Annotated in this window: 104 protein-coding genes, 1 tRNA gene and 2 pseudogenes (1 of these 107 only partly in view); 62 read left to right on the top strand and 45 right to left on the bottom strand. The window is 63.1% G+C overall.

Annotated elements, in window-relative coordinates; translation table 11 throughout:
- Positions 1-162: 162 nt before the first annotated feature.
- The 4 genes and pseudogenes from NLX68_RS09105 to NLX68_RS09120 all read right to left on the bottom strand — a co-directional run bounded on the left by NLX68_RS09105 (position 163) and on the right by NLX68_RS09120 (position 4125).
- On the bottom strand, positions 163-2019 hold the full coding sequence (locus NLX68_RS09105; RefSeq protein ID WP_010222089.1) for a DUF3857 and transglutaminase domain-containing protein: 1857 nt from the start codon (positions 2017-2019) through the stop codon (positions 163-165).
- Positions 2020-2266: 247 nt separating this feature from the next.
- A pseudogene (locus NLX68_RS09110) lies at positions 2267-2568 on the bottom strand (DUF3077 domain-containing protein).
- Between the two features lie 332 nt (positions 2569-2900).
- Positions 2901-3903: pseudogene (locus tag NLX68_RS09115) on the bottom strand (virulence RhuM family protein).
- Between the two features lie 145 nt (positions 3904-4048).
- A tRNA-Arg gene (locus NLX68_RS09120) sits at positions 4049-4125 on the bottom strand.
- A 261-nt stretch (positions 4126-4386) separates the two neighbouring features.
- Between NLX68_RS09120 and gabD the strand changes: the two genes are divergently transcribed.
- From gabD to NLX68_RS09135, 3 genes are all read left to right on the top strand, one after another.
- Positions 4387-5829, top strand: coding sequence for an NADP-dependent succinate-semialdehyde dehydrogenase (gene gabD / locus NLX68_RS09125; RefSeq protein ID WP_010222091.1), 1443 nt, complete (start codon positions 4387-4389; stop codon positions 5827-5829).
- 183 nt (positions 5830-6012) lie between these two features.
- A complete protein-coding gene (gabT, locus tag NLX68_RS09130; protein ID WP_254283738.1) occupies positions 6013-7293 on the top strand; it encodes a 4-aminobutyrate--2-oxoglutarate transaminase in 1281 nt (426 codons plus the stop codon).
- 140 nt (positions 7294-7433) lie between these two features.
- Entirely contained in the window at positions 7434-8642 is a 1209-nt protein-coding gene (locus tag NLX68_RS09135; protein ID WP_254283739.1) for a response regulator, read from the top strand.
- A 100-nt stretch (positions 8643-8742) separates the two neighbouring features.
- Here NLX68_RS09135 and NLX68_RS09140 read toward each other — a convergent pair whose 3' ends face one another.
- Both NLX68_RS09140 and desA read right to left on the bottom strand, forming a co-directional pair.
- The gene (locus NLX68_RS09140; RefSeq protein WP_254283740.1) at positions 8743-9732 is read right to left on the bottom strand and encodes a sensor domain-containing diguanylate cyclase; all 990 of its coding nucleotides are present in this window, start codon (positions 9730-9732) and stop codon (positions 8743-8745) included.
- 135 nt (positions 9733-9867) lie between these two features.
- Positions 9868-11052, bottom strand: coding sequence for a delta-9 fatty acid desaturase DesA (gene desA / locus NLX68_RS09145; protein WP_010222095.1), 1185 nt, complete (start codon positions 11050-11052; stop codon positions 9868-9870).
- 150 nt (positions 11053-11202) lie between these two features.
- Between desA and dibA the strand changes: the two genes are divergently transcribed.
- The 6 genes from dibA to NLX68_RS09175 all read left to right on the top strand — a co-directional run bounded on the left by dibA (position 11203) and on the right by NLX68_RS09175 (position 17270).
- Positions 11203-13098 (top strand): phosphodiesterase DibA, encoded by a 1896-nt coding sequence (gene dibA, locus NLX68_RS09150; protein ID WP_254283741.1) that lies wholly within the window; start codon positions 11203-11205, stop codon positions 13096-13098.
- Positions 13099-13245: 147 nt separating this feature from the next.
- A complete protein-coding gene (gene oscA / locus NLX68_RS09155; RefSeq protein WP_007941032.1) occupies positions 13246-13428 on the top strand; it encodes a sulfur starvation response protein OscA in 183 nt (60 codons plus the stop codon).
- A gap of 47 nt (positions 13429-13475) precedes the next feature.
- Entirely contained in the window at positions 13476-14483 is a 1008-nt protein-coding gene (locus tag NLX68_RS09160) for a sulfate ABC transporter substrate-binding protein (RefSeq protein WP_254283742.1), read from the top strand.
- An 88-nt stretch (positions 14484-14571) separates the two neighbouring features.
- Positions 14572-15390: a sulfate ABC transporter permease subunit CysT gene (gene cysT, locus NLX68_RS09165; RefSeq protein WP_254283743.1), complete on the top strand. Its 819-nt coding sequence runs from the start codon at positions 14572-14574 to the stop codon at positions 15388-15390.
- Positions 15391-15404: 14 nt separating this feature from the next.
- The gene (gene cysW / locus NLX68_RS09170; RefSeq protein ID WP_010222099.1) at positions 15405-16277 is read left to right on the top strand and encodes a sulfate ABC transporter permease subunit CysW; all 873 of its coding nucleotides are present in this window, start codon (positions 15405-15407) and stop codon (positions 16275-16277) included.
- Between the two features lie 3 nt (positions 16278-16280).
- A complete protein-coding gene (locus tag NLX68_RS09175; RefSeq protein WP_010222100.1) occupies positions 16281-17270 on the top strand; it encodes a sulfate/molybdate ABC transporter ATP-binding protein in 990 nt (329 codons plus the stop codon).
- Positions 17271-17394: 124 nt separating this feature from the next.
- Here NLX68_RS09175 and NLX68_RS09180 read toward each other — a convergent pair whose 3' ends face one another.
- A complete protein-coding gene (locus NLX68_RS09180) occupies positions 17395-19002 on the bottom strand; it encodes an alkaline phosphatase family protein (protein ID WP_254283744.1) in 1608 nt (535 codons plus the stop codon).
- 100 nt (positions 19003-19102) lie between these two features.
- Positions 19103-20053: a LysR family transcriptional regulator gene (locus NLX68_RS09185; protein ID WP_254283745.1), complete on the bottom strand. Its 951-nt coding sequence runs from the start codon at positions 20051-20053 to the stop codon at positions 19103-19105.
- A gap of 144 nt (positions 20054-20197) precedes the next feature.
- Here NLX68_RS09185 and NLX68_RS09190 point away from each other — a divergent pair, with 144 nt between their 5' ends.
- The 11 genes from NLX68_RS09190 (at position 20198) to NLX68_RS09240 (ending at position 30914) form a co-directional block, all read left to right on the top strand.
- Complete coding sequence (locus tag NLX68_RS09190) at positions 20198-22540, top strand: TonB-dependent receptor (protein ID WP_254283746.1); 2343 nt, start codon at positions 20198-20200, stop codon at positions 22538-22540.
- A 247-nt stretch (positions 22541-22787) separates the two neighbouring features.
- Complete coding sequence (locus tag NLX68_RS09195; protein ID WP_254283747.1) at positions 22788-23588, top strand: energy transducer TonB; 801 nt, start codon at positions 22788-22790, stop codon at positions 23586-23588.
- Positions 23589-23616: 28 nt separating this feature from the next.
- A complete protein-coding gene (locus tag NLX68_RS09200) occupies positions 23617-24345 on the top strand; it encodes a MotA/TolQ/ExbB proton channel family protein (RefSeq protein ID WP_254283748.1) in 729 nt (242 codons plus the stop codon).
- Between the two features lies 1 nt (position 24346).
- On the top strand, positions 24347-24748 hold the full coding sequence (locus NLX68_RS09205) for a biopolymer transporter ExbD (protein ID WP_254283749.1): 402 nt from the start codon (positions 24347-24349) through the stop codon (positions 24746-24748).
- A 210-nt stretch (positions 24749-24958) separates the two neighbouring features.
- The gene (locus tag NLX68_RS09210) at positions 24959-25540 is read left to right on the top strand and encodes an alpha/beta hydrolase (protein ID WP_254283750.1); all 582 of its coding nucleotides are present in this window, start codon (positions 24959-24961) and stop codon (positions 25538-25540) included.
- A 69-nt stretch (positions 25541-25609) separates the two neighbouring features.
- A complete protein-coding gene (locus tag NLX68_RS09215; protein WP_254283751.1) occupies positions 25610-26551 on the top strand; it encodes a sigma 54-interacting transcriptional regulator in 942 nt (313 codons plus the stop codon).
- Positions 26552-26727: 176 nt separating this feature from the next.
- Positions 26728-27513, top strand: coding sequence for a MetQ/NlpA family ABC transporter substrate-binding protein (locus NLX68_RS09220; RefSeq protein WP_254283752.1), 786 nt, complete (start codon positions 26728-26730; stop codon positions 27511-27513).
- A 450-nt stretch (positions 27514-27963) separates the two neighbouring features.
- Positions 27964-28629 carry an amino acid ABC transporter permease gene (locus NLX68_RS09225; RefSeq protein WP_254283753.1) on the top strand — a complete coding sequence of 222 codons (666 nt, stop codon included), beginning with the start codon at positions 27964-27966 and terminating at the stop codon, positions 28627-28629.
- Positions 28610-29269, top strand: a complete 660-nt coding sequence (locus NLX68_RS09230; protein ID WP_254283754.1) for an amino acid ABC transporter permease — start codon at positions 28610-28612, stop codon at positions 29267-29269. The genes NLX68_RS09225 and NLX68_RS09230 overlap by 20 nt, the downstream gene beginning before the upstream one ends.
- Positions 29266-30039 carry an amino acid ABC transporter ATP-binding protein gene (locus NLX68_RS09235; protein ID WP_254283755.1) on the top strand — a complete coding sequence of 258 codons (774 nt, stop codon included), beginning with the start codon at positions 29266-29268 and terminating at the stop codon, positions 30037-30039. The genes NLX68_RS09230 and NLX68_RS09235 overlap by 4 nt, the downstream gene beginning before the upstream one ends.
- The gene (locus tag NLX68_RS09240; RefSeq protein ID WP_254283756.1) at positions 30036-30914 is read left to right on the top strand and encodes a transporter substrate-binding domain-containing protein; all 879 of its coding nucleotides are present in this window, start codon (positions 30036-30038) and stop codon (positions 30912-30914) included. Before NLX68_RS09235 ends, NLX68_RS09240 begins: the two co-directional genes overlap by 4 nt.
- A gap of 113 nt (positions 30915-31027) precedes the next feature.
- Here NLX68_RS09240 and NLX68_RS09245 read toward each other — a convergent pair whose 3' ends face one another.
- Positions 31028-33397 carry a penicillin acylase family protein gene (locus tag NLX68_RS09245; RefSeq protein WP_254283757.1) on the bottom strand — a complete coding sequence of 790 codons (2370 nt, stop codon included), beginning with the start codon at positions 33395-33397 and terminating at the stop codon, positions 31028-31030.
- A gap of 112 nt (positions 33398-33509) precedes the next feature.
- The gene (locus NLX68_RS09250; protein ID WP_254283758.1) at positions 33510-34079 is read right to left on the bottom strand and encodes a DUF6436 domain-containing protein; all 570 of its coding nucleotides are present in this window, start codon (positions 34077-34079) and stop codon (positions 33510-33512) included.
- 98 nt (positions 34080-34177) lie between these two features.
- Between NLX68_RS09250 and NLX68_RS09255 the strand changes: the two genes are divergently transcribed.
- Positions 34178-35119, top strand: coding sequence for an alpha/beta hydrolase (locus NLX68_RS09255; RefSeq protein WP_254283759.1), 942 nt, complete (start codon positions 34178-34180; stop codon positions 35117-35119).
- Here NLX68_RS09255 and NLX68_RS09260 read toward each other — a convergent pair whose 3' ends face one another.
- Positions 35120-35869, bottom strand: coding sequence for a DUF2059 domain-containing protein (locus NLX68_RS09260; RefSeq protein ID WP_254283760.1), 750 nt, complete (start codon positions 35867-35869; stop codon positions 35120-35122). It abuts the gene before it with no gap.
- 114 nt (positions 35870-35983) lie between these two features.
- Here NLX68_RS09260 and NLX68_RS09265 point away from each other — a divergent pair, with 114 nt between their 5' ends.
- Entirely contained in the window at positions 35984-36616 is a 633-nt protein-coding gene (locus tag NLX68_RS09265) for a 2OG-Fe(II) oxygenase (RefSeq protein ID WP_254283761.1), read from the top strand.
- A 1-nt stretch (position 36617) separates the two neighbouring features.
- Positions 36618-37100: a DUF523 domain-containing protein gene (locus NLX68_RS09270; protein WP_254283762.1), complete on the top strand. Its 483-nt coding sequence runs from the start codon at positions 36618-36620 to the stop codon at positions 37098-37100.
- 105 nt (positions 37101-37205) lie between these two features.
- Here NLX68_RS09270 and NLX68_RS09275 read toward each other — a convergent pair whose 3' ends face one another.
- Positions 37206-37976, bottom strand: a complete 771-nt coding sequence (locus NLX68_RS09275) for a transporter substrate-binding domain-containing protein (protein ID WP_254283763.1) — start codon at positions 37974-37976, stop codon at positions 37206-37208.
- A 225-nt stretch (positions 37977-38201) separates the two neighbouring features.
- On the opposite strand from NLX68_RS09275, the gene NLX68_RS09280 reads away from it, so the two are divergent.
- Positions 38202-38678 (top strand): DUF4399 domain-containing protein, encoded by a 477-nt coding sequence (locus NLX68_RS09280; protein ID WP_254283764.1) that lies wholly within the window; start codon positions 38202-38204, stop codon positions 38676-38678.
- A 115-nt stretch (positions 38679-38793) separates the two neighbouring features.
- Here NLX68_RS09280 and serA read toward each other — a convergent pair whose 3' ends face one another.
- On the bottom strand, positions 38794-40023 hold the full coding sequence (serA, locus tag NLX68_RS09285) for a phosphoglycerate dehydrogenase (protein WP_115089451.1): 1230 nt from the start codon (positions 40021-40023) through the stop codon (positions 38794-38796).
- A 172-nt stretch (positions 40024-40195) separates the two neighbouring features.
- Here serA and NLX68_RS09290 point away from each other — a divergent pair, with 172 nt between their 5' ends.
- From NLX68_RS09290 to NLX68_RS09305, 4 genes are all read left to right on the top strand, one after another.
- A complete protein-coding gene (locus NLX68_RS09290; RefSeq protein ID WP_254283765.1) occupies positions 40196-41593 on the top strand; it encodes an FAD-binding oxidoreductase in 1398 nt (465 codons plus the stop codon).
- Positions 41594-41634: 41 nt separating this feature from the next.
- Positions 41635-42300, top strand: coding sequence for a fumarylacetoacetate hydrolase family protein (locus NLX68_RS09295; RefSeq protein WP_254283766.1), 666 nt, complete (start codon positions 41635-41637; stop codon positions 42298-42300).
- A gap of 149 nt (positions 42301-42449) precedes the next feature.
- On the top strand, positions 42450-43382 hold the full coding sequence (locus NLX68_RS09300) for an SdiA-regulated domain-containing protein (protein ID WP_254283767.1): 933 nt from the start codon (positions 42450-42452) through the stop codon (positions 43380-43382).
- 85 nt (positions 43383-43467) lie between these two features.
- Positions 43468-44379 (top strand): SdiA-regulated domain-containing protein, encoded by a 912-nt coding sequence (locus NLX68_RS09305; RefSeq protein ID WP_254283768.1) that lies wholly within the window; start codon positions 43468-43470, stop codon positions 44377-44379.
- Positions 44380-44439: 60 nt separating this feature from the next.
- On the opposite strand, the gene rpiA is transcribed toward NLX68_RS09305, so the two are convergent.
- Complete coding sequence (gene rpiA, locus NLX68_RS09310) at positions 44440-45111, bottom strand: ribose-5-phosphate isomerase RpiA (RefSeq protein ID WP_010222132.1); 672 nt, start codon at positions 45109-45111, stop codon at positions 44440-44442.
- 136 nt (positions 45112-45247) lie between these two features.
- On the opposite strand from rpiA, the gene ilvA reads away from it, so the two are divergent.
- Both ilvA and NLX68_RS09320 read left to right on the top strand, forming a co-directional pair.
- Positions 45248-46762, top strand: coding sequence for a threonine ammonia-lyase, biosynthetic (gene ilvA, locus NLX68_RS09315; protein ID WP_254283769.1), 1515 nt, complete (start codon positions 45248-45250; stop codon positions 46760-46762).
- A 41-nt stretch (positions 46763-46803) separates the two neighbouring features.
- Positions 46804-47232: a DUF2269 family protein gene (locus NLX68_RS09320; protein ID WP_254283770.1), complete on the top strand. Its 429-nt coding sequence runs from the start codon at positions 46804-46806 to the stop codon at positions 47230-47232.
- Positions 47233-47243: 11 nt separating this feature from the next.
- Here NLX68_RS09320 and NLX68_RS09325 read toward each other — a convergent pair whose 3' ends face one another.
- Entirely contained in the window at positions 47244-47900 is a 657-nt protein-coding gene (locus tag NLX68_RS09325) for an HAD family phosphatase (RefSeq protein WP_254283771.1), read from the bottom strand.
- 140 nt (positions 47901-48040) lie between these two features.
- Here NLX68_RS09325 and NLX68_RS09330 point away from each other — a divergent pair, with 140 nt between their 5' ends.
- Positions 48041-48520, top strand: coding sequence for an RNA pyrophosphohydrolase (locus NLX68_RS09330; protein WP_010222140.1), 480 nt, complete (start codon positions 48041-48043; stop codon positions 48518-48520).
- Between the two features lie 22 nt (positions 48521-48542).
- Positions 48543-50822, top strand: coding sequence for a phosphoenolpyruvate--protein phosphotransferase (gene ptsP, locus NLX68_RS09335; protein ID WP_010222141.1), 2280 nt, complete (start codon positions 48543-48545; stop codon positions 50820-50822).
- Between the two features lie 90 nt (positions 50823-50912).
- Here ptsP and NLX68_RS09340 read toward each other — a convergent pair whose 3' ends face one another.
- On the bottom strand, positions 50913-51659 hold the full coding sequence (locus NLX68_RS09340) for an NRDE family protein (RefSeq protein ID WP_254283772.1): 747 nt from the start codon (positions 51657-51659) through the stop codon (positions 50913-50915).
- Positions 51660-51788: 129 nt separating this feature from the next.
- Between NLX68_RS09340 and NLX68_RS09345 the strand changes: the two genes are divergently transcribed.
- Genes NLX68_RS09345 through NLX68_RS09355 form a run of 3 tightly spaced genes read left to right on the top strand, consistent with a single transcriptional unit; the run spans position 51789 to position 54414 of the window.
- Positions 51789-52571, top strand: coding sequence for a sulfite exporter TauE/SafE family protein (locus NLX68_RS09345; protein ID WP_010222143.1), 783 nt, complete (start codon positions 51789-51791; stop codon positions 52569-52571).
- A 14-nt stretch (positions 52572-52585) separates the two neighbouring features.
- Complete coding sequence (lgt, locus tag NLX68_RS09350; RefSeq protein ID WP_036995377.1) at positions 52586-53395, top strand: prolipoprotein diacylglyceryl transferase; 810 nt, start codon at positions 52586-52588, stop codon at positions 53393-53395.
- A gap of 47 nt (positions 53396-53442) precedes the next feature.
- Positions 53443-54414, top strand: coding sequence for a thymidylate synthase (locus tag NLX68_RS09355; RefSeq protein WP_254283773.1), 972 nt, complete (start codon positions 53443-53445; stop codon positions 54412-54414).
- An 84-nt stretch (positions 54415-54498) separates the two neighbouring features.
- Here NLX68_RS09355 and cadR read toward each other — a convergent pair whose 3' ends face one another.
- Complete coding sequence (cadR, locus tag NLX68_RS09360) at positions 54499-54942, bottom strand: Cd(II)/Pb(II)-responsive transcriptional regulator (protein WP_010222147.1); 444 nt, start codon at positions 54940-54942, stop codon at positions 54499-54501.
- 82 nt (positions 54943-55024) lie between these two features.
- Here cadR and NLX68_RS09365 point away from each other — a divergent pair, with 82 nt between their 5' ends.
- From NLX68_RS09365 to NLX68_RS09390, 6 genes are all read left to right on the top strand, one after another.
- Positions 55025-57286 carry a heavy metal translocating P-type ATPase gene (locus NLX68_RS09365; RefSeq protein WP_254283774.1) on the top strand — a complete coding sequence of 754 codons (2262 nt, stop codon included), beginning with the start codon at positions 55025-55027 and terminating at the stop codon, positions 57284-57286.
- A gap of 7 nt (positions 57287-57293) precedes the next feature.
- Positions 57294-58157, top strand: coding sequence for a LysR family transcriptional regulator (locus tag NLX68_RS09370; protein WP_254283775.1), 864 nt, complete (start codon positions 57294-57296; stop codon positions 58155-58157).
- A gap of 168 nt (positions 58158-58325) precedes the next feature.
- Positions 58326-59390 carry a putative 2-aminoethylphosphonate ABC transporter ATP-binding protein gene (locus NLX68_RS09375; protein WP_254283776.1) on the top strand — a complete coding sequence of 355 codons (1065 nt, stop codon included), beginning with the start codon at positions 58326-58328 and terminating at the stop codon, positions 59388-59390.
- A gap of 1 nt (position 59391) precedes the next feature.
- On the top strand, positions 59392-61116 hold the full coding sequence (locus NLX68_RS09380; protein WP_254283777.1) for a putative 2-aminoethylphosphonate ABC transporter permease subunit: 1725 nt from the start codon (positions 59392-59394) through the stop codon (positions 61114-61116).
- Between the two features lie 39 nt (positions 61117-61155).
- Positions 61156-62181, top strand: coding sequence for a putative 2-aminoethylphosphonate ABC transporter substrate-binding protein (locus tag NLX68_RS09385; RefSeq protein WP_254283778.1), 1026 nt, complete (start codon positions 61156-61158; stop codon positions 62179-62181).
- Positions 62182-62301: 120 nt separating this feature from the next.
- Positions 62302-63429: a TIGR03364 family FAD-dependent oxidoreductase gene (locus NLX68_RS09390; RefSeq protein WP_254283779.1), complete on the top strand. Its 1128-nt coding sequence runs from the start codon at positions 62302-62304 to the stop codon at positions 63427-63429.
- 94 nt (positions 63430-63523) lie between these two features.
- Here NLX68_RS09390 and NLX68_RS09395 read toward each other — a convergent pair whose 3' ends face one another.
- Both NLX68_RS09395 and NLX68_RS09400 read right to left on the bottom strand, forming a co-directional pair.
- On the bottom strand, positions 63524-64888 hold the full coding sequence (locus NLX68_RS09395; RefSeq protein ID WP_254283780.1) for a DUF3482 domain-containing protein: 1365 nt from the start codon (positions 64886-64888) through the stop codon (positions 63524-63526).
- On the bottom strand, positions 64881-66272 hold the full coding sequence (locus NLX68_RS09400; RefSeq protein WP_254283781.1) for a DUF2868 domain-containing protein: 1392 nt from the start codon (positions 66270-66272) through the stop codon (positions 64881-64883). Before NLX68_RS09400 ends, NLX68_RS09395 begins: the two co-directional genes overlap by 8 nt.
- A gap of 63 nt (positions 66273-66335) precedes the next feature.
- Between NLX68_RS09400 and NLX68_RS09405 the strand changes: the two genes are divergently transcribed.
- Positions 66336-66854: a dihydrofolate reductase gene (locus tag NLX68_RS09405; protein ID WP_254283782.1), complete on the top strand. Its 519-nt coding sequence runs from the start codon at positions 66336-66338 to the stop codon at positions 66852-66854.
- A 101-nt stretch (positions 66855-66955) separates the two neighbouring features.
- Here NLX68_RS09405 and NLX68_RS09410 read toward each other — a convergent pair whose 3' ends face one another.
- Entirely contained in the window at positions 66956-68347 is a 1392-nt protein-coding gene (locus tag NLX68_RS09410) for an L-cystine transporter (RefSeq protein ID WP_254283783.1), read from the bottom strand.
- A 240-nt stretch (positions 68348-68587) separates the two neighbouring features.
- On the opposite strand from NLX68_RS09410, the gene NLX68_RS09415 reads away from it, so the two are divergent.
- The 4 genes from NLX68_RS09415 (at position 68588) to NLX68_RS09430 (ending at position 73767) form a co-directional block, all read left to right on the top strand.
- The gene (locus NLX68_RS09415) at positions 68588-69643 is read left to right on the top strand and encodes a haloacid dehalogenase-like hydrolase (protein WP_254283784.1); all 1056 of its coding nucleotides are present in this window, start codon (positions 68588-68590) and stop codon (positions 69641-69643) included.
- Between the two features lie 80 nt (positions 69644-69723).
- Positions 69724-70257: a sigma-70 family RNA polymerase sigma factor gene (locus NLX68_RS09420; RefSeq protein WP_254283785.1), complete on the top strand. Its 534-nt coding sequence runs from the start codon at positions 69724-69726 to the stop codon at positions 70255-70257.
- 29 nt (positions 70258-70286) lie between these two features.
- The gene (locus NLX68_RS09425; RefSeq protein ID WP_254283786.1) at positions 70287-71231 is read left to right on the top strand and encodes a FecR family protein; all 945 of its coding nucleotides are present in this window, start codon (positions 70287-70289) and stop codon (positions 71229-71231) included.
- Between the two features lie 130 nt (positions 71232-71361).
- A complete protein-coding gene (locus NLX68_RS09430; RefSeq protein WP_254283787.1) occupies positions 71362-73767 on the top strand; it encodes a TonB-dependent receptor in 2406 nt (801 codons plus the stop codon).
- Positions 73768-73838: 71 nt separating this feature from the next.
- Here NLX68_RS09430 and ilvD read toward each other — a convergent pair whose 3' ends face one another.
- Positions 73839-75680, bottom strand: a complete 1842-nt coding sequence (gene ilvD / locus NLX68_RS09435) for a dihydroxy-acid dehydratase (protein ID WP_254283788.1) — start codon at positions 75678-75680, stop codon at positions 73839-73841.
- A gap of 315 nt (positions 75681-75995) precedes the next feature.
- On the opposite strand from ilvD, the gene NLX68_RS09440 reads away from it, so the two are divergent.
- Positions 75996-77669 (top strand): DUF4153 domain-containing protein, encoded by a 1674-nt coding sequence (locus NLX68_RS09440; RefSeq protein WP_254283789.1) that lies wholly within the window; start codon positions 75996-75998, stop codon positions 77667-77669.
- 58 nt (positions 77670-77727) lie between these two features.
- On the opposite strand, the gene NLX68_RS09445 is transcribed toward NLX68_RS09440, so the two are convergent.
- Positions 77728-78924, bottom strand: coding sequence for a class I SAM-dependent rRNA methyltransferase (locus NLX68_RS09445; RefSeq protein WP_010222172.1), 1197 nt, complete (start codon positions 78922-78924; stop codon positions 77728-77730).
- Positions 78925-79078: 154 nt separating this feature from the next.
- Here NLX68_RS09445 and NLX68_RS09450 point away from each other — a divergent pair, with 154 nt between their 5' ends.
- Positions 79079-79945 (top strand): HDOD domain-containing protein, encoded by an 867-nt coding sequence (locus tag NLX68_RS09450; RefSeq protein WP_010222173.1) that lies wholly within the window; start codon positions 79079-79081, stop codon positions 79943-79945.
- A 3-nt stretch (positions 79946-79948) separates the two neighbouring features.
- Complete coding sequence (gene mutM, locus NLX68_RS09455; RefSeq protein ID WP_213570327.1) at positions 79949-80761, top strand: bifunctional DNA-formamidopyrimidine glycosylase/DNA-(apurinic or apyrimidinic site) lyase; 813 nt, start codon at positions 79949-79951, stop codon at positions 80759-80761.
- A 6-nt stretch (positions 80762-80767) separates the two neighbouring features.
- Here mutM and ggt read toward each other — a convergent pair whose 3' ends face one another.
- The 6 genes from ggt to NLX68_RS09485 all read right to left on the bottom strand — a co-directional run bounded on the left by ggt (position 80768) and on the right by NLX68_RS09485 (position 87025).
- A complete protein-coding gene (gene ggt / locus NLX68_RS09460) occupies positions 80768-82456 on the bottom strand; it encodes a gamma-glutamyltransferase (protein WP_254283790.1) in 1689 nt (562 codons plus the stop codon).
- Positions 82456-82707 carry a YfhL family 4Fe-4S dicluster ferredoxin gene (locus NLX68_RS09465; protein WP_010222176.1) on the bottom strand — a complete coding sequence of 84 codons (252 nt, stop codon included), beginning with the start codon at positions 82705-82707 and terminating at the stop codon, positions 82456-82458. Before NLX68_RS09465 ends, ggt begins: the two co-directional genes overlap by 1 nt.
- Before the next feature lie 108 nt (positions 82708-82815).
- Entirely contained in the window at positions 82816-83295 is a 480-nt protein-coding gene (gene coaD, locus NLX68_RS09470) for a pantetheine-phosphate adenylyltransferase (RefSeq protein ID WP_010222177.1), read from the bottom strand.
- A gap of 112 nt (positions 83296-83407) precedes the next feature.
- On the bottom strand, positions 83408-85006 hold the full coding sequence (locus NLX68_RS09475; protein ID WP_254283791.1) for a GMC family oxidoreductase: 1599 nt from the start codon (positions 85004-85006) through the stop codon (positions 83408-83410).
- Between the two features lie 27 nt (positions 85007-85033).
- Positions 85034-85567, bottom strand: a complete 534-nt coding sequence (locus NLX68_RS09480; RefSeq protein WP_254283792.1) for a twin-arginine translocation pathway signal protein — start codon at positions 85565-85567, stop codon at positions 85034-85036.
- A 24-nt stretch (positions 85568-85591) separates the two neighbouring features.
- Positions 85592-87025: a coniferyl aldehyde dehydrogenase gene (locus NLX68_RS09485; RefSeq protein ID WP_254283793.1), complete on the bottom strand. Its 1434-nt coding sequence runs from the start codon at positions 87023-87025 to the stop codon at positions 85592-85594.
- A 150-nt stretch (positions 87026-87175) separates the two neighbouring features.
- On the opposite strand from NLX68_RS09485, the gene NLX68_RS09490 reads away from it, so the two are divergent.
- Together NLX68_RS09490 and NLX68_RS09495 are read left to right on the top strand one after the other, a co-directional pair.
- Positions 87176-87841, top strand: coding sequence for a TetR/AcrR family transcriptional regulator (locus NLX68_RS09490; RefSeq protein WP_010222181.1), 666 nt, complete (start codon positions 87176-87178; stop codon positions 87839-87841).
- A gap of 39 nt (positions 87842-87880) precedes the next feature.
- Complete coding sequence (locus tag NLX68_RS09495) at positions 87881-88735, top strand: sulfurtransferase (protein WP_254283794.1); 855 nt, start codon at positions 87881-87883, stop codon at positions 88733-88735.
- A gap of 74 nt (positions 88736-88809) precedes the next feature.
- Here NLX68_RS09495 and NLX68_RS09500 read toward each other — a convergent pair whose 3' ends face one another.
- The 4 genes from NLX68_RS09500 to NLX68_RS09515 all read right to left on the bottom strand — a co-directional run bounded on the left by NLX68_RS09500 (position 88810) and on the right by NLX68_RS09515 (position 93316).
- On the bottom strand, positions 88810-89802 hold the full coding sequence (locus NLX68_RS09500) for a hydrolase (RefSeq protein ID WP_254283795.1): 993 nt from the start codon (positions 89800-89802) through the stop codon (positions 88810-88812).
- A gap of 73 nt (positions 89803-89875) precedes the next feature.
- Positions 89876-90469 (bottom strand): 16S rRNA (guanine(966)-N(2))-methyltransferase RsmD, encoded by a 594-nt coding sequence (rsmD, locus tag NLX68_RS09505; RefSeq protein ID WP_010222187.1) that lies wholly within the window; start codon positions 90467-90469, stop codon positions 89876-89878.
- Positions 90469-91968: a pitrilysin family protein gene (locus NLX68_RS09510; RefSeq protein WP_254283796.1), complete on the bottom strand. Its 1500-nt coding sequence runs from the start codon at positions 91966-91968 to the stop codon at positions 90469-90471. The genes rsmD and NLX68_RS09510 overlap by 1 nt, the downstream gene beginning before the upstream one ends.
- A complete protein-coding gene (locus NLX68_RS09515; RefSeq protein ID WP_010222189.1) occupies positions 91961-93316 on the bottom strand; it encodes a pitrilysin family protein in 1356 nt (451 codons plus the stop codon). The genes NLX68_RS09510 and NLX68_RS09515 overlap by 8 nt, the downstream gene beginning before the upstream one ends.
- Before the next feature lie 230 nt (positions 93317-93546).
- Between NLX68_RS09515 and ftsY the strand changes: the two genes are divergently transcribed.
- From ftsY to NLX68_RS09540, 5 genes are all read left to right on the top strand, one after another.
- A complete protein-coding gene (gene ftsY / locus NLX68_RS09520; RefSeq protein ID WP_254283797.1) occupies positions 93547-95073 on the top strand; it encodes a signal recognition particle-docking protein FtsY in 1527 nt (508 codons plus the stop codon).
- Positions 95070-95741 carry a cell division ATP-binding protein FtsE gene (gene ftsE, locus NLX68_RS09525; RefSeq protein WP_065757980.1) on the top strand — a complete coding sequence of 224 codons (672 nt, stop codon included), beginning with the start codon at positions 95070-95072 and terminating at the stop codon, positions 95739-95741. The genes ftsY and ftsE overlap by 4 nt, the downstream gene beginning before the upstream one ends.
- On the top strand, positions 95738-96766 hold the full coding sequence (gene ftsX / locus NLX68_RS09530; RefSeq protein ID WP_254283798.1) for a permease-like cell division protein FtsX: 1029 nt from the start codon (positions 95738-95740) through the stop codon (positions 96764-96766). Before ftsE ends, ftsX begins: the two co-directional genes overlap by 4 nt.
- 112 nt (positions 96767-96878) lie before the next feature.
- Positions 96879-97733 (top strand): RNA polymerase sigma factor RpoH, encoded by an 855-nt coding sequence (gene rpoH / locus NLX68_RS09535; protein ID WP_038997660.1) that lies wholly within the window; start codon positions 96879-96881, stop codon positions 97731-97733.
- 139 nt (positions 97734-97872) lie between these two features.
- A complete protein-coding gene (locus NLX68_RS09540) occupies positions 97873-98382 on the top strand; it encodes a DUF1993 family protein (protein ID WP_254283799.1) in 510 nt (169 codons plus the stop codon).
- A gap of 61 nt (positions 98383-98443) precedes the next feature.
- Here NLX68_RS09540 and mtgA read toward each other — a convergent pair whose 3' ends face one another.
- A complete protein-coding gene (gene mtgA / locus NLX68_RS09545; protein ID WP_254283800.1) occupies positions 98444-99166 on the bottom strand; it encodes a monofunctional biosynthetic peptidoglycan transglycosylase in 723 nt (240 codons plus the stop codon).
- Between the two features lie 70 nt (positions 99167-99236).
- Here mtgA and NLX68_RS09550 point away from each other — a divergent pair, with 70 nt between their 5' ends.
- From NLX68_RS09550 to trmB, 4 genes are all read left to right on the top strand, one after another.
- Positions 99237-99608: a DUF423 domain-containing protein gene (locus NLX68_RS09550; protein WP_010222197.1), complete on the top strand. Its 372-nt coding sequence runs from the start codon at positions 99237-99239 to the stop codon at positions 99606-99608.
- Positions 99609-99709: 101 nt separating this feature from the next.
- The gene (gene thiS, locus NLX68_RS09555; protein ID WP_254283801.1) at positions 99710-99910 is read left to right on the top strand and encodes a sulfur carrier protein ThiS; all 201 of its coding nucleotides are present in this window, start codon (positions 99710-99712) and stop codon (positions 99908-99910) included.
- 48 nt (positions 99911-99958) lie between these two features.
- The gene (locus NLX68_RS09560; protein WP_010222199.1) at positions 99959-100753 is read left to right on the top strand and encodes a thiazole synthase; all 795 of its coding nucleotides are present in this window, start codon (positions 99959-99961) and stop codon (positions 100751-100753) included.
- A 9-nt stretch (positions 100754-100762) separates the two neighbouring features.
- On the top strand, positions 100763-101485 hold the full coding sequence (gene trmB, locus NLX68_RS09565) for a tRNA (guanosine(46)-N7)-methyltransferase TrmB (protein WP_254283802.1): 723 nt from the start codon (positions 100763-100765) through the stop codon (positions 101483-101485).
- A gap of 149 nt (positions 101486-101634) precedes the next feature.
- Here trmB and NLX68_RS09570 read toward each other — a convergent pair whose 3' ends face one another.
- The 9 genes from NLX68_RS09570 to NLX68_RS09610 all read right to left on the bottom strand — a co-directional run bounded on the left by NLX68_RS09570 (position 101635) and on the right by NLX68_RS09610 (position 108272).
- The gene (locus tag NLX68_RS09570; RefSeq protein WP_010222202.1) at positions 101635-101958 is read right to left on the bottom strand and encodes a DUF3392 domain-containing protein; all 324 of its coding nucleotides are present in this window, start codon (positions 101956-101958) and stop codon (positions 101635-101637) included.
- 9 nt (positions 101959-101967) lie between these two features.
- Positions 101968-103182: a radical SAM family heme chaperone HemW gene (gene hemW, locus NLX68_RS09575; RefSeq protein ID WP_254283803.1), complete on the bottom strand. Its 1215-nt coding sequence runs from the start codon at positions 103180-103182 to the stop codon at positions 101968-101970.
- Positions 103179-103775 carry an RdgB/HAM1 family non-canonical purine NTP pyrophosphatase gene (gene rdgB / locus NLX68_RS09580; RefSeq protein ID WP_010222204.1) on the bottom strand — a complete coding sequence of 199 codons (597 nt, stop codon included), beginning with the start codon at positions 103773-103775 and terminating at the stop codon, positions 103179-103181. The genes hemW and rdgB overlap by 4 nt, the downstream gene beginning before the upstream one ends.
- Entirely contained in the window at positions 103772-104206 is a 435-nt protein-coding gene (locus NLX68_RS09585; protein ID WP_254283804.1) for a DUF4426 domain-containing protein, read from the bottom strand. Before NLX68_RS09585 ends, rdgB begins: the two co-directional genes overlap by 4 nt.
- A 24-nt stretch (positions 104207-104230) precedes the next feature.
- Positions 104231-104851: a methionine biosynthesis protein MetW gene (metW, locus tag NLX68_RS09590; protein WP_038997652.1), complete on the bottom strand. Its 621-nt coding sequence runs from the start codon at positions 104849-104851 to the stop codon at positions 104231-104233.
- Between the two features lie 7 nt (positions 104852-104858).
- Positions 104859-105998 (bottom strand): homoserine O-acetyltransferase, encoded by a 1140-nt coding sequence (locus tag NLX68_RS09595; RefSeq protein WP_254283805.1) that lies wholly within the window; start codon positions 105996-105998, stop codon positions 104859-104861.
- A 129-nt stretch (positions 105999-106127) separates the two neighbouring features.
- Positions 106128-106718, bottom strand: coding sequence for a YggT family protein (locus NLX68_RS09600; RefSeq protein ID WP_254283806.1), 591 nt, complete (start codon positions 106716-106718; stop codon positions 106128-106130).
- Positions 106719-106728: 10 nt separating this feature from the next.
- Positions 106729-107547, bottom strand: coding sequence for a pyrroline-5-carboxylate reductase (gene proC, locus NLX68_RS09605; RefSeq protein WP_254283807.1), 819 nt, complete (start codon positions 107545-107547; stop codon positions 106729-106731).
- A 38-nt stretch (positions 107548-107585) separates the two neighbouring features.
- Positions 107586-108272: a YggS family pyridoxal phosphate-dependent enzyme gene (locus NLX68_RS09610; protein WP_254283808.1), complete on the bottom strand. Its 687-nt coding sequence runs from the start codon at positions 108270-108272 to the stop codon at positions 107586-107588.
- Positions 108273-108338: 66 nt separating this feature from the next.
- Here NLX68_RS09610 and NLX68_RS09615 point away from each other — a divergent pair, with 66 nt between their 5' ends.
- Positions 108339-109367 carry a type IV pilus twitching motility protein PilT gene (locus NLX68_RS09615; protein WP_254283809.1) on the top strand — a complete coding sequence of 343 codons (1029 nt, stop codon included), beginning with the start codon at positions 108339-108341 and terminating at the stop codon, positions 109365-109367.
- On the opposite strand, the gene NLX68_RS09620 is transcribed toward NLX68_RS09615, so the two are convergent.
- On the bottom strand, positions 109364-109999 hold the full coding sequence (locus tag NLX68_RS09620) for a C40 family peptidase (RefSeq protein ID WP_254283810.1): 636 nt from the start codon (positions 109997-109999) through the stop codon (positions 109364-109366). The genes NLX68_RS09615 and NLX68_RS09620 overlap by 4 nt on opposite strands.
- 247 nt (positions 110000-110246) lie before the next feature.
- Between NLX68_RS09620 and NLX68_RS09625 the strand changes: the two genes are divergently transcribed.
- On the top strand, positions 110247-110666 hold the full coding sequence (locus tag NLX68_RS09625) for an NINE protein (RefSeq protein ID WP_010222217.1): 420 nt from the start codon (positions 110247-110249) through the stop codon (positions 110664-110666).
- A gap of 47 nt (positions 110667-110713) precedes the next feature.
- Here the strand turns inward: NLX68_RS09625 and NLX68_RS09630 are convergent, their stop codons facing one another.
- Together NLX68_RS09630 and argS are read right to left on the bottom strand one after the other, a co-directional pair.
- Positions 110714-111403, bottom strand: coding sequence for an SPOR domain-containing protein (locus tag NLX68_RS09630; protein WP_038997644.1), 690 nt, complete (start codon positions 111401-111403; stop codon positions 110714-110716).
- Position 111404: 1 nt separating this feature from the next.
- Positions 111405-112163, bottom strand: partial view of an arginine--tRNA ligase gene (argS, locus tag NLX68_RS09635; protein WP_254283811.1) — the 3' end only. It continues 978 nt past the right edge of the window; 759 of the gene's 1737 nt are visible here — the last part of the coding sequence; its start codon lies beyond the right edge, outside the window — the gene reads right to left on this strand; its stop codon occupies positions 111405-111407.

The following is a 112163-nucleotide window of genomic DNA, read 5'->3' on the forward strand; positions in this document are numbered from 1 at the left end:
GCGATGCTGGGAGTGGGTGACGGCAGATAGCTAAAGAATCGTGTACAGATGGCTGCAGGGCAAGGGAGAAAGCGGCATCGATGCGATTGAAAAACGTCATGACCCGCTGTTATTGCGCAAACGTCCTGCCGAACCAGCCAACGGTCCGGCAGGCGCGCAACATTAGCTCTTCTGCACGATGACCTGGCTGTTCAGGTCATTGAGCATGGCGTCCAGGGTTGGCTTCATCTTCTCGAAGTCCTTCACGCTGCACACTGCTTTCGGGTTGTGGAAGTCCAGGCGGCGCTTGACCACCAGGCTGTTGCCCTGCAGGGCATACTCGGCGCTGTAATCGAAGTGCTTGTCCTTGAGGGTCACAGGTTTGGGCGCGGCGATGATCTTGACGTCGGCCGGGAACTCGAAGCGTGCCTGTTCTTCGGTGATGCCGGAGATGCAGGTGAAGTCCTGGGTACGCTGCTTCTCGGCGATGAAGCCGAAGACATTCTGGGCGATGCCGCCGGCCAGGCTGGTCAGGGTCGGCACGCCGATCGGGCCGGGCAGGTTGACCAGGTTTTCACTGCGACCGTTGATGTGCATCTCGAAGGCGCCGCTGGTCTCCAGGTCATCGCTGCTGATCTTGCCGCTGCCACGCTGGCCGTAGGCGGCGAGGATGCGCTGGGTCAGCAGGTCGCGCTCGGCCGGTTGCATGTTGCGCATCATCCAGCGGTTCATCTCGGCGGCCCAACCGTCGATCTTCGAGGCATGCGTGAAGTCGGCGGCGCCGCTGCTGGCCACGGTATACGTGGTGCTGTTGTGCACCAGGCCTGGCTGGGTGGCCGGGGTGTGGCCGAGCTTGCCCGAGCGGGCCAGCACGGTAGGCTTGTCCAGCACCGGGGCTGGCAGATAGCCGCTGGCGATGGCTTCGGCAGTGGAGTCCAGGTACAGGTCCAGGCTCGGCACGTAGGTGACCACGTGGTTGATCACACCCAGGGTTGGCACCTTGGGCAGGGCGTAGGCACTGCCGAGGTTGATCAGGGCCGGGGTGCTTTCAATGTTGACCGCGGCCAGCAGCGCTTCGAGCAGGGCTACGTGGTCTTTGCAATCGCCATAGCGGTTGCTCAGCACGGTGTCGGCAGCATGCGGCACGACGCCGCCGGCGCCGATGTACACCGCCACGTAGCGGATATTGCGGCGCACCCAGTCACCCAGGGCCAAGGCCTTGTCGCGTGGGTCATCGATCTTGGCTGTCAGCTTCTCGGCCAGTTCACGGATGGCCGGCGTGACTTCGCTGTTGGCCCGCGCCGCGTAGGCTTTGGCGAATTCGCTGTAGTCAGCAAAGGTGGACACGGCCAGGTACTTGCCGTAGTCCGAGTAGGCTACTGCGCCCAATTCTGTACGAGCGTTGTCACCCTGCACGTAGTCCCACTGGTAAACCTTGCGGCCGGTCTCGGCCTTGGGACTGGATGCCTTGAAACCCTTGGCCTCGGCATTGAGCTTGAGGTTCTTCGGCAGGTCGTAGATCAGGGTGAACTGTTTGGTGGGGTGGAACTGCGGCATCGCCAGGTCTTCGAACTGGCCGGGGAACAGCGGGGTCTTGCGCTGCTTCTTGAAGCTCAGCACCAGGCGGTCGCCGACTGCCACTTCCGGGAAAATCACCACCTTGACCAGGCTGTCGTGGAACATTGGCGCCTGGGATGACTGACGTTCCTGTTGCTCCTTGATCTGCTCTGGGCTGACCACGACCTTGCGGCCGTCCGGCTTCTGAGTGTAGGCCTGGGTAACTTCCAGGGTTTCCAGCGTGCGGTTGTAGTACAGCGATTGCTGGGCCTTGGCCTGGATCGCGCGTTCTTCGTTGATCAGCAGGACCAGGTCCTGGGTGGATGCGTAGCTGCCGTCTTCGGCGACCACGGTGCGTAGAATGTCCTTTTCGATGGTGACGGAGGGGTCGGTACCGTCGTCCTTGGCCTGTGCCATGTTCAAGGCGAACAGACAGCACAGCATCCCGACCCACCGGGCCGGGGTCAAAGCGAACCGCTTCATAAAGATCCTTCTTGCTGGTGTATTCCAGAGGCCTGACTCGATAAATGCGAATCAGTTAGTGGCATTTTGCCTCATCCGTAGGCTTCTCTGCTGCGACATTTTTTTGCGTGGGTATTTTCCTGCGTTTCATGTCTCTTTCGATTCAAGGATTCACAGGTCTTGCACACTCCCCACGGTGGGCGTTGGCTTTGCCGACGATGGGCTGCGCAGCGGCCCCAACATAGCCAGGGCCACACCTCACTCAGCCCTACTCGCCAACCCGCTCCTCAATCCCGTCCAGCAACGCATCCACCAACCCTTTAGCCATTTCTACCGAATGCAGGGTCGACCACAAGAAGCCCTTGTGGGCGGATCAATATCGTCGAAAGCCTTGTAGCCAGTGTCGTAAGCGCAGCCTAGGTAGAGAGAGGCATGCACCAGCGCATCATGTGCGGCGACGCCGGAGCAGACAGCGAACAGCGCAGAGTGCCCGGCTTGGCAGTTGCCAAAGACGGAGTGGGCGGTGGCGGCGGATTTATCGAGTGGTGGATCGGGGACGATTTTTTTCATGTCGATGCTCACAAGTCGGAGCTGACACCGCAATCCGTTACCACACGAATGGGTGGCAGCTGTACACGGGGTGGTAAACCGGGGTGAGCATCAATCCCGGCAGGCTCGAAAGCCTCCCGCATACAGCCGCCATTGACTGTATAGGATGATGCACACTCCGGGTTACCACGCCCGATCACCGAGATTTCGGTGATGGGTAGGAGCCTAGAGGCACGAGTTCCCAGGGACAAGCAGACGGGTATCGACAGACCGCGTAGGGTATTTCTTAGGACGACATATTTCGAGACTTCGAAACATCATCTGACATTGATCATTCAATTCCCCATGGTGTTTCAACCTGGCTTTGTCTTGCTACGCAGTCGCTTTTCAAGACGTTCAAGCTCGACCAACTCCCGACGGTCATCCTCTCTGGCTTCAGCACTGCGGCGACTCTGATCAAACGCCTCATAGCAGTCTTGAACCACTTGCTTCATCTGCTCGTGACTGACGCTGCCGGCTGAGCGCAGTAAGGGCTGTTCATTGAAAGCCATGAAGCTGTCGATGTACCGGCGCCAGTCGGTCAACTGCATATGCTGACGTTGCTCGGCGCGCAGCTCGGCGAAGTCTAGGAACATGCTGACTAAGCGGTTGAGCTGATCCAGCTCGTCTGCATTCAGGTAATTCTTCGCGACCACTACATCGGCTTTGCGCACGCGGTTGCCCTTGAAGCTGAGCAGGTTCATGTTCGGGGCGCTGGCATCGGCTCGATTGACGATCAGTTCAGCTGCGGTGTGGCCGGTGACCGCGAAGAAAAGTCTCGGCAAAGAGCCGGGTAGTGTCTTGCTCATTGGCTCGGTAATCCTCGGCCAATGTGAAGAGGTCGCGCACCTTCTGGTAAAAACGCTTCTCTGACGACCGTATGTCGCGGATGCGTTTGAGTAGTTCGTCGAAGTAATCCCAGCGGGGCTCTTTCAGGCGGGTATCGTCCATGACGAAGCCCTTGAGCAGGTACTCGCTTAACGTTCGGGTAGCCCATTGGCGAAACTGGGTGCCGCGGGTTGATCGTACCCGATACCCCACCGCGATAATCATCGGCAGGGCGTAGTGCGCCAGCATGCGCCTAACCTGGCGTGAGCCCTCGGTTTGAACTGTCAAGTTTTCCTTGACGGTTGCTGCTTCCGTTAGCTCACCTTCGCTAAGAACGTTCTGCACGTGCAGGCTTATGTTCTGTTTGCTGGTTTGATACAGCTCAGCCATTTCCAGCTGCGTCAGCCAGACCTGACCTTCCATTTCTCGCAAGGTGAACTGCGCCAAGCCGTCTTCAGTGCTGTAGAGAATCAGGTCGTTGCCTTGCATATCGACTATTCACCTCATTTGATTGAGGGCAGTGATCATATTCAACCTGCCACGATGCGGCGCGTGCGACACAACGTCCAAATGTAAGCAATCTGAACGGCAGAAACAAAAAAGGCCCAGGTATTCACCTGAGCCTTGATCGATATGGCGCACTCGGCGGGATTCGAACCCACGACCCCTGCCTTCGGAGGGCAGTACTCTATCCAGCTGAGCTACGAGTGCAACGCGGGCGCCATGATACCCATCTAGGCTGGCGGCGTCCATCGTCAGAATGGCTGTGGTCGATTTCGCACACTCAAGGGGCTATAAATGACGTTGATCTGAAAAAATCAGCCGCACAGCGCTTTTTGTTCTTTTTTTCGAACACCCTATTGTCCTTTCTCCTCGTTGATCCTAGGATTCGTTTGAGATTTCAAACGCTCTCCTTTTTCTACAATCAATAATTCGCGCCGTGCCTGCACGGTGCAGTTAAGGAAGCCCGACATGCAGCTTAAAGACGCCCAGTTGTTCCGCCAGCAAGCCTTCATCAATGGAGAGTGGCTGGACGCGGACAACGGCCAGACGATCAAGGTCAACAACCCGGCAACGGGCGAGATCATCGGCACTGTGCCGAAGATGGGCGCCGCTGAAACCCGCCGTGCCATCGAGGCCGCCGACAAGGCGCTGCCGGCCTGGCGCGCGCTGACCGCCAAAGAACGTGCTGGCAAGCTGCGTCGCTGGTTCGAGCTGATGATCGAGCACCAGGACGACCTGGCCCGCCTGATGACCACCGAGCAGGGCAAGCCACTGGCCGAAGCCAAGGGCGAGATCGTCTACGCCGCTTCCTTTATCGAGTGGTTCGCTGAAGAAGCCAAGCGCGTCTACGGCGATACCATCCCGGGTCACCAGCCAGACAAGCGACTGATCGTGATCAAGCAGCCGATCGGCGTGACCGCGGCCATTACCCCGTGGAACTTCCCGGCGGCGATGATCACCCGTAAAGCCGGCCCGGCCCTGGCCGCTGGCTGCACCATGGTGCTCAAGCCTGCTTCGCAAACCCCGTACTCGGCCCTGGCCCTGGTTGAGCTGGCCACCCGTGCCGGTATCCCGGCTGGCGTGCTGAGCGTGGTGACCGGCAGCGCCGGCGACATCGGCAGCGAGCTGACCGGCAACCCGATCGTGCGCAAGCTGTCGTTCACCGGCTCCACCGAGATCGGTCGCCAGCTGATGGCCGAATGCGCCAAGGACATCAAGAAGGTTTCCCTGGAGCTGGGCGGCAACGCGCCATTCATCGTGTTCGACGACGCAGACCTGGATAAGGCCGTCGACGGCGCGATCATCTCCAAATACCGCAACAACGGCCAGACCTGCGTCTGCGCCAACCGTATCTACGTGCAGGACGGCGTCTACGATGCCTTCGCCGAGAAGCTCAAGGCCGCTGTGGCCAAGCTGAAGATCGGCAACGGCCTGGAAGACGGCACCACCACCGGCCCGCTGATCGACGAAAAAGCCGTGGCCAAGGTCCAGGAGCACATTGCCGATGCAGTTGGCAAAGGCGCCCAGGTACTGACCGGCGGCAAGTTGATCGAAGGCAACTTCTTCGAGCCGACCGTGCTGGTCAACGTGCCAAACAACGCAGCGGTGGCCAAGGAAGAAACCTTCGGCCCGCTGGCGCCACTGTTCCGTTTCAAGGACGAGGCCGAAGTCATCGCCATGTCCAACGACACCGAGTTCGGTCTGGCCTCGTACTTCTATGCCCGTGACATGAGCCGTGTGTTCCGTGTCGCCGAAGCCCTGGAATACGGCATGGTCGGTATCAACACCGGTCTGATCTCCAACGAAGTTTCGCCGTTCGGCGGTATCAAGGCCTCGGGCCTGGGCCGCGAAGGTTCCAAGTACGGCATCGAGGACTACCTGGAAATCAAATACCTGTGCATCAGCATCTGATCGCAGCGTAAGGCTTTACCTCTGCCAGCGGGGCGCGAGAGCGACGTCTCGCTGGCCTTTTTACACCGTACACCCCGTGGCCTGGGCCCCTGCAGCAGTCGATCAACGCATGCTGTCTGCAGTTGAATACCGGCCACTCCGACTTGAATCGCGCCACCTTGTGGGTGGCGAATTGAGGACATTATGAGCAAGACCAACGAATCTTTGATGCAACGTCGTGTCGCCGCAGTTCCACGTGGTGTTGGCCAGATCCACCCGATCTTCGCCGAGTCGGCAAAGAACGCCACTGTCACTGACGTCGAAGGCCGCGAGTTCATCGACTTCGCCGGCGGTATCGCGGTACTGAACACCGGTCACGTGCATCCGAAGATCATCGCTGCCGTTGAAGCCCAACTGCACAAGCTGACCCATACCTGCTTCCAGGTCCTGGCCTACGAGCCGTACGTCGAGCTGTGCGAAAAGATCAACGCCAAGGTGCCAGGCGACTTCGCCAAGAAAACCCTGCTGGTCACCACCGGTTCCGAAGCCGTTGAAAACGCCGTCAAGATCGCCCGTGCCGCCACTGGCCGTGCCGGCGTGATCGCCTTCACCGGCGCTTACCACGGCCGTACCATGATGACCCTGGGCCTGACCGGTAAAGTCGTGCCTTACTCGGCCGGCATGGGCCTGATGCCAGGCGGCATCTTCCGCGCCCTGTACCCGAACGAGCTGCACGGTGTGAGCATCGACGACTCGATCGCTTCCATCGAGCGTATCTTCAAGAACGACGCCGAACCCCGTGACATTGCGGCAATCATCATCGAGCCAGTTCAGGGCGAAGGTGGTTTCTACGTCGCGCCGAAAGAGTTCATGAAGCGCCTGCGTGCCCTGTGCGACCAGCACGGCATCCTCCTGATCGCTGACGAAGTGCAGACCGGCGCTGGCCGTACCGGCACCTTCTTCGCCATGGAACAGATGGGCGTTGCTCCAGACCTGACCACCTTTGCCAAATCCATCGCTGGCGGCTTCCCGCTGGCCGGTGTGTGCGGCAAGGCCGAGTACATGGACGCCATCGCCCCAGGCGGCCTGGGCGGCACCTACGCCGGTAGCCCGATCGCTTGCGCCGCGGCCCTGGCCGTGATGGAAGTGTTCGAAGAAGAGAAACTGCTGGACCGCAGCAAGGCCGTTGGCGAGCGTCTGGTCGCCGGCCTGCGCAAGATCCAGGACAAGCACCCGATCATCGGTGACGTGCGTGCCCTGGGTTCGATGATCGCGGTTGAAGTGTTCGACAAAGCCGGTTCCCACACCCCGAACGCTGCTGCTGTCGCTTCGGTCGTGGCCAAGGCGCGCGACAAGGGCCTGATCCTGCTGTCGTGCGGCACCTACGGCAACGTCCTGCGTATCCTGGTTCCGCTGACCTCGCCTGATGAGCAACTGGACCAAGGTCTGGCAATCATCGAAGAGTGCTTCGCAGAACTCGCGTAAACTGTGACGCATTAGAAGAAAACCCGCTTCGGCGGGTTTTTTTTCGCTCAAAGGATGGCCAGGGGGCTAAGGTTGCCTGCAAGGAGACGCCTTGGAAGGTGCACGGGATTGCGTGTAGCGAAATATCGGGAGAGTTGTGTATGAGTGTTGTAGAGCCCGCCCAGGTACCGTGCGTGCTGCTTGCCGAAGGTGATCCCTGGGTACGGGACATGCTGAGCCAGATGCTCCTCAGTGTGCGCTGCGATGCGCGCCTGCAGGTGTGCGCCGATGGCTCGCAAGCGCTGGCGGCGCTGGCCAGCAAGCCGGACCTGATCATCGCCTCACGCGAGCTGCCCGGCGGCGATGGCCTCGACCTGCTGCGCAACGTGCGTGCCAAGGGCCGCCAGCCGGTATTGCCGTTCATTCTCATGAGCAACCGCAGTGACGCCGCCAGTGTGCGCGAAGTGCTGCCGTTCGCGCCGACCGCTTACCTGAGCAAGCCGCTGAACATGGACGCCCTGCGCCAGCGCCTGGAAGACTTGTTGCTCAGCGCCGGGGAGGAGGTCGCTTGCCCGGTACCGCCGTTGCAGCCAGGCGCGACTTTGCCGCGCTTTCTGCAAGGGCGCCGCGCCACCTCCGATGGCGGCCCGTTGTTCGCTGATGTGAAGTTGGCAATCAAGCGCAGCCTGCAGCCCCAGGGCTTGGACCTCAAGGTACTGGAAGCCGAGATCCGCAACGATCCACAGGTCACCGCCGTGCTGATCGCCGCTGCCAACAGCGCTGCGCTGCATCGCGACGGTGCGGTGCAGAGCCTGATGCAGGCGCTGAACAAGCTGGGTACGACCCAGAGCATGAACCTGATTCTGGGGCTGGCGCTCAAGCGTAGCGCCAAGCTCAGCGATCCAATCCTGTCGCGCCATGCCGAACACTTCTGGGGCTTGTCGCTGCACACTGCCGAATACGCGCGGACCCTGGCGCGCATGCTCGAGCTCGACCAGGAGCGCTGCTATTGCGCCGGCTTGCTGCATTGCCTGGGCGATCTGGCGCTGCTGCGGTGTTTGCAGGAGTGGCAGCAGGCCGGGGGTGAGCTGGATGAGGATTCGGTGGAGTTGTCGCTCAACGAGTTTGGTGCGGCGTTCGGCTCGGCGCTGCGTACCCGCTGGCGGCTACCGCTGGAGCTGCGTGAACTGATTGCGGCGATCTACCAGTTGGGCGGCGGGGTGTATTCGCGCGATGCACTGGTGATGAATCTGGCCGGGCAGTTGGCGCGCTTGCCGGCGGATCAGGGGTTGGAAGGCTTGGCTGAAAGCAAGACGGCGCGCTTGCTCAAGGTGGGGATGGCGGAGCTGGGCAGGTTGCGCAAGGTTTGAGATTTTGGGGCCGCTTTGCGGCCCAATCGCTGGCAAGGCCAGCTCCCACAGGGTTTGCATGCCCCGGCCCTTGTGGGAGCTGGCTTGCCAGCGATGCTGTTCAGCCTCTTACAATCTGATTCTTGCCCTGGCGCTTGGCCTGGTACATCGCCGCATCCGCCCGGGCAAACAGGCTGTCCAGCGACTCGTCCGCTTCGGTGATCCCGGTCAGGCCCTGGCTCACCGTCACCCCGAATACCTTGTCGTCATGGCTGAAGCTCAAGCGCTGGATCTCGCGCTGCAGGCGCTCGGCGATATGCTGGGCAATTTCCGGCGTGCAGCCCGGAAACACCGCGGCGAACTCCTCGCCACCAATGCGCCCGAACTGGTCGCCACGGCGCAGCACCGCCTTGCCGGTATCAGCGATGCGCTGTAGCACATAGTCGCCTTCCTGGTGGCCGTAGGTGTCGTTGATCTGCTTGAAGTCATCGATATCGAGCAGCAGGAACGCTAACGGCGCCTGCTCCAGTCGTGCGGTTTCGAAGGCATGCTGGGCGCACTCGAAGAAGTGCCGGCGGTTGCTGCTCTGGGTCAGTACGTCGGTGGTCGCCAGGCGCTGCAGCTCGCCTTCGAGCTGCTTCTTTTCGGTGATGTCCTCGGCCATGCCGACAATGATCACCCGCTGGTCCGGCATGGCCTGTTGGCTGATGAAGCATTTGTCGCTGATCCAGCGCACCTGACCGTCGGCGGCGATGATGCGGTACTCGCGATCCTCCACTGCGCCTTTTTCCAGCACTTGCGCCAGGCTCCGTTCGGCGTAGTCCAGGTCATCGGGGTAGATGCTGTCGCGCCATTCGTTGAAGTCGGCCAGCAACAGGCCGGCCGGGCGGCCAAAAATGCGTTCGTAGGCGGGGCTGACGTAGAGCACCTGGCGGCTTTCCCAGTCGAATGCCCAGAGCACCGCGTTGACGCTGTCGAGCAATGAACTGAACAACTGCTCGCGCTCGCTCAGGCGCGCGACTTCGCCTTGGGCATGCATCAGGGCCAGAAGGGTTTGGGCGGCTTCAGGTGGCGGGTTGCAGGCCAGGGTTGTTGGAGTGTTCTTGACCATTTGCGCGGAAATTCTCACGACTGGGGCGTGCGGCCACGACCCGGCCCGCCACGCGGGCGATATGCCTGTCAGAGTGAGATTCGGCGGCTAAGTTCCGGTCGGCGCGCCACTAAGCCGGCGCGCCGATCAACGGCATCAGGCCAGGGCAGGGCGCAGCGAGTAGGTCTTGAGCTGGGCGGCGAAGTCGCGCAGCGACTGGATACCGCTGGCCTCGGCTTCGTGTACCCAGTCTTTCATGGCCGCGAGCATGTCGTGGCCGTTGGCGCTGGTGCGCGCCCAGATCTGTTGCAGGGCCAGGCGCTTCTCGTAGATGGTTTTCAGTGCCTGGCTGTGCTCGAGCATGGTCTGGATGCGCAGGTGATGACGGTCTTCCAGCAGGCTGGTTTCCCGCGACAGCAAACGCTTGGCACGGCGGAACTGGTGGCGGACCGAATCGTCGACCCGCGCCAGCTCCTGCTGGACCAGTGGCGCGATCACCAGCTTGCGGTACTGGGCCATGATCTGGAAGCGGTTGTTGAGGATCGCCATGGCGGTGTCCATGTCCAGCTGGCCCTTGCCTTCGACCCGGTGGGCGATAGGCGCGACGCGCTGCACCTTGGCCAGGCGCAGCCAGCAGAACAGCTTGATCCAGGCCCAGCCCATGTCGAACTCCCAGCGCTTGACCGACAGCTTGGCCGAGTTGGGGTAGGTGTGGTGATTGTTGTGCAGCTCTTCACCGCCAATGATGATGCCCCAGGGCACCAGGTTGGTGGCGGCGTCGCGGCACTCGAAGTTGCGATAGCCGACCGCATGGCCCAGGCCGTTGACCACGCCGGCAGCCCAGAATGGAATCCACATCATCTGCACGGCCCAGATGGTGATGCCGGCGGTGCCGAACAGCAGCAGGTCGATCACCGCCATCAGGGCGATGCCGCCGAGCTTGTAGCGGCTGTAGAGGTTGCGTTCGATCCAGTCTTCCGGGCAGTTCTTGCCGTAGATGCGCAGGGTTTCCGGGTTCTGTGCCTCTTCGCGGTACAGCTCGGCGCCCTTGCGCAGCACCGTCGACAGGCCCTTGATGACCGGGCTGTGCGGGTCGTCGACGGTTTCGCATTTGGCGTGGTGCTTGCGGTGGATGGCGGTCCACTCGCGGGTGTTCTGCGCCGTGGTCAGCCACAGCCAGAAACGGAAAAAGTGCTTGAGCCCGGCGTTGAGTTCCAGCGAGCGGTGGGCGGAATAACGGTGCAGGTAAACGGTAACGCTGACGATGGTCACATGCGTCATTACCAGGGTAACTGCCAGCAATTGCCACACTGACAAGTTGAGCAAACCTTCGTACCACATAGGCGAAATGGCCCTCAAAAACATAGGGAACAGCGGGAAACATTATCCCTGCGCCAGCAAATAAAACCAGTCGGCCTTTTAGATAGGAGGTCACCGGATGTTTCTACCCTATAATCCCCCACAAATTTTTGTGGGTTTGCCCGGGACCTTATGTCTGCTTCCATTCGAGACGCCATGCGCATGGCGGCGCTCTACCTTGTGCTATCGGTACTGTGGCTGGCACTGTCTGATCAATTATTGAACAGTCTTTTCGATGCGCCTGAGCAAATCGGCCGCTGGCAGCTGATCAGCGCGCATTTCTGGGTGTTGTGCAGTGCCCTGCTGATTTTTGTCTCGCGCGCCCGCCTGCTCAATTTCATCGGCGTCGGTGTGCGCTTGCGCCGTGAAGACCGCGAGCGTCTGCGCATGGCTGCCGCGGTGTTCGACAGCACCCTGGAAGGGGTGCTGGTCACCGACCGCGATGGCCTGATCGTGCACGTGAATCGGGCATTCATGCAGATCACCGGTTACGACAAGGACGAAGTGCTTGGCCAGCGCCCGAGCAAGTTCAAGTCCGGCCGCCATGTTGCCGCGTTCTACCAGCAGATTTACGCCACCCTGGGGCAAAAGGGCGAGTGGAGCGGCGAGATCTGGAACCGGCGCAAAAGCGGCGAGGTGTATCCGCAATGGCAGACGATTTGCGCCATCCGCGATGACAGCGGCGAGTTGAGCCATTACGTCGCGGTGTTCAGCGACATCAGCGCGATCAAGCATTCCGAGCGCGAGCTGGCGTATCTGGCCCATCACGACCCGCTCACCGACCTGCCCAACCGCCTGCTGTTCAACGACCGCACCGCGCAGGCACTGGCTGCGGCCCAGACCAACAAGCGCGGTTGCGCCTTGCTGCTGCTCGACCTGGACCACTTCCAGAGCATCAACGACAGCCTTGGCCACAACATTGGCGACCAGTTGCTCAAGGTGGTCGGTGAGCGCTTGCGCTCGCTCCTGGGCAACGGTGTGACCCTGGCCCGCCTGGGCGGTGACGAGTTCGCCGTGCTGGCCGAAAACTGCTCGCAGGTCGGCCAGGCCGCAGCCTTGGCGCAGAGCATCATCGATGGCATGAAAGCGCCATTCGAGGTCGATAGCCAGCGCTTGTTCATCAGCGTCAGCATCGGCATCAGCCTGTTCCCCAGCGACGCCCTGAGCGCCGAGCAGTTGCTGCGCAATGCCGACTCTGCGCTGTTCAAGGCCAAGAGCAGCGGCCGTGCCGGTTATGCGCTGTACACCGAAGAGCTGACCGCTCACGCCCAGCAGCGGGTCGAGACCGCTGGCGAGCTACGCCGGGCCTTGGAGCAGGAAGAGCTGCGGGTCTATTACCAGCCGGTACATGACCTGTGCAGCGGCAAGATGATCGGTGTCGAGGCGCTGGTGCGCTGGCAGCATCCGCAGCGCGGGCTGGTGCCGCCCGGGGAGTTCATCCCGATTGCCGAACGCACTGGGCTGATTGCCGATATCGACACCTGGGTGTTGCGTCAGGCCTGCCTGCAGAGGGTGCAATGGCAGGCCGAGGGGCGGGCGCTGGAATTTGTTGCAGTGAATATCTCCAGCCGCCTGTTTGGCCATCGTGACCTTTATCAGCAAGTGGCGCAGGTGCTGCACGACACGGCGCTGGACCCGGCGTTGCTGGAGCTGGAGGTTACCGAAAGCGCGGTGATGGACGACCCTGAAGTAGCCCTTGAGCAATTGCATCGGCTGCGTGAGTTGGGCTTGCGCCTGGCCATCGATGACTTTGGCACCGGCTATTCGTCGTTGCTGCGGCTCAAGCGCCTGCCGGTGCAGAAGCTCAAGATCGACCAGGGTTTTGTCGCCGGCTTGCCCTGTGATGAAGACGATGTGGCGATTGTGCGGGTGATTATCGCCCTGGCCCGGAGCATGGGCATGCTGGTGCATGCCGAGGGCATCGAGCAGGCCGAGCAGGCGCGCTTTCTGCTGGAGCAACAGTGTCAGCTGGGCCAGGGCTACTGGTTCGGGCGGCCGGTGCCGGCGCAGCAATTGCGCTGGGCCTGAGGGTCCCGCGAAACTCTATTTCAGTTATATAAAAATTCTTAAATAGTATTTTTAAGAATATTCGCGTCCCTCTAAGATTGCCCTCAAGCCAGGCGCAGTCGCTCCCCTTCACGCACTGCACGGCACCCATATCACAGGAGCACGAGCATGAGCGCATCTCTGCGTAGCGTTGACGGTCAGGACGAAGCCACCATTCTGCGCGAAATCCAGAGCGCCCTGCGTGACCTGCGGTTTGGCGCGGTGGAAATCACCGTGCACAACGCCCAGGTCGTGCAGATCGAACGCAAGGAAAAGTTCCGCCTGCAGAACCCCGGCAACAAGCCCAGCTGATTATCGCGCCACCTAATTAGAAAAATACGCCAATCGGGAGCTTCACCATGTCCATCCGCCGTTATGCCCTGGCCGCCCTCGCCAGCGCCGTTTTTGCCGGTTCCGCAATCGCCAAGGACTACGAACTGCTGAACGTGTCCTATGATCCGACCCGCGAGTTGTATCAGCAGTACAACGCCGAGTTCGTCAAGCACTGGCAGCAGGCTCACCCGGACGACAAGGTGAAGATCCAGCAGTCCCACGGTGGTTCGGGCAAGCAGGCCCGTGCCGTAATCGACGGCCTGCGCGCCGACGTGGTGACCCTGGCCCTGGCCGGCGACATCGACGAAGTGGCCAAGCTCGGCAAGACCCTGCCGGACAACTGGCAGACCCGCCTGCCGGAGGCCAGCACCCCCTACACCTCGACCATCGTGTTCCTGGTGCGCAAGGGCAACCCGAAAGGCATCAAGGACTGGGGCGACCTGATCAAGAAAGACGTCTCGGTCATCACGCCGAACCCGAAAACGTCCGGCGGTGCCCGCTGGAACTTCCTTGCTGCCTGGGCCTACGGTCTGAAAAGCGGTGGCAGCGAAGCCAAGGCCCAGGCATACGTGAAAGAGCTGTTCAAGCACGTACCGGTACTGGACACCGGCGCCCGTGGCTCGACCATCACCTTCGTCAACAACGGTCAGGGTGACGTGTTGCTGGCCTGGGAAAACGAAGCCTTCCTGGCCCTCAAGGAAGACGGTGGCGCCGACAAGTTCGAGATCGTCGTGCCGTCGCTGTCGATCCTTGCCGAGCCGCCCGTGGCGGTAGTCGACAAGAACGCGCAGAAGAAGGGCAACGAGCAGATCGCCGAGGCGTACCTCAAGCACCTGTACAGCCCGGCCGGGCAGAAGATTGCCGCCGAGAACTTCTACCGCCCGCGTGACCCGAAAGTTGCTGCCGAATACGCCAAGCAGTTCCCTAAACTGGACCTGGTGACTATCGACAAAGACTTCGGTGGCTGGAAGACTGCCCAACCCAAGTTCTTCAACGATGGTGGCGTGTTCGACCAGATCTACACGGCGCAGTGATGCAATGCCCGTCAGGATAATCGCCGTTCAGTAGCCAGCATGGGCCCGGGATTCGTCCCGGGCTTCGTGCGTTCAACCAGGGACCTTTATGTCACGTCGTATTTCCCCCGTCATACCCGGCTTCGGGCTGACGCTGGGCTACACCTTGGTGTACCTCAGCCTGATTGTGCTGATACCGCTGGCCGCCATGTTCATACATGCCGCCCAGCTCACCTGGGAGCAGTTCTGGGCCATCGTCACCGCACCGCGAGTGCTCGCGGCGCTCAAGCTGAGCTTCGGCACGGCCCTCTACGCTGCCATCATCAACGGTATTATCGGTACCCTGCTGGCCTGGGTGCTGGTGCGCTATACCTTCCCCGGGCGCAAGATCATCGATGCCATGATCGACCTGCCGTTCGCCCTGCCCACGGCAGTGGCCGGTATCGCCTTGACCGCGCTGTACGCACCGGCCGGTCTGGTCGGCCAGTTCGCCACCGACCTGGGTTTCAAGATCGCTTACACCCCGCTGGGTATCACCCTGGCGCTGACCTTCGTGACCCTGCCGTTCGTGGTGCGCACGGTGCAGCCGGTGCTGGCCGACATCCCCCGTGAAGTCGAAGAGGCCGCCGCCTGCCTGGGTGCCAAGCCGCTGCAGGTGTTTCGCTATGTGCTGGCGCCGGCACTGTTGCCGGCGTGGTTGACCGGCTTTGCCCTGGCCTTTGCCCGGGGCGTTGGCGAGTACGGTTCGGTGATCTTCATTGCCGGCAACATGCCGATGAAGACCGAGATCCTGCCGCTGCTGATCATGGTCAAGCTCGACCAGTACGATTATACCGGTGCCACCGCCATCGGCGTGTTGATGCTGGTGGTTTCCTTCATCCTGTTGCTGCTGATCAACCTGCTGCAGCGGCGCATCGAAACCCCTTGAAGGAGGCCACGTCCATGTCTGCGACTTCTATTGGTGCGGCCGCTTCGGCCAACGCCGCCCGCCGTGGCAGTGCCACTTCACGGCGTATCCTGATCAGCCTTGGCTGGTTGATCTTTGCCCTGTTCCTGCTGCTGCCGCTGGTGATCGTGGTGTCCCAGGGCCTGAAAATGGGCCTGGGGACGTTCTTCGAGGCGATCTTCGAGCCCGACGCCTTGTCGGCGCTGAAGCTGACCCTGATCGCCGTGGCCATCTCGGTGCCGCTGAACCTGGTGTTCGGGGTCAGCGCCGCCTGGTGCGTGAGCAAGTACACCTTCCGTGGCAAGAGCATCCTGGTCACCCTTATCGACCTGCCCTTTTCGGTGTCGCCGGTGATCGCAGGCCTGGTCTACGTGCTGATGTTCGGTGCCCAGGGCTTGTTCGGGCCGTGGCTGCAGGATCACGACATCCAGATCGTCTTCGCCTTGCCGGGCATTGTTCTGGCGACCATCTTTGTCACCGTGCCGTTCGTGGCCCGTGAACTGATCCCGCTGATGCAGGAGCAGGGCACCCAGGAAGAGGAGGCCGCGCGCCTGCTCGGTGCCAACGGCTGGCAAATGTTCTGGCACGTGACCCTGCCCAACATCAAATGGGGCCTGATCTACGGCGTGGTGCTGTGTACCGCGCGGGCGATGGGTGAGTTTGGTGCGGTGTCGGTGGTGTCCGGGCACATTCGCGGGGTGACCAACACCTTGCCGCTGCACGTCGAGATCCTCTACAACGAATACAACCACGTTGCGGCCTTCAGCGTCGCCAGCCTGTTGCTGATCCTGGCGCTCTTCATCCTGCTGCTCAAGCAGTGGAGCGAGTCCCGTATTAACCGTCTGCGCCATAACGCGGCGGAGGAATAATTCATGTCGATCGAAGTTCGTAACGTCAGCAAGCGCTTCAACGCTTTCCAGGCACTGGACAGCATCAACCTGGATATCCACAGCGGCGAGCTGGTGGCCTTGCTCGGCCCGTCTGGCTGCGGCAAGACCACCCTGCTGCGGATCATTGCCGGGCTGGAAACCCCCGACCAGGGCAGCATCGTCTTCCACGGCGAAGACGTCTCCGGCCACGACGTGCGTGATCGCAACGTCGGTTTCGTGTTCCAGCACTACGCGCTGTTCCGCCACATGAGCGTGTTCGACAACGTCGCCTTCGGCTTGCGCATGAAGCCCAAGGGCGAGCGCCCGAGCGAGAGCAAGATTGCCGAGAAGGTCCACGAGCTGCTGAACATGGTCCAGCTCGACTGGCTCAGCGACCGTTACCCGGAACAGTTGTCTGGCGGCCAGCGCCAGCGTATTGCCCTGGCCCGCGCCCTGGCGGTGGAGCCCAAGGTGCTGCTGCTCGACGAGCCGTTCGGTGCGCTGGATGCCAAGGTGCGTAAAGAGCTGCGCCGCTGGTTGGCGCGCCTGCACGAGGACATCAACCTGACGTCGGTGTTCGTCACCCATGACCAGGAAGAAGCCATGGAAGTTGCTGACCGTATCGTGGTGATGAACAAGGGCGTGATCGAGCAGATCGGCTCGCCGGGCGAGGTCTACGAGAACCCGGCCAGCGACTTCGTTTATCACTTCCTCGGCGACTCCAACCGCCTGCACCTGAGTGAAGGCCACCACGTGTTGTTCCGCCCGCATGAAGTGTCGCTGTCGCGTCACGAGATCGAGGGCCACCACCCGGCCGAAGTGCGCGATATCCGCCCGCTGGGGGCGACTACCCGGGTGACCTTGAAGGTCGAAGGGCAGAGCGAGCTGATCGAGGCCGAGGTGGTCAAGGACCATGACAGCCTGAGTGGCTTGGCGCGCGGTGAGACCTTGTTCTTCAAGCCCAAGGTCTGGCAGAAAGTGGCCAATATCTGATCATGAGCCGGGGCTGCGTTGCAGCCCATCGCCGGCAAGGCCGGCTCCCACACAAGTCAGCATCACACTGACCACTGTGGGAGCCGGCCTTGCTGGCGATGGGGCGCGCAGCGGCCCCTGATCCTCACCACACCCCAATCTTCACCACACTCTCCTCCCGCAGTTCGCCATAGCGAAACCACTGCCCACGCCGCTCGATTTCGGCATGGCTGATGGTGGTCCGCCGCTTCAAGCCCCTGAGCCATTCGAACAAGTAGCCCTGGTGCGTCTCGCGCACATCCGCATAGGCCGGATCCGCGCCCAGGTCGTGCAATTCCTGCGGGTCATTGAGCAGGTCGAACAGCTGCGCGCGAAAGCCGTCATAGGCCAGGTACTTCCAGCGCTCGCTGCGCACCATGGTCATCCGGCAACGATCGATCGGCTGGCCCAGGCGCTCGCGGGCCGGTGCCTGGAAGGCATAGTCGTACTCGGCGATGGCGTAGTGACGCCAATCGCTGGCGCTGCCATGCAGTAGCGGAATCAGCGAGCGCCCCTCCAGCCGATGCTCCGCACCCGGCAGCCCCAGCGCTTCGAGAAAGGTCGGCAGCGCATCGATGGTTTCCACCAAGCGCTCATCCACCGTGCCCCGGCTGACATCGGCCGCCGCGCGCGGATCACGCACGATCAACGGCACACCCACCGCAGGCTCGAGCAAAAACTCCTTTTCGCCCAAGCCGTGGTCACCGAGGAAATCACCGTGATCGCTGGTGAACACGATCAGCGTGTCATCCCAACGGCCATTGCTTTGCAGCACATCGAACAGGCGCCCGAGCTGGTCATCGATCTGTTTGATCAGGCCCATGTAGGTGGGGATCACTTTCAGGCGCACCGCTTCGCGAGAGAAGTTGAGGCTTTCCTGGTGCTGGCGGAACGCGGCATACACGGGATGATCGTTCTCTTGGCGTATGGGTATCGCCGCCTGCACCTGGCTGGCGTTGTACAGCGCGTGGTAAGGCGCCGGGGCGATGTAGGGCCAGTGCGGCTTGATATAAGACAGGTGCAGGCACCAGGGCTGCTCGCCCTGGGCCTGGATGAAATCGATGGCGCGGTCGGTGCTGTAGACCGTCTCCGAGTGTTGTTCGGGCAGGCGCGTGGGCCGGTCGGCGTTGCGCATGTGCCAGCCGCTGAGGATGTCGCCGTCGTCGCCCTCGGCGGCATTGGCCCAGCTGTGCCAGGGGTTGTCGCCGGTAAAGCCATGTTCGCGCAGGTAGCGGGTGTAGGGCGCGCTTTCGCGTTTGTCGGCGAACAGCGGATCGTCGGGGAATATCCCGTCGTGGCGGGCAACAGGCTCGAAACCCACCTCGTTGAGGTGTTCGGCCATGCGCCCGAGCGGGTCGATCGCCAGTTGTTGCAGGGCGTCCTGATTTGGCGTGGCGTGGGTCTTGCCCACCAGCGCGGTGCGGATCCCGGCCGGGCGCAGGTAATCACCCAGGGTCAGTTCATCCAGCGGCAGCGGCACGGCGTTCCAGGCGACCTGGTGGCTGCTGACATAGCGCCCGGTGTAGGCCGACATGCGCGACGGCCCGCAGATGGTGCCCTGGGTATAGGCGCGGCTGAAGCGCACCCCGGCGGCGGCCAGGCGGTCGATGTTCGGCGTGTGCAGGTGGCGGTGGCCGTAGCACGAGAGGTAATCGCGACGCAGTTGGTCGCACATGATGTACAGCACGTTGCGCACGGCAGTGGGGTGGGGCATGGCAGTCACCTGAGCGAATTTCAGCTGACTGTTTTCGCCGCCCGGGGCGCGCATCACAAGCGCATTTGGCGAATGCTGGCGATGCGTGCCGCGCAATGGCTCAGATCGCCAGCTGCTCCAGGTTGCAGGCGTCCAGGGCGCGGTCGGCCCGATCGGTGAGGATGATCTGCTCGATCATTGCCTCGGCCAGCGGCGACAGGCGCAGGCGTGCCTGGCTGACGATGCCATAGCGGGTGTAGAGCTCCTCGCAGTCGTCGCCCAGGCCGTCGATGTTCAGCCGTACCAGCTTGCCATTAGCGTTGTGCAGGGCGTCGCTGTACGAACCGCAGATACCGATCGCATCGGAGTTGAGCACGACGCCAAGCAGGCTGTAACTGTTCTCGCACTCGACGTTGGCGACGAAATCCGGGCGACCGCTCAGGTCGGCGATCACCTTGCGCAGGTTTGGCGGACGCAAGGTGACGGCCAGTGGGTACTGCAACAGCTGCTCGGCGCTGACGCCGGGCAGTGCTGCCAGCGGATGCCCGGCACGGCAGCAGAAGTGCCAGCGCCGTGGGCGCAAGCGCAGGGTCTGGTACTGCGGATCGGCTTCGAAGTGGCGGGTGTCGGCAACGAAGAATTCGAACTCCTCGGCCAGCAGGCGCTTGTTCAGGCTCTGCCAGTCATCGACCTGAAACTGCACCCGTGCCTTGGGGTAGCGGCCGATGAAGCCGCCAATCGCTCGCGGTACCAGGCCCGCTGCGGGCGCCGGGCCGCAGCCGAAACGCAGCTCGCCCGCCTCCAGGCCATTGAACTGGCTGATTTCGTTGCTCAGCTGGCGCGCGCCACCGACCAGCCGCCGCGCGTGTTCGAGCACCACCAGGCCTTGCTTGGTCGGCGGCAGCTCCTTGTGCGAGCGGTCCACCAACTGGCAACCGGCACTGTGTTCCAGGGCCTGAATGCTGCGGCTGAAGGCCGATTGCGAGAGGTTCACCGCTGTCGCCGCGGCGACGAAGCTGCGGTGTTCGGCAAGGGCGATCAGGTGGCGGAGTTGGCGCAGGTCTATATGCATTTTTCACATAAAAAGTATCGGGCAAATGCATTTGCTCTGCCTCTGGTGCACTCCTTATAAAGGCAATCTCTTATGCAGTAAACGTATGTCGAATCATAAATAAATAACTTAAAGGAATATAAATTCCTTTGCCAGGAGCCGCCCATGAGCCCGACCTTTCGCGCTGCACCCTTGTCTTCACGGCGGCTCCAGCGCCTGCCCCTGGCCTTGCTGCTGGCCGGCAGCGCCCACTGGTTGCCGGCCCAGGCTGCAGAAACGGCAAAGCCCGAGGCCAAGGCCAGTGACAGTCAGCTCAAGACCGTCACCGTGACCGCCCGGCGCCGTGAAGAGAGCGCCCAGGACGTACCGACACCGATCAGCGTGCTCGACGGCCAGGCCCTGGAAAGCCAGCGGGTGTATCGCATTCAGGACCTGCAGCAACTGGTGCCCAGCGTCAACGTTGCCTACATGCATGCGCGCCAGTCCAGCGTGTCGATTCGTGGCCTGGGCAACAACCCGGCCAGCGACGGCCTGGAAGGCAGCGTCGGCCTGTACCTGGACAACGTCTACCTCGGCCGCCCGGGCATGGCGGTGTTTGACCTCATGGACATCGAGCAACTGGAAGTGCTGCGTGGCCCGCAAGGCACCCTGTTCGGCAAGAACACCACCGCCGGGGTGATCAACATCAGCACTCGCGCGCCAAGCTTTACCCCCGAGCGCAGCATCGAAACCTCGGTGGGCGAGGACGGTTACTTCCAGACCAAGGGCACGCTGTCCGGCCCCTTGAGCGAAACCCTGGCCGGGCGTATTTCGGCCTATCGCACCCGCAACGACGGCGACATCAAGAACGAGTTCAACGGCCACACCCTCAACGGCGGTTCGCGCCAGGGCTTTCGCGGGCAGTTGCTGTACAAGCCCAACGAGCAGTTCAACCTACGCTGGATCGGCGACTACAACGAAGAGGATTCCAGCGCCGGCACTCGCCTGCTGTACAGCACCGGGCCGACCATCAATGGCGTCAACCGCTATGAAGCGCGGGCCCGGGCCGCCGGGGCGACGTTGGTCGACGGCAGCAAGCGCAAGGTCAACCTCGATGACGATCAGCAGGTCACGGTGTTCCAGGGCGGCACGTCACTGGAAGCCAACTGGACCCTGGCCAACGACTTCACCCTGACCTCGGTGAGCTCCTACCGCTGGTGGGACTTCACCCCGCGCAACGACGATGGCCTCAATGTGCCGGCGGCCTACAACGCCGGGGTGTCGGTGCGCGATAAGCAATACTCGCAGGAGTTTCGCCTGGCCTCACCCAGCGGTGGCTTCTTTGACTATGTCATCGGTGCCTATTACTTCGGCTCGGATCTGGATAACAAATCCTTTGTTCATTACGGGCCCCAGGCCGATATTTGGAACGGCACGCCGGCCGGCGCATTGGCCAACGTCAGCAGTGTCGGCAAGGGCCATATCGAGACCGACAGTTTTGCCTTGTTCGCCCAGGGCACCTGGCACCTCAGCGAGCGCCTGGACTTCACCGCCGGGGTGCGCGGCACCTACGAAGAGAAAAGCGCCTGGGTCGATCGCGCCGCGCCTGTCGGTGGTGCCGCTGTGGCAGGCGCTGCGGCAACCGCGCGCCAGGGCCGGGTTGGCGCCTATGATTCGGGCGACCTCAATCAGTACAGCGCCAGCCCTTCGGGCTTGCTCAACCTGAGTTATCGCTTCACCGATGACCTGCTCGGCTACGCCACCTTGTCCCACGGCGAGAAGTCCGGTGGCGTCAACCTGGCGGTGGGCACTGCGCCGGTGGCTGGCGCCGACTCGCTGTTGATCGGCACCGAGCGTGCCAACAATGCCGAGCTGGGCGTGAAGAGCACCCTTTGGGACCGTCGCCTGCAGCTCAACGCCAATCTGTTCTGGACCGAAGTGCACGGCTACCAGACCAACGCCTACGACGACGCCAACCGCGTGCAGTACCTGACCAACGCCGGCTCCGTCCGCTCACGCGGGGTGGAGCTGGAAAGCACGTTGATCCCGGTGCGCGGCCTGACCCTGAACCTCAACGGCTCCTACAACGACGTTCGGTACCTGTCCTACAAGGACGCCCCGTGCGCGCCAGAAGTCGCCCTGCAACCGGGGGCCCCTGCGGCCTGCGACTTGAGCGGCCACCAGGTGGTCGGTGCATCGAAATGGATCGCCAACGCCAACGGCCAGTACCAGTGGGACCTGGACAACGGCCTGCAGCCATACGTCACCGCCAGCTACGCGTTCCGCTCCAAGGCGGTGGGCACGGTCGAAGATTCGGACTTTGCGCAGATCCCCAGCTATGCCGTGGTCAACCTGTCCACCGGCCTGCGTGGCGACCTCGGCCAGGGCCAGTGGGATGTCTCGCTGTGGCTGAAGAACGCCTTCGACAAGACCTACTACACCACCCTCTGGAGCGCAGCCAACGGCGGCTATGAAGGCCTGCTGGGCACCCCGAGAACCTTGGGTGTCACCGGCCGCTACGACTTCTGACACAGCGTTTTGCCATGCCTTTGCCGAATATTTTTCATGCACTGCAGGCATGGCGTTTCAGGCGCTTGGCGCCAGCCCTTGAAGGGCGCGGCTTAGAGTGGTTCGGTCGTTTTGCATATGTGTTTTTGTTCTATTCATAACTTTAAAAATTACTTTAAGACATAAGCGGCAGAAGTTGATGATCCACCCCAGCGAAGGCAATTGACCTGCCTTCGATGAAACGCACTCACGTCCCAGGAGTTGATCAATGGGTAATGTCCAGACCGCCGCCAGTGCTCACGATGTGCTTTGGCGCCAGACGCCGAGCGGCGAGCTGGTCGACCTCGGTCGCCCGCTGCGGTTGCCGCTGGCGCAGTTGCGCCTGCAAAGCACGCCGAAAAGCGCACTGAGCCGTCGGGAGAAGATTCTGCTCGGGGTGTTTGCCCTGGCCTTGCACGGAGCGGTGGCCTACTGGGTCAGCCAGGCGCCGCCCCCGGTGTTGCCGGTAGTACCGCCCCAAATTCCGCCGATGACCATCGAGTTTTCGCAACCGGCGCCCCCGGCTGTCGAGCCGCCACCGCCACCACCGCCGGCAGTGGTTGAGCCGCCGTCCCCGGTGGTCGATGAACTGGCCGCCAAGCCTGCGCCGAAACCGGTCCCCAAGCCCAAGCCGAAACCCGTGCCCAAGCCGGTACCCAAACCTGCGCCGAAGGCTGTCGAGCAACCGCCGGCACCGCCACAACTGTCAGCACCGCCAGCGCCTCCCGCACCAGCAGCGCCCGTCCCGGTGACGCCGGCTTCGGCCAACGCCGGGTACCTGAAGAACCCGGCGCCGGAATACCCGTCGCTGGCCCAGCGGCGCGGGTGGGAAGGCACGGTGTTGTTGCGGGTGCAGGTACTGGCCAGCGGCAAGCCGGGTGACATCCAGATTCAGAAAAGCAGTGGCCGCCAGCAACTCGACGACGCCGCCCTGGCGGCGGTCAAGCGCTGGAGCTTCGTCCCGGCCAAGCAGGGCGACGTGGCCCAGGACGGCTGGGTCAGCGTACCCATCGACTTCAAGATCCGCTAATTCGCGCTAACAGAAGAGAGTATTGATCATGACTGTATTGGCATCCCCCCTCGAATCCATCGAAAGCGCGGTGATCTGGCTGCTGGTGGGCTTCTCCGTCGTCACCTGGGGTCTGGCCCTGGTCAAGGGCGTGCAGTTCGTGCGCCTGAAGAACCAGGACAAACGTTTCCACAAACAATTCTGGGCTGCCTCAAGCCTGGATTCAGCCGCCGAACTCAGCCATGCGCAACCTGGCGCCGCCGCCCGTGTCGCCCAGGCCGGTTACGCCGCCATTGCCATTGGTGAACCCGGCCAGCAGGCCAGCGACCTGAGCCAGGCGATCAACCATCAGGACCGCCTCGAACGTGCCCTGCGCCAGCAAATCGTGCGGGAGCGCCGTTCGCTGGAAACCGGCCTGGCGGTAGTCGCCAGTATCGGCAGCACCTCGCCCTTCATCGGCCTGTTCGGCACCGTCTGGGGGATCATGGAAGCCCTCAAGGGCATCAGCGCCGCAGGCTCGGCGAGCCTGGAAACCGTAGCCGGGCCGATCGGTGCGGCGCTGGTCGCCACCGGTGTGGGTATCGCTGTCGCGGTGCCGGCGGTGTTGGTCTACAACTACTTCCTGCGCCGCTTGAAGCTGACCGCTGCCGACCTCGATGACTTTGCCCACGATTTCTACAGCCTGGCGCAGAAGAGCGCGTTCCGGGTGCTGGTGCACCCCACCGCCTACAAGGCCGTCGCCGGCCAGAACACCCAGAAAGTGAAGGAGGCGTCCTGATATGGCCTTCTCGACCCAGGACAGTGATGAAGTACTCAGCGAGATCAACGTAACGCCGCTGGTGGATGTGATGCTGGTGCTGCTGGTGGTGTTCATCGTCACCGCGCCACTGCTGACCAACGCCATTCCCATCAACCTGCCCAAGACCGAGGCCGTGGCCCCGGTGGAGCAGAAGGACCCGCTGGTGGTCAGCATCGACGGTGGCGGCAAGCTGTTCATCAACAAGGACGAAATCCAGCCGGATCTGCTGGAAATCAACCTGCAGGCGGCCAAGGCCAAGGACCCGGAGCTGCGCGTGCAGCTGCAGGCCGACGATGGCGTGAACTATGGGGAAGTGGCGCGGGCCATGGCCTCGATCGAACGTGCGGGTATCACCAAGCTGTCGGTGATCACCGCCCGCTGAGCAACATCTCTCAGGCAATGCTTCAGGGGCCAGTCCTTCGGCAGGGGGTGGCCCCTTTTTTTATGGCCCCTGTAGGAGCGGGCTTGCCCCGCGATGAGGCCAGTCCTCAACCAATATTTAGTTATTAATAAATAGCTTCTTATTCCTTTACGAATATAACCACCCCCCTATACTTGGCCTCATGCACGCAAACGCAGCAGGAGGAGCCCCATGCGCAACGAGTCGATCCGTTACCTGATTGTGCCGGGCTGGCAAGGTTCGCCAGACGATCATTGGCAAACCCACTGGCAGCAGGTGCTGCCCAACAGCGCCCGGGTCGAACAAGCCGACTGGTTGGCCCCGCAGCGCCAGGACTGGGTGGCCGCACTCGAGCATGCCGTGGCTGCGGATGAATCGCCGGTGATCCTTATCGCCCACAGCCTGGGGTGCATCACTGTTGCCCATTGGGCGGCGCAAGCCAGCGCGACCCTGTTGCGCCGCGTACGGGGTGCCTTGCTGGTGGCCCCGGCGGATGTCGAACGCCCGACTTGTGCACCAGCCCTGCGTAACTTCGCACCGATTCCGCAACTGCTGCTGCCATTTCCCAGCCAGGTGGTCAGCTCTGATAACGACCCGGCCGTGAGCGCCCCGCGGGCCATGCAGTTGGCCCGTGCCTGGGGCGCCGAGACCGGCTTTCTGGCCGGTGCCGGGCATATCAACGTCAAGTCCGGGCACCGTCGCTGGGAGCAGGGTTTCGCTTACCTGTATCGCCTGCAGAACCGCTTGGAACAGCACGCCCTACGCCGCGCCTGACCTTCCGGCGCTGACCCTTCGCCTTGATTCGAACGCCCGGCCGGAAAGCGCCAAGGGCGGGAGTTTGCCATGAGTAATCACGACACCTTCGGCCAGCCTTTGCTGACGTTTCCCGAACTGGACAAGAGCCCGTTGAGCATCCGCGCCAAAGCGCTGGTGTTCGTCGACCCGCGCTCGCGGCAACTGCGCGAGGAGCTCGAGCTGCTCGCGCCCTTGGCCCTGCCGGTGCTGATCCGCGGCGAGACCGGAACCGGCAAGGAGCTACTGGCCCGGCAGATTCATCGCGCCAGTGATCGCGGCGGGCTATTTGTTTCGGTCAATTGCGCGGCGATCAGCCCGACCTATGCCGACGCCGAGCTGTTCGGTTACAGCGCCGGTGCCCACAGCGGTGCGGCCAGCAGTCGGGCGGGCTGGTTTGGTTCGGCCAACGGCGGCACCCTGTACCTGGACGAAATCGCCGACTTACCGCTGCCGATCCAGACCAAGCTGCTCTCGGCGCTGGAGAACCGCGAAGTCACCCGCGTCGGTGCCCAGCAACCGAACCCGGTGGACGTGCGCCTGGTCGCCGCGTCGAGCATTGACCTGGCGGAGGCGGTGAGTGCCGGCAAGTTCCATGAGCGCCTTTATCATTACCTGCGCGAAGGCCAGCTGGAGCTGCCGGCCTTGCGCGAACGGGTCGGCGATATCCTGCCGCTGGCCGAGTATTTCGTCGGCATCTACAGCCCGCGCCTGAACCTGCCGGTGCCCTTGATCAGCGAAGCGGCGCAGCGGCTGCTCGAGTTGCACAGCTGGCCGGGCAATACCCGCGAACTTGAGAACGTCATTCACTTTGCCCTGCTGGTCAGCAGCGGTGAAGAAATTCTCCCCCAGCACCTGAACCTGCCGACACCGTTGAGCGCTCTGGCCCGTCAGCTGGAGCAGTTGCTGAGCCTTGGCGAGCCGGGTGAACGCAGTGCGCTGCAACAACTGCTGGAAGCGGTCCTGTTGCGCCTGGCGCAACCAGGCGCCTGAGCCCATGCAAGAGGTGCATGACGGTGTCTGTTAAAAATGGAATAAGCAGCTAAATAAAAGATATTGTTCTGGCATAAAAAATCTAGGTATTGTCCGCCTCAAGCCAGCTAGCAACGTACTGGCAACCCTCACCTTCGCCGTCGCCCGATGGCCGTGTATTCGAATAAGGACTGCGCATGAAAAAGGCTCTGTTGTTGACTGCTCTGGCGGCCGCTCTGTCGGTTGCAGGTTTTGCCCAGGCGGGCGAGAAGCTGGTAGTTGCCGCTACCCCGGTACCGCACGCGGAAATCCTCGAGCTGATCAAGCCGACCCTGGCCAAGGAAGGTGTGGACCTGGAGATCAAGGTCTTCACCGACTACGTGCAGCCTAACGTGCAGGTCGACCAGAAGCGTCTGGACGCCAACTACTTCCAGACCCTGCCGTACCTGAAGAACTTCAACGAAGGCAAAGGCACCCACCTGGAAACCGTGATCGGCGTGCACGTCGAACCGTTCGGCGGCTACTCGAAGAAGGTCAAGAGCCTGAGCGAGCTGAAGGACGGCGCTACCGTTGCCATCCCTAACGAAGGCAGCAACAGCGGTCGTGCCCTGCTGCTGTTGCAGAAGGCTGGCCTGATCACCCTGAAAGACCCGAAGAACGCCCTGGCGACCCCGAAAGACATCGCCCAGAACCCGAAGAAACTGAAATTCCGCGAGCTTGAGTCGGCCATGCTGCCGCGTGTGCTGGATCAGGTCGACCTGGACATGATCAACACCAACTACGCCCTGGAAGCCGGCCTGAACCCGGCCAAGGACGCCCTGGTGATCGAAGGTGCCGATTCGCCGTACGTGAACTTCCTGGTCGCCCGTCCGGACAACAAGGACAGCGACGCCATCCAGAAACTGGCCAAGGCCCTGACCAGCCCTGAAGTGAAGACCTTCATCGAGAAGAAGTACAGCGGCGCGGTACTGCCGGCGTTCTAAGAGGCTACACACACATCCTGTGGGAGCGGGCTTGCCCCGCGATGCGATCTACCAGTCACATCGCATCGCGGGTCAACCTTGCTCCCACAGTGCATTCAATTTCCCGCTTTGACCGCCCGGCGCAATGCCGTCAGCCACTTGATCAATTCTTTTGCGTCGAGATTCGGGGCGCTATTCATCCTTTGTCTTCCTTGTTGGTGTGATGGGTCGACAGCGCTTTGATTGCATTTGCAGCAGAAAGATCCCGCCACCGCCAAGGATTTCGCAGGTTAGCTGTTTGGGTGATATCAATATGCAATAAAGGTATTTAAATAAAAATTTTATACCTTTAGAGTCTACCTATTGTGCTTACCCGCACTGACAACCCCTATGTAGAGCCGCCCGTTTACCCTCGGGCCGGTCCGAGATCCTGTCCATGGCGCATCGTCACTGTCTGCAGAGGCTCACTCCATGAGCTTCGACTTCGCTTTTATCCTTAGCACATTGCCGGCGTTTCTCAAGGCGGTGGGCGTCACCCTGCAAGTTGGCCTGATTGCCATCGGCACTTCGCTGCTGGTGGCGCTGGTCAACGCGGCGATCCTGGTTTACTGCACGCCGTACCTGCAGCGCCTGGTCAAGCTCTACGTGGAGCTGGCGCGCAACACGCCGCTGCTGATCCAGTTGTTTTTCGTCTACTTCGCCTTGCCGGAAATGGGCCTGAAGATTTCCGGTTTTGCTGCGGCGATCATCACCATGACCTTCCTCGGCGGCGCCTACCTGACCGAGGTGCTGCGCGCCGGCGTCGAGGCAGTGCCGGTGGCGCAACTGGAATCGGGGCGCTCCATCGGCCTGTCGGAAGGCCAGTTGCTGCGCCATGTGATTCTGCCCCAGGCGGGGATCCTCAGCCTGCCGGCGCTGTTCGCCAATTTCATCTTTTTGCTCAAGGAGACCACCGTGGTGTCGGCGGTGGCGGTGCCAGAGATTCTCTATACCACCAAGAGCTACATCGCCCTGTACTACAAGACCTACGAGATGCTCGCGGTGCTGACGCTGATTTGCGTGCTGCTGTTCCTGCCATTGTCGCTGCTGCTCAGCCGCCTGGAACGGAGGCTGCAACATGGCCAGTTCGGGTCTTGAGTTGTTGCTGGTGTCCTTGCCGCAACTGGGCAAGGGCGCCGCGCAAACCCTGGCGATTTCGGCGCTGAGCATCCTCTTCGCCACCTTCGGCGGCGTGTTCTACGGCGTGTTGGCGACCCTCGGCAAACGCAGTGTGAATGTGCTGCTGCGCATCTACCTGGAGCTGTTCCGGGCGATCCCGGTGCTGGTCTGGCTGTACCTGCTGTTTTTCGGCCTGCCGATTTTCTTTGCCTTGAGTATTCCGAGCTTCTGGTGTGCGGTGCTGGTGCTGTCGTTGTGGGGCGCCAGCGAAGTGGGCGAGGTGGTGCGTGGCGCGCTGCAGTCGTTGCCACGCGGGCAGCGCGAAGCGGGCCTGTCGATTGGCCTGTCCGGGTTGCAACTATATGGCTACGTGCTGCTGCCCCAGGCGCTCAGGCGCATGACCCCGCCGACCATCAACATCTACACGCGAATCATCAAGACCAGTTCGCTGGCGGTGCTGATCGGCGTGGTCGACGTGATCAAGGTCGGCCAGCAGATCATCGAGCGCACCTACGAGTCGGTGCTGATCTACGGCGTCCTGTTCCTGTTTTTCTTCTTTATCTGCTACCCGCTGTCAGCCGCCTCGCGCGCGCTGGAGCGCCGCTGGACACACGCATGAGCGCACTGATCGAGTTCAAGGGCTTCAACAAATTCTTCGGCGAGCAGCAGGTGCTCGACCACGTCGACCTGCAGGTGCGCAGCGGCGAAGTGGTGGTGATCCTTGGCCCCAGCGGCTGCGGCAAGAGCACCCTGCTGCGTTGCCTCAATGGCCTGGAAACGGCCCACAGCGGCAGCCTGCGCCTGGCCGGTAAAGAATTGCTGGCGCCCGGCACCGACTGGCGCCAGGTGCGCCAGCAGGTCGGCATGGTGTTTCAGAGTTATCACCTGTTCGGCCATATGAGCGTGATCGACAACTTGCTGCTTGGCCCGCTCAAGGTGCAAAAGCGCGAGCGTCGAGAAGCCCAGGCCCAGGCTGAGGCCCTGCTTGCCAGGGTTGGCCTGCTGGACAAGCGCGACGCCTTCCCGCGCCAGCTTTCCGGTGGCCAGCAGCAACGCATCGCCATCGTTCGCTCGCTGTGCATGAACCCGCAAGTGATGCTGTTCGATGAAGTCACCGCGGCGCTCGACCCGGAAATGGTCAAGGAAGTGCTGCAGGTGATCCAGGGTCTAGCCCAGGGCGGTATGACCCTGCTCATCGTTACCCACGAAATGGCCTTCGCCCGCGCGGTGGCCGACCGCATCGTGTTCATGGAGGCCGGCCGGATCCTTGAACAGCGCGACCCCGAGAGCTTCTTTACGAACCCGCAGAGCGCACGCGCGCAGCAGTTTCTGGAGAAATTCTCCTTTGTTGAAAGTCTGCCCAAAACACCCGCAAAGGAACTGTCATGAAAACTGCAAAGACTTCGAAACTGCTGTTGTCGGTACTCGGCCTGGCCTTGCTGGCCGGCTGCAACAAGGCTGAAGAACCCGGCAAACCGGCCGCCGGCGGCGCCGCCCCAGCCACCAGCTACCTGGAAACCATCAAGGCCCGCGACAAACTGATCGTCGGCGTGTTCACCGACAAGCCGCCGTTCGGTTTCGTCGATGAGGCCGGGCGCTATGTCGGTTTTGATACCGACATCGGCCGCCAGTTTGCCAAGGATCTGCTCGGCGACGAGAACAAGGTCGAGTTCGTTGTCGTTGAGCCAGCCAGCCGGATTCCGTTCCTGCAGAGCGACAAGGTCGACCTGATCCTGGCCAACATGACCGTTACCCCGGAGCGCAAGGACGCGGTGGAGTTCACCAACCCCAACCTGCGAGTTGCCGTGCAGGCCCTGGTGCCGCAAGACAGCAGCGTGAAGTCGCTCGATGACCTGGCCGACAAGACCACCATCGTCACTACCGGCACCACCGCCGATATCTGGCTGACCAAGAACCACCCGGACTGGAAGCTGCTCAAGTTCGAGAAAAACACCGAGTCGCTGCAGGCCCTGGCCAGCGGTCGTGGTGATGCGTACGCCCAGGACAACCTGATCCTGTTCAGCTGGTTGAAGCAGAACCCGGGCTACCGCGTGCTGGAAGAAAAACTTGGCGAGGAAGCACCGATTGCACCGGCGGTGAAGAAGGGCAACATCGAGCTGCGTGATTGGGTCAACGCCGAACTGGCGCGCCTGGGTGAGCAGAAGTACCTGCTCAAACTGTATGACCAGTATGTGCGCAAGGAGCTGGGCGATGACACCAAGCCTGAGAGCGTGATTGTCGAAGGCGGTAACTGGCAGGGCTGACCATTTGGGGCTGCTGGCGCAGCCCATCGCCGGCAAGGCCGGCTCCCACAATGAACTTGTGTCCACCGGACCTGTGGGAGCTGGCGTTGCCAGCGATGCAAGGCGCAGCCTTGCTAATTCCGGGGCACCAGCTTCAAGGTGCTCTGCGCCGGAATCACCCCCATCTGCGCCTTGTGGTAGCGGCCCTCGATATAGTCCTTGGCCTGGTCGCCATAGTGCTGGTCAAACAATACTCCGCTTTGCCCGACCGGGTTGATGGTCAGCGCTTGCCCGGCATCGGCAAAATCGATCAGCCGCCGGGTCGAAGGCCCATAGGTCACCGGCCACGGTGCCGGGCCGATCTTCGCCGACAAGTTGTTCGGCACCTCATGAGTACCCGGCGCGGCAAACGGCCCGACATTGAACAACAGGTTCAACGGCTTCTGCAGCCCCAATGGATGGTTATGGGTCAGGGTATGGGCCTTGCCCCATTGCCAACCCGCCGGGTCATTGCCGAAGGTCGCGCGCAGGTGCGCCAGCGTTTTGCCCCAGGCCTGCTTCACCGCCGCATTGCGGCCACCGTGCTCGCTGCTGCCCTGTCTACCCCACCAGGGTGAAGCGGCATCGGCCGCCAGGCGTGGCAACGCGGCATCGATGGCGCGGGTGCTGATCAATGTCCGGAACCAGGTATCGCCCAGCTCGTCATGCAGTGCCGCGTAGGCTAGGTCGTAGAGGAATTGGTTGAACAGCGTGGCGCTGACCGAGTCCACCGGGTAGTCGCCGTTCCACGCCGCCAGTTGCTCGACCAGCTCCTTCTCCTGATCGCCCTCGGCCACTTCCCGCAGCACCGCCAGCAGCGGCGCCAGGGTGCGCGGGCCGTAGTCGGTGATGGTGTCCAGTTGCAGCGCCTGGCTGTTCTGCTGGTCCCATTTGGTCTGCGGATCGGCCAGGTGCTGGTTCAGGCGCTGGCCACGGTCGGCCAGGTTGTAATAGCCCGCAATCGGCATGTTTGCCGGCGGCTGGAAGTTGGCCGAAACGATGTAGCCGCTGGCCGGGTTCTCCGCCTGGGGGTTGGCGCTGAAGGGGTAGAAACCGAGCTTGTCGGCCTGGGGCGTGCTGCCGTCGAGGATGAAGCCCGGGTTGACGCCGGCGGGGCGAATCGGCAACTGCGCCGCCGCCCACCAGCCGATATCGCCACGGGCATTGGCCCAGACCAGGTTGAGCCCGGGCGCCTGAATTTTTGCCGCCGCCGCGCGCATCTTGGCCAGGGTGTCGGCGCGGTTGACCTGGTAGAAACCCTCGAGGATCGGGTTCTCGGTTTCCAGGAACGCCCACCACACGGCAATCGGCGTCGGCCCCGCAGTTTCGCCCAGCACCGTGTTAACGATCGGCCCGTGGGGCGAACGGCGCAGGGTGATGTTCACCGGCGCCTCGTTCTTCACCGCGATCTGTTCCTGGGTCTGGGTCAGGGTCTGCCACTGGCCGTTGATCTTCACCTGTTCGGGGTTGTCGGGGTTGACCTGTTCGGCGATCAGGTCGACGTCATCGTTCTGGAACATGGTCAGGCTCCAGCCGAAGTCGCGGTTGTGCCCCAGCGATGCGAAGGGGTTCAGCGCCTGGTGATAGCCATAAAGGTTGAAGCCGGGCGCGCTCAGTTCCGCCTCGTACCATACCGACGGCACGGCAAAGCTGATATGCGGATCGCCGGCCAGCAGCGGCTTGCCACTGCGGGTGCGGCTGCCGGAAAGGGCCCAGGCGTTGCTGCCTTCGTACTGGGGAATGCCGGCCTCGCTCAGGGCTTGCTGGCTGAGTTGCGCCAGCTGTTGCAGGCTTTGCCAGTCGTTGGCGGCCAGGGCTGGCTTGCTGGCCAGGGCACCTTGCGGGTTCCAGTCCAGGTCGAAGATCTTCAGGTACTCGGCACCCAACTGGTCACGGATATAGGTCAGCGCCGGTTCCGTGCGAAATGCCGCGGCAAAGCTGTAGGCCATGTAGCCGGCGATGCTCAGGGTGTCCTGCGCGGTGAAGGGGCGGGGCTTGATGCCCAGCACGTCGAACTCCATCGGCTTGGGATGGCTGTCCTGCCAGGCATTGACGCCCTCCAGGTAGGCTTGCAGGGCAAGCCAGGCCGGCGAGTGCTTGTCCTGGCGCTCGACATACAGCTCGGCCTGCTCGCGAATGCGCAGGCTGCGGAACAGGGTGTCGGTACCCACCAGCTTGCTGCCGAGGATCTCGGCCAGCTCGCCCCGGGCCAGGCGGCGGATGATCTCCATCTGGAACAGGCGGTCCTGGGCGTGCACATAGCCCAGGGCGCGGTACAGGTCGGCCTCGTTCTGCGCCTGGATATGCGGCACGCCGCGGTTGTCATAGCGCACGCTGACCGGCGCTTGCAGATGGCTCAGGATGACCTCGCCCTGGCGTTGCGGCAGCTTGTCGTGCACGTACCAGTAACCGCCGCCAGCGGCCGCGGCAATGACCACGGCGAGGAAGGTCAGGCTGCGCTTCATCGTGACTCCTTGTGCTTTTTAGCGGATCTTGTGCTCCGATCATCGCGGTAAAGTCGGACAGAGGATAGCCCCAAAGGAGGGACGATGAATCTCACAATCCTGCGCGGGTGCGCTAGGGCTGCCAGGGGCAGTAGCAGCCTACCGCCATGGTGTGGGTGGCGCTGACTGCCCGGCCCTGGCTCAGGGCCAGCAGGATCGGTTCGATGAAGCTGTTGCTTGAGTTGCAGGTCGCGCCTTCGCTGTAGGGGCCGAAGTAGGCCAACTGGCCGTTGCGGTCCCAGATCGCCACGCCCGGGGTGGCCGGCAGGTGTTCGGCGCCGGGCAGCGCGCTCAGCGGTTTGAGCGCGCTCAGGGTGGCGGGCAGTTGGCCGCGGGTCCCGGGTTTTTGCACTACATAGAACTCGACGCCTTGGGGGCCGAAGTGTTCGATCAATTCAGCCAGGTGCTGTTGGTTGCCGACGTTGCACGGGCAGGCCGGGTCCCAGAAGTGCACCAGGCGGATCGGCCCAGGCCCGGCAAGGCTCGTCGGCAGTTGCAGGCGGTCGCCGGAAAACAGCGCGGTCTGGTTGTCGAAGGTGCGCAGGTAGCGGCTCTGGAAGCTGTCGTAGGCCCACCACAGGCCGGTGCCGCAGAGCGCGACGAGTAACAGGCCAAGCAGGGTTTTGGCGGGCGAGCGGGGCATGTGGGCAATGTCCGAAAAAAGTCGCCTAGCTTGCCATGCTGGCGGCGACAGATGAATATCACAGGTCAATAACCCGTTTTTGCGTCTGGAAATCTTTTATGCCCGCGTCATTTCAGCCCGACTCCCTACGTGCCAGCCTGTCTTCCCTGGCGGCGCGGCAGCCGCTGTCGACGCAGGCCCAGGCCTATCAGCGCTTTTATGGCTTGGACCTGCCCGCTCGTGACGCCGCACCGCAGAGCTGGCTGGGACGCTTCGACGTCGCCGGTTTCGAGGTGGTCGGCCAGGTGTGGCTGCCAGCAGCGCCAGTGGCGACCCTGATTTTGCTGCACGGCTTTTATGACCACATGGGCCTGTACCGGCATGTCATCGATTGGGCGCTGGATCAGCAGTATGCAGTGATCTCCTGCGACCTGCCGGGGCACGGGCTGTCCAGTGGCGAGCGGGCCAGCATCGATGATTTCAGTGCCTATCAGCAGGTGCTGCAAGCGCTGTTCGAGCAGGCGCGCGGCTTGAACCTGCCGCAGCCCTGGCATCTATTCGGGCAGAGCACCGGAGGCGCGATCGTCGTCGACCACCTGCTGCATCGCGGTGCCGAGAGCCCGGCCCAGGGCGAGGTGATCCTGCTCGCGCCGCTGGTACGGCCACGTGCGTGGCGCTGGTCGAAGTTCAGCTACCGGGTGCTCAGGCCTTTCGTCAACGGCATCGAGCGGCGCTTCAGCGAGAACAGCAACGACCCGACCTTCCTGCCGTTCCTGCTGGCCGACCCGTTACAACCACGGTGCTTGCCGACGGCCTGGGTGGGGGCGTTGCTCGATTGGGTCAAGCGCATTGAAGCGGCGCCGGTCAGCCCGCGCCAGCCGCTGATCATCCAGGGCGAGTCGGACATGACCGTCGACTGGCCGTACAACCTCAAGGTGCTGGGGGAGAAATTCGCCGCGCCGCGGATCCTGATGATTCCCGAAGCGCGGCATCACCTGGCCAACGAACTGCCAGCGATCCGCGCGCGCTACTTTGACTTCATCGACCAGCGCCTGGGCTGATCACTGCAGTTGCGAGGTGTCCTGGCCAACCGCAAGGCCGGCGCGAATCGCCGCCAGGGCTGCCTTGTAGTAAGCCTTGCCCTCGGCGGACTCGGCAAAGGTGGCGAACTCCTCCAGCTCGGCATCGGACAGGTCGCGGTAGACGTACAGCAGGGTGTTGTTCAGCTCGCTGCCGATCTGTTCCATCAGGCGCTGGCGCTGGCCGTCGAGCAGGCCCTGGGCCTGGCCGCCACCGAGCAGGCCGGGGATCATCTGGCTAAGGCTGTCGGCGGCGACCCCGGCGATGGCCAGGCTCACTTCGGCGCCGGCTTCACGGGCAGGCAGGGCCTGGGCCAGGTGGCCGATGATCAGCAGACGGTTGTCGCTGGCCTGGACCTTGGGCAAGCCCTTGGCGTTCTTGGCCAACTGATCGCGACGGGTGGCAAGCAATTCGGCGGCGACGATCTTGCGCCCCAGCGGCGACTGGAAAAAGGCCAGGGCCGGGGCGGGGTCGCTGAGGTTGGCGCGCAACTGGGCCTCAGCGCGTTTGTCCACGGCCTGGGCCTGGAAGCGCTGATTGCTGTTGTTGACCAGCGCCTGGTAAACCGCAGGCGGCAGGCTGCTGCGATAGCGCTGCTGGGCGGCATCGAGGGCATCGGTAAAGTGGGCGCGCTGCTCGGGCCAGCCGGCGACCTTGTAGAGTTGGTCGAGGCTGTCTGCCCAGACAGGCGTGGTGCAGATCATCATCAGCAGTAAAAACAAACGGCGCATTCAGGACTCCTGTCGGCAGGGCGCTATTGTCCTTGCCATGGCGGGGCTTTGTCGAGAAGCCATTGCACACTCTCGGCCAAGTGGCGCTGTCGGATTTCGCGGCAGATCGATACTATGCGCGACATGCACATATCCCCTGATGACCCCCTGCTGTTGCGCATCGTCGACGACCTGGCCACCCGTGGCTGGTCGCAGCAAGATACCTTTCTTCCAGAGCCGCTGACCCTGGCGCTGGCGGCCGAGTGCCGCAAACGCGCCGCCGAGGGCGAGCTTGCGCCAGCAGCCGTGGGCCGGGGCGTTGCCCAGGAGGTCCGCGAGGGCATCCGTGGCGACCATATCCAGTGGCTGGAACCCGGCCAGGCCGAGCCTTGCGACGACTACCTCGAGCTTATGAACAGCCTGCGCGTAGCCCTTAATCGCGGCTTGTTCCTCGGCCTTGAGGACTTCGAGTGCCACTTCGCCCTGTATCCACCCGGTGCCTTCTACCGCAAGCACGTCGACCGCTTTCGCGATGACGACCGGCGCATGGTCTCGGCAGTGATCTACCTCAACGAGGGCTGGCAGCCCGAACACGGTGGTCAGTTGCGCATGACCCTCCGGGGCGACGTCGAGCATGACGTGCAGCCGATCGGCGGGTGCCTGGTGGTGTTCCTTTCCGGCGAAGTCCCCCACGAAGTGCTGCCGGCTCAGCGCGATCGCCTGTCGCTTACCGGCTGGTTCCGCCGCCGTGGCAACGAGCCGTTCTGAGATGCACAAGGTCCTGGTCAGTGCTTGCCTGCTCGGCCAGCCGGTGCGCTATGACGGGCGCGCCAGCGGTCATCCGGATTTGCTCCAGCAGTGGCAGGCCGAAGGGCGTGTGGTGCCATTGTGCCCCGAAGTGGCGGGCGGCTTGCCAACGCCACGGCCGCCGGCGGAGATCCCCGGTGGGCAGGGGGCGGCGGTGCTTGAGGGTGATAAACAGGTACTGACGGTCACGGGCGAGGATGTCAGTGCGCAGTTCCTGGCCGGGGCGCAGTTGGCGCTGGCGCTGGTGCGCCGCCATGGCATCCGCATCGCGGTGCTCAAGTCCGGCAGCCCGTCGTGCGGCAATGCGCTGACCTATGACGGGACTTTCAGCGGCACCAAAGTGGCGGGCGAGGGCGTGACCACGGCGCTGCTGCGCCGCGAAGGGGTGCAGGTGTTCAGTGAGCTGGAGCTTGAGGCGGCGGAGTTGGCGTTAAAGCAACTTTGATCTGCAGGCCTCATCGCTGGCAAGCCAGCTCCCACAAGGTCCAGTGCTTGCAGTACCTGTGGGCGCTGGCTTGCCAGCGATGGGCTGCAAAGCAGCCCCAATCGATTACTTCGGCGGCTTGCTCGCATCCATCCCGAACCACTTCTGCGACAACTCGCTCAGCCGGCCATCGGCCTTGATTCGCTGCAGGGCGTTATCCACAGCGCTCTGGAACGCGGGGTTACCCTTCTGGAACGGAATCGCCAGGCTCAGAATCGGGCCGACCGTGGCGCCTTTGCTTACGGGTTGCTGGCTGTCGCGAATGGCATAAGGCACCAGCAAACGATCACTGATGGCGGCATCGATCTGGTCGTTGGCCACATCCTTGATCGGCTGTGATGCATCCGGGTAGCTGCGCAGGTCCACGCCTTCAACCACCCGCGCCTGCTCAGCGAACTGGCTGCCCTGGACAACGCCCAGGCTATGGCCCTTGAGGGCTTGAAGGGTGCTCAGCGGGCGTTTCTCCTCCTTGCGTACAATCAACTGGGCGCTGGAGTAGGCGTAGGGTTCGCTGAAATCCAGGCGTTCCTTGAGTTCCGGGGTGGCGGCGACGTGGTTGATTGCGATGTCGTAGCTACCGCTTTCAACACCTGCCAGCAAATCCTTGGATTCAACCACGACAAAGTCGGCGCGCAGATCGAGCTCATTGGCCAGCAACTGCCCAAGTTCGACTTCAAAACCGCTCAGTTTCTCGTCCTTGTCCTTGAAGTTGAACGGCGCCATGTTGGCTTCTATGGCAATGCGCAGTTCACCGCGGTCGTTGACGTCGTCGATCAGCTCGGCCTGTGCCCATGGGCTGAGGAGGGTGGCAAGTAGTACCCCAATGGCAAAACGCATTTAAGCCCCTTGAATGCTTGGCAGTGAAATCGAGTCGCCGCGACTTTCTGTTGTTGTCACGGTCGAGCACAACTTAGGACCACGTCAAGTGGAGGATGTTTAACCGGCGGCGAAATTTTTTCTCTCCCGTTGTTAAACATGTTTTGACGCATTTGGACTATGGTAATCCACCGTTGCCGTTCGTTCAGTGGCAAACGTTATTGAAGTAAAACACAGGAGAAGTGAATGAAAAGCCTATTTTCGCGTGCAGCCGTCGCCGGATTGCTGATGGGTGTCTCGGCCTTTGCCGCGGCCGCCGATGGCCTGAAAAGCCAGGAGCCGCCAAAAGACGCCAAGGTCTTCATCGTTTCCCCGGCCGATGGCGCTACGGTCGACAAGACCTTCACCGTCAAGTTCGGCATCGAGGGCATGGAGCTCAAACCGGCAGGTGATGCTACTCCGCATACCGGCCACCACCACTTGCTGGTGGATGTCGACAAGCAGCCTGCGGCCGACCAGGTGCTGCCAACCAGTCTGCTGCCGGAGAACAACGCGCCGCTGCCGGCGGGCCCGCAAGTGCTGCACTTCGGCAACGCGCAGACCGAAGTCCAACTGACCCTGACCCCGGGCCAGCACACCCTGCAACTGGTGCTGGGCGACAAGTTCCACGTGCCGTTCAAGCCGAGTGTCGAGTCGAAGAAGATTACCGTTACTGTCAAATAACGGCTAAACGCATCGCGGGGCAAGTCGAGTCGTCGCACCGCCGCTCCCACAGAATCCCTGTAGGAGCGGCGGTGCGACGACTCGACTTGCCCCGCGATTTGCCGCTTGAACTAACTTAGAACAGAACGCGGGAACGGATGGTGCCCTTGATCTGTTGCAGTTTTTCTTGCGCCAGGTCCGAGTACTCGGCATCAACGTCGATCACCACGTAACCGACTTTCTCGTTGGTCTGCAGGAACTGACCGGAGATGTTGATCGCGTTTTCGGCGAACACTTTGTTGATTTCGCTGAGTACACCCGGAATGTTTTCGTGGATGTGCAGCAGACGGTGCTTGCCCGGGTGCGCCGGCAGGGCCACTTCAGGGAAGTTGACCGACGACACGGAAGTACCGTTGTCGCTGTACTTGACCAGCTTCTCTGCCACTTCCAGACCGATGTTGGCCTGGGCTTCAGCGGTGGAACCGCCGATGTGCGGGGTCAGGATCACGTTGTCCAGGCCACGCAGCGGGCTTTCGAACTCTTCGTCGTTGGAGCGCGGCTCGACCGGGAACACGTCGATGGCGGCGCCGATCAGGTGCTTGTCCTTGATCGCAGCAGCCAGGTGATCCAGCTCGACCACGGTACCGCGGGCGGCGTTGATCAGGATCGAGCCTTTCTTCATCGCGCGGATTTCTTTCTCGCCGATCATCCATTGGGTGGATGGCAGCTCAGGCACGTGCAGCGAGACGATGTCGGCCAGACCCAACAGCTCGTTCAGGCTGGTGACCTGGGTAGCATTGCCCAATGGCAGCTTGGTCAGCGGGTCGAAGAAGAACACCTGCATGCCCAGGCTTTCGGCCAGGACCGACAGTTGGGTACCGATCGAGCCGTAGCCGACGATGCCCAGCTTCTTGCCGCGGATCTCGAAGGAGTTGGCCGCGCTCTTGATCCAGCCACCACGGTGGCAGGAAGCGTTTTTCTCGGGGATGCCGCGCAGCAGCAGGATCGCTTCGGCCAGCACCAGCTCGGCCACCGAACGGGTGTTGGAGTACGGTGCGTTGAACACGGCGATACCGCGTTCGCGAGCGGCGTTCAGGTCAACCTGGTTGGTACCGATGCAGAAACAGCCGACAGCGACCAGTTTCTTGGCGCAGTCGAAAACCTCTTCGGTCAGTTGAGTGCGCGAGCGGATGCCGATGAAGTGGGCATCAGCGATCTTTTCTTTCAACTCAGCGTCGGGCAGAGAACCGGTGAGGTACTCGATGCTGGTATACCCGGCGGCCTTGAGGACGTCCACGGCGGATTGGTGGACGCCTTCGAGAAGAAGGAACTTGATCTTGCTCTTATCGAGAGAAGTCTTGCTCATCTGCGTAAACCTGTGTCCCGGAGAAAAATGGCAGGGAAGTGAAGCTCTCGCAGCATCGGCCTGAAGCACGATCAGCGGGGGGCGTATGCTAGCATGAGTACCCCCCGATACGCCCATCCCTGGGACGTGAAGTGTGCTCAGGGTGACTATGAATAGTTCGAGAGTTCTATCGATGACCGATCTTGCGCTGATTGATGAACTGATGACTTTGGTAGAGCCCGGTAAGGTGCTGACCGACGCGGCCTCCCTTGAAGCCTACGGCAAGGACTGGACCAAGCACTTCGCGCCGGCGCCTTCGGCCATCGTCTTCCCCAAGAGCATCGAACAGGTTCAGGCTATTGTCCGCTGGGCCAACCAGCACAAGGTCGCCCTGGTGCCGTCGGGCGGCCGAACCGGGCTGTCGGCGGCGGCGGTAGCGGCCAATGGCGAAGTGGTCGTGGCCTTCGACTACATGAACCAGATTCTCGATTTCAACGAATTCGACCGCTCGGTGGTCTGTCAGCCGGGGGTGATTACCCAGCAGTTGCAGGATTTCGCCGAAGCAAAGGGGTTGTATTACCCGGTGGACTTCGCTTCGGCAGGTTCCAGCCAGATTGGCGGCAATATCGGCACCAATGCCGGCGGAATCAAGGTTATTCGCTACGGCATGACCCGCAATTGGGTCGCCGGCCTCAAGGTCGTCACCGGCAAGGGCGACCTGCTGGAGCTGAACAAGGACCTGATCAAGAACGCCACCGGCTACGACCTGCGTCAGCTGTTCATCGGCGCCGAGGGCACCTTGGGTTTTGTGGTCGAGGCCACCATGCGCCTGGACCGGGCGCCGAACAACCTCACGGCCATGGTCCTCGGTACGCCGGACTTTGACTCGATCATGCCGGTGCTGCACGCGTTTCGTGCCAGGCTCGACCTGACCGCCTTCGAGTTCTTCTCCGACAAGGCCCTGGCCAAGATCATGGGCCGCGGCGACGTGCTGGCGCCGTTCGCGACCGACTGTCCGTTCTATGTATTGCTGGAGTTCGAAGCCAGCAACGAGGAGATGGCCAATGACGCCCTGGCCACGTTCGAGCACTGCGTGGAGCAGGGTTGGGTGCTGGACGGAGTCATGAGCCAGAGCGAACAGCAGTTGCAGAACCTGTGGAAGCTGCGCGAGTTCATCTCCGAAACCATCTCGCACTGGACCCCGTACAAGAACGATATTTCGGTGACCGTGTCGAAAGTGCCGGCGTTTCTCAAGGATATTGACGCGATCGTCGCGGAGAACTATCCGGATTTCGAAGTGGTCTGGTACGGCCATATCGGCGACGGCAACCTGCACCTGAACATCCTCAAGCCGCAGAACCTGAGCAAGGACGAGTTCTTTGCCAAGTGCACGACGGTGAACAAGTGGGTGTTCGAGACCGTCGAGAAGTACAACGGCTCTATCTCTGCCGAGCACGGCGTGGGCATGACCAAGCGCGACTACTTGACCTACAGCCGCTCGCCGGTCGAAATCGAATACATGAAAGCAGTGAAGGCGGCGTTCGACCCCAACGGGATCATGAACCCGGGCAAGATCTTCGCTGTCGAGTAAGCCACAGGCACAAGAGCATCCAATAGCGCCAGGAGTCGGCAATGAGCTATCAGCACCAGTATGTAGACGGCACGCGTATTCACTTTCCCCTGGGCAAGGTGGTGTGCATCGGGCGCAACTATGCCGAGCACGCCCAAGAGCTGGATAACCCGATCCCGACCGAACCCCTGTTGTTCATCAAGCCGGGCAGTTGTGTGGTGCCGCTCGACAGCGGCTTCAAGATCCCGACTGAACGCGGTTCGGTGCATTACGAGACAGAAATTGCCGTGTTGCTCGGCAAGTCGCTGTCTACCAACCCGACCGAAGAAGAAGTGCTCGACGCTATCTCCGGCTTTGCCCCGGCCCTGGACTTGACGCTGCGTGATCTGCAGGCACAGCTGAAGGAAAAAGGCCTGCCGTGGGAGCGCTCCAAGTGCTTCGATGGCGCCTGCGTGTTGCCGCCGTTCGTACCGGTCAGCACCTTTGAAGACCTGACCGACATCGGCATCCGCCTGACCCTCAACGGCGAAGTGCGCCAGGACGGCAACAGCGCGCTGATGCTCAACCCGATCGTGCCGATGATCCAGCACATGGCCACGCAATTCTCGCTGCTGGCCGGTGATGTGATTCTCACCGGTACCCCGGTCGGGGTTGGCCCGCTCAATCCGGGCGACAAGCTGGTGGTGGAGCTGCCAGGCGTCAGCCGTTTCGAAAGCCAGGTGCTTTAACCTGTTGGCATGGCAGCCAGTATTGTTGGCTGCCATGCGGCCTGTCGGTTTTGCCATTTTTTTCACAACCGATCCGGATAATGCTTGCGGACCTGGCTCTGCGAACGCGCCGGTTACGTGATATCAACTGGCAAAAAGAGCACAACTTCATGGCCACTCCCCTACCTTCGAGCAATTCCGTGCCGCCTGCGCGCAAACGTGGCCTGGCCTTGCGCTGGTCCACCTGGGCGGCAGCCGCGGCAATCATCGGCTACGGCGTGGCGATTGCCATGCATTGGGATGACCGTGGCCTGCTCTGGTTGCAGGAGCGTTTCGAAAGCAAGGTCGAGCAGCAGGCCAGCATCTGGTTGCCGGATTACCAGGTCAATATCGATGCCAAGGTGCTGCCGGGCATGGAGGATGATGAAGCTTCTGACCTGTCCTACAACCCGGTGAGCAAAACCCTGTTCGCGGTCATGGGCAAGAATCCCTTCCTGGTCGAGCTGACCCTTGAAGGCGATGTGCTGCGCAAGATGCCGTTGGTGGGCTGGAGCAATCCTGAAGGGGTGGCCGTGCTCGAAGGCGGGCGGCTGGCGATTGTCGACGAGCGCGATCACAAGATGACCATCGTGACCCTCAATGCCGATACCCGTTCGCTGAACATCGCCGACTTCCCGCAATACGATCTGGGCCCTTCGCAGAACCAGAACAAGGCCTTCGAGGCGGTGGCCTGGGACCCTATGCAACAGCGCATCATCCTTGGTGAAGAGCGGCCACCGGCCTTGTTCACCTGGCGCAGCGACGGCCATAGCCCGCTGACTGGCGACAAGCAGCCGCTGCCAAGCGACGAGCTGGACCTGCGCAACCTCTCGGCCCTGGGCGTCGACCCGCGTACCGGGCACCTGCTGGTGCTGTCCGCTGACTCGAACATGCTGCTGGAGCTGAACGAGAAGGGCGAGCAGGTCAGCTTCATGACCCTGCTGGGCGGTTTCAATGGCTTGAACAAGCGTATCCCGCGCGCCGAAGGCGTGGCGATGGACGACAAAGGCACGCTGTACATCGTCAGTGAGCCGAACCTGTTCTATCGTTTTAACAAGCCCTGATTTCAGACTTTTCCTACTTCAGGATTAAGTTTCACTTCAGTTGAGTGTGGGAAGATTCAGGCTGTCACTTACTGAGTCCGCCTGAATGCGTCGCTACATTCGCCTGCCCCTGATTTTCCTGGTTTTGAGCCTGCTCGGCTTGCTTCTGGTCGCCGCGGCCGGGCAGCAGTACCGCCTGTTCGAGCGCGGCTGGTTCAACCTCAAGACCTGGTGGCAGCCGTTCGAGCAGAGCATTGGCCTGGACCAGTACCAGGTGGTGCTGGAGGCTCAACCTGTCGAAGGCCTGGACGACGACATCTCGGCGCTGACCTTCGACCCCGATCGTAATAGCCTGTTTACCGTTACCAATCAGCGCCCTGAGCTGATCGAGCTGTCGCTGGACGGGCGCATTCTGCGGCGCGTGCCGTTGACCGGCTTTGGCGACCCGGAGGCGGTGGAATACGTCGGCGCCAACACTTACGTGATCACCGACGAGCGCGAACAGCGCCTGATTCGCGTGCACCTGAACGACAACACGCCGTTTCTCGACGCCAAGGATGCCGAGCAGCTGACCCTGGGCATTGGCCTGAACGGCAACAAGGGTTTCGAAGGCCTGGCCTACGACTCGGCCGGCAAGCGCCTGTTCGTGGCCAAGGAGCGCGACCCGATGCTGATCTACGAGGTGCATGGTTTCCCCCATGACAACCCGGAGCAGCCGTATGCGGTGCATGTGGTGCAGGACCAGAAGCGTGATTCGCGGCTTTTTGTGCGTGATCTGTCGAGCTTGCAGTTCGATGAGCGCAGCGGCCACTTGCTGGCGCTGTCGGATGAGTCGCAGCTGGTGCTGGAGCTGGACGTGCAGGGCAAGCCGCTGAGCACCTTGTCACTGCGCAAGGGCTTTCAGGGCTTGAAGAAGAGCGTGCCGCAGGCCGAAGGCATCGCCATGGACGATGCCGGGACCATTTACCTGGTCAGCGAGCCGAACCTGTTTTACGTGTTCAAGAAGCCGACCGAGTAGGCATTATCGCGGGGCAAGCCCGCTCCTACATTGTAGGAGCGGGCTTGCCCCGCGATGCGGTCAGGCCTTGAGGCTCTTGACCCCTTCCGAAGTCCCCAGCAACAGCAGATCCGCCGGCCGCGCCGCGAACAGGCCATTGGTGACCACGCCGACAATCGCATTGATCTGGCTTTCCAGCTCGACCGGATTGGTGATCTGCAGGTTGTGCACATCGAGAATGATGTTGCCGTTATCGGTCAGCACACCCTCGCGGTACACCGGGTCGCCTCCCAGCTTGACCAGCTGGCGCGCCACGTGGCTGCGGGCCATCGGAATCACTTCGACCGGCAACGGGAAGGCGCCCAGTACCGGCACCAGCTTGCTGGCGTCGGCGATGCAGATGAAGGTCTTGGCCACGGCGGCAACGATTTTCTCGCGGGTCAGGGCCGCGCCACCGCCCTTGATCAGGTTCAGGTGTTCGTCGCTTTCGTCGGCACCATCAACGTAGAACTCCAGGTCGCTGACGGTGTTCAGCTCATACACTGGAATACCATGACCTTTCAGGCGTGCAGCGGTCGCTTCGGAGCTGGCCACGGCGCCGTCGAAGGCGGTCTTGTGCTTGGCCAGGGCATCGATGAAGCAGTTGGCGGTCGAACCGGTGCCGACGCCGACGATGCTCTTGTCGTCGAGCTTGGGCAGAATGAAATCGACAGCGGCCTGGGCGACAGCCTGTTTGAGTTGGTCCTGGGTCATGCGGGCTCCGAAGCGGGGAGGAGTATCGTGAAGGCGCGTAGTATAGCGGCTAAAACCCCTGCCTTGCTGTGGTCGCCCGACAGGGCGCTGGGGTAGACTCGCAAACCCCGCCCAACCGCTCAGTGATGCTTTCCCGATGCTCGAACAGTACGTCAAGAAGATCCTCACCTCGCGCGTTTACGACGTTGCCGTCGAAACCCCGTTGCAGACCGCCGGCCAGCTGAGCAAGCGCCTGGGCAACAACATCCTGCTCAAGCGTGAAGACTTGCAGCCGGTGTTCTCGTTCAAGATTCGCGGTGCCTACAACAAACTGGCCCAGCTCAGCGCTGAAGAACTGGCCCGTGGCGTGGTCACCGCATCGGCCGGCAACCATGCCCAGGGCGTGGCCCTGGCGGCCCGTGAGCTGGGGATCAAGGCCACCATCGTGATGCCCAAGACCACCCCCGAGATCAAGGTCGAAGGCGTGCGTTCGCGCGGCGGCAAGGTGGTGCTCCATGGCGATACGTTCCCGGAAGCGCTGGCGTACTCGCTGAAGCTGGTGGACGAGAAGGGCTTCGTCTACATCCACCCCTATGACGATCCGCTCACCATCGCCGGGCAGGGCACCGTGGCCATGGAGATCCTCCGTCAGCACCCGGGTCAGCTGGATGCGATCTTCGTTCCGGTTGGTGGCGGCGGCCTGATTGCCGGCATCGCTGCCTACGTGAAGTACCTGCGCCCGCAGATCAAGGTAATCGGCGTCGAGCCGGACGACTCCAACTGCCTGCAGGCCGCCATGGCAGCGGGTGAGCGCGTGGTGCTGCCGCAGGTCGGGCTGTTTGCCGACGGTGTGGCAGTGGCACAGATCGGCCAGCACACCTTCGACATCTGCAAGCAGTATGTCGATGACGTGATCACCGTCAGTACCGACGAGATCTGCGCGGCGATCAAGGATATCTACGACGATACCCGCTCGATCACCGAACCTGCCGGCGCCTTGGGCGTTGCCGGGATCAAGAAGTACGTCGAACTCAACGGGGTGACCGGGCAGACCCTGGTCGCCATCGATTCCGGCGCCAACGTCAACTTCGACCGCCTGCGCCATGTCGCCGAGCGCGCCGAAGTGGGGGAGGGCCGTGAAGCCATCATCGCCGTGACCATCCCCGAGCGGCCCGGCAGCTTCAAGGCCTTCTGCGAGGCGGTGGGCAAGCGCCAGATCACCGAATTCAACTACCGCTACCATGCCGACGGCGAGGCGCACATCTTCGTCGGTGTGCAGACCCATCCGGATACCGACCCGCGCAGTGCGCTGATCCAGAGCCTGACCGAGCAAGGCTTCCCGGTCCTCGACCTGACCGACAACGAACTGGCCAAGCTGCACATCCGCCATATGGTCGGCGGCCATGCGGCGCGGGTCAGCGATGAGCTGGTGTTGCGTTTCGAGTTTCCCGAACGCCCGGGTGCGCTGTTCAACTTCCTCAACAAGTTGGGTGGGCGCTGGAACATCTCGATGTTCCACTACCGCAACCACGGCGCGGCCGATGGTCGCGTGGTCGCCGGCCTGCAGGTGCCGGATGATGAGCGCCATCTGGTGCCGGCGGCGCTGGCCAAGATCGGCTACCCGTACTGGGACGAAACCGATAACCCGGCGTACCGGCTGTTCCTGGGCTGAGCGTCTACGCTTTTGGGCAATGCCTGAGGAAGATAAAAGAAATGGAACTGCTGACGACCCTGAAAACCGCCCACATCCTGGCCACCGTGTTGCTGCTGGGCAGCGCATTGGGGTTGGCGATCTGGACCTTTATCGCACGCCGCAAGGGTGATGCCAGTGCCCACACGCGGCTGATGGCTCGGCCGCTGGTGTTTGTCTGGCTGTTGATGGGCATTTGCCTGGTGAGCATGCCGTTCACCGGCTGGTGGCTGGTACACCTGATCGGCTGGCCATTGGGCCAGACCTGGGTGCTGGGTTCCAGTGTGATCTACACCTTCGGTGCGTTCAGCTGGTTCTGGCTGCTGGTGCGGGTCAATCGCCTGCGTACCGCAGCGGCCGTGGGCAACCCGAAGCTCACCCTGGCGCTGGCGGTGTTCAGCGGCGTCTGCTTCATTGCCATCGCCGGCTTGATGGGCGCCAAGCCGGTCTGACGGGCCACACATCAATCGCGCAGGCTGATCACTGGCCAGCCGCGTTTCTCGGCTTCGGCACGCAGGTTCGGGTCGGGGTCGACCGCCACCGGGTTTGTGACCTTTTCCAGCAGCGGCAGGTCGTTCATCGAGTCGCTGTAGAAGTAGCTGTCATCCAGGCTATAGCCGTTTTCCAGCAGCCAGCGGTTCAGGCGCGTCACCTTGCCTTCACGGAAGCACGGTATATCGGTACTGCGGCCGCTGAAACGACCGTCGACCATTTCGCATTCGGTAGCCAGCAGGGTCTGAACACCCAGGCGTTTGGCGATCGGGCCAGTGATGAAACGGTTGGTGGCAGTGATGATCACCAGCTTGTCGCCGGCATCCCGATGCTTTTTCAGCAGTGCCAGCGCCTTGGGCAGGATGATCGGCTCGACGCAATCGCGCATGAAATCGCGGTGCCATTCGTCGAGCTGGGCGATTTCCGTGGTCGCGAGGATTTCCAGACTGAAGTTCAGGTAGGCACTGAGGTCCAGCTTGCCGGCCAGGTAGTCCTGATAGAAAGCGTCGTTGCGGTTCTGGTACTCGACCGGGTCGAGAATGCCGCGTTCGCACAGGTAATCCCCCCAGGCGTGGTCGCTGTCGCCACCAAGGAGCGTATTGTCCAGATCGAATAAAGCCAGGCGCATTTAAGTCACTCGCATAACATCTGAAAAGTCCCACAGAATACGGACTTTTCACATCGGTGCACATAAGGTAAACAGGCGCGTTGCTGGCTTCGTGACCTTTGTGGAACAATGCCGTGACATGCGTTTGCGAGGTTGCTGCCGTGATCGACCCCGATGGTTTTCGCCCCAATGTCGGGATCATTCTGACGAATGATCTTGGGCAGGTGCTATGGGCTCGACGGATCAACCAGGATGCCTGGCAGTTTCCCCAGGGAGGTATCAACCCCGAGGAAACGCCGGAAGATGCCCTGTACCGCGAGCTGAACGAAGAAGTGGGGCTGGAGCGAGATGATGTTGAAATTCTTGCCTGCACCCGCGGCTGGTTGCGTTATCGTTTACCCCAACGCCTGGTCCGTACCCACAGCCAACCGCTGTGCATCGGCCAGAAACAGAAATGGTTCCTGTTGCGCCTGGTCTCCAACGAGCAACGGGTGCGGATGGACTTGACCGGTAAACCGGAGTTCGACGGCTGGCGCTGGGTCAGCTATTGGTATCCGCTGGGCCAGGTGGTGACATTCAAGCGCGAGGTTTACCGCCGCGCTCTCAAAGAGCTTGCCCCGCGCCTGCTGGCGCGCGACTGACGACGGAGTTCGACCCCGAGCCATGCTCAATACGCTGCGCAAGATCGTCCAGGAAGTTAACTCCGCCAAGGATCTCAAGACGGCGTTGGGGATCATTGTGTTGCGCGTAAAAGAGGCCATGGGCAGTCAGGTCTGCTCCGTCTACCTGCTCGATCCCGAGACCAACCGCTTCGTGCTGATGGCCACCGAGGGCTTGAACAAGCGCTCGATCGGCAAGGTCAGCATGGCCCCCAACGAAGGCCTGGTCGGCCTGGTCGGTACCCGGGAAGAGCCGCTGAACCTGGAAAACGCCGCCGACCACCCGCGTTACCGCTACTTCGCCGAAACCGGCGAGGAGCGTTTTGCCTCCTTCCTCGGTGCACCGATCATCCACCACCGCCGCGTGGTCGGGGTGCTGGTCATCCAGCAAAAGGAGCGCCGTCAGTTCGATGAAGGCGAAGAAGCCTTCCTGGTGACCATGAGCGCGCAGCTCGCCGGGGTTATCGCCCACGCCGAGGCCACCGGCTCGATCCGTGGCCTGGGCCGTCAGGGCAAGGGTATCCAGGAGGCCAAGTTCGTCGGCGTACCCGGTTCACCCGGCGCTGCGGTGGGCAAGGCGGTGGTCATGCTGCCGCCGGCCGACCTCGACGTGGTGCCGGACAAGACCGTCGATGACATCGACGCCGAACTGCTTCTGTTCAACAACGCCCTGGAAGGGGTGCGCGAAGACATGCGCAACCTCTCCGCCAAGCTCGCCACCCAATTGCGTCCGGAAGAGCGCGCGCTGTTCGACGTCTACCTGATGATGCTCGAAGACGCGGCCCTGGGCGGTGAAGTGGTGCAGGTGATCAAGACCGGCCAGTGGGCCCAGGGCGCGCTGCGCCAGGTGGTCGGCGAGCACGTCAATCGCTTCGAGCTGATGGACGATGCCTACCTGCGCGAGAGGGCTTCCGACGTGAAGGATCTGGGCCGGCGACTGCTGGCCTACCTGCAGGAGGCCCGTCAGCTGTCGTTGGTCTATCCCGACAACACCATTCTGATCAGTGAAGAACTGACTCCGGCGATGCTCGGCGAGGTGCCGGAAGGCAAGCTGCTCGGCCTGGTCTCGGTACTGGGCTCAGGCAACTCCCACGTCGCTATCCTGGCCCGGGCCATGGGCATTCCGACCGTCATGGGCCTGGTTGACCTGCCGTACTCCAAGGTCGACGGCATCGACATGATCGTCGATGGCTACAAGGGCGAGGTCTACACCAACCCCAGCGAAGTGCTGCGCAAGCAGTACGCCGAAGTGGTCGAAGAAGAGCGCCAGCTGGCCCAGGGCCTCGACGCCCTGCGCGAACTGCCTTGCGTAACCCTCGATGGCCACCGCATGCCGCTGTGGGTCAACACCGGGCTGCTCGCCGATGTCGCCCGCGCCCAGCAACGTGGCGCCGAAGGTGTCGGCCTGTACCGTACCGAAGTACCGTTCATGATCAACCAGCGCTTCCCCAGTGAAAAGGAGCAGCTGGCGATCTACCGCGAGCAACTGGCGGCCTTCCACCCGCTGCCGGTAACCATGCGCAGCCTGGATATCGGCGGTGACAAGGCGCTGTCGTACTTCCCGATCAAGGAAGACAACCCGTTCCTCGGCTGGCGCGGTATTCGCGTCACCCTCGACCACCCGGAAATCTTCCTGGTGCAGACCCGCGCCATGCTCAAGGCCAGTGAAGGCCTGAACAACCTGCGCATCCTGCTGCCGATGATTTCCGGTATCCACGAACTCGAAGAAGCCCTGCACCTGATCCATCGGGCCTGGGGCGAAGTGCGCGACGAAGGCACCGACGTGCCGATGCCGCCGGTGGGGGTGATGGTTGAGATCCCCGCTGCGGTGTACCAGACCCGCGAGCTGGCACGCCAGGTGGATTTCCTTTCGGTTGGTTCCAACGACCTGACCCAGTATTTGCTGGCGGTGGACCGCAACAACCCGCGTGTCGCCGACCTCTATGACTACCTGCACCCGGCGGTGCTCCAGGCCCTGCAGAACGTGGTGCGCGACGCTCACGCCGAAGGCAAGCCGGTGAGCATCTGCGGTGAAATGGCCGGTGACCCGGCGGCAGCGGTACTGTTGATGGCCATGGGCTTCGACAGCCTGTCGATGAACGCCACCAACCTGCCCAAGGTGAAGTGGATGCTGCGTCAGGTCAGCCTGAGCAAGTCCAAGGAGTTGCTGGCCCAGGCCATGAGCATCGACAACCCGCAAGTTATCCACAGCTCGCTGCAGTTGGCCCTGAAGAACCTGGGCCTGGCGCGGATGATTGGGCCTGGAGTGGGCAAGGCCTTGTGATTTTGGGGCTGCTTTGCAGCCCATCGCTGGCAGGCCCGTTCTGGACCTGCATTCACCGACCCCGTGGGCGCTGGCTTGCCAGCGATTGCGTCAGACCTGCAAACACACCTCCCCCAGATGCCCCCCGAGCGGCCCAAAACTGCGCTCCAGCAACCGTCGCCGACCATCCGCCTCGACAATCAGCACCGTACTGGCCCGCGTCCCGTAGTTCTGGCTAGCAATAAACACGCTCGACAACAAGCGCTCGGTACCCAGCCCCACGCCGGTCTCCGGCAGCTCGCTGTCCGCCGCCGGCAAGTTATCCCCAAGCAATTCCAGTAAACGCTCCGGCTGCGGATCGGCCAGGTGCTGCTGCAACCCCGCCCGCGCCTTGAGCAGCTTCGGCCAGGGCGTATCCAGCCCGGCATTGGACACGCCGTAAACCCCCTCGTCCAGCAGCTGTGGCGTGGCTTTCCGGGCATTCAGGTAACCCAGTTGTGCGCTATCGGCGACCAGCAGGTTGAAGCCCGAATACTGCTGGCTACGGCTGGCGACCTGATCCAGATAAGCCTCGACCCCCAGCTCACCACGCAGGAACGCCGCCACCAGCTCGCCCCGTGAACGGGCGCCCTGGGGTTGATGCGGGTCGCGGATATTGGTCAGCGCCGCAAAGCGGCCATTGGGCCCGACACCCAGCCAGGTACCGCCGGCCTCCAGGTCGCGCCCGGCATAAACCCCGGGCGCATCCTCCCAGGCCCCCAGCACACGGCTGGGGCGGGCGTAGAACTCATCACGGTTGGCCGCGACGATCAGCGGCTGGGCATGCCCCGGCCGCCAGGCAAAAACGATCAGACACATAGGTGGACCTCTGTGTTTTTGCCCACTCTACCCATAGCGTCCGACGCGATCCATCGACTTAATGTGTCTTCACTAGAGCCGCAGGCCTACCTTCCGTTACCATGCCGGACTGAATTTACGGGGGCGGCAATGGAATTCGTGCTCTATCTGGCGCTGGGCGCCTGCGCAGGCGTGCTGGCCGGGCTGTTCGGCGTTGGCGGTGGCATCATCATCGTGCCGGTGCTGGTGCTCAGTTTCACCGTGCAAGGCTTCGATGCTTCGGTGCTGACCCACCTGGCGGTGGGGACTTCGCTGGCGACCATTGTCTTTACCTCGGTCAATGCCATTCGCGAACACCACCGCAAGGGCGCGGTGCAGTGGCCGATCTTCGTCTGGATGACCCTGGGGATACTGATCGGCGCCGGTATCGGCGCCAAAACCGCCTCGGCGATCCAGGGCCCGATGCTGCAAAAGATCATTGGCGTGTTCGCCCTGGTGATCGCCGTGCAGATGGCCCTGGACCTCAAGCCCAAGGCCAGCCGCGGCATTCCCGGCAAGCCCGGGTTGACGGTTGCGGGTAGCGTGATCGGCTGGGCCTCGGCGATCTTCGGCATTGGCGGCGGCTCGTTGACCGTGCCGTTCCTGACCTGGCGCAGCCTGCCCATGCAGCAGGCGGTGGCAACGTCGTCGGCCTGTGGTTTTCCGATCGCCGTGGCCAGCGCCCTGAGTTTCATCTGGCTGGGCTGGCATGACCCGCATCTGCCGGCGCACAGCCTGGGCTTCGTGTACCTGCCGGCGTTGCTGGGAATTGCCCTGACCAGCATGTTTTTCGCCCGCTTCGGCGCGCGCCTGGCGCATAAACTGTCGCCACGCTTGCTCAAACGGCTGTTTGCCACGCTGCTGTTCTGCGTCGGCTTGAGCTTTTTGCTTTAACGAGAGGAGTCACCATGCTGCCTTACCCGCAGATCGATCCAGTGGCCGTGGCCCTGGGTCCGCTGAAAATCCATTGGTACGGCCTGATGTATCTGGTCGGTATCGGCGGCGCCTGGCTGCTGGCCTCGCGTCGCCTCAACCGCTTTGACCCGACCTGGAGCCGCGAGAAGCTCTCCGACCTGGTGTTCTGGCTGTCGATGGGGGTGATTGTCGGTGGTCGCCTGGGCTATGTGCTGTTCTATGACCTGCACGCCTATCTGGCCAACCCGACCTTGATCTTCGAGGTATGGAAGGGCGGCATGTCGTTCCACGGCGGCTTCATCGGCGTAATGCTCGCGGCCTTGTGGTTCGGCAAGCGCAACAACAAGTCGTTCTTCGAGCTGATGGACTTCGTCGCGCCACTGGTGCCGATTGGCCTGGGCGCCGGGCGTATCGGCAACTTCATCAATGCCGAGCTGTGGGGCAAGGCCACCGACGTGCCGTGGGCCATGGTCTTCCCGCCGTTCAGCGACCCGGCCCAGCTGCCACGTCACCCGTCGCAGCTGTACCAGTTCGCCCTGGAAGGTGTGGCATTATTCCTGATTCTCTGGCTGTACTCGCGCAAACCGCGCCCGACCATGGCGGTTTCCGGCATGTTCGCGCTGTTCTACGGAATTTTCCGCTTCATCGTCGAATTCGTGCGGGTACCCGACGCCCAGCTTGGCTACCTTGCCTTTGGCTGGTTGACCATGGGGCAGTTGCTTTGCGTGCCGATGATCCTCGGCGGCATCGGCCTGATCTGGTGGGCCTATAACCGCAAACCCACGGCCAAGGCCGCCGTTTGAATTTCCACGGCAGGGCGATCCCCTGCCGTCCTAGCTACAGGTAAGCCATGAAACAGTATCTAGATCTGGTCCGTGACGTGATCGAAAACGGCACCCTGCAGGGTAACCGTACCGGCATCCGCACCATCAGCCTGCCGGGCGCCATGCTGCGCTTCGACCTGCAGAAGGGCTTCCCGGCCATCACCACCCGCAAACTGGCGTTCAAGTCGGCAATCGGCGAGATGGTCGGCTTCCTGCGCGGCGTGAAGAACGCTGGCGAGTTTCGCGAGCTGGGTTGCAAGGTCTGGGACCAGAACGCCAACGAAAACGCCCAGTGGCTGGCCAACCCGTTCCGCCAGGGCCATGACGACCTCGGCGAGATCTACGGCGTGCAATGGCGCCAGTGGCCGGCTTACAAGCGCATCCCGCTGAGCAACCCGGCCGCCATCGAGCTGGCCCGGAGCCAGGGCTTCCAGCAGATCGCCCAGGCCGAGGAAGACGGTGAAGCCTTCGTCGTGCTGTACAAGGCCATCGACCAGATCCGCCAGTGCATCGACACCATCCACAACGACCCGGGCAGCCGTCGCATCCTGTTCCACGGTTGGAACTGCGCTCAGCTCGACGAGATGGCCCTGCCGCCGTGCCACCTGCTGTACCAGTTCCACCCGAATGTCGAGACCAAGGAAATTTCCCTGACCCTCTACATCCGCTCCAACGACCTGGGCCTGGGCACGCCGTTCAACCTCACCGAAGGCGCTGCCTTGCTGTCGCTGATGGGCCGCCTGACTGGCTACACGCCGCGCTGGTTCACCTATTTCATCGGTGATGCGCACGTCTACGAGAACCACCTGGACATGCTGGGCGAGCAGCTCAAGCGCGAGCCGCTGGCAGCGCCGAAGCTGGTGATCAACGATCGCGTTCCGGAGTTCGCCAAGACCGGCGTGTACGAGCCGGAGTGGCTGGAGAAGATCGAACCGAGCGACTTCAGCCTCGAAGGCTACGAGCACCACGCGCCGATGACGGCGCCGATGGCGGTCTGATCCTGTAGGAGCGGGCTTGCCCCGCGATGCGATCTGTCAGTCACATCGTCTCGCGGGGCAAGCCCGCTCCTACAGGTAGCTCAATCAGTGCCCGTGGCTCCTGCCCACATGTGAATGCTCTGCCTCCGGCGCCGTCACCGCACCATTGACCTCAAGATGCTGCAGGATTGAGCACTGAACCTCCTTGGGATGGCAGTGCTGACGCAGTTCCAGCAGTTGTGCCTGCAGGGCCTGCAGGCCGTCGATACGCGCCTTGACGTGCTGGATATGCTCGTCGATCAGGGCGTTGACGCTTTCGCACTGGTCTTCCGGGCTGTCGCGCAGGTGCAGCAGGCTGCGGATTTCTTCCAGGGTCATGTCCAGGGTGCGGCAGTTGCGGATGAAGGTCAGGCGCTCGACGTGGGCCTGGGTGTACATCCGGTAGTTGCCCTCGCTGCGCGCCGGCTCCGGCAGCAGGTTTTCCCGCTCGTAGTAACGGATGGTTTCCACCGCGCAATCGGTGGCCTTGGCCAGTTCTCCGATCTTCATCTGCAAATACCTCGACAAGTGGCTTGACCCTATAGTGGCTACAGGGTGTTCACTTGGCAACAGGACATTTAAGGATGAACCCATGAACCAGCCTGTCAGCCACACCCCAGGTAAAGCCCCCCACGATCATGAGCACAGCCATGATCACGCCAAGCATGAGCATGCCGAGCACGCCCACAGCTGCTGTTCCCACGACGCCGCGCCGGCCCTGGTGCAGCTAAGCGAGGCGAGCAGCGCCGGTGCGCGGTTGAGCCGTTTCCGCATCGAGGCCATGGATTGCCCGACCGAGCAGACGCTGATCCAGAACAAGCTGGGCAAGCTGGCGGGGGTCGAGCAGCTGGAATTCAACCTGATCAACCGCATCCTCGGCGTACGCCATACCCATGCTGACACTGTCGCCATCGAGCAGGCCGTCGCCTCTCTGGGCATGCAGGCTGAACCGCTGAGCGATTCCAGTGAGGAAGCTGCCGCTGCGCCTGCACCGGTGAAAAAGCATTGGTGGCCGCTGGCATTGGCCGGCGTGGCGGCGCTGGGCGCCGAGGCCATCCATTTCGCTGAGCTGGCGCCTTCCTGGGTGGTCGCCCTGGTCGCCCTGGTGTCGATCCTCAGTTGTGGCCTGAGTACCTACAAGAAGGGCTGGATCGCCCTGAAGAACGGCAACCTCAACATCAACGCGCTGATGAGCATCGCCGTGACCGGCGCGGTGCTGATCGGCCAGTGGCCGGAAGCGGCCATGGTCATGTTCCTGTTCACCGTCGCCGAGCTGATCGAAGCGCGCTCGCTGGACCGCGCGCGCAACGCCATCGGCGGCTTGATGCAGTTGAGCCCGGACCTGGCCACCGTGCAGCAGGCCGATGGCCAGTGGCGGGAGCTGGACGTCAAGCAGGTCGCCCTCGGCGCGCTGGTGCGGGTGCGCCCTGGCGAGCGCATCGGTCTGGACGGCGAGGTGGTCAGCGGCCAGTCGAGCATCGACCAGGCGCCGATCACCGGTGAGAGCCTGCCGGTAGAGAAGGGCCCGGGCGACAAGGTGTTCGCCGGTACCATCAACCAGGCCGGTGCGCTGGAGTACCGGGTGACGGCGGCGGCTGGGCAATCGACCCTGGCGCGGATCATCAAGGCGGTGGAAGAGGCCCAGGGCGCGCGGGCGCCGACCCAGCGCTTCGTCGACCAGTTCTCGCGCATCTACACCCCGGCCGTGTTCGCCTTTGCCCTGGCGGTAGCGGTGATTCCGCCGCTGTTCATGGCTGGCGCCTGGTTCGACTGGATCTACCGCGCGCTGGTGTTGCTGGTGGTAGCGTGCCCGTGTGCGCTGGTGATCTCTACCCCGGTGACCATCGTCAGCGGCCTGGCTGCGGCGGCGCGCAAAGGCATCCTGGTCAAGGGCGGGGTGTACCTGGAAGGCGGGCGCAAGCTCGACTTCCTGGCCCTGGACAAGACTGGCACCATCACCCATGGCAAGCCGGTGCAAACCGACCATGAAGTGCTTGAGCCGTTGTTCGAAGGCCGTGCCCAGGCGCTGGCCGCAAGCCTCGCCGACCGCTCCGACCACCCGGTCTCCCGTGCCATTGCCGTGTTCGCCACTGAGCAGCAACTGCCCCTGAGCGAGGTGACGGCATTCGAAGCCCTGGCCGGTCGCGGCGTACGCGGCGAAATCGACGGCGAGCTGTATCACCTGGGCAACCATCGCCTGGTCGAAGAACTGGGCCTGTGCTCGGCGCAGCTCGAAGCCCGGCTCGATGCCCTTGAGCGCCAGGGCAAGACCGTCGTGCTGCTGCTCGACCAGTCCGGCCCGCTGGCGCTGTTCGCCGTCGCCGACACGGTCAAGGACAGCAGCCGCGAGGCGATTGCCGAACTGCATGAGCTGGGTATCAAGACTGTCATGCTGACCGGCGACAATCCGCACACGGCCCAAGCCATTGCCGCCCAGGTCGGTATCGACCAGGCCCATGGCAACCTGCTGCCGGCCGACAAGCTCAAGACCATCGAAGACCTGTACGCCCAGGGCCATCGGGTCGGCATGGTCGGCGACGGTATCAATGATGCGCCGGCTCTGGCCCGGGCCGAGATCGGTTTTGCGATGGCCGCAGCCGGTACTGACACTGCCATCGAGACCGCCGATGTGGCGCTGATGGATGATGACTTGCGCAAAATCCCGGCCTTCGTCAGGCTCTCGCGCCAGAGTGCGGCGATTCTTACCCAGAACATCGTCCTGGCCCTGGGGATCAAGGCGATCTTCCTGGCGATCACCTTCGCCGGCATGGCAACCATGTGGATGGCGGTGTTCGCCGACATGGGCGTGAGTTTGCTGGTGGTCTTCAACGGCCTGCGCCTGCTGCGTAAATAGAGGATGTATGTTGAGTTCCGAGTTGAAGGCCTTCTACATGGTTGCCCGCCTGGGCAGCATTACCCTGGCGGCGAAGAAACTCGGGCTCAGCCAACCGACGGTGACCACGCAGATCCGCAACCTGGAAAGCCAGTACGCGGTGGAGCTGTTCTACCGCGGCGGTCGGCGCCTGACCCTCAGTGACGACGGCGCGCGGCTGCTGCCGATGGTCAAGGCCCTGCTGCAGCAGGAAGCCGATATCGAGTTCTTCCTGCGCAACAGCGGCCAGGGGCAGGGCAGCCTGCGCATCGCCGCCACGGCGCCGTATTACATCCTCGACCTGGTGAAGATCTTCCGCGAGCGCCTGCCGCAGGTGGAGGTGTCGGTGGAGATCGGCAACTCCCAGCAGGTGCTGGAGTTGCTCGAAGACTATCGGGTCGATCTGGCCGCGTCGTCGCAACTGGTCGAGGATGCGCGCCTGGTGCGGCGGGTGCTGGGTACCGATCCGCTGGTGGTGGCGGTGCATCGCAACCATGTGCTGGCCAGCCGTGAGTCGCTGCCGCTGTCGGCACTGGCCGGGCATTGCCTGTTGGTGCGTGAGCAGGGTTCGACCACGCGCAAACTGACCGAACAGATGCTGGAAGCGGCGGGGGTGAAGGTTGGGTCGCTGCTGGAGATTGGCAGCCGCGAGTCGATTCGCGAGGCGGTGCTGCGCAATATCAGCATCATTGCCCGCCATGAAGTGCCGCATAACCCCGAGCTGCGGGTGCTGAGCCTGGAGGGCGCGCCGCTGATGCATGAGTATCTGTATTGCCTCAAGGAGCGGCGCCAGGCGCGATTGCCGGCGGCGTTTCTCGGGCTGGCGCAGGAAGTGGCGGCGGTAGAGGTGTAGCAGGCGGGCGCTTCGCACCCGTTTCGCCGGCAACGCCGGCTCCCACAGTGCCGACCCAGGCCACACCAAAATCTGCCTATACCACTATCGGCAACTTTTGCCCCCCCGCCACAGAACCTTCGCATTGCCCGCCTAGCATGGCCCTCATTCGTTCGATGAGGTCCTGCCATGAACACTGCGGTCGCAAACCCAGGCGCACAGATGAAGGTGCGCGGTATCCACAAGCGCTTCGGCGCCTTTACCGCCCTGCATGATGTTTCCCTCGACGTCGCTGCCGGGGAGCTGGTGTGCTTGCTGGGCCCGTCCGGCTGTGGCAAGACCACCCTGCTGCGCTGCATTGCAGGCCTGGAACGCCAGGACCGCGGCACCCTGTACATCGGTGAGCGCGACATCTCCGAGCTGCCGCCCCAGGCTCGTGACTATGGCATCCTGTTCCAGTCCTACGCGCTGTTCCCCAACCTTACCGTCGAAGCCAACATCGCCTACGGCCTGGCTGGCAGTGGCCGTGACGAAGTGCGCCAGCGGGTGGCGCAGATGCTTGAGCTGGTGGGCCTGAGCGGCAGCGAGAAGAAGTACCCCGGCCAGCTTTCCGGCGGCCAGCAACAGCGGGTGGCTCTGGCCCGCGCCCTGGCCCCGGCACCTTCGTTGCTGCTGCTCGACGAACCGATGTCGGCCCTCGATGCCCGGGTTCGCGAGCACTTGTGCAGCGAACTGCGCCAGCTGCAGCGCCAGCTCGGCATCACCACCCTGATGGTCACCCACAACCAGGACGAAGCCATGTTGATGGCCGACCGCATTGCGGTGATGAACAACGGCCAGGTCGAGCAGTACGCCACCCCGCAGGAAATCTACGACAAGCCCGCCACGCCGTTTGTTGCCGAGTTCGTTGGCCAGGGCAACTGGCTGCCGTTCCAGCGCCACAGCGACAGCCATGCCCAGGTCGGTGCGCTGAACATGCGCCTGGCCGACGGGGCCAACCAGGCCAGCAGCGGCCGCCTGTTCTGCCGCCCCGAGGCGATCAGCGTCAACCCGCCGGTGCATGAAGAAAACCTGTTCCCGGCGCGGGTGCGCGAGATCACTTTCCTGGGTAATCGCTGTCGCATGAGTTTCGAGTTCAACGAACTGCCGGGCCATGCCCTGCTTGCTGAAGTCGCCCCCGAGTCGATGCCGCGCCTGGGTTCCCAGGACATCTGGGTCGCCTTGCCGCCGCGCAGCCTGCAGGTGTTTGCCTGAGATGGCTGCGCCAATCGCCATGCCGATCGCACACGCGAAGGCAGCACAGCGCGCCGGTGTATCGCTGGGGGATCGACTGTTCGTGGTCGGCGGCAAGTGGTTGCTGCTGCTTCTGCTCACCGTCGCGGTACTGATGCCACTGCTGGCGATCTTCTGGCGCGGCTTCAGCAGTGATGCCGGCCAGGGCGGTGGCCTGGTGGCCGCTCGCGAACTGTTTGCCAGCGCCAACTTCCACTGGCTGCTGGGCAACAGCCTGAAGGTTTCGCTCAGCGTCGCGGCCATCGTGGTGCCGCTGGCCTACCTGTTCGCCTACGCCCTGCAGCGCACGCTGATCCCGGCCAAAGGCCTGTGGCGCGGCATCTCATTGCTGCCGTTGCTGGCGCCATCGATGCTGCCGGCCATCGCCCTTGTCTACCTGTTCGGCAACCAGGGCCTGCTGCGCGGACTGCTCAGCGACAATATCTACGGCTTCTGGGGCATTGTCCTCGGTGAGGCCATCTACACCTTCCCGCATGCGCTGATGATCCTCCTGTCGGCGCTGTCGCTGGCCGATGCGCGTCTGTTCGACGCCGCCTCGAGCATGGGGGCCGGGCCTTGGCGGGCGTTTCACAGCATCACCTGGCCTGCCACCCGTCAGGCGGTGTTCGCTGCCTTCTGCCTGGTGTTCACCCTGACCATCACCGACTTCGGTGTGCCGGTGGTGGTTGGTGGCGATTATCAGGTGCTGGCGCTGGAAGCCTACAAGGCGGTGGTCGGCCAGCAGCAGTTCGGCCGTGGCGCCTTGATCGGCATGGTCCTGCTGGTGCCGGCGCTGCTCAGCTTTGCCGTCGATGCCTGGCTGCGCCGACGCCAGGGCGACTCGATGAGCGGCCGTGCCCAGGTGTTCCAGCCCCAGCCTTCGCGGCGCCGCGATGCCTGCTTCCTGGCCGTGGTCATACTGATTTGCGCGGTGCTGTTGCTGGTGGTGGGCATGGCGGTGTACTCATCGCTGGTCAAGTTCTGGCCCTACAACCTGTCGCTGTCGCTCAAGCACTACCAGTTCGATGAAACCGCCGGTGGCGGCTGGCTGGCCTACCGCAACAGCCTGACCATGGCCCTGGGCACGGCGCTGATCGGTAGCGCAGTGATTTTCACCGGCGCCTACCTGATGGAAAAAACCAAGGGCCAGCGCGGCTTGAACCTGCTGCTGCGCCTGCTCAGCTTCGTGCCGATGGCGGTGCCGGGGTTGGTTCTGGGGCTTGGCTACGTGTTCTTCTTCAACCTTGCCAGCAACCCGCTGCATGTGTTCTACGGCAGCATGGCGCTGCTGGTGGTGTGCACCATCGCCCACTACCTGACCACCGCGCAGATGACCGCTACCACCGCCCTGCGCCAGCTCGATGGCGAGTTCGAGGCCGCCGCGCTGTCGCTCAAGGCGCCGCTGTACCGGCATTTTCTGCGGGTCACCGTGCCGATCTGCCTGCCGGCATTGCTCGACATCATCCGCTACCTGTTCGTCTCGGCAATGACCACGGTGTCGGCGGCGATCTTCCTCTACAGCCCCGACACCATCCTTGCCGCCGTCGCCGTACTGAACATGGACGACGCCGGCAACGTTGGCGGTGCCGCGGCAATGTCGACCCTGATCCTGCTCACCAGCGCCACCGTTTCGCTGCTCCTGGCCTGGGCCTCGCGCGGCCTGTTGCAACGCTCCCAAGCCTGGCGCCAGCGCGCGCCGGGTCACTGATTGCCTCTCCCAACCTGTACCGTTCAAAGGAACCGCATCATGTTCAAGCCACTTGCTCTTGCCGCTGCCGTCCTCACTGCGTTCAGTGTGCAGGCCTACGCCGCCGACACCCAGCTGACGGTCTACACCGCGCTCGAAGCCGAACAGCTCAAGAGCTACAAGCAGGCCTTCGAGAAGGCCAACCCGGACATCGAAATCAAATGGGTGCGTGATTCCACCGGCATCATCACCGCCAAGCTGCTGGCCGAAAAAGACCGCCCGCAAGCCGATGCCGTGTGGGGCCTGGCCGCCTCGAGCCTGGCGATCCTCGACCAGCAGGGCATGCTGCAAAGCTATGCGCCGAAAGACCTGGGCAAGATCGGCGCCAACTACCGCGATGCCGCCAACCCGCCAGCCTGGGTCGGCATGGACGTCTGGGCCGCGACCATCTGCTTCAACACCGTCGAGGCCGAGAAGCAGGGCCTGAGCAAGCCGGTGAGCTGGCAGGACCTGACCAAGCCCGAGTACAAGGGCAAGATCGTCATGCCCAACCCGGCGTCTTCCGGCACCGGTTTCCTGGATGTCAGCGCCTGGTTGCAGACCTTCGGCGAGAAACAGGGCTGGGCGTACATGGACGGCCTGCACCAGAACATCGGCCAGTACGTTCACTCCGGCTCCAAGCCCTGCAAGCTGGCGGCGGCGGGCGAATTCCCGATCGGTATCTCCTTCGAATACCCGGCCGTGCAGCTCAAGCGCCAGGGTGCGCCGCTGGACATCGTCCTGCCCAAGGAAGGCCTGGGTTGGGAGATCGAAGCCACCGCAGTGATCAAGGGCAGCCAGCATGAAGACGCGGCCAAGCGCCTGGCCGACTTCTCGGCAAGCCCGGCGGCCATGGAGCTGTACAAGGAAAACTTCGCCGTACTGGCCCAGCCGGGTATCGCCAAGCCGCAGACCGAACTGCCGGCCGACTATGAACAGCGCCTGATCAAGAACGACTTCGCCTGGGCTTCGCAGAACCGCGACAGCATCCTCGCCGAGTGGCGCAAGCGCTATGACGGCAAGTCGGAGAAGGTCGCGCAGCAGTAACACCGGGTTGGTTTCATCGCCGGCAAGGCCGGCTCCCACAGGTCCTCTGTGTTGCAGATATCTCTGTGGGAGCTGGCCTTGCCAGCGATGGGGCCACTGCAATTTCTGAAGGAATCTCAGATGACCGATCTACTCATCGTCGGCGCCGGCATCCTCGGCCTGTCCCACGCCTACGCCGCCGCCCGGCGCGGGCTCAAGGTGCGGGTCTTCGAGCGCAGCGCCACGCCCCTGGGCGCCTCGGTGCGCAACTTCGGCCAGGCCCTGGTCACCGGCCAGCCCCCCGGCCAGATGCTCGAGCTGGCCAAGGCCAGCAGCGGCATCTGGAAGCACTGGGCGCATCAGGCCGGCTTCGAGCTCAAGGCCAATGGCTCGCTGCTGTTTGCCCGTACCGCGCTGGAACTGGAACTGCTCGAAGCCTTCTGCGCCGAGCGCGCGCTAGCGCATGGCTATAAGGTCGACCTGCTCAGCGGCGCGGCCTTGAATGACCTGTACGGCGGCCAGTTCCGCCACCACCGCGCCGCCTTGCGCGGGCTGCAAGACCAGCAGTTGTATTCACGCGAAGCCTTGCCGAGCCTGATCCGTTTCCTGCAGCAGGTGCTGGACGTACAGTTTCATTTTTCTACCCTGGTGCGCGGCATCGAGCCGGGGCACGTGTCGACCACGGCAGGGAATTTCAGCGCCAAACAGGTCGTGGTCTGCTCCGGTCACGACTACCAGACCCTGCTCGCCGAACCCATCGCTGCCCTGCAGCCGCAGGTTTGTCGTCTGCAGATGCTGCGTGCCCGGCCGCGCTTTAAGCTCGACCTGCAGCACGCATTGCTGACCGGCCTGAGCTGCGTACACTACGGCGCCTTTGCCGACCTGGCGCAAGCCCAGGCGCTTAAAGCGCAACTGCAGGCCAACAGCCCGCACCTGCTGGAGCACGGCATCCACCTGCTGATCAGCCCTACACCCCATGGCGAGCTGATCATTGGCGACTCCCATGCCTATGGCAGCGATGCTTCACCGTTCAACGCCGAGCAGGTCGACAACTGGATGATCGAGCTGGCCGAGCAGACGCTCGGCGGGCGCATCGAAGTGGTCGAACGCTGGCAGGGCGTCTATGGTTCTGGCGGGCCGGGGCCGTTTTCCTTGCTGCAGGTCGCGCCGGGAATCAGCGCCGCGCTGATGCACAGCGGCGTCGGCATGAGCGTCGGCCCGGCCCTGGCCGAGCAACATATCGCCCGTTTGCTGGAGGAGAGCGACTGACCATGCGTATTAGCCTGTAAACCATGTCCCCGGTTTGTACCCGGGGCAAGCCCGCCCCCACCTTGTAGGAGCGGGCTTGCCCCGCGATAGCGTGCTAAAGCTCTAGCACCAAAGCATCAATCTGCTCCTGACGCTCCGCCTGATTGACCCTCGCCCCCGGATTGAGCGACGACCACTGCGGATGCGCCCGGGCCTTGTTCAGCGCTTCCGGCAGCTTGCCTTCGCGCCAGGTCTGCTCTTGCGGCGCCGCCAGCTTGATCCGCTCCATCGCCGCATGGCCACGGGCGTCCAGGGCATGAATCAGCTGATGCTGACGCAGTGCCAACAGGCGCAACACGCTGTCATCCACCGTCAACTCGCGCTGGCCCTTGAGCTTGCCGAGCAGGCGCGAGCCATAGCTGCGGGCGGTCTGTAGCGCACCACCGGCAATCGCTCCGGCCAGCGCTGCAACACCGAGGGTCAGGCCGCCGACCAGCAAATCGACTCCCGCCCCAGCCGCCGCACCGGCCGCCACGCCGCTGCCCAGGCGTACTCCGAGCAGCTTGAGGGTTTCCGGGTTGAACAGGTCATCGCCCCAGCGCCCGTCAAGCAAGGGCAGGTCGCTGCTGGCGGCGTCCTCCTTGCGAAAGGCATAGAGCTTGAGCAGTGCTTCGACGCAGCGTTGCTCGCGCTGGCGCACATCGCGGCGCAGGGCTTCGATGGCCACGGCCTCGGCGCCGGGTTCGGCGACTACGCTGCACCGGCAGGCGGCGCAGTCGAGCAGCAGATCGGCGACCAGGCGCTTGGCGCTTTCACGTCGGGCCTGGCGCTGGGCCTGTTGATCGTCGATCAGGCGTTGCAGCGCCGGTCGCGCGTGCTCCAGCATCAAGGCCAGGCTTTCGTACAGGCGGCGCTCGCCGTCTTCCGGCGGGGCGACGCTGTCGAAGCGCACCAGCGCATGCAGACCCAGACGCGCCAGGGCTTCGCGCCAATCAGCTTCACGATGGTCGCTGCTGGCGACGAAATTGAGCACCGGCAACAGCGGCTTGCCGCATCCGGCGAGCACTTCCAGTTCGTCGCGGTACTTGGCCAGCACCGGCTCGCGGGCATCAATCACATACAGACCGGCATCGCTGGCCAGCAACTGGCGCAGCACCTTGGCCTCTTGTTCAAAACGCTGGCGTGCTTCGCTGCCCTGCAGAAAGCGCTCCAGCCGCGCCGGACCATCAAGGCGTTCGCCCGGACGTTCCAGGCGCTCGAGGTAATCGAGCAGGGCGATGGCATCTTCCAGCCCCGGCGTGTCGTAGAGCTCCAGCAGCGGCTCGCCGTCAACCGACAGGCGTGCACCCTCGACATGGCGGGTGGTGCTCGGCCGGTGGGACACTTCGCCGAAGCCGGCATCGCGGGTCAGGGTGCGCAACAGCGAGGTCTTGCCGACATTGGTGTGGCCGACCACGGCCAGTTTCAGTGGCTTAGTCATGGCCATGCTCCAGCCAGTTCAGCGGGGCGGTGTCGGCGTAATTCAAGCCGAGTTGTTCCAGGGCCTGATGCCAGTCGCCGAGACGGTCAGCATCCAGCGCCTGGCCGGGCATCGCCTGCAGCAGCCAGATGCGCGTGGCGCCGGCATTACGCGCAAGCTCGGCGAGCAGCGCCAGGCTACCGCGGTCGGGCGAGCGGCGCGGGTCGCAGGCAATCGCCAGGCGCGCCGGTGGAAAGCGGCTGAGCTGTTCGAGCAGCTTGTTGCGGGACTCGCGGCTGTCGAGGATACCGGCGTTGCTTACCGTTGCCGGCAGGGCAGGTGGCCAAGGGCGTTTGTCGTCCAGCTCCAGGCCCACCAGCAAGGCACCATCGCTATGTGCATCAGCCACGCCGCGGACAATCTGCGCCAAGGCATCAGGCGCGGCATCGTTGACGCCCAGGCGTTCGCTGCTGGGCATCAGGGCATCGCGCAACTGGCTGTAGTCGGGCAGATTGAGGTCCAGGTGCAAGCGCGCCCGGCCACGGCGCCAGTGCCATAGGCACCAGGCGGCAAGCAGCAGGCGCGGGACGATGCCATACACCAGCAGCACCCCCAGCAACCAGCCGGCCCAGGCCTGGCGGGCCAGTTCCAGTGCCGGTTGGCTGTCGCCGCTGGCGCGGATCATGGCCACGTCCGGTACGCTGAAGCCGAGCAACGCCGGCAGGGCCCCCAGGGCCTGGGTCAAGGCCACGAAGGTGTCGGCGCCAAGAATGGTGGTTTCCCAGACGAAGCCATAACGCCGGGTTGCCAGCAGAATCAGCAACATCAGCAGCGCCGTGCCCAGGGCTACCAGCCACAGGCTGTGCACCAGCAGGCCGAGCAGCCAGCGGTTGAGTTTTTGCCGTTGCAGCATCACCAGCAGAGCGGGAGCCAGGTGCGCGGCCTGGGCATCGCGGGCGAATTTCTCGCTGAGCCACAGCCACAGACGGCCAAGGCTGGCACCCTGTTCGCCGGCCAGAAAAACCCCCAGCAGCCAGCTCAGCAACAGCAGCAGGTTGAGCCCGAGCAGGCTGCCCAGGGCCCAGAACACGTTCACCGGGCGCAGGCTGTCGCCGAGGGCGGCCAAGGCCAGGCCGGCGCCGCTGAGCACGGCGATCACCATCAGGGCCGCCAGCGCCAGGCGTGCGCCTTGTTTCCAGTGTTGCAGGGCGCTGCGCATGCCGTCGCGTTCGGCCAGCCACAGGGCGCGGTTTTCGATGCGCGCCGGCAGGTCGCCGCCCGATTGGCGGGCGCGGCGGTTGGCTTCCTGGTCTTCCAAGGGGCCTGCATGTTCTTCGCGCAGGCGCACGGCTTCGGTGAGCCAGCGTTTGTCCAGGTCAGTCAGTGCAGTCACGCGGTCTTCCATTGATCAAGTCAGCCCAAAGCATAACCCAGGCATCGAAGATCGGGCTTTGCTATCCTCGCCGGCATGAAAACATCACTCCCCCTCAGCCTGATCGCGGCCCTCGCCGAGAACCGCGTGATCGGCATCGACAACAGCATGCCCTGGCACCTGCCGGGGGATTTCAAGTATTTCAAGGCCACCACCCTGGGCAAGCCGATCATCATGGGCCGCAAGACCTGGGATTCGCTTGGCCGCCCGCTGCCGGGGCGCTTGAACCTGGTGGTCAGCCGCCAGCCGGGCCTGCAGCTCGAAGGTGCCGAGGTGTTCGCCTCGCTCGATGAAGCGATGGTGCGTGCCGAGCAATGGGCACTGGCGCAGGGCGTCGATGAGCTGATGCTGATCGGCGGCGCGCAGCTGTATACCCAGGCGATCGAGCGTGGCCTGGCGGATCGGCTGTACCTGACGCGGGTGGAATTGAACCCGGAAGGGGATGCCTGGTTCCCGCTGTTTGATCAGGCGCAGTGGAAGCTGGCGTCGAGTCAGGCGAATGCGGCTGAGGGCGACAAGCCGGCGTATCACTTCGAGGTCTGGGAAAGGGCCTGAAAAGCATCGCCGGCAACGCCGGCTCCCACAGTGTCTGGCATATGCACTAACTGTGGGAGCCGGCGTTGCCGGCGATGAGGCCCTTCAGGGCGACGCAGGACTCAGGAGTGCGTCAGCTGCGCATGCTCCTGCGCCTCCAGCACTGACTTGTCGGTCTGCTTGAGCATCTGGCTGGTAATCGCCCCTGCAGTCATCGAACCGTTCACGTTCAGCGCCGTGCGGCCCATGTCGATCAACGGCTCGACCGAGATCAGCAAGGCCACCAGCTCCACCGGCAAGCCCATGGCTGGCAGCACGATCAGTGCCGCGAAGGTCGCACCACCACCCACGCCCGCCACACCCGCCGAACTCAGGGTGACGATCGCCACCAGGGTGGCAATCCACAGCGGGTCAAATGGATCGATGCCCACCGCTGGCGCCACCATCACCGCCAACATCGCCGGGTACAGGCCGGCGCAGCCGTTCTGGCCAATGGTCGCCCCGAACGACGCGGCAAAGCTTGCGATCGACTGCGGAATGCCCAGGCGCAGGGTTTGCGCCTCGATGCTCAGCGGGATGCTGGCGGCGCTGGAGCGGCTGGTGAAGGCGAAGGTCAGCACCGGCCAGACCTTGCGGAAGAAGCGCAGCGGGTTCACACCGCTCATAGCCAGCAGCACGCCATGCACCACGAACATCAGGCCCAGGCCGATGTACGAGACCACCACGAAGCTGCCGAGCTTGAGGATGTCGTCCAGGTTCGAGCTGGCCACCACCTTGGTCATCAACGCCAGCACGCCGTACGGGGTGAGCTTCATCACCAGGCGCACCAGGCGCATCACCCAGGCTTGCAGGGTGTCGATGGCAGCCAGGGCGCGGTTGCCCTTCTCGGCATCATCCTTGAGCAACTGCAGGGCGGCCATGCCGAGGAACACGGCAAAGATCACCACGCTGATGATCGAGGTCGGCTTGGCCCGGGCCAGGTCGCCCACCGGGTTGCTGGGGATGAACGACAGCAGCAGCTGTGGGATGTTCAGGTCGGTGACCTTGCCCACGTAGTCGCTCTGGATCGCCGCCATGCGCGCAGTTTCGGCGGTGCCGGCCACCAGGCCTTCGGCGGTCAGGCCGAACAGGTTGGTCAGCACGATGCCGATCAATGCGGCGATGGCCGTGGTGAACAGCAGGGTGCCGATGGTCAGGAAGCTGATCTTGCCCAGCGACGAAGCGTTGTGCAGGCGCGCCACGGCGCTGAGGATCGAGGCGAAGATCAGCGGCATGACGATCATCTGCAGCAACTGCACATAACCGTTGCCCACCAGGTCGAGCCAGCTGATGGTGGCCTTGAGGATCGGGTTGCCGGCGCCATAGATGGCATGCAGGGCGGCGCCGAACAGCACGCCGAGGACCAGGCCGACCAGGACCTTCTTGGCCAGGCTCCAGTTGCCATGACGGGTTTGCGCCAGGCCCAGCAGCAAGGCCAGGAACGCCAGCAGATTGAGAGACAACGGCAGATTCATTGAAGCTCCAGGAAAAAAGGCGGGGCATCGCCTCTGTGTGCGATTGCGAACAGAAATGCTAACAGCATGAAAACGAACGAATTTATATCGAAATGGAATTTCTATAGTCGTTTTTGGAATAACGGCGGGTCGCAAACAGAATGCATGTGGCCGCTCAGGGGCGTGTCGGTGTCGCTGTCGGGTCGGTGTGCATTTCAGGCTTTGCTAGCGTGAGCGGGCCACTTTTCTGGAGAAATGCACATGACGTCTGCTCCGAAAATCCTCGCCGCCGGCCTTGCCCTGTTGCTGACCGGGCATAGCTGGGCCACGGAACTCAAGCACTGGCCGGTCGAGGCTGCCAAACAACTGGACACAATGATTGCCGCCAACGCCAACAAGGGCAACTACGCGGTCTTCGACATGGACAACACCAGCTACCGCTTCGACCTCGAAGAATCGCTGCTGCCGTTCATGGAGAACAAGGGCCTGCTCAGCCGTGACAAGCTCGATCCGTCACTCAAGCTCATCCCCTTCAAAGACACCGCCGAGCACAAGGAGAGCCTGTTCAGTTACTACTACCGGCTCTGCGAAATCGACGACATGGTCTGTTACCCCTGGGTCGCCCAGGTGTTTTCCGGCTTCACCCTCAAGGAGCTCAAAGGTTATGTCGATGAGCTGATGGCTTCGGGCAAGCCGGTGCCGAGCACCTACTACGAGGGTGATCAGGTCAAGCCCATCGAGGTGCAACCGCCGAAAGTGTTCGCAGGCCAAGCCGAGCTGTTCAACAAGCTGATGGAGAACGGCATCGAGGTCTACGTGATCAGCGCCGCCTCCGAAGAACTGGTGCGCATGGTCGCCGCCGATCCCAAGTATGGCTACAACGTCAAACCGCAGAACGTGATCGGCGTCAGCTTGCTGCTCAAGGACCGCACCAGCGGCGCCCTGACCACCGCGCGCAAGCAGATCAGTGCCGGCAGCTACGACGCGCAGGCCAACCTGGGCCTGGAACTGACCCCCTACCTGTGGACCCCGGCCACCTGGATGGCGGGCAAGCAGGCGGCGATCCTCACCTATATCGATGAGTGGAAGAAGCCGGTGCTGGTCGGTGGCGATACCCCAACCAGTGATGGCTACATGCAGTTCCATAGCGTCGACGTGGCCAAGGGCGGCATCCACCTGTGGATAAATCGCAAGGCCAAGTACATGGACCAGATCAACGGCATGATTGCCAAGCATGCAGCGGCCCAGGCCAAAGAGGGGTTGCCGGTGACGGCGGACAAGAACTGGGTGATCGTTACGCCGGAGCAGATTCAGTAAGCAAAATAGATATCAATTGCGAATTCATCTCATCTTCTGCTAGCGTGCGCGCACCTTGAGGCCCAACGCCAGGAAGTACCGTGTCTTCGTGGAATACGCAGATTGCCCGCTTGTTCGCCGAGCACAAGAAAGCGCTGGAAGCCTTTGTTGCGCGCCGTACCGGTAATGCGCAGGTGGCAGCCGACCTGACCCAGGAGTCTTTCCTGCGTCTGGCGCGGCTGCCTGCCGACAAGAAGATCGACAATCTGCCGGCCTTCCTCTTCACCATTGCCAGCAACCTGGTACGTGACCACCAGCGTCAGTCCATTCGTCGCGAGCGCCTGGACGGCGGCGAACCCAGCGAGGAGCTGGCCTGCGAAGCGCCTGGTGCCGACGAGCAATTGTCTGCGCTGCAAGAGCAAGCGCTGATGCACGAGGCCATCCAGGCCCTGCCCGAGGCGACCCGGCATATCTTCCTGCTTTATCATGTCGACGAATGTTCCTACCGGGAAATTGGCGAGCGCCTGCAGGTCTCCCCGCGTAGTGTCGAATACCAATTGCGTCGTGCGCTGATCGACTGCCGGGCCTTTATCAAGGCGCGCTTGCTCAGCGGCACGCCGGGGTCGCGTCCATGAACCGGCCACATGCAGCGACGGATACCTCGATGACCGACCCACACGCCACAGAGGCCGACGACCTGTTCGCCGAAGCCAGTGGCTGGTACTACCGCCTGCAGGCCGAAGACGTCACGGCCGATGAGCGCGAGGCCTTCAGCGCCTGGCTGGCCCGGGGCCCGGCACCGGCCCAGGCCTGGGACGAAGTGCTTGGCCTGCTGGGTGCCTTGCGTGAGCCGGCGCGGCAGATCCGCCAGGCGCAGCGTGCGCGCTGGCGGCGGCCGCGGCTGCAGGTCTGGGCCAGTGCTGCCGCGGTGCTGCTGATGGTCGGTTGGCTGGCGTACAGCCCCTGGCCGGACCGCTGGCGCGCCGACTATGCCACCCGCACCGGCGAGTCGCGCAGCATTGCCCTGGCGGACGGTTCGCAACTACAACTCAACACCGATACGGCCGTGCAGGTCGAGCTGGTCGATGGCGAGCGGCGGGTGCGGTTATTGCGTGGCGAGGCCTGGTTCGACGTCAGCCATGACCCGGCGCGGCCGTTTGTGATTCGCTCCGGTGATGGCTGGGTCAGGGTCGTGGGCACGCGCTTCAGCGTGGCCCGGGAAGGCGACCAGACCCGGGTGCGGGTAGCCCAGGGCAAGGTCCAGGTCAGTGCCGACAACACTCAGTCAGTGCTGCTGGAACCCGGTCGCGGTGTCGAGTATCGCGGCGCTCGACTGAGCGCCGAGCATGGTTTTGATGTGCCCGCCGAGTTCGCCTGGCGCCAACGCCAGCTGGTGTTCCGCGAGCAGCCGCTGGTCGAAGTGGTCGATGCCCTGAACCGCTACTGGCCGGGGCAGACCCTGGTGTTGGGCGAGAGCCTGCGCCAGCGCAAAGTCTCGGGAGTGTTCGAGATCGACAAGCCCGAGGCCGTACTCAAGGCCTTGACCCACACCCTGGGCCTGCGCGCCGAGCACTACACCCCGTACCTACGGGTGTTGCGCGAGGGCTGAAAAATTTCTTACGAAAGTTTCAGGGTTTCCCCAGCAGCTGACGTCCTTGATCTCGTAGGCGCAAATAATAAGCACTCTCAGACAGTGCGGCGCCATTCAACGACTTCGACAATTCTGGGGAGCACCACTGATGGAACACACCACCGCCACCCGGCGCCTGCCCGGCGTGCCGACCCTGCTGAGCCTGGCCATTGCCCTGGGCTGCGGCACGCTGGCAATGCCGACCCTGGCCGCGCCTGCCGCGCAAGCGCAGGCCTATCGCTTCGAGATCCCGGCGCAATCGCTGGATGCGGCGCTGGCGGCCTTCAGTGCGGTAACCCGGGTGCAGGTGCTGGTGGGCGCCGAGGTCACTCAAGGCCTGCGCTCCCCGGGCTTGAGCGGCAGTTATCCACAGGACCAGGCCCTGGCCCAGCTACTGGCCGGCACTGGCCTGAGTGCAACCTACATCGATCGCGACAGCGTAACCCTGGAAAAACGCCAGGGCGAAGACACCGCGTTGCAGTTGGGGGCGACCATGGTCGGCGGCAAGGTGCTGGGCGCTACCACCGAAGGTAGCCAGTCCTACACCACCGGTGCGCTGACCATCGGCAAGGGCGAACAAAAGCTCAAGGACATTCCGCAGTCGGTGTCGGTCGTCACCCGTCAGCGCATGGACGACCAGAACATGAACAGCCTGCAGGACGCCATGCGCCAGGTCACCGGGGCGACGATCAAGAGCTACAACTCCGGCTCCAGTCTGAACGATGTGTACATGCGCGGCTTCCTGGTCGATCAGGTGCAGGTCGACGGCGTCTCGCAAATGACGGGCCAGGGCGACCTGATGACCAGCTTCGACCTGGCGATGTTCGACCGCGTCGAAGTGTTGCGCGGGCCCTCCGGCCTGTACCAGGGCGCCGGTGAGCCCGGCGGCACCATCAACCTGGTGCGCAAGCGCGCCCTCGGTCAGTTCGCCCTCAGTGGCGAGCTGTCGGCAGGCTCCTACGATCACTACCACTCGACCGTGGACATCACCGGCCCGCTTAACAGCGACGGCAGCCTGCGCGGGCGCTTCGTTACCGCTTATGAGGACAACAAGTCCTTCGTCGATTACGCCCAGAACGAGCGGCCAATGGTGTATGGCCGGCTGGAATACGACGTGACCCCGGACACTACCCTGTCGCTGGGCGGCGCCTATCAGAAGAACCGTTCTACTCCGGCGTTCGGCCTGCCGGCTTACGCCAGCGGCAAGCTGCTGGACGTCAAGCGCTCGACCTTCGTCGATGCCAAGTGGAACGAACTGGACGAGCACGTCTGGGAAAGCTTCTTCGAAGTCGATCACGCCCTGGAGAACGGTGGCCAGTTCAAGACCTCGCTGACCTACCGCGACGCTGAAACCCCGACCCGCAACTTCACCTGGAGCGACGGTGCGGTCGACCCGGCCACCGGCGCCAGCTCGGCGGTGGCCTACTCCTACTACACCCACATCAAGACCCTGGGCCTGGACAGCTTCGTGACCTTGCCGGTGGAAGCCTTCGGCCGTACCCACGAGCTGACCATGGGGGCTGAATACCAGCACCTGGACAAGGACTTCACCTATGGCGGTGGTGAGTACTTCGACACCAACGTGTTCGACCCGGGCAGCATCAATATCCCCAAGCAGAAGTACGAAATGGACAACGGCAACTGGTCGAAATCGCACCAGTACGGCCTCTACGCCCGCACCAAGATTAGCGCCACCGACTGGCTGGACGTAATCCTCGGCAGCCGGGTGACCTGGTTCGAAAGCGATGCGCATAACGCCAACGCCTTCTTCAACAACTTCAACAGCACCGAAAGCAGCATCAACCGCAAGGTCATTCCCTATGGGGCGCTGGTGGCCAAGCTGACGCCGGAGCTGTCGGCCTATGCCAGCTACACCAGCGTGTTCAAGCCGCAGACCGATGTGAATGCCGGTGGCCAGACCATCGCCCCGCGCAAAGGTAAACAGTACGAAATCGGCCTCAAGCGTGAGTTTTACGATGGCCGCTTGAATGGCAGCGTGGCGCTGTTTCGCATCTACGACGAGAACCGCGCCGAGCTGGTGGCCAACAACCAGTACTACGAGCCGCAAGGCAAGATTCGCAGCCAGGGTTGGGAAACCGAGCTGAGCGGCAACCTCACCGACAACTGGAGCATCAGCACCGGCTACGCCTTCACCCTGCTCAAGTCGCTGAGCGGCGAAGACACCAACCAGGGCACCACCATCACCCCCAAGCACAACTTCAACCTGTGGACGCGCTACGAATTTGCCGATGGCCCGCTGAAGGACTTCAGCGTCGGTGGCGGGGTACGGGCGGTGAGTGCCACCTACTACAAGCGTGACGTGGACTTCGTCCAGGGCGGCTACAGCATCGCCACGGCCCAGGTGGGGTACAAATTCAACCAGAACCTGTCGGCGACGCTGACGGCCAATAACCTGTTTGATCGTACGTACTATGAGCGGGTGGACAGTTCGTGGGGGTCGAACTTCTATGGCGAGCCGCGCAACCTGACCTTTAGCGTGCGGGCCAAGTACTGAGTCGAGGCCATCGCGGGGCAAGCCCGCTCCCACACCTGTGGGAGCGGGCTTGCCCCGCGATGCTTTTCTGCTTACAGCCCGTCCAGCATCGCCTTGTTGCGGACCGCACCCTTGTCGGCGCTGGTCGCCAGCAGGGCATAGGCCTTCAGCGCAGTGGTCACTTTACGTGGCCGTGCTTCGACCGGTTTCCAGCCTTTCTTGTCCTGTTCCACCCGGCGTGCGGCCAGCTCTTCATCGCTGACCAGCAGGTTGATCGAGCGGTTGGGGATGTCGATCAGCACTTTGTCGCCGTCTTGCACCAGGCCGATAGCGCCGCCGGCTGCGGCTTCTGGTGAAGCGTGGCCGATCGACAGGCCCGAGGTGCCGCCCGAGAAGCGGCCGTCGGTGAGCAGTGCGCAGGCTTTGCCCAGGCCCTTGGACTTCAGGTACGAGGTCGGGTAGAGCATCTCTTGCATGCCCGGGCCGCCTTTCGGGCCTTCGTAGCGGATGATGACGATGTCGCCTGCCTTCACCTCATCGGCAAGGATGCCGCGCACGGCGCTGTCCTGGCTTTCGAAGATCTTGGCGTTGCCTTCGAAGACGTGGATCGACTCGTCGACGCCGGCGGTTTTCACCACGCAGCCGTCCAGGGCGATATTGCCGTAGAGCACGGCCAGGCCGCCTTCTTGCGAGTAGGCGTGCTCGACGCTGCGGATGCAGCCGTTTTCACGGTCATCATCCAGGGTCGGCCAACGAGTCGACTGGCTGAATGCGGTCTGGGTCGGGATACCCGCCGGGCCCGCCTTGAAGAAGTGGTGAACCGCTTCGTCGTTGGTCTGGGTGATGTCCCACTTGGCGATGGCTTCTTCCATGCTCGGGCTGTGCACGGTCGGCAGGTCGGTGTGCAGCAGGCCGCCGCGGGCCAGCGAACCAAGGATGCTGAAGATGCCACCGGCGCGGTGGACGTCCTCCATGTGGTACTTCTGGATGTTCGGCGCCACCTTGCACAGCTGCGGCACTTTGCGCGACAGGCGATCGATGTCGCGCAGGTCGAAAGCGATCTCGGCTTCCTGGGCGGCGGCCAGCAGGTGCAGGATGGTGTTGGTCGAACCACCCATGGCGATATCCAGCATCATGGCGTTCTCGAACGCCTTGAAGTTGGCGATATTGCGCGGCAGCACGCTCTGGTCGTTGTCACCGTAGTAGCGCTTGCACAGTTCGACGATGGTGCGGCCAGCCTGCAGGAACAGCTGTTCGCGGTCGCTGTGGGTGGCCAGGGTCGAACCGTTGCCCGGCAGGGCCAGGCCCAGTGCTTCGGTCAGGCAGTTCATCGAGTTGGCGGTGAACATGCCGGAGCACGAACCGCAGGTCGGGCAGGCGCTGCGCTCGTACTCGGCAACTTTTTCGTCGCTGGCGGTGGAGTCGGCGGCAATGACCATGGCATCGACCAGGTCCAGGCCGTGGCTGGCCAGTTTGGTCTTGCCGGCTTCCATCGGCCCGCCGGAAACGAAGATCACCGGGATGTTCAGGCGCAGGGCGGCCATCAGCATGCCAGGGGTGATCTTGTCGCAGTTGGAGATGCAGACGATGGCGTCGGCGCAGTGGGCGTTGACCATGTACTCGACCGAGTCGGCGATGATCTCGCGGCTAGGCAGCGAATAGAGCATGCCGTCATGGCCCATGGCGATGCCGTCGTCGACCGCGATGGTGTTGAATTCCTTGGCCACGCCACCGGCGCGCTCGATCTCGCGGGCCACCAGCTGGCCCAGGTCCTTCAGGTGCACGTGGCCCGGGACGAACTGGGTGAAGGAGTTGGCGATGGCGATGATCGGTTTTTTGAAGTCCTCGTCCTTCATCCCGGTGGCACGCCAGAGGGCGCGGGCGCCGGCCATATTGCGGCCGTGGGTGGACGTTTTCGAGCGGTAATCAGGCATGAAGCACTCCTGGCGGCTAATCAGGTAACAAAAAGGGGAGTGAGCTTCTCTTGTCCTTTGCACCGAAGGCAGGTGGCCGCTGGTACGGATGAAGCCGAGATCGCCGCGGGATCGCCGTGCGCTCGGCCAGAGCTCATAAACCCGCCGGGGATGACTGGCGATGAATAGCCCGATTCTACACCGCTGCGGCTTTGAGGGAATGGCGTTGTGATAATTGGCCATTGGCGCAGCCTGCAAGGTAAAGGCCTTGGCTTCGGTTACCCGGCTTTAGGTAGACTTGCGCGCTTCGCACCCCACTGGCCAAAAGGATTTGCAATGCCTGCGATAAGTCGATCTTTACTGTTCTACCTGGCCATCGGTCTGATTCAGGGCCTGGTGTTCCTCTATGCCAGGCACATCCAGATCGATATCGCCGGGCTGCCATTCGGCCTGTGCGCCGCCGTGATGGTGGCCGGGGTCAACCTGCAACTGCTCGGCAGTGCGGGGCTGCAACGCGGTACGGGCTGGCTGGTACTGGGCCTGACGCTGCTTATCGGCTTTATCAGCAGCTGGACCTTCAGTCAGGACAGCCTGGGCTGGGTATGGCAGAGCTCGTGGCTGGCTGCGGTTGTCCTCGCTTACATCGGCACCGCCTTCATCCTCAGCTGGCCAACCCGCGAAGGGCTGCGGCCGCGCTATGAGGACCTGTTCCGGCATGCCTGGAACAACATCTTCATCGTCCTCCTGGCACTGCTGTTCACCCTGCTGTTCTGGCTGCTGCTGTGGTTGTGCGGGCGCTTGTTCCTGATGCTTGGCATCCCCCAGGTCGAAGACGTGCTGACCTCGGCGCCAGTAGTGCGCATTGGCCTGGCGGTGGTGTTCTCCTTGGGGATGCGCATGGGCCTGGAGAACGAGAAGGTCATCGGCCTGCTGCGCGGCGTGCTGCTGACCCTGTGCCGTGTACTGCTGCCACTGAGCGCACTGATCGCCGTACTGTTCAGCGTGATGCTGCCGTTTACCGGGTTGCAGCCGATCTGGAATACCGGCTACTCGACCACCATCCTGTTGTTGCTGGTGGCCACCAACCTGTTTTTGCTCAACGGCGTGTTCCAGGATGGCCATCAGGCCAATCCCTATCCGAGCGTGCTCAAGCGCCTGGTCGAGGCCTGCTTGCTGTGCTTGCCGGTGCTGGTGGCGCTGGCGGGCTATTCAAGCTGGTTGCGTGTGGATCAGTACGGCCTGACACCTGAGCGTATCCTCGCCCTGTTGCTGATCGGCGTGATGCAGGTGCACAGCCTGGCCGCTCTCTGGGCGGTGTTCGCCTCGCGTAAGGTCTGGCTACATAGCTTGCGGGTGAGCAACCCGTGGATTGCCCTGCTCAGCGCGGTGCTCGTGGTGATGTTCTATACGCCGCTGCTGAACCCTTTGCAGATCAGTGCGAAAAACCAGGTCGAGCGCCTGCTCAGCGGGCGTACCGCGATCCAGGAATTCGATGCCAGAACCTTGTACCACCGCCTGGGCAAGCCGGGACGTGAGGCGTTCAAGGCGCTGGAAGCGCGGCTCAAGACTGACGAACTGTTCGACGCCGAAGGACGGAAAAAGCTGCAGTGGATCATGGATGAAGCCCACCCGCTGTACGCCGACGACAGTCACGCCTCGAACCTTGAATGGCTGGGGCCTGAGCAACCTGGCAGCGAGGAGTTCGCCACGATGGTCATGGCCCTGAGCCAATGCGGCGGCAAGGGTTGTTTCCTGTGGGGGGTGGACATGGATGGCGACGGGCGCAACGAAGTGTTGATGATCCCGCGGCACACCTATGCGTCCAGCGTTTTCCTGTTTGCCCGCGAGGGCAAGGGTGAGTGGCGCGAAGTCGGTAGCCTGCACAGTATTCGCGATAACACCGAGCGACTGGTTCAGCTGATCCGCCATGGGCAGATGAAACCGGTGATGCCGCGTTACAAGACGCTGACCCTCGATGGCGTCGACCTGACCTGGCAGCCCAACCGCTAGCGTATTGCAGGCAAAAAAAATCCCGGCACCTGGCCGGGATTTTTTATTGCACCACGCCTTAGCTGTTCGGCAGCAGGCGGCAGGTGATGCTCTTGATGTAGCGGGTTTCCGGGATCGCCGGGTGCACCGGGTGATCCGGGCCCTGGCCGCCGCGCTCGAGCAGCTGGATATTGCGGTCCAGGTGGCGGGCGCTGGTCAGCAGGATGTTCTGCAGGTCGTCTTCCGGCAGGTGCATCGAGCAGGATGCACTGACCAGGATGCCGTCCTTGGTCAGCAGGCGCATGGCCTGTTCGTTCAGGCGACGGTAGGCGCCTTCGCCGTTTTTCAGGTCTTTCTTGCGCTTGATGAAGGCGGGCGGGTCGGCCACGATTACGTCGAAACGCTCTTCGGAGGCTTTGAGCTCTTTCAGTGCTTCGAACACGTCGCCTTCGATGCAGGTCAGCTTTTCGGCAATGCCGTTGAGCCCGGCATTGCGCTCGACGCCGTCCAGGGCAAAGCCCGAGGCATCGACGCAGAACACTTCGCTGGCGCCAAAGGCACCGGCCTGTACGCCCCAGCCACCGATGTAGCTGAACAGGTCGAGCACGCGCTTGCCTTTGACGTACGGCGCCAGGCGCGCGCGGTTCATGCGGTGGTCGTAGAACCAGCCGGTCTTCTGGCCTTCCATGACCGGCGCTTCGAACTTCACGCCGTTCTCTTCCAGGGCGACCCACTCCGGTACCAGGCCGAACACGGTTTCGACGTAACGACCCAGGCCTTCGGCATCGCGCGCGGCCGAGTCGTTCTTGAACAGGATACCGGTCGGCTTGAGCACCTGAACCAGCGCGGCTACGACGTCATCCTTGTGCTGCTCCATGGTCGCCGAAGCGAGCTGGACCACCAGGATGTCGCCGAAACGATCGACCACCAGGCCCGGCAGCAAGTCGGAATCACCGTACACCAGGCGGTAGAACGGCTTGTCGAACAGGCGCTCGCGCAGCGACAGGGCAACGTTGATGCGGTGCACCAGCAGCGATTTGTCCAGGGCCAGCTTGGCGTCACGCGACAGCAGGCGGGCGCAGATCAGGTTGTTCGGGCTCATGGCGACGACGCCAAGGGCCTTGCCGCCGGCGGTTTCGAGGATCGCCTGGTCACCGGCCTTGAAGCCATGCAGCGGGGTCGCGGCGACGTCGATTTCGTTGCTGTAGACCCACAAGTGGCCGGCGCGCAGGCGGCGGTCGGCATTGGCTTTAAGACGAAGGCTGGGCAGGGACATGACGTCGCTCCGGGAAAAAAGAGCGGGATTATAACCCGATGCCTGGCGCGTCGATGGGGAATAGCGACAAATTGCAACAGAGCGATGGCCTTTCGCTTCACCCCTGGCCAGTACGATCGGGTTAGAATCGCCGCTCAGCCCCGAGTGTGTACTTATGTCCCAGGAACTCTCCGCCGAACAGATCCAGAACGCCCTGCAAGGCATCAGCGTCCCGCCGCAGCCGCAGATCATGGTAGACCTGCAGTTCGAGCAATACATGCCCGACCCTGACCTGGAGGTGATCGCCAAGCTGATCTCCCAGGACCCGGGGCTGTCCGGTGCGTTGCTCAAGCTGGTCAATTCGCCGTATTACGGCCTGAGCAACAAGATCGCCTCGATCCAGCGTGCGGTGAACCTGCTCGGCAGTCGCTCGATCATCAACCTGATCAACGCCCAGTCGATCAAGGGCGAGATGAGCGACGACACTATCGTCACCCTCAATCGGTTCTGGGATACCGCCCAGGACGTGGCCATGACCTGCCTGACCCTGGCCAAGCGCATCGGCTCGCAGGCGGTGGACGAAGCTTATGCCCTGGGCCTGTTCCATGATTGCGGCGTGCCGCTGATGCTCAAGCGCTTTCCCGAGTACATGAGCGTGCTCGAGGATGCCTACGCCAGCGCCGGTGCCGAACACCGGGTGGTCGACACCGAGAACCAGGTGTTCAACACCAATCACGCGGTGGTCGGTTACTACACTGCCAAGTCGTGGCGCCTGCCGGAACACCTGAGCAATGCCATCGCCAACCATCACAACGCCCTGGCGGTGTTCAGCGATGACTCGGCGCGCAATAGCCAACTGAAGAATCTGCTGGCGATTCTGAAGATGGCCGAGCATATCTGTTCATCGTACCGAGTCCTGGGCAACCAGAGCGTGGACCACGAATGGAATACCGTCGGGCACCTGGTGCTCGATTATGTCGGCTTGTCCGAGTATGACTTTGAGAGTCTGAAGCAGACTATTCGCGAACTGGGCGGTCACTGATCCATGCCGGAATTGCCAGAAGTCGAAACCACCCGGCGCGGCATCGCGCCTTACCTGGAAGGCCAGCGGGTCAGCCGGGTGATCGTCCGTGAGCGGCGCTTGCGTTGGCCGATCCCCGAGGACCTCGACATTCGCCTGTCCGGGCAACGCTTCGTCAAGGTCGAGCGGCGCGCCAAGTACCTGCTGCTCAATGCCGAGGTCGGCACCTTGATCAGCCACCTGGGCATGTCCGGCAATTTGCGCCTGGTCGAGATCGGCTTGCCGGCGGCCAAGCACGAGCATGTGGATATCGAACTGGAGTCGGGCCTGGCGCTGCGCTACACCGATCCGCGGCGCTTTGGGGCGATGCTGTGGAGCCTTGATCCGCTCAATCACGAGCTGCTGATCAAGCTCGGCCCGGAGCCTTTGACCGATCTGTTCGATGGCGAGCGACTGTTCCAGCTGTCGCGGGGCAAGTCCATGGCGGTCAAGCCGTTCATCATGGACAACGCGGTGGTGGTCGGGGTTGGCAATATCTATGCGACCGAAGCGCTGTTCGCTGCCGGCATCGACCCGCGCCGCGAAGCCGGGAGCATTTCCCGGGCGCGCTACCTGAAGCTGGCGATCGAGATCAAACGCATCCTGGCGTGTGCCATCGAGCGCGGCGGCACCACCTTGCGCGACTTTATCGGCGGCGATGGCCAGCCGGGCTACTTCCAGCAGGAGCTGTTCGTCTACGGGCGAGGGGAAGAGCCGTGCAAGGTCTGCGGCAGTATCCTGCGTGAGGTCAAGCTCGGCCAGCGCGCCAGCGTCTACTGCCCGCGCTGCCAGAAGTGACGCTGCTCAGCGCGGGCTGAGCACCTGCGCTGCGCCCACGCCGCGGGGGTCGCTGGCGGCTTCCAGGGTTTGCCGGGCCTTGTCCCAGAACAATACTTGCTGATTGCCATAGCTGCGGCCCAGGTCCTTGAGCTGGTAGCCGCGCGCCTGCAGGTCACGCTGCTGCCCGGCGCTGAACGCTCCCGGTTCGTGCTCGACCACATCGGGCAGGTACTGGTGGTGATAGCGCGGTACCGCAGGCCAGCTGGCAACCGGCTTGCCCTCAAGAAACCCCAGCATCGACAACAGCACCATGCTCGGGATACGGCTGCCGCCCGGTGTGCCGAAGGCGGCGAACTGGGTCGGGCTCTCGATAAAACTCGGGCTCATGCTCGACAGCGGCCGTTTGCCGGCGGCCACGGCGTTGGCCTGGCTGCCAGCCAGGCCGTAACTGTTGCTGCCACTAGGGTCGGCGGCAAAGTCATCCATTTCGTTGTTCAGCACCACGCCGGTACCGGGGGCGCTAAACGCTGCGCCAAATGGCAGGTTGACCGACAAGGTCGCGGCCACGGCATTGCCGTCGGCGTCGATCACCGCGAAGTGGGTGGTGTGATCGCCTTCGCGCCAGGCCGGGGCAGGCGGCAGGCTGCTGCTGGGCGTGGCCTGGTGCACGTCGATGCTGTCGGCCAGGCCCGTCAGGTAATGGCGTGCGAGCAGTTGTGGCAGCGGGTTGGCGACGTAGTCCGGATCGCCGAGCAGGCCGCGGTCGCGGTAGGCCCGGCGCAATACTTCCAGCACGTAATGGCTGCGCTGCACCGGTTCGGCGCTTTGCCAGGGCAGGCGCTGGAGCATTGCCAGGCTCTGGGCCAGGGCCACGCCACCGGCTGAGGGCGGTGGGGCGCTGATCAGTTCGCGTTGATCGGCCAACTGATAACGCAGCGGCTCGCGTTTGGCGGTGCGGTAGTTGGCCAGGTCATCCAGGCTCCAGATGCCCCCCGCCGCTTGTACGCCCTGAACCATGGCCTGAGCGGTGGGGCCGGCATAGAAACCGTCGCGGCCCTGATAGGCGATGCGCTCAAGGGTGATGGCCAGTTCTGGTTGGCGGATGTGCGCGCCAAGGGCCGGGACTTCACCGTTGATGAGGAACAGTCGGGCGCTTTCCGGGTCATCGCGCAGGGCGCTCAGGCGCATCTGGGCGCGGTCGCGGTAAATGCGGTCGACGGCAAAACCCTGGTTGGCCAGGCGAATGGCCGGTGCCAGGGTGCTTTTCAGCGGCAGCTTGCCGTACTGGGCGGCAAGATCGGCGAGCGCTGCCGGCAAGCCGGGAATCGCCGCTGCCAACGGGCCATTGATCGACAACCCGGGCTGGACCTTGCCGTCCTTGAGGTACATGGCTTCGCTGGCCTTGCCCGGTGCCCGCTCGCGGGCATCGATAAAGGCATAGCGAGCCGGTGTCTCGCCTTCGCGCAACAGGAAGAAGCCGCCGCCACCAAGGCCCGAGCCATAGGGCTCGACCACCGCCAGCGTGGCGCTGATCGCAATGGCCGCATCAAAGGCGTTGCCGCCTTGCTCAAGCACTTCCCGCGCAGCCGCGGTCGCCTGGGCATGCGGCGTGGCAATCGCGGCGCGGCCCGGGCCTTGGGCCTGGGCACAAACCGCGCCCAGCGCCAGGGCGACGCCAAGGACCAGCGGTACGAGCCGGGCGACGAACGGCATCAGGCCTTGCCGGTGATTCGGCGGTATTTTTCCATCAGCTGCTCTTCGGTTTCCGGATGCGCTTCATCCAGAGGAATGCAGTCTACCGGGCAGACTTGCTGGCATTGCGGCTCGTCGTAGTGGCCGACGCACTGGGTGCACAGGTTAGGGTCGATCACGTAGATCTCTTCGCCTTGAGAGATCGCGGCGTTCGGGCACTCGGGTTCGCAGACGTCGCAGTTGATGCAGTCGTCGGTGATGATCAGGGACATGGGGACTCCGGCCAGGGCTCAGCACCCGGGCATTTGAAAACCAATGGGCATAATTGTGCCGCATTAGCGCCCGCAGTGCACGCGGGCGCCATGGTCAAATCGCCGATGTCACTTCTTGAAGCGTTCGGTCAGGGCCTCGGCCACCACCGGGTGGACGAATTTGCTGATGTCGCCGCCCAGCGCCGCGATTTCCCGGACCAGGGTCGAGGAAATGAACGAATAGCGCTCCGAAGGGGTGAGGAACAGGCTCTCGACGTCGGGGGCCAGCTGGCGGTTCATGTTCGCCAGCTGAAATTCGTACTCAAAGTCCGAAACAGCCCGCAGGCCGCGCAGGAACACATTGGCCTGCTGTTCCTTGGCGAAATGCGCCAGCAAGGTGGAGAAGCCGATGACTTCGACATTGGGCAGGTGCTTGGTGACCTCGCGAGCCAGTTCCACCCGTTGCTCCATTGGGAACAAGGGGTTTTTCTTCGGGCTGGCGGCGACCGCAATGATCACTTGGTCGAACAGCCGCGAGGCACGTTCGACCAGATCGCCATGGCCCTTGGTAATAGGGTCGAAAGTACCTGGGTACAACACTCGGTTCATCGCGTCGTCCTGGCAGGAGTGCGTTGGGGAGTCGGATGGTATCGCAGCAGTGGCGGTCGGCCAAGTCACCCGTCCACGCTGAAGGCACTATAGACAGTGCGGCCATTTGTTGTCATCTGCCAGGCGCCAGACGCTCGGCCAGGGCATCACTGAGCCGCGCACTGAGGCCATACACCGACAATTGCGGGTTGGCGCCGATGCTGGTGGGGAACAGCGAGCCGTCATGGATCGACAGGTTGGCCAGCTGATGATGGCGTCCCAGACTGTCGCATACCGCCTGGCGCGGGTCCTCGCCCATGGCGCAGCCACCCATGACGTGGGCGCTGCCCAGGCGCGTGCGAAACAGCTCAAGGTTCAGGCCGTCGATCATCTGCCGGGCTTCGGCGAGGGTTTTTACCTGGCGGGCATCACTGTGCACCGGCATCACGCTGTCGGCGCCGGCGGCGAACTGGATTTCGGCCATGCTCTGGAAGGCCCGGCGCACGCCGTCCCAGGCGTAGGGCGAAACCGGGTAGTCGAGCACTGGCGAGCCATCGCCGCGCAACTGCACCTCGCCGCCGACGCTGTCGGGGTGAAAACCGTCGCGCAGCAGGGCGAGCATCACGTGGGTATGCGGCAATTGCGCCATGCGCAGGGCGTTTTCCTTGCCGAAGCTGCCCAGCAGGGTGCTGGCCAGCGCCGGGTGCAGGGGCGGTACTTCAAGCTTGTAGCCCATCGGCCCGCTGACGCCGTCGCGCCACTGGAAATGGTCGGAGAAGATCGACTGCGGTGCGCCGTAGAACGGGTTGACCGGGTCCTTGAACAGCCCGGCGCTGAAGTTGACCAGGTGCAGGAAGGTGCGCTTGCCCAGGCGTTCATGCGGGTCCGGGGCGTCCGAGCGCAGCAGCAGGCCGGGGCTGTTGATGCCGCCGCCGGCGAGGATGTAATGCCGTGCCTTGACCCGGATTTGCCGGCCGGTGGGTTCGACGCAGCGTGAGTCCATGGCCACGCACTGCAGGCCGCTGATCTGTTCACCGTTGTGTTCCAGGCGCTCGGCGCGGGCCAGGTAGAGCAGCTCGCCGCCGTGCTCGAGGGTCGCCGGGATGCTGGTGACCAGCATCGACTGCTTGGCGTTGACCGGGCAGCCCATGCCGCAATAGCCCAGGTTCCAGCAGCCGCGCACGTTGCGCGGGATCACCTTCCAGGTGTAGCCCAGCGCTTCGCAGCCGCGGCGTAGCGCCTCGTTGTTGGCGTTGGGCGGCATGATCCACGGCTCTATGCCCAGGCGTTGTTCCGTGCGCGCGAACCACGGCGCCAGTTCGGCGCTGCTCAGGCCCTTAACGCCATGTTCCCTGGCCCAGTGCTCCAGGGTCGGTTCAGGGGTGCGAAAGCTCGAGGTCCAGTTGATCAAGGTCGTGCCGCCGACCGCGCGGCCCTGGAGGATGGTAATGGCGCCATCCTTGCTCATGCGCCCGATGCCTTCCTGGTAGAGGCTGGCGTAGGCCTGGTCTTCGAGCATGTGGAAGTCGCTGCTGGTTTTCAGCGGGCCTTCCTCGATCAGCAGCACCCTGAAGCCGGCGGCGCTGAGCAGTTCGGCACTGGTGGCACCGCCGGCGCCGCTGCCGATGATGGCGATGTCGGTTTCAAGGCTCAGGTCCTGGTCCAGGCGCGAGGCGTCACGGGTTTTCCAGCCACGGCCAAGGCCGTCGCGGAACAGGTCGGGTACGGGCATCTTCAGCCTCTTGTCGTTATGGGTGGATCAAACCTTGGGCGGGCCGGGGTAGCCGCAATGGGCCCAGGATTCAGGCAGCTCGTACCAGGCCATGTGCAGCAGCTGCAGCAACGAGGCGTGGCCCATGCGCAGCAGATTCAGCGAGCTGTCCTGCCAGCGTTGCAGAAAGGCTTCGATCTGCGCGCTGCTGGCGTTGTCCCAGCTACCCCAGATGCCGGTCAACGGCCCACGGGTCAGCGCCATGGCGAGCACGTCGAACAGTTGCCGGGTCAGTTTGAGCATGGCCGGCGACAGGGCGGCGAGTTTGTTGTCCAGCCTGTGCAGCAAGGCTGCGCCGCTATCAGCCGCCTCGGTGCCGGCAAGCACGACCGGAATCAGCGCCTGAACAATGGCCAGGTCGTTCTGGCGCAGGGCGATGAAACCATGCGCCGGCGATTGCGCCGAGCAGCCGGCAAGGCTGGCACCCAGCCCGGCGGTGGCGAGGAAAGCGCTGGCGCCGAGGCTGAACTTGAGCAGCCCGCGCCGGCTGAGCGTGGGGGTTACAGGCAGGCTTGTAGTCATTGTTATCAGGCCCGAGGGTGGTTTTCAGCGAATGAACAGTTTGTACACCAGCTTGAGCAGTGTCTTGCCGTAGGGCGGGTAGATCAGCCGCGCGGCGTTGAAGCGCTGCTTGGCGAGTACCGCCTTGGCCTTGCTGAAGGTCAGGAAGCCTTCATGACCGTGGTAATGGCCCATGCCCGACGGGCCGATGCCGCCGAATGGCAGGTCGTCCTGGGCGACGTGCAGCAACGTGTCATTGAGGCACACGCCGCCGGAGTGGGTCTGCTCCAGCACCCGTTGTTGTTCGCGGCGTTCGTAGCCGAAGTAATACAGTGCCAGCGGGCGCGGGCGCTGATTGATGTAGGCCAGCGCCTGGTCGAGGCTGTCGTAGGGCACCAGTGGCAGTAACGGGCCGAAGATTTCGTCCTGCATCACACGCATCTCGTCGCTGACCTTGAGCAGCAGGTGTGGCGGCAGGCGGCGGCCCTGGCGAGGTTCTTCGGGGTACAGGTCGATGATTTCGGCACCCTTGCTACGGGCGTCTTCCAGGTAGCTCTGCAGACGGGCGAGGTGGCGTGGGTTGATGATCGCGCTGTAGTCCGGGTTGTCGGCCAGGGTCGGGTAGAAGCGCCGGACCACATTGCGGTAGGCATGGACGAAGTCGTCGAGGCGATCGCGCGGCACCAGCACGTAGTCGGGGGCCACGCAGGTCTGCCCGGCATTGAGGGTCTTGCCGAAGGCGATGCGTTCGGCGGCATCGGCCAGTGGCACGCTGGCAGAAACGATGGCTGGCGATTTGCCGCCCAGCTCCAGGGTCACCGGGGTCAGGTTCTGCGCGGCGGCAAGCATTACCTGGCGGCCGACGCTGGTGGCGCCAGTGAACAACAGGTGGTCGAACGGCAGCCGCGAGAAGGCCTGGCCAACCTCGGCTTCACCCAGCACGACGCTGACCAGGTCGTCGGGGAATACCTTGTCGAGCAACTGCTTGAGCAGCAGGCCGGTGGCTGGCGTGGCTTCGCTGAGCTTGAGCATTACCCGGTTGCCGGCGGCCAGGGCGCAGGTCAGCGGGCCAATGGCAAGAAGCAGCGGGTAGTTCCACGGCACGATGATGCCGACCACGCCCAACGGTTGGTACTGCACCTTGGCGCTGGCCGGCTGGAAGGCCAGGCCGACCTTGCGTTTCGAGGCTTTCATCCACTGCTTGAGGTGTTTTTCGCCATGGCGCAGGCCCTGAATACTCGGCATCAGTTCGGCCAGCAAGGTTTCGTCGGCACTGCGCCCGGAAAAGTCCTCACTGATCGCGGCAACCAACGCGTCCTGTTGCTCCAGCAGGGCTTCGCGCAAGCTTTTCAGCCATTGCCGGCGCTGCGGCGCCGAGGGCATGGGGTTACCGGCAAAGGCCTGGCGCTGGGCGGCGAACAGCGCGTCGAGGGCATCGAATTCGGTGAGCGGCAGAGAGCGGGTAGCGTCGGCGAGCATGCGAAACTCCACGGCAAGGCAGGCTTTCTAGAGTATATACTCTAATATGTACCCTGTGCGACTGTTTTTCACAGCGTCTGCAGGTACATACCGGTGTGGATACACCGTAAGATGGACCTATTCATTCAAGCTCAACGCCTGGAATTGATCATGGCCCCGCGTATCAAGACCCGCGAGCGCATCGTGCAGAACAGCCTGGAGCTGTTCAACCAGCAGGGCGAGCGCAGTGTCAGCACCAACCACATTGCCGCGCACATGGAAATCTCGCCCGGCAACCTGTACTACCACTTTGCCAACAAGCAGGAAATTATCGCCGTGCTCTTCACTCAGTATGAAGAGTTGGTGGAAAGCTTCCTGCGCCCGCCGCAAGGGCGTCAGGCGACGGTCGAGGACAAGCGCTTCTACCTCAAGGCGCTGCTGGCGGCGATGTGGAACTACCGCTTTCTGCACCGCGACCTTGAGCATCTGCTCGACAGCGACAAAGAGTTGGCTGCTCGATACAGGCGCTTTTCCCAGCGTTGCCTGCTGCAGGGCCAGGCGATCTATCGCGGCTTTGTCGAGGCCGGCATCGTTGAGATGGACAGCGTGCAGATCGAGTCGCTGACCCTCAATGCCTGGATTGTTCTCACATCCTGGGTGCGTTTTCTCTGCACGACTCGCGAAATTTCAACGCATTTGAGTGAAGAAGCCTTCAAGCGTGGTGTCTATCAGGTATTGGTGCTGGAGCTCGGCTTTGTCACCGCCAAGGCGCGCCCCGCCGTGGATGCCTTGTGCCAGGAGTTCTACGTTTCGCTTGACCAGGCACTGGAGCAATAACGCCCAGGCCTTACCCGTTCAATCGTTCAGGAGACTGTCATGCCCCTCGCGCAACTGATCACCGCCCAGCAATTGGCCGAACGCCTGGAGGCGCCGGCGCTGGTGATTCTCGATTGCCGCTTTGCCCTGGAAGACATCGATTATGGTCAGCGCAGCTACGCCGAGGGGCATATTGCCGGGGCGCATTTTGCCGACCTGGAGCGCGACCTCAGTGGGCCGGTCACCAAGGGCGTGACCGGGCGGCATCCGTTGCCGGAGCCGCAGCACCTGATCGAACGGCTGCGGGCCTGGGGTATCGATAACGACAGTGAGATTGTCCTGTACGACGATGGTCCGGGCGCCTTCGCGGCCCGGGCCTGGTGGTTGCTGGCCTGGTTGGGCAAGCGCAGTGGTGTGTCGATCCTCGATGGCGGCCTCAAGGCCTGGCACGCGGCCGGGCTGCCGCTGAGCCTGGACCCTCCGGCTAAACGTGAAGGCAACTTCAGCGGCGAGCCAGACACCAGCCTGGTTTTGGACGCGGCGCAGCTTGGTGAGCGGCTGGGCAACCCCGACCTGACCCTGATCGACGCTCGCGGCCTGCCGCGTTTTCGCGGCGAGGTCGAGCCGATTGACCCAGTGGCCGGGCATATTCCCGGGGCGCTGTGCGCGGCATTTACCGACAACCTGGGGGGCGATGGGCGATTTTTGCCTGCCGAGCAGCTCAAACAGCGCTTTGCCGAGAAACTGGGCAAGCGTTCGCCCGAGCAGTTGGTGGCTTACTGTGGTTCCGGCGTGACGGCTTGCCACAACCTGTTTGCCCTGGCGCTGGCGGGGTATCCGCTGGGCAAGCTGTATGCGGGGTCGTGGAGTGAATGGATTACCGACCCCACGCGGGCGGTGGCCACTGGCGACTGAAAGCATCGCGGGTCATGTGGGGGGGCGGCGGTGCGACGACTCGACTTGCCCCGCGATGAGGCCCTGAAACCCGATCAATTCCCAGCCAGCCACTGCGGAATCCGCCGCTCCAGGTAATACCCCGGATTGCGCACGCTGCCATCGACAAAGCCCACATGCCCGCCCCGCGCATGCAGTTCGAGAGTGGTCTGCGCCGCCAGCTCATTGGCCGCTGGCAGGCTGTAGGCAAACACGAACGGGTCATCGCTGGAATGGATGATCAACGTCGGCGTGCGGTTCTCGCCGAGAAAGTACCGGCTCGATGCACGCCGGTAGTAATCCTTGGCATCGGCAAAGCCATTGAGCGGTGCGGTCACCCGGCCATCGAAATCCCAGAAGGTGCGTAGATTTTCCAGTGGCCCCAGGCGCTCCAGCGCGGCCAACCCTTCGTGGTGGCCGTGATGCTGAAAGTGACGCTGCTTGTCTTTCACATAGGCAAGCATGGCGCGCATGAAATGCGCCTGGTAAACCCGGGACAACCCCAGGCCGATGCGGTCGGCGCACTGATCCAGGCGAAACGGGACCGATACCGCCACCGCCGCCTGCAATTGGCTGGCCGAGCCGGCTTCACCCAAATGCTTAAGTAGCACATTGCCGCCCAGCGAATAGCCGACGGCATACAACGGAGCTTGCGGGCGCTGCGCACGCAGGTGGTCGATGGTTTCGGCCAGGTCTTCGCTGGCGCCGGAGTGGTAGCTGCGTGGCAGCAGGTTGGGCTCCCCCGAGCAGCCGCGCCAGTTCAGCGCCACGCTGGCCCAGCCGCGGTCGGCCAGGGCCTGTTGGATACCGATGACATACGGTGAGTTGGAAGAGCCGGTCAGCCCGTGCAGTACCAACACCACTGGCGTTGTTGCCTCATGTGGGCCATGCCAGTCGAGGTCGAGAAAATCCCCATCGGCGAGCCATAGACGTTCGCGCTGACGGCTCAGGGCCGCCGACTTGCGCCACAGTGGCCCCCATAGCGTCTGCAAATGCGGATTGCCCAGCCCCAGGGCGGGTTTGAAGGGGCTGGACGGGGCAGATGACATCGGAAGTATCTCGGTAAAAAAAGCGCAACGGTTGCCTTGAAGTGTAATGCCCGTTGCGCCTTTGTGCTGCGCCTCAGCCGCGCTGCCAGAGTGCGTAGTACACCTGGCCGGCCTTCTTCTCCCGGTGCAAGCGCCAGTTGCCGGGCAGTTGCAGAGTCGACGGCGGGGTTTCGCTCTCGGTGTAGATCCAGGCACTCTCGGCCAGCCATTGGCGCTCTTCGAGCAAGGCGCAGGTGGTGGGCAGCAGGCCCTGGTTGAACGGCGGATCGAGGAACACCAGGTCGAAGGCCAGCTTCGGTTCGCCCTGCAGGTAGCGCTGGGCGTCGGTCTGGATCACCTGGCCGCGTGGGCAACGCAGGGTTTCCAGATTCTGCCGCAGGCTGGCGATGGCTGCCGGGTTGCTGTCCAGGGCCACGGACTCGGCCGCGCCACGGGACAGCGCTTCGAGGTACAGCGCGCCGCTGCCGGTGTAGGCGTCGAGCACCTTGGCCCCTTCGATGTACGGGGCGAGCCAGTTGAACAGGGTCTCGCGGACCCGGTCCGGGGTCGGGCGCAGGCCCGGCGCATCAGGGAAACTCAGGCGCCGGCTACGCCATTCGCCGGCAATGATGCGCAGTTGGCCCTGGCCGTGGTGCGGCTTGGCCGGTTTTGCGGATGGACTGGCCATTAGTGCTCCGGTACGCCAAGCGGTTGCTCGGCGGGTTTGTCAGTGGGCGGCGGCAAGGGTTTTTGCGGCACGCTTGGCCCGGCGGTGACGATGACCATCTTGTCAGCGGCCAGGTGTTTGTTCAGCGCAGCCTTGACCTGTTCGGTGGTCAGCGCCTGGGACTGCTGCATGTAGTCTTCCAGCCAGGTCAGTGGCAGGTTGTAGAAGCCGATGGCGCCCAGTTGGCCGACGATGCTGGCGTTGCTGGCATTGGACAGCGGGAAGCTGCCGGCCAGTTCACGCTTGGCGTCGTCCAGTTCTTGCTGGGTCGGGCCGCTCTTGAGGTAGTCGGCGAGGATGTCCTGGACCAGCTTGAGGGTGCCCTCGCTGAGCTCGGCACGGGTCTGCAGGTTGATCATGAACGGGCCACGCACCTGCATCGGGCTGAACACCGAGTACACGCCATAGGTCAGGCCGCGCTTTTCGCGCACTTCGCTCATCAAGCGGGTGCCGAAGGTGCCACCGCCGAGGATCTGGTTACCCAGCGACAGCGCGGCGTAGTCCGGATCGTTACGGTCGATACCCAGTTGGGCGAGCATCAGGTGGGTCTGCTTGGACGGGAAGTCGATGTGGCTGGCGCCGGCCTTGGGTTCGCTTGGCTGGGCCAGCTTGGCCAGGGCCGGGCCTTTGGGCAGGGCCGAGGAGACCTGCGCGGCGATGGCTTCAGCTTCGCTGCGGCTCAGATCACCGACCAGGGCGATCACCGTGTTGCCAGCGGCGTAGGCCTTGGCGTGGAAGGCACGCAGTTGTTCCAGGGTAATCGGCGGAATGCTCTTGGCGGTGCCGTCACTTGGGTGAGCATAGGGGTGGCTGCCGTACAGGCGCTCGAACAACTCGATGCCGGCGAGTTTGCCCGGGTTCTGCTTCTGGTACTCGAAGCCGGCCTGCATCTGGTTCTTGATACGGGTCAGGGCGTCCTGCGGGAAGGTTGGCTTGCCGACCACGTCGGCGAACAGCTTCAGCGCCGGCTGGCGTTTGTCGGCGGCGCTCAGGCTGCGCAGAGAGGCTACAGCCATGTCGCGGTAGGCGCCGTTGCCAAAGTCGGCGCCCAGGCCTTCGAAGCCTTCGGCGATGGCGGTGACGTCCTTGCCGGCCACGCCTTCGTTGAGCATGGCGTTGGTCAGGGTCGCCAGGCCTGGGGCATCGCCGTCCTGGCTACTGCCGGCGGCGAAGGTCAGGCGCAGGTCGAACATCGGCAACTCGCGGGCTTCGACGAACAGCACGCGGGCGCCTTCGACGGTGTTCCAGGTCTGGATGTTCAGTTGCCGGCGGCTTGGCGCCTTGCCGTCCAGCTCGGCCAGCGATTGCAGGGTATTGGCCGGCTTGGCGGCGGTGCTGGTGGCCGGTTGCGCGGCGTTATCCGACTGCGCAGGCTTTGCCAGGAAGAATGCCAGCAGGCCGATCAGCAACAGCAGGCCCAGGCCGATCAGGGTGTAGCGGGGTGCGCTGCGTTCACTCATGAGCGTTCTCCTCGGGCAGTACATGGGCAACGCTCAGGCGTTCACGGGTGAAATAGGTGCGGGCGGCGTTCTGGATATCGGCCGGCGTCACGCTTTTCAGCTCGTCCAGTTCACTGTCGATCAGTTTCCACGACAGGCCGACGGTTTCCAGCTGGCCGATGGCGGTGGCCTGGCTGCTGATGGAGTCGCGGTCGTAGACCAGCCCGGCGATGACCTGGGCACGTACGCGCTCAAGCTCTTCAGGCGAGGGTGGGGTGGTCTTGAGCTCGTCGAGCAGCTTCCAGATACCGGCTTCGACGTCGGCCAGGGTCTTGTGCTTCTGCAGGTTCGGCGTGGCCGAGATCAGGAACAGGCTATCGCCGCGGGTGAACGGGTTGTAGCTGGACGAGGCGCCGGAAACCAGCTCCTGGCCGCGCTCCAGGCGGCTCGGCAGGCGAGCGCTGTAGCCGCCGTCGAGCAGCGCCGAGATCAGCCGCAGGGCGTGCACGGTGCGCGGGTCCTTGGCAGTGGCCAGGCCCGGGGCGTTGAAGCCGTAGATCAGGCTCGGCAGCTGGGTTTGCACATGCAGGGTGGTTTCACGCAGGCCAGGCTTGGCCAGTTCCAGCGGCAGCTTGGCCGGTGGCACCGCACGTTTCGGGATGGCGCCGAAGAAGCGCTGGGCCAGGCCCTTGACCTCATCGACGGTGACATCGCCGACCACCACCAGGGTGGCGTTGTTCGGCACGTACCAGGACTCGTACCAGTGGCGCAGCTCCTCGACCTTCATGCGGTCAAGGTCAGCCATCCAGCCGATGGTCGGGGTGCGATAGCTGCTGGCCGGGAAGGCCATGGCGCTGAACAGCTCGAAGGCCTTGGCGTTGGGCTGGTCATCGGTACGCAGGCGGCGCTCTTCCTTGATGACCTCGATTTCGCGGCTGAACTCGTCGGCCGGCAGGCGCAGGCTGGCCATGCGGTCGGCTTCGAGCTCAAGTGCCACCGGCAGGCGGTCGCGGGCCAGCACCTGGTAATAGGCGGTGTAATCGTCGCTGGTGAAGGCGTTCTCTTCGGCGCCCAGGTCACGCAGGATGCGCGAGGCTTCGCCGGGGCCGAGCTTCTCGCTGCCCTTGAACATCATGTGTTCCAAGGCATGGGAAAGGCCGGTCTGGCCGGGGGACTCGTAGGTCGAGCCGACCTTGTACCAGATCTGCGAGACCACCACCGGCGCCCGGTGGTCCTCGCGCACGACCACTTTCAGGCCGTTGTCGAGAATGAACTCGTGGGTGGGTTGCGTATCGGCGGCAAAGGCCGCGAACGGCAGACAAACTGTGCTGAGCAACAGGCCAGCGGCGCGGCGGGCTAGAGCATTCATACGTTGTTTAACCTGTAGGACTGCCCGCGTGGTCTTAGCGTCGGCGGGCTTGGAGGTGCTAGGATACTGATCCGGTTGCCTGAGGACCATGCCTGTCGTGGATCCAGCCCGCAGGCTTGATGACAAAATGCTGCGCATGAACGAGCCGGAATATAAGTAGTCTGTTCTGCGTTAAAAGAATTTACGAGGCGCCGCAGTGGCGCATCGCTACCCTGAGATAGCCGTCTTCCATGTTTGGTTCCAACGACGACAAAAAGACGCCGGCCGCGGCTGGTGAAAAGAAAGGCCTGTTCGGCTGGCTGCGCAAAAAGCCCCAGCAACCCGTAGCCGAACAGCCGCAAGCTCCTGCACCGATTGAAGCGGAGCAACCTGCCGCGTTGCCTGCCGAGGTTGTGGCCGCCGTTGCCCCGGTCGAGGTTGCGCCTGCGCCGGTTGCCGCGCCGGAGCCTGTGACCGTTGCGCCACCTGCTGCGCCAGTCGAGGTGCAACCGGTACCGTCCGTCGGCCTGGTGCTGCCCGTGCCTGAAGAACCGGTGGCCCTGGTTGCCGACCTTGAGCCGCATACGCCGCCGCCCATTCCACCGCGTCAGGAGCCTGTTCCAGCCCCGGTCATCGAGCCTGAGCCTGAGCCGGTAGTGGTTGTGCCTGAGCCTGAGCCTGAGCCAGTAGTCGTTGCGCCTGAACCGGTTGTTGCGCCTGCGCCTGCGCCGGTCGTCGTACCGCAACCCGAGCCAGCCCCTGTAGCCGCTGCCGTTGCGGTGCCTGCTGCGGTTGCCGAGCCTGCTCCAGCCGAGCCTGGCGCTCCAGCCCACAGCGAAGAGAACAAGGGTGGCTTCTTCGCCCGCCTCAAACAGGGCCTGTCGAAGACCAGCGCCAGTATCGGCGAAGGCATGGCCAGCCTGTTCCTGGGCAAGAAGGCTATCGACGACGACCTGCTCGATGAGATCGAAACCCGCCTGCTGACCGCCGACGTTGGCGTCGAAGCCACCTCGGTGATCGTCCAGAGCCTGACCCAGAAGGTTGCGCGCAAGCAGTTGGCCGACAGCGATGCGTTGTACAAGTCGCTGCAAGGCGAGCTGGCTGACCTGCTCAAGCCGGTCGAACAACCGCTGCGTATCCACCACCAGGCCAAACCGTTCGTGATCCTGGTGGTCGGCGTCAATGGCGCTGGCAAGACCACCACCATCGGCAAACTGGCGAAAAAGCTGCAGCTCGAAGGCAAGAAAGTCATGCTCGCCGCTGGCGACACCTTCCGCGCCGCAGCGGTCGAGCAGCTGCAGGTCTGGGGCGAACGCAACCAGATCCCGGTCATCGCCCAGCACACCGGCGCCGATTCGGCCTCGGTGATCTTCGATGCCGTGCAGGCCGCCAAGGCCCGTAATATAGATGTATTGATCGCCGACACCGCCGGTCGCCTGCACACCAAAGACAACCTGATGGAAGAACTGAAAAAGGTCCGTCGGGTAATCGGCAAGCTCGATGCCGACGCGCCCCACGAGGTGCTGCTGGTGCTCGACGCCGGTACCGGCCAGAACGCCATCAACCAGGCCAAGCATTTCAACCAGAGCGTCGAACTGACCGGCCTGGCCCTGACCAAGCTTGACGGCACCGCCAAAGGTGGGGTGATCTTTGCCCTGGCCAAGCAGTTCGGCCTGCCAATCCGCTATATTGGCGTGGGCGAAGGAATTGACGATCTGCGCACCTTCGAAGCCGAACCCTTCGTGAAAGCACTGTTTGCCGAGCGGGAGCATCCATGATTCGATTCGAACAGGTCGCCAAGCGCTACCCCAATGGTCACGTTGGCCTGCATGAGTTGAGTTTTCGGGTGCGTCGGGGCGAATTCCTGTTCGTTACCGGCCATTCCGGTGCCGGCAAAAGTACCCTGCTGCGCCTGCTGCTGGCCATGGAACGCCCCACCAGCGGCAAGTTGCTGCTGGCCGGGCAGGACCTGGGGCAGATCAGCAATGCGCAGATCCCGTTCCTGCGCCGGCAGATTGGTGTGGTATTCCAGAACCACCAGCTACTGTTCGACCGCACCGTGTTCAACAACGTCGCCCTGCCGCTGCAGATCCTCGGCCTGTCCAAGGTCGAAGTGGCCAAGCGGGTCGACTCGGCGCTCGAGCGCGTGGCCCTGTCGGACAAAGCCGAGCTGTACCCCGGCGACCTGTCTACCGGTCAGCAACAGCGCGTCGGTATTGCTCGCGCTATCGTCCACCGCCCGGCCTTGCTGCTGGCGGACGAACCCACCGGTAACCTCGACCCGCGCCTGGCCGCGGAGATCATGGGCGTTTTCGAAGATATCAACCGCCTGGGTACCAGCGTGCTGATCGCCAGTCACGACCTGGCGCTGATCGCGCGCATGCGCCATCGCATGCTGACCCTGCAGCGCGGCCGCTTGATCGGCGATGGGGAGGCCGGGCAATGAGTGCGACACGTAGTCCCAAGGTGTCCGAGCGGGTAGCGCCAAAAGCCGCTGAACCTGCACCGGAACAAAAAAAACGCGGCGGTCACGATGATGACGGCCCGGATTTCCGTACCCTGCTGCACGCCTGGCTGGAAAGCCACCGCTCGAGCCTGCTCGACAGCCTGCGGCGCCTGGGCAAACAGCCGATCGGCAGCTTCTTTACCTGCCTGGTGATGGCGGTGGCCTTGAGCCTGCCCATGGGCCTGTCGTTGCTGCTGAGCAACGTCGAGCGTCTGGGCGGTTCGTGGCAGCGCGCAGCGCAGATTTCGCTGTACCTGAAGCTGGATGCCAGCAGCCATGACGGCGAAGCCCTGCGCGAGCAGATCAAAGGCTTGCCAGGTGTTGCCGAAGCTGAGTATGTCAGCCGTGAACAGGCCCTCAACGAGTTCCAGCAGCAGTCCGGCCTGGGCGAAGCCCTGCGCGAACTGCCGGAGAACCCGCTGCCTGGCGTGGTGGTGGTGACCCCGGCGCACGTCGACAAGCCGGCACTGGAAGCCCTGCGTCAGCGCCTGGCCGAGCTGCCCAAGGTCGAAGCCGCGCAGCTTGACCTGGTGTGGGTCGAGCGCCTGGCAGCGATTCTCAAGTTGGGGGATCGGTTCGTCTTCGGCCTGACTGTTTTGCTGGTGTCAGCCCTGCTTTTGGTAATTGGTAACACAATTCGCCTGCACATCGAGAACCGCCGTACCGAGATCGAGGTGATCAAGCTGGTCGGTGGCACCGACAGCTATGTGCGCCGGCCTTTCCTGTACATGGGCGCCTTGTATGGCCTGGGTGCCGGGGTACTGGCCTGGGGCGTGCTGGCGTTTGGCCTGAACTGGCTGAACGACGCGGTTATCGGGCTTTCCGGGCTATATGGCAGTGATTTTGCCCTGGCCGGGGTTCCGTCAGCCGATGGTCTTTCCCTCTTGCTTGGAGCGGTACTGTTAGGGTATATCGGTGCTTGGATTGCGGTCGCCCGCCACTTGAGCGAGCTTGCACCGCGATAGTGTCTTTTTGCTGGTATTGACTCTTTTCATTTTTAGGGAACTTGTTTCGCGGTTCCCGGTCAATGTTGGCAGTGCCTTTGGCACGAGTTTAGTGAGTCGGAGGTTTTTTCGTATGACCACTTCGTTGCAACCTGCCTATGCCCTGGTTCCCGGCGCAAACCTGGAAGCCTACGTGCACACGGTCAACAGCATTCCATTGCTGACGCCGGAGCAGGAGCGTGAACTGGCCGAGAGTCTCTACTATGAGCAGGATCTTGGGGCGGCTCGGCAGATGGTGCTCGCCCACCTGCGTTTTGTCGTACACATCGCTCGCAGCTATTCCGGCTACGGGCTGGCCCAGGCCGACCTGATTCAGGAAGGCAACGTTGGCCTGATGAAAGCGGTCAAGCGCTTCAACCCGGAAATGGGCGTGCGCCTGGTGTCCTTTGCGGTGCACTGGATCAAGGCCGAGATTCACGAGTTCATCCTGCGCAACTGGCGCATCGTCAAGGTGGCCACCACCAAGGCCCAGCGCAAGCTGTTCTTCAACCTGCGCAGCCAGAAAAAACGCCTGGCCTGGCTGAACAACGATGAAGTCCATCGTGTCGCCGAAAGCCTGGGCGTCGAGCCGCGTGAAGTGCGGGAGATGGAGAGCCGCCTGACCGGTCAGGACATGGCCTTCGACCCGGCCAGTGAAGCCGACGACGACAGTGCGTTCCAGTCGCCGGCCAACTACCTGGAAGACCACCGTTACGACCCTGCGCGTCAGCTGGAGGATGCCGACTGGAGTGACAACTCCACCAGCAACCTGCACGAAGCCCTGCAAGGCCTGGATGACCGCAGCCGCGATATCCTCTACCAGCGCTGGCTGGCCGAGGAAAAGGCCACCTTGCATGACCTGGCCGAGAAATACAGCGTGTCCGCCGAGCGGATTCGCCAGCTGGAAAAGAACGCGATGAACAAGGTGAAAGCCTTGATCGCGATCTGAGTCGCGATACGGCAATAAACAAGAAGCCCCGACGAGTCGGGGCTTTTTTATGCTGCCAGGCCTTTCACGCGGCAGCGCAGGTCTATAATCGCGCCACGTTGGCCCTGTCACTTTTTCCGCCACCCCTGTCGAGACTGTTATGACCATTTCCTTGTATGCCGCTTCTGTTCCCGTTTTCAAGCAAATGCTCAACGCCTTGAGTGATGTTCTGAACAAGGCCGAAGCTCACGCCACGGCGAAAAACATTGATCCGGGCGTCTTCCTCCAGGCTCGCCTGTATCCGGATATGTTTCCACTGGTTCGCCAGGTGCAGATCGCTGTTGATTTCGCCAAGGGTGTATCGGCGCGACTGGCTGAGGTCGAGTTGCCGAAATACGATGACAGCGAAACCACCTTTGCTGAACTGCAAGCGCTGATCAGTAAGGTTCTGGCTTTCCTGGACGGCGTTGCGCCAGCGCAGATCGACGGCAAGGAAGGCATCGAAATCGTGACCCGTCCGGGCACGCCGAAAGAGAAGCGCTTCAGTGGCCAGGCTTATTTGCTGACCTACGGCCTGCCGCAGTTCTTCTTCCACGTCACCACCACTTACGCAATCCTGCGTCACAACGGTGTAGAAGTGGGCAAACGTGACTATATGGGCGCGTTCTAAGGCGTTTACCCAGTAATCAGCAAACAAAAAACCTGGCAAAGTGTGCGCTTTGCCGGGTTTTTTATTGGCGCCAAGGCGCCCGGCGGGGGCTGTCCAGCTGCGCCAGATAACCGCTACCGCCCAGCTGGCGCATCTGCTGGCGAATCCAGCCGGCGCGTCGCGCCACATAAGTGCTTGGCCGGCTGGCACTCCAGTTCAACGGGCTGGGCAGCACCGCGGCCAGCAGGCTGGCCTGTTGGCGCGATAGTTGACGGGCATCGACGCCAAAGTGGTGCCGCGCTGCGGCCTGCGCGCCAAACACGCCTTCACCCCATTCAGCGCTGTTGAGATAGACCTCAAGAATCCGCTCTTTCGACCACAGCAGCTCGATCAGCGCGGTGAACCAGGCCTCCAGGCCCTTGCGCAACCAGCTACGGCCAGCCCAGAGGAACTGGTTCTTGGCCACTTGCTGGCTCAGGGTGCTGGCGCCGCGGATACTGCCACCGCGTTCGTTATGGGCCAGCGCCGCCTGGATGGCGTTGAAGTCAAAGCCCCAGTGGTTGGCGAACTTCTGGTCTTCGCCGGCGATCACCGCCAGCTTGAGCTCATCGGATATCTGCTCCCACGGCTCCCAGTCCCGTTGCAGGTCGATGGGCTGGCCGTTGAACCAGGACTCGACCTTGCGCTCGACCATCAGCGCGGTGCCTGGCGGCGGCAGCCAGCGAAACACCAGCACCAGCAGGGCACTGCCTGCGGCAAACCACAGCAGGGCACGGGTGAGGCGACGGAAAATGGAAGACAGCATAGGTGATGGCTTGGCCGAACCGATGGAGCGGGCCATTATACAGACCCTGTGCTGACTAGGAGTCTTCCCAATGCTGCGTAGTTTTCTGCTGCTTTCGGCGTTTTTCGGCTTTACCGGCGTGGCCCTGGGCGCCTTTGCGGCTCATGGCCTCAAGGGCCGGCTGAGCAGCGAATACCTGGCGATCTTCCATACCGGCGTGACCTACCAGCTGGTGCATGCCCTGGCGCTGCTAGCGGTGGCGGTGCTGTCGGTGCACCTGCCCGGGCGCCTGGTCGGTTGGGCCGGTGGTCTGTTCGCCCTGGGGATCCTGCTGTTTTCCGGTAGCCTGTATGTGCTGACCCTGAGCGGTATCGGCAAGCTCGGTATCATCACCCCTTTTGGCGGCCTGGCGTTTCTCGGCGGATGGCTGTGCCTGGGCCTTGCAGCCTGGCGCCTGAGCTGACCCGTGAGTCCGGATCGAGACGAATGGCGCGGCCCGGCCTTGGGTTTGCGCCCTGATCAGGGCTAGAATGCGGGCCCCTAAAAATAATGGCGGCCGTGCGCATGCGCATTCAACTGAACGGTGAACCTTTCGAATTGCCCGATGGCGAAAGCGTCGCGGCGCTGCTCAACCGGCTTGACCTGGCAGGTCGCCGGGTGGCGGTCGAACTCAACCTGGACATCGTGCCACGCAGCCAGCACGACAGCACCGCGCTGAACGACGGCGACCAGGTTGAAGTGGTGCACGCCATTGGCGGTGGCTAGGCCTTCGCGATTTACCTGCAAGTCCCTCAACCTTCAAGAGGATTACCGATGAGCAACGTTCGTAGCGACAAGCCCTTCACCCTGGCCGGTCGTACCTTCCAGTCGCGCCTGCTGGTCGGCACCGGCAAGTACCGTGACCTGGAAGAAACCCGCCTGGCCATCGAGGCTTCCGGTGCCGAGATCGTCACCGTGGCCGTGCGCCGTACCAATATCGGCCAGAACCCGGGCGAACCGAACCTGCTCGACGTACTGCCGCCTGATCGCTACACCATCCTGCCGAACACCGCCGGCTGCTTTGATGCGGTCGAAGCCGTGCGCACCTGCCGTCTGGCCCGTGAACTGCTCGATGGCCACAACCTGGTCAAGCTGGAAGTGCTGGCCGACCAGAAGACCCTGTTCCCCAACGTGATCGAGACCCTCAAGGCCGCCGAAGTGCTGGTCAAGGACGGTTTCGACGTGATGGTCTACACCAGCGACGACCCGATCATCGCCCGTCAGCTGGCTGAAGCCGGCTGTATCGCGGTGATGCCGCTGGCCGGCCTGATCGGTACGGGCCTGGGGATCTGCAACCCGTACAACCTGCAGATCATCCTCGAGGAATCGAAAGTCCCGGTGCTGGTCGATGCCGGTGTCGGTACTGCTTCCGACGCCACCATCGCCATGGAAATGGGCTGTGAGGCGGTGCTGATGAACTCGGCAATTGCTCACGCACAGCAGCCGATCATGATGGCCGAAGCCATGAAACACGCCATTGTCGCTGGCCGTCTGGCTTACCTCGCCGGGCGTATGCCGAAAAAACTCTATGCCAGCGCCTCGTCGCCGCTGGATGGTCTGATCAAGTAAGAGCCCCTGATGACTGAATCGCAAGAAACGCCGATCACCACCGAAGGCGAAGAGCGCCAACACCGCCGCATCAAGAGTTTCGTGATGCGCGCCGGGCGCATGACCGAAGGCCAGCAGCGTGGCCTGGACCAGGGTGGGCCGCTGTTCATCCTGCCCCTGGCTGATAGCCCGGTGGACTACGACCAGGTCTTCGGCCGCTCGGCGCCGCGTACCCTGGAGATCGGTTTCGGCATGGGCCATTCCCTGCTGGAAATGGCCGCTGCCGCACCGGAGCAGGACTTTATCGGTGTCGAAGTGCACCGTCCGGGTGTCGGCGCACTGCTCAACGGTGTGCTGACCCAGGGCCTGAAGAACCTGCGGGTGTATGACTGCGATGCCATCGAAGTGCTGAACAAGTGCGTGGCTGACAACAGCCTCGACCGGCTGATGCTGTTCTTCCCCGACCCTTGGCACAAGAGCCGTCACCACAAGCGCCGCATCGTCCAGCCGGAATTCGCCGCGCTGGTGCGTAGCAAGCTCAAGGTTGGCGGTGTGTTCCATATGGCGACCGACTGGGAGCCCTATGCCGAATACATGCTCGAAGTGATGAACGTGGCGCCGGGTTATCGCAACCTGGCCGAAGACGGCAAGTGCGTAGAGCGCCCGGCCGAGCGCCCGATCACCAAGTTCGAACGCCGCGGCGAGCGGCTTGGGCATGGGGTGTGGGATCTGAAGTTCGAGAAGCTGGCATAAAACGGCGACCGCTTTGCGGTCGATCGCCGGCAAGGCCGGCTCCCACAGGTGCTGTGATTGCCTGCAGTTTTGAGGTGTCAGGAGATCTTTGTGGGAGCCGGCTTTGCCGGCGATGGGCTGCGAAGCAGCCCTGAAAGCGCCCTATTTTTTCAGCGTCGATCAGCAACCACGCCAATCAACACCAGCACAATCAGCAACACCGGCGCCAACGCATAATTGTTGAACTGCGCCAGCCCCTTCACTACCCACGGCGTGGCATAGATCAGCGCCGCACCGCTGCCGATCATCACCAGCAGGGCCATGAACGGCACGCGCAAGGCGCCTGCAAGGCCGCCCAGGCGTTGTTCGACCCAGCCTTTGATGTCGGTGCCGAACAGCACCAGCAAACAGCCCACCAAGGCCAGGGAAATCTCCGACAAGTTGCTGCGACTCCAGCGGGAAACGGTCGAGAGCAGGTCGAGTACCAGGTCCATTCGCAATCCTTAGGTCAAGAAATACTGCAGCAGGTCGTTGAGGAACAACTGGCCACGCGCGGTAGCGACCAGTCGCGTCGGTTCGACCTGCAAAAGCCCTTTTTGTTCGGCTTCACGCCGTGCTGCCGCAAGCTGTTCCAGCGGCAAGCCGGTGCGCTGGCTGAAGAGCTCGATCTCCACCCCTTGGGTCAGGCGCAGGGCGTTCATCAGGAACTCGAACGGCAGCTCATCCACCGGCAGCAGCTTCTCGCCGGCCTTGAAGGCCTTGGCCGGGTTCAGGTAGTCCTTGGGCAGACGGGTCTTCCAGGTGCGCAGGATACGCCCGTCGGGGTGGCTGAGCTTGCCGTGGGCGCCGGCACCAATGCCGATGAAATCGCCAAAGCTCCAGTAGTTGAGGTTGTGGCGGGCGGCGCGGCCGGGCTGGGCGTAGGCCGAAACTTCGTACTGGGCATAGCCGTGGCTGGCGAGCAGGGCCTGGCCGGCCTCCTGGATGTCCCAGAGGATGTCGTCTTCGGGCAACAGCGGCGGCTGGTTCCAGAACACCGTGTTTGGCTCCAGGGTCAGCTGGTACCAGGACAGGTGCGTAGGGTTCAGCGCGATGGCCTGGCGCAGGTCGTCCAGGGCGTCGTCCAGCGACTGGTCGGGCAGGCCGTGCATCAGGTCGAGGTTGAAGTTGTCGAACCCGGCATTGCGCGCCATGTCGGCGGCGCGAATGGCCTCGTCACCGTTGTGGATGCGGCCCAGGGCTTCGAGCTTGGCCTGCTGGAAGCTCTGGATGCCGATCGACAGGCGATTGATGCCCAACTGCCGGTAGGCTTTGAACTTCTCCTGCTCGAACGTTCCGGGGTTGGCTTCCAGGGTGATCTCGATGTCCCTGGCAAACGGGATGCGTTGCTCCACACCCACCAGCAAGCGGCCCAGGGCGCGGGCGCTGAACAGGCTCGGGGTGCCGCCGCCGAAGAAGATCGAGCTGATCGGGCGGCCATAAACGGCGCCCAGTTCCTGGTCCAGGTCGGCCAGCAAGGCATCGACGTAGGCTTCTTCAGGCAGCTCGGGGGTAGCGGCGTGGGAGTTGAAGTCGCAGTACGGGCATTTGCGCACGCACCAGGGGATATGGATGTACAGCGCCAGGGGCGGCAACTGCGTCAATGCCGCCCGCGGTGCTTGGGAAGAAAAGCCAGCCTCGCCCAAGTGCAGTGGCTGTGCCGGCGAACGCTCGGTCATGCCAGGCCCAGACGTTGACGCAACAGGCTCATGGCGCGCGCACGGTGGCTGATCTGGTTCTTGTCGGCAGGGCTCAGCTCGGCGCTGGAGCAATCGCGCTCCGGCACCCAGAACAGCGGGTCATAGCCAAAACCGTGGGCGCCGCTGGCCTGGGTCAGGATGCGACCATGCCACAGCCCTTCGCAGAGGATCGGCAGCGGGTCGTCGGCATGGCGGACCAGGGCCAGGACGCAGACGAACTGGGCGCCGCGCTGTTCTTGCGGAACGTCCTTGAGCACATCGAGCAATTTGGCGTTGTTTGCGGCGTCGCCTTTGCCATCGGCGTAACGTGCCGAATAGATGCCTGGCGCGCCGCCCAGGAAGTCCACGGCCAGGCCCGAATCGTCGGCCAGCGCCGGCATGCCGGAAATGCGTGCGGCATTGCGTGCCTTGAGGATGGCGTTCTCGACGAACGACAAGCCGGTTTCTTCCGGCTCGACGCTGCTGAATTCGCCAATGGAACGCAGCCGCACGGTGTCACCGAGCATGGCCTGCAGTTCCTTGAGTTTGCCGGCGTTGTGGCTGGCCAATACGATTTGTTGAAAAGTCATCATTCGCCTGGAAAAAGCTCTTGGTTGAAGCTGATGGTTTCGGTCTTGCCTTCAACGCCAACATTGATGGTGAAGGTACGGGTTTCCTGTTGCTCAACAGGGAACTGGGCGATGTAGTAGATCGCGCCTTGCTCGGTGATCTGCTTGAACTTCAGCGGTACCGAGGCGCTGGTCAGGTCCTTGACGGTGCCGCTGACCTGGGTGACCACCGGCTTGCCGGCCTTGATCACCGAGACGTTGATCACGCCCCGGTTCTTGCTGCGCACCAGCTCCGCAGACTTGGCAATGTCCGGCTGCAGGAAGGTGGAAATAAAGGTGCTGTAGTGCACGGTGGTATCGCCAAAGACTTCCTTGCGCTCGCCCTTGATGGCATCGGCGGCAACCGCCGACAGGCTCAGGCAGGCAACCAGTAAATAGCTCAACAAGCGACCCATGATCGTTCTCCTCCGGTGTGCGGGTTAAACCGCGACCTTGTGTTCGGTAAGGCCGGGGCTGCTGACACGGTAAATGCCGATCTCACCTAGAAGATTAGGCCATAGCTTGCTCGCCCACCCGTGGCGGTGCAAATGGTCGACCGCCAGGCGGTCGAGGACCTGGGCGCGGCGTTCGCTGCACAGGGCCTCGAAGTCTTCAAAGGTGCAGAAGTGGATGTTCGGCGTGTTGTACCAGGTATACGGCATGAAGTCGGAAACCGGCATGCGACCTTTGGTCGCCAGGTACCAGCGGCAACGCCAGTGGCCGAAGTTGGGGAAGGTGATGATGCACTGGCGGCCAACGCGGAGCATTTCGTCGAGGATCCGGTCGGGGTACTCCACGGCCTGCAGGGCCTGGGTCATGACCACCACGTCGAAACTGTTGCTGGCGAAGTTGCCCAGGCCCTTGTCGAGGTCCTGCTCGATGACGTTGACGCCCTTGGCCACGCACTGGGCGATGTTGTCGGGGTCGATTTCCAGGCCGTAGCCGGCGACCTGCTTGTGGTCGCGCAATGACGCTAGCAGCTCACCGGTACCGCAACCGAGGTCGAGTACCCGGCTGCCGGCGGGGATCCAGTCTTGGATGATTTCCAGGTCGGCTCTCATAGGGTCCTCAGCAGACGATGCGGTTCATGTAGTTCGTGAAACCCGTGATGTAGCGCGGGGTCGGGATCAGGAAGGCATCGTGGCCATAGGGCGAGTCGATATCCAGGTAGCAGACGTTCTTGCGCGCGGCGATCAGGGCGTCGACGATCTCGCGCGAGCGCGCCGGGGAAAAGCGCCAATCGGTGGTGAACGACATCACGCAGTAGTCCGCCGTGACATGCGCCAGGGTCGCCGCCAGGTCACCGCGGTGGCTGGCGGCCGGGTCGAAGTAATCCAGCGCCTTGGTCATCAGCAGGTAGGTGTTGGCGTCGAAACGGCCGGAGAACTCCTCGCCCTGATAGCGCAGGTAGCTTTCGACCTGGAACTCGACGCTGTGAAAGTCGTAGTTGAGCTTGTCGCTTTTCAGCTCGCGGCCGAATTTCTCACCCATGGAGTCGTCGGACAGGTAGGTGATGTGCCCGACCATGCGCGCCAGCATCAGGCCGCGCTTGGGGATCACGCCCAGGTTTTGGAACGAGCCGCCGTGGAATTCCGGGTCGGTGAGGATGGCCTGGCGCGCCACCTCGTTGAAAGCGATGTTCTGCGCCGAGAGCTTGGGTGCCGAGGCGATGTCCAGGCAGTGACGCACGCGGTCGGGGTAGGTGATGGTCCACTGCAGCGCCTGCATGCCGCCCAGGCTGCCGCCCACCACCGCGGCCCATTGCTGGATGCCCAGGCGATCGGCCAGGCGCGCCTGGCTGTGCACCCAGTCTTCCACGGTCAGCACCGGGAAATCGGCGCCGTAGGGCTTGCCGGTGAGCGGGTTGATGCTGCTGGGGCCGGTGCTGCCGTTGCAACCGCCGAGGTTGTTGAGGCTGACCACGAAGAAACGATTGGTATCGATCGGCTTGCCCGGGCCGATGCAGCTGTCCCACCAGCCCGGCTTGCGGTCGTCGGGGCTGTGGTAGCCGGCGGCATGGTGATGGCCGGATAGCGCATGACAGATCAGCACGGCGTTGCTGGCGCTGCTGTTGAGCGTGCCGTAGGTTTCGTAGATCAGTTCATAGGTGGCCAGCGAGCGACCGCAGGCCAGCGCCAGCGGCTCGCTGAACTGTGCCAGTTGCGGTGTTACCAGACCGACCGAATCTTCGGGAAAGACAGTGGACATCGACCCTGCTCACGCTTGAATGAGGCGTAAGTCTAAAGACCACTGCGGAGTGCGGCAAGGAGAGCATCGCGGGTCAAGCCCGCTCCCACAAGGTCTGTGGGAGCGGGCTTGATCCGCGATTGCTATAGATCAGACCAGCAGGCGCAGAACCTCCGGCATTCCGGTCATCGCCGCCAGGTTGTTGATCACCAGCATGTCGATCAGCTTCAGGGCCATGAACGCCAGGATCGGCGAGATGTCCAGGCCGCCCAGGTTAGGCAGGATGCGCCGGAACGGGGCGAGGAACGGGTCGCAGATCTGGTTGATCAGCTCGGCGCCCGGGTTATGGCTGCCCGGTGCAACCCACGAGAGGATCACGCTGATGATCAGGGCGAAGAAGAAAATCTTCAGAAACAGTGAGGTCACGCCAATGATCGACCAGACCAGCAGTTGCAGCGGGTTGCCGGTGGTACCGTAGGCCAGCAGCAAGGTCAGGCACATCACCAGCATCTGGATGATGATCGCCAGCAGCAGCGACGACATGTCCAGGCCGAACAGGCTCGGGATCACCCGACGCATCGGCTTGAGCAGCGGTTGGGTGGCACGTACGGCGAACTGGCTGAGCGGGTTGTAGAAGTCCGCGCGTACCAGTTGCAGGACAAAGCGCAGGACCACGATCAGCAGGTAAAGGCTGCCGAGGGTCTGCAGCACATAGATTGCAGCGGTATTCAATCCGATCATCTTCGGCTCCTTAGTTGCCCAGTTGTTCGGCCATTTCGGCCGAGCGGTGCGCAGCGGCACCCAGCGCCTGTTCCACCAGCGCTTCGAATCCATTGGCCTGGAACGACTTGATCGCCGCTTCCGTGGTGCCGGCCGGCGAGGTTACCCGGCGGCGCAGCTCGGCGGCGTCGACATCGCTGCTGACCGCCATGTGCGCGGCGCCCAGGGCGGTTTGCAGGGTCAGCTTGGCGGCGGTTTCCCGTGGCAGGCCGAGTTTTTCGCCGGCGGCGGTCATGGCCTCGATCAGCAGGAAGAAGTACGCAGGGCCACTGCCGGACACGGCGGTCACCGCATCGAGCTGTTGCTCGGCGTCCAGCCACAGGGCGATACCCACGGCCGACAGCAGTTGCTCGGCCTGCTGGCGCTGGGCCGGCGAAACCTGGGCGGTGGCGAACAGGCCGCTGACGCCCTGGCGCAGCAGCGCCGGGGTGTTGGGCATGCAGCGCACGATCGGCTGGGCACCGAGCCAGTTGTTCATGCTCGCGCAGGTGATCCCGGCGGCAATCGAGACCACCAGCTGCTCGGGCTTGAGGCTGGGTTTGAGGGCTTCGCACACGGCTTTCATCGCCTGTGGCTTGACCGCCAAGACCACCACATCGGCACCTTCGATGGCCTGGGTGTTGTCGGCGAACATCTCGATGCCGTGCTCGGCATGGATTTTCGCCCGCTGCTCGGCGCCCGGATCGCTGGCGCGGATCTGCGAAGCTTCCAGGCCCTGGGCGCGCAGGCCGCCGATCAGGCTGGCAGCCATGTTGCCGGCGCCGATAAAGGCAATACGAGTCTTGCTCATGTCAGGTCCTTGATAGGGAAAGAGGGAAAAAGCATGGGTCAGGGCTGGCCGTAGTCACGGGCACCGAACAGCGCGGTGCCGATACGCACCCAGGTCGCGCCCTGGGCAATCGCGGCTTCCAGGTCATGGCTCATGCCCATGGACAGGGTGTCGAGGTCCAGGCCAAGGCTCGCCTGCAGTTGGCGCACCCGGGCGAAGGCGGCCTGTTGGGCGGCCTCGTCGTCGGTCGGCTCGGGAATCGCCATCAGCCCGCGCAGGCGCAGGCGTGGTAGCGCGGCGATGGTGCTGGCCAGTGCCGGCAGCTCCTCGGGGGTGCAGCCGGACTTGCTCGCTTCGCCACTGACGTTGACCTGCAGGCAGATATTCAACGCGGCAAGGTGGTCGGGGCGTTGCTCGGATAGGCGTTGGGCGATTTTCAGGCGGTCCACGGAATGTACCCAGTCAAAGTGCTCGGCAATCGCACGAGTCTTGTTCGACTGAATGGGGCCGATGAAGTGCCAGGTCAAGGGCAGGTCGGTCAATTCGCCCTGTTTGTTCAAGGCTTCCTGCAGGTAGTTCTCACCGACATCGCGCACCCCGGCGGCGAAGGCTTCGCGCACGGCGGCGGCGGGTTTGGTCTTGCTCACGGCCAGCAGCTGGACGGCCGAAGGCTCGCGCCCGGCGGCCAGCGCGGCGGCACGGATGCGTGCGGCGAGCGTGGAAAGGTTGTCTGCTATGGTGGACATTGATCGATGCCAGCGGCTCTTTGGGTCTGCGGCATTCTACCTGCTTGGCGGTCTTTGGGGAGTCTCATGGATGTGACTGAACTACTGGCGCTGGCGGTGCGGGCCGGTGCCTCCGACTTGCACCTGGCGGCGGGCGAAGTACCGGCGCTGCGTCTTGAGGGGCGCTTGAGCCCGCTGGCGCTGCCGCTGCTGACGCCGCAACACATGGATGAACTGCTCGCGCAAATCATGTCTGAGGCGCAGCAAAAGGATTTTGAAACACATTCGGACGTCGATTTTGCCTTCGCCGTGCCAGCATTGGCGCGCTTTCGGGTCAATGCGTTCCAGCAGTTGCAGGGCGCTGCGGCGGTGCTGCGGGTGATTCCGGCGCAGGTCAGCAGCCTGGCCGAGCTGGGTCTTGGGGATGTGTTTCGACAGATTGCCGAGCTGTCGGGCGGGCTGGTGCTGCTCACCGGGCCCACCGGTTCGGGTAAATCAACCACCCTCGCGGCCCTGATCGATCACCTGAACCGCGAGCGACCATTGCATATCGTCACCCTCGAGGACCCCATCGAGTTTATCCACAGCTCGCAGCGCAGCCGGATCAGTCAGCGCGAGATCGGCCGGCACAGCCATGGTTTTACCCAGGCATTGCGTGCGGCGCTGCGTCAGGACCCGGATGTGATCATGCTCGGTGAGCTACGCGACCCGCAGACCATTCGCCTGGCCCTGACTGCGGCGGAAACCGGGCACTTGGTGCTGGCCACGGTGCATACCGGCTCGGCGGCGAAAACCATCGATCGCCTGGTGGATGTATTTGCCGCCGAAGAGAAGCAACTGGTGCGCGGGATGCTGGCCGAGTCGCTGCAGGCGGTGGTGTCGCAGGTGTTGGTCGAGCGTGTTGGCGGTGGGCGGATGGCGGCCCACGAGATCCTGCTGGCAACGCCGGCAGTGCGTAACCTGGTCCGTGAGGGCAAGGTGGCGCAGCTCTATTCGGCGATTCAGACAGGTGGGGCGCAGGGCATGCAGACCCTGGACGGTTGTCTGCAGGGCCTGGTGCGGCAAGGGCTGGTCAGCCCCGACAGCGCTCGTGAGCGGGCGCCGGGACGTTTCTAGCGCTTGGCCAGGGCCAGTTGCTGGCTTTTTGGCAGGACGCGTTTGGCAACCACGTAGCGGCTTTGCCAGTAAGGCTTGTTCAGGGTGTCGATGCTGACCCGCTTGCCGGTGCGCGGCGCGTGGATGAAGCGGTCGTTACCCAGGTAGATGGCGACGTGGTTGACCCGGCGGCTCTTGATGTTGAAGAAGATCAGGTCGCCTGGCTTGAGGTCGTTGCGGTCGACCTTGATGCCGTGGCCGCTGGCCATGGCGTTGGAGGTGCGTGGCAGGTCGACTTCATCGATGTCGTTGAAGGCGTACTTGACCAGGCCGCTGCAGTCAAAGCCCTTGCTCGGGCTGCTGCCGCCCCAGCGGTACGGGGTGCCGAGCACGTTGACCGCGCGGCTGAGCACATCGCTGCTCTGCTGCGGCGACATGGCCGCGGCGACCGGTAGCGGCTTGCTCGAACGGGCGCTGCGCTTGGGGTTGTGCTGGATGTTGCTGCTGCTGACGTTCTTGTATGCACGTGCAGCAGTGGAATTGGAGGTATACCCGGAGAAACCGTTGGGTAGCCGTTGCTCACGATTGGTGGCGTGGGCGGCCAGTGGCAATAATAGGCAGATGGTCAGCCATGTCTTGAAAAAAGGACGCATAGGCAGGGCTCTAGGTGGGTTAGCGCGCAACTTTATAACAGCTTTTTGATCAAATTCTGATCCGTTGGTCGATTCCAGGTGCCGGCAAAAACCGCCAGAAGCGGCGATTGGCCTGCATTTGAAAGGCGCGGGCCAGACAGGATAGGGGTTTGCGGCGGGTGGGGTGGCAAATGACCACACGTCGGGTCGCCAGAGAAAAGTCACATTTTTCTTTAGAAAATTTATCGATAACCCACAGGGGCTATGAATGAACAGTTATCAACAGGGCAGTCAATTGCACGACACCCACAGCAAAGTGATCGGTTATCTGCTGTGGATTTTTGGTTTCACCGGCGCGCACCGCTTCTACTACGGCAAACCGGTCACCGGCACCCTCTGGTTCTTCACCCTGGGCCTGTTGGGCATTGGCTGGCTGATCGACCTGTTCCTGATCCCGGCGATGGACCGCGAAGCCGACCTGCGCTTTCAGCCAGGTCCACTGGACTACAGCCTGGCGTGGATCCTGCTGACCTTCCTGGGGGTGTTTGGCGTGCACCGCATGTACCAGGGCAAGTGGATCACTGGCCTGATCTACCTGTGTACCGGCGGGCTGTTTCTGGTGGGTGTGCTGTATGACTTCTGGACGCTCAATACCCAGGTGTCACTGGCCAACGCTCAGCGGCGTTAAAGCCGGAGGCCTTGTCGCAGTGCGCTGCGACAAGGCTTGGGGCGGGGTTACTGGCGGGTCTGGCGTTGCTGCAACAGCAAGTTGCTGAAGCCGCTGCCGGCCAGTTGCTTCTGCGCCACGGTCAGCTGTTCACGGTTGCTGAACGGGCCAACCAGTACGCGGTACCAGGTTTCTTCCTTGACCGTTCCGGATTCCACCTTGACCGCCTGGCCGAGCAGGATGATCTGCGCGCGAACCTTGTCGGCATCCGCCTGCTTGCGGAACGAACCGGCCTGCAGGAAGAACTGGGTGGTCGCCGCCGGCTTGATCACCGGTGGTGCTGGCGGTGGCGTCTGCCCCATCAGCGCTGCCTGGGCGCGGGCGGTGTCGATCTTCGCCGCTTCCGCCGGGGTGACCGGAGGTTGCGCCGGCACCGGCGGGGTTTTCTCCGGTACCGCTTCAGGTGGCACGATCACTTCCGATTCCGGCAGCAGGGTATAGAAGTCGTACTTCGGCTTCACCGGCTGCTGCGGGCTGGGTGCGGTCTTGTTGGCTTCGGCGACCTTTTCGGCCTTCTGCTGCTCGGGCTTGGTACGCTTGACCTCGCCGTTGCCCGGCTCGAGCTTCATCAGGAAAACGACAAAGGCGCCCACCGACAGGCCGATTGCCAGCCACAGCCAGCCCGGGATCGGTTGCTTGGCAGGTGCCTGATAGCGGCTGGCGCCGCGCTTGGGTGCAGGTTTTTTCTTGGCAGCCAACTTACATGCGCTCCAGGGTTTCCAGGCCGAGCAGTTCCAGACCTTGCTTGAGGGTACGACCGGTCAGGGCCGCCAGACGCAGGCGGCTCTGCTGCTGTTCAGGGGTGTCGGCGCCGAGGATCGGGCAGTTCTCGTAGAAGCTGGAGAACAGGCCAGCAACGTCGTACAGGTAGGCGCACAGCACGTGCGGGGTGCCTTTTTCGGCAACGTTGTTGAGGATCTCGCCGAACTGCGCCAGGCGTGCAGCCAGGTCCTGCTCCTGTGGCGCTTGCAGGATGATCTGGCCGTCGACTTCGTCGAAGCTCTTGCCCAGCTTGCGGAACACACCGGCAACGCGGGTGTAGGCGTACAGCAGGTAAGGCGCGGTGTTGCCTTCGAAGTTGAGCATCAGTTCGAAGTTGAAGCTGTAGTCGCTGGTGCGGTGCTTGGAGAGGTCGGCGTACTTCACCGCGCCAATCCCGACGACTTCGCCAATGGCGCGCAGGTCGGCCTCGGCCAGCTCAGGGTTTTTCTCCTTGACCAGGGCGTAGGCACGTTCCTTGGCTTCGGTGAGCAGGTCGATCAGCTTCACCGTGCCGCCGTCGCGGGTCTTGAACGGACGGCCGTCGGCGCCGTTCATGGTGCCAAAGCCCATGTGTTCCATGTGCATCGGGTGGCCGACAAAGCCGGCGCGGCGGGCCACTTCGAACACCTGGTTGAAGTGCAGGGCCTGACGCTGGTCGACGAAGTACAGGGCGCGGTCGGCCTTGAGTACATTGCT

Origin of the sequence: Pseudomonas sp. SBB6 (assembly GCF_024213215.1) — a bacterium.
Classification (GTDB): domain Bacteria; phylum Pseudomonadota; class Gammaproteobacteria; order Pseudomonadales; family Pseudomonadaceae; genus Aquipseudomonas; species Aquipseudomonas donghuensis.

Bases quoted from the DNA above. Each gene is read 5' to 3' on its own strand.
- NLX68_RS09105 (WP_010222089.1), bottom strand. From the start codon at position 2,019: ATGAAGCGGTTCGCTTTGACCCCGGCCCGGTGGGTCGGGATGCTGTGC.
- gabD (WP_010222091.1), top strand. From the start codon at position 4,387: ATGCAGCTTAAAGACGCCCAGTTGTTCCGCCAGCAAGCCTTCATCAAT.
- gabT (WP_254283738.1), top strand. From the start codon at position 6,013: ATGAGCAAGACCAACGAATCTTTGATGCAACGTCGTGTCGCCGCAGTT.
- NLX68_RS09135 (WP_254283739.1), top strand. From the start codon at position 7,434: ATGAGTGTTGTAGAGCCCGCCCAGGTACCGTGCGTGCTGCTTGCCGAA.
- NLX68_RS09140 (WP_254283740.1), bottom strand. From the start codon at position 9,732: ATGGTCAAGAACACTCCAACAACCCTGGCCTGCAACCCGCCACCTGAA.
- desA (WP_010222095.1), bottom strand. From the start codon at position 11,052: ATGTGGTACGAAGGTTTGCTCAACTTGTCAGTGTGGCAATTGCTGGCA.
- dibA (WP_254283741.1), top strand. From the start codon at position 11,203: ATGTCTGCTTCCATTCGAGACGCCATGCGCATGGCGGCGCTCTACCTT.
- oscA (WP_007941032.1), top strand. From the start codon at position 13,246: ATGAGCGCATCTCTGCGTAGCGTTGACGGTCAGGACGAAGCCACCATT.
- NLX68_RS09160 (WP_254283742.1), top strand. From the start codon at position 13,476: ATGTCCATCCGCCGTTATGCCCTGGCCGCCCTCGCCAGCGCCGTTTTT.
- cysT (WP_254283743.1), top strand. From the start codon at position 14,572: ATGTCACGTCGTATTTCCCCCGTCATACCCGGCTTCGGGCTGACGCTG.
- cysW (WP_010222099.1), top strand. From the start codon at position 15,405: ATGTCTGCGACTTCTATTGGTGCGGCCGCTTCGGCCAACGCCGCCCGC.
- NLX68_RS09175 (WP_010222100.1), top strand. From the start codon at position 16,281: ATGTCGATCGAAGTTCGTAACGTCAGCAAGCGCTTCAACGCTTTCCAG.
- NLX68_RS09180 (WP_254283744.1), bottom strand. From the start codon at position 19,002: ATGCCCCACCCCACTGCCGTGCGCAACGTGCTGTACATCATGTGCGAC.
- NLX68_RS09185 (WP_254283745.1), bottom strand. From the start codon at position 20,053: ATGCATATAGACCTGCGCCAACTCCGCCACCTGATCGCCCTTGCCGAA.
- NLX68_RS09190 (WP_254283746.1), top strand. From the start codon at position 20,198: ATGAGCCCGACCTTTCGCGCTGCACCCTTGTCTTCACGGCGGCTCCAG.
- NLX68_RS09195 (WP_254283747.1), top strand. From the start codon at position 22,788: ATGGGTAATGTCCAGACCGCCGCCAGTGCTCACGATGTGCTTTGGCGC.
- NLX68_RS09200 (WP_254283748.1), top strand. From the start codon at position 23,617: ATGACTGTATTGGCATCCCCCCTCGAATCCATCGAAAGCGCGGTGATC.
- NLX68_RS09205 (WP_254283749.1), top strand. From the start codon at position 24,347: ATGGCCTTCTCGACCCAGGACAGTGATGAAGTACTCAGCGAGATCAAC.
- NLX68_RS09210 (WP_254283750.1), top strand. From the start codon at position 24,959: ATGCGCAACGAGTCGATCCGTTACCTGATTGTGCCGGGCTGGCAAGGT.
- NLX68_RS09215 (WP_254283751.1), top strand. From the start codon at position 25,610: ATGAGTAATCACGACACCTTCGGCCAGCCTTTGCTGACGTTTCCCGAA.
- NLX68_RS09220 (WP_254283752.1), top strand. From the start codon at position 26,728: ATGAAAAAGGCTCTGTTGTTGACTGCTCTGGCGGCCGCTCTGTCGGTT.
- NLX68_RS09225 (WP_254283753.1), top strand. From the start codon at position 27,964: ATGAGCTTCGACTTCGCTTTTATCCTTAGCACATTGCCGGCGTTTCTC.
- NLX68_RS09230 (WP_254283754.1), top strand. From the start codon at position 28,610: ATGGCCAGTTCGGGTCTTGAGTTGTTGCTGGTGTCCTTGCCGCAACTG.
- NLX68_RS09235 (WP_254283755.1), top strand. From the start codon at position 29,266: ATGAGCGCACTGATCGAGTTCAAGGGCTTCAACAAATTCTTCGGCGAG.
- NLX68_RS09240 (WP_254283756.1), top strand. From the start codon at position 30,036: ATGAAAACTGCAAAGACTTCGAAACTGCTGTTGTCGGTACTCGGCCTG.
- NLX68_RS09245 (WP_254283757.1), bottom strand. From the start codon at position 33,397: ATGAAGCGCAGCCTGACCTTCCTCGCCGTGGTCATTGCCGCGGCCGCT.
- NLX68_RS09250 (WP_254283758.1), bottom strand. From the start codon at position 34,079: ATGCCCCGCTCGCCCGCCAAAACCCTGCTTGGCCTGTTACTCGTCGCG.
- NLX68_RS09255 (WP_254283759.1), top strand. From the start codon at position 34,178: ATGCCCGCGTCATTTCAGCCCGACTCCCTACGTGCCAGCCTGTCTTCC.
- NLX68_RS09260 (WP_254283760.1), bottom strand. From the start codon at position 35,869: ATGCGCCGTTTGTTTTTACTGCTGATGATGATCTGCACCACGCCTGTC.
- NLX68_RS09265 (WP_254283761.1), top strand. From the start codon at position 35,984: ATGCGCGACATGCACATATCCCCTGATGACCCCCTGCTGTTGCGCATC.
- NLX68_RS09270 (WP_254283762.1), top strand. From the start codon at position 36,618: ATGCACAAGGTCCTGGTCAGTGCTTGCCTGCTCGGCCAGCCGGTGCGC.
- NLX68_RS09275 (WP_254283763.1), bottom strand. From the start codon at position 37,976: ATGCGTTTTGCCATTGGGGTACTACTTGCCACCCTCCTCAGCCCATGG.
- NLX68_RS09280 (WP_254283764.1), top strand. From the start codon at position 38,202: ATGAAAAGCCTATTTTCGCGTGCAGCCGTCGCCGGATTGCTGATGGGT.
- serA (WP_115089451.1), bottom strand. From the start codon at position 40,023: ATGAGCAAGACTTCTCTCGATAAGAGCAAGATCAAGTTCCTTCTTCTC.
- NLX68_RS09290 (WP_254283765.1), top strand. From the start codon at position 40,196: ATGACCGATCTTGCGCTGATTGATGAACTGATGACTTTGGTAGAGCCC.
- NLX68_RS09295 (WP_254283766.1), top strand. From the start codon at position 41,635: ATGAGCTATCAGCACCAGTATGTAGACGGCACGCGTATTCACTTTCCC.
- NLX68_RS09300 (WP_254283767.1), top strand. From the start codon at position 42,450: ATGGCCACTCCCCTACCTTCGAGCAATTCCGTGCCGCCTGCGCGCAAA.
- NLX68_RS09305 (WP_254283768.1), top strand. From the start codon at position 43,468: ATGCGTCGCTACATTCGCCTGCCCCTGATTTTCCTGGTTTTGAGCCTG.
- rpiA (WP_010222132.1), bottom strand. From the start codon at position 45,111: ATGACCCAGGACCAACTCAAACAGGCTGTCGCCCAGGCCGCTGTCGAT.
- ilvA (WP_254283769.1), top strand. From the start codon at position 45,248: ATGCTCGAACAGTACGTCAAGAAGATCCTCACCTCGCGCGTTTACGAC.
- NLX68_RS09320 (WP_254283770.1), top strand. From the start codon at position 46,804: ATGGAACTGCTGACGACCCTGAAAACCGCCCACATCCTGGCCACCGTG.
- NLX68_RS09325 (WP_254283771.1), bottom strand. From the start codon at position 47,900: ATGCGCCTGGCTTTATTCGATCTGGACAATACGCTCCTTGGTGGCGAC.
- ptsP (WP_010222141.1), top strand. From the start codon at position 48,543: ATGCTCAATACGCTGCGCAAGATCGTCCAGGAAGTTAACTCCGCCAAG.
- NLX68_RS09340 (WP_254283772.1), bottom strand. From the start codon at position 51,659: ATGTGTCTGATCGTTTTTGCCTGGCGGCCGGGGCATGCCCAGCCGCTG.
- NLX68_RS09345 (WP_010222143.1), top strand. From the start codon at position 51,789: ATGGAATTCGTGCTCTATCTGGCGCTGGGCGCCTGCGCAGGCGTGCTG.
- lgt (WP_036995377.1), top strand. From the start codon at position 52,586: ATGCTGCCTTACCCGCAGATCGATCCAGTGGCCGTGGCCCTGGGTCCG.
- NLX68_RS09355 (WP_254283773.1), top strand. From the start codon at position 53,443: ATGAAACAGTATCTAGATCTGGTCCGTGACGTGATCGAAAACGGCACC.
- cadR (WP_010222147.1), bottom strand. From the start codon at position 54,942: ATGAAGATCGGAGAACTGGCCAAGGCCACCGATTGCGCGGTGGAAACC.
- NLX68_RS09365 (WP_254283774.1), top strand. From the start codon at position 55,025: ATGAACCAGCCTGTCAGCCACACCCCAGGTAAAGCCCCCCACGATCAT.
- NLX68_RS09370 (WP_254283775.1), top strand. From the start codon at position 57,294: ATGTTGAGTTCCGAGTTGAAGGCCTTCTACATGGTTGCCCGCCTGGGC.
- NLX68_RS09375 (WP_254283776.1), top strand. From the start codon at position 58,326: ATGAACACTGCGGTCGCAAACCCAGGCGCACAGATGAAGGTGCGCGGT.
- NLX68_RS09380 (WP_254283777.1), top strand. From the start codon at position 59,392: ATGGCTGCGCCAATCGCCATGCCGATCGCACACGCGAAGGCAGCACAG.
- NLX68_RS09385 (WP_254283778.1), top strand. From the start codon at position 61,156: ATGTTCAAGCCACTTGCTCTTGCCGCTGCCGTCCTCACTGCGTTCAGT.
- NLX68_RS09390 (WP_254283779.1), top strand. From the start codon at position 62,302: ATGACCGATCTACTCATCGTCGGCGCCGGCATCCTCGGCCTGTCCCAC.
- NLX68_RS09395 (WP_254283780.1), bottom strand. From the start codon at position 64,888: ATGACTAAGCCACTGAAACTGGCCGTGGTCGGCCACACCAATGTCGGC.
- NLX68_RS09400 (WP_254283781.1), bottom strand. From the start codon at position 66,272: ATGGAAGACCGCGTGACTGCACTGACTGACCTGGACAAACGCTGGCTC.
- NLX68_RS09405 (WP_254283782.1), top strand. From the start codon at position 66,336: ATGAAAACATCACTCCCCCTCAGCCTGATCGCGGCCCTCGCCGAGAAC.
- NLX68_RS09410 (WP_254283783.1), bottom strand. From the start codon at position 68,347: ATGAATCTGCCGTTGTCTCTCAATCTGCTGGCGTTCCTGGCCTTGCTG.
- NLX68_RS09415 (WP_254283784.1), top strand. From the start codon at position 68,588: ATGACGTCTGCTCCGAAAATCCTCGCCGCCGGCCTTGCCCTGTTGCTG.
- NLX68_RS09425 (WP_254283786.1), top strand. From the start codon at position 70,287: ATGACCGACCCACACGCCACAGAGGCCGACGACCTGTTCGCCGAAGCC.
- NLX68_RS09430 (WP_254283787.1), top strand. From the start codon at position 71,362: ATGGAACACACCACCGCCACCCGGCGCCTGCCCGGCGTGCCGACCCTG.
- ilvD (WP_254283788.1), bottom strand. From the start codon at position 75,680: ATGCCTGATTACCGCTCGAAAACGTCCACCCACGGCCGCAATATGGCC.
- NLX68_RS09440 (WP_254283789.1), top strand. From the start codon at position 75,996: ATGCCTGCGATAAGTCGATCTTTACTGTTCTACCTGGCCATCGGTCTG.
- NLX68_RS09445 (WP_010222172.1), bottom strand. From the start codon at position 78,924: ATGTCCCTGCCCAGCCTTCGTCTTAAAGCCAATGCCGACCGCCGCCTG.
- NLX68_RS09450 (WP_010222173.1), top strand. From the start codon at position 79,079: ATGTCCCAGGAACTCTCCGCCGAACAGATCCAGAACGCCCTGCAAGGC.
- mutM (WP_213570327.1), top strand. From the start codon at position 79,949: ATGCCGGAATTGCCAGAAGTCGAAACCACCCGGCGCGGCATCGCGCCT.
- ggt (WP_254283790.1), bottom strand. From the start codon at position 82,456: ATGCCGTTCGTCGCCCGGCTCGTACCGCTGGTCCTTGGCGTCGCCCTG.
- NLX68_RS09465 (WP_010222176.1), bottom strand. From the start codon at position 82,707: ATGTCCCTGATCATCACCGACGACTGCATCAACTGCGACGTCTGCGAA.
- coaD (WP_010222177.1), bottom strand. From the start codon at position 83,295: ATGAACCGAGTGTTGTACCCAGGTACTTTCGACCCTATTACCAAGGGC.
- NLX68_RS09475 (WP_254283791.1), bottom strand. From the start codon at position 85,006: ATGCCCGTACCCGACCTGTTCCGCGACGGCCTTGGCCGTGGCTGGAAA.
- NLX68_RS09480 (WP_254283792.1), bottom strand. From the start codon at position 85,567: ATGACTACAAGCCTGCCTGTAACCCCCACGCTCAGCCGGCGCGGGCTG.
- NLX68_RS09485 (WP_254283793.1), bottom strand. From the start codon at position 87,025: ATGCTCGCCGACGCTACCCGCTCTCTGCCGCTCACCGAATTCGATGCC.
- NLX68_RS09490 (WP_010222181.1), top strand. From the start codon at position 87,176: ATGGCCCCGCGTATCAAGACCCGCGAGCGCATCGTGCAGAACAGCCTG.
- NLX68_RS09495 (WP_254283794.1), top strand. From the start codon at position 87,881: ATGCCCCTCGCGCAACTGATCACCGCCCAGCAATTGGCCGAACGCCTG.
- NLX68_RS09500 (WP_254283795.1), bottom strand. From the start codon at position 89,802: ATGTCATCTGCCCCGTCCAGCCCCTTCAAACCCGCCCTGGGGCTGGGC.
- rsmD (WP_010222187.1), bottom strand. From the start codon at position 90,469: ATGGCCAGTCCATCCGCAAAACCGGCCAAGCCGCACCACGGCCAGGGC.
- NLX68_RS09510 (WP_254283796.1), bottom strand. From the start codon at position 91,968: ATGAGTGAACGCAGCGCACCCCGCTACACCCTGATCGGCCTGGGCCTG.
- NLX68_RS09515 (WP_010222189.1), bottom strand. From the start codon at position 93,316: ATGAATGCTCTAGCCCGCCGCGCCGCTGGCCTGTTGCTCAGCACAGTT.
- ftsY (WP_254283797.1), top strand. From the start codon at position 93,547: ATGTTTGGTTCCAACGACGACAAAAAGACGCCGGCCGCGGCTGGTGAA.
- ftsE (WP_065757980.1), top strand. From the start codon at position 95,070: ATGATTCGATTCGAACAGGTCGCCAAGCGCTACCCCAATGGTCACGTT.
- ftsX (WP_254283798.1), top strand. From the start codon at position 95,738: ATGAGTGCGACACGTAGTCCCAAGGTGTCCGAGCGGGTAGCGCCAAAA.
- rpoH (WP_038997660.1), top strand. From the start codon at position 96,879: ATGACCACTTCGTTGCAACCTGCCTATGCCCTGGTTCCCGGCGCAAAC.
- NLX68_RS09540 (WP_254283799.1), top strand. From the start codon at position 97,873: ATGACCATTTCCTTGTATGCCGCTTCTGTTCCCGTTTTCAAGCAAATG.
- mtgA (WP_254283800.1), bottom strand. From the start codon at position 99,166: ATGCTGTCTTCCATTTTCCGTCGCCTCACCCGTGCCCTGCTGTGGTTT.
- NLX68_RS09550 (WP_010222197.1), top strand. From the start codon at position 99,237: ATGCTGCGTAGTTTTCTGCTGCTTTCGGCGTTTTTCGGCTTTACCGGC.
- thiS (WP_254283801.1), top strand. From the start codon at position 99,710: ATGCGCATTCAACTGAACGGTGAACCTTTCGAATTGCCCGATGGCGAA.
- NLX68_RS09560 (WP_010222199.1), top strand. From the start codon at position 99,959: ATGAGCAACGTTCGTAGCGACAAGCCCTTCACCCTGGCCGGTCGTACC.
- trmB (WP_254283802.1), top strand. From the start codon at position 100,763: ATGACTGAATCGCAAGAAACGCCGATCACCACCGAAGGCGAAGAGCGC.
- NLX68_RS09570 (WP_010222202.1), bottom strand. From the start codon at position 101,958: ATGGACCTGGTACTCGACCTGCTCTCGACCGTTTCCCGCTGGAGTCGC.
- hemW (WP_254283803.1), bottom strand. From the start codon at position 103,182: ATGACCGAGCGTTCGCCGGCACAGCCACTGCACTTGGGCGAGGCTGGC.
- rdgB (WP_010222204.1), bottom strand. From the start codon at position 103,775: ATGATGACTTTTCAACAAATCGTATTGGCCAGCCACAACGCCGGCAAA.
- NLX68_RS09585 (WP_254283804.1), bottom strand. From the start codon at position 104,206: ATGGGTCGCTTGTTGAGCTATTTACTGGTTGCCTGCCTGAGCCTGTCG.
- metW (WP_038997652.1), bottom strand. From the start codon at position 104,851: ATGAGAGCCGACCTGGAAATCATCCAAGACTGGATCCCCGCCGGCAGC.
- NLX68_RS09595 (WP_254283805.1), bottom strand. From the start codon at position 105,998: ATGTCCACTGTCTTTCCCGAAGATTCGGTCGGTCTGGTAACACCGCAA.
- NLX68_RS09600 (WP_254283806.1), bottom strand. From the start codon at position 106,718: ATGATCGGATTGAATACCGCTGCAATCTATGTGCTGCAGACCCTCGGC.
- proC (WP_254283807.1), bottom strand. From the start codon at position 107,547: ATGAGCAAGACTCGTATTGCCTTTATCGGCGCCGGCAACATGGCTGCC.
- NLX68_RS09610 (WP_254283808.1), bottom strand. From the start codon at position 108,272: ATGTCCACCATAGCAGACAACCTTTCCACGCTCGCCGCACGCATCCGT.
- NLX68_RS09615 (WP_254283809.1), top strand. From the start codon at position 108,339: ATGGATGTGACTGAACTACTGGCGCTGGCGGTGCGGGCCGGTGCCTCC.
- NLX68_RS09620 (WP_254283810.1), bottom strand. From the start codon at position 109,999: ATGCGTCCTTTTTTCAAGACATGGCTGACCATCTGCCTATTATTGCCA.
- NLX68_RS09625 (WP_010222217.1), top strand. From the start codon at position 110,247: ATGAACAGTTATCAACAGGGCAGTCAATTGCACGACACCCACAGCAAA.